Below are 114847 nucleotides of genomic sequence, written 5' to 3'. Positions count from 1 at the left end.
GGCGGTTTCGTTCGGCGCCCGCTGGGGGCTCGCGGGGGGGACGGTGGCGCGGCCGCCCGCCGGGCGGGGCCCGCACGCTGCGTGCGGGCCCGGCCGGGACGGTCACCGTCTCGTCCGTCGTCACTCGTTCGTGTCCGTGAATTCCGAGTAGTTCTTCTCGATCGCGTCGAGGAACGCCGACGTGTCGACCGATCCGTCGCTGAGCTTCTGGAGCTGCTGGCCCATCAGGTCGCTCATGTCGGGCGTCGCCCAGTCGAGGTACGGCACGAGCGAGTCCTGCTCGGTCACCGTGCCCCAGGCAGCGATGACCTCCTTGGCCGCGCCCTTGGCGATCGCCTCGTCGCCGTCCACGACGGGGAGTCCGCCGTTCGCCTGGATCACCTTCATGGCCTCGGCATCGGTGAGGAAGTCGATGTACGCCGCGGCGGCGTCGGCGTGGTCGCTCGCATCGGTGATCGCCAGCGGCAGTCCCGTGCCGCCGGTGACGGCAGGCTCGCCGACCGGACCCACCGGTGGGAGGGCGAAGCCGAGGTTGTCACCCATCGCCGCCTCGAGGTCGGCCTGGTACCAGGTGCCGCCGATCATGAAGACGCCCTGGCCCTTGGCGAAGTTGCGCCATGCGGTGTCGTTCGGGACGGCGTTGAACTCGGGCGTGAGGTAGCCGTCCTTCACCCACGAGACGAAGAGGTCTGCACCCTCGACGTTCTCCTCCGACGTCCACGAGGCACCCTCGCGCCCGTAGCCGAGCGCACGCGTATCGTCCCGCGGGACGTACTGGTTCATCGCGACGGCGTAGTCGTGGATCGCGGGCCAGGCCTCGGCGTTGCCGAGCTGGACGGGCAGCTCGCCGGCCGCTTTCGCCGCCTTCATCGCGTTGTCGAACTCGTCCAGCGTCGCCGGCGGCTTGAGACCGAGCTTGGCCAGCTTGGCCTTGTTGTACCAGAGGCCGACCATCTCTCCGACCTGCGGCATCCCGAAGAGGCTGCCCTCGCCGAACGTCTTGCCGTCCTTGCTGTACGAGGCGGTGCTGCGCACGGACTCCGGGTAGCGCTCGTCCCAGCCGTACACCTCGGCGTACCCGTCGAGCGACTGGATGAGCCCCGCGGCGACGAACTGACCCATGTCGGCTCGGCCGTTGTTGACCTGGACCACGTCGGGCGCGTCGTCATTGGTGATGGCGAGGCGGACGGTCTTCTGGAGGTCGTCGAACGACTTCGACGTCCGCTTGATCGTGACGTTGGGATACTTCTTCTGGAACGCCGCGTTGAGCGCCTCGATCTGCTTGGCCTGACCGCCGCGAACCTCCTGGTCCCAGACGTCCAGCGTCAGGTCGCCCATGGCGGCGACGTCGGTCTCGATGTCGCTCGCCTTGGCGTCCTTGCTCTCCTGGTCACCTCCGTCGCCGCCCGGCGTGCAGGCAGACAGTGCGAGGACGGCGCTCACCGCGGTGACGGCGAGCACCGACTTCCATGCGGGGCGGTGGGACATGGCGGCTCCTGTGGTCATTCGCCGGTGTCGGCGATACGGAAATCCCGACGACGAGGCTGGGACGCGTCGTGCCGGGGGTGGTCGTGCTGGGTCCCGACGAAACCGATCGTCGCGACGGCACGACCGTACGTCCTGTGCTCGACGGTGGTCAGAACGTCGTCCAAGAACGCGTAGTCGCGGGCGAGCCAGGAGCCCGGCTCGACGGCCTCCCACCAGTCGCAGACGGCCGCCCAGCCCGGGGCCGCGAGAGCTCCGCCGAAGTCCCGCACCGACAGCGCGGCACAGAGGTTGGCGAAGCGCAGACGCTGGAGCAGCGGCCACTCCCGCAGCGTGCCGGCGACGAGAGCGGCGAGGAAGACGTCACCGGCGCCGGTCGGGTCGAGCGCGGGCACGGTCAGCGCGGGGGCCCAGGCGGTCTCGCCGCTCTCGGCGTCCGCGGCGTACGACCCCGAGCTCCCGGCCGTGACGACGGCGAGCGGAACCCAGTCGCGGATCCTCTCGAGCGCTGCGCCGGGAGAGTCGGTGCGGGTGTAGGTCATCGCCTCGATGGCGTTGGGCACGAAGGCGTGGCAGCCCTCGAGCCGAGAACGCAGCGCGGCGGCGTCCCACGTGTCGGTCGGGTCCCAGCCGACGTCGGCGAAGACCAGGGTGCCGTCCGCGATCGCGTCGTCGACCCAGTCGGGACGCTCGGCGGCGAGGTCGGCGAACGCCGCCCGGGCCCGCGGGCGCGGCGGCGTGCGGTCGTCGGTGCGCGGAGGGTTGTGGGCATGGGTGATCATCGCCCGGTCCTGGTCGTAGGCGAGCGACACCGTCACGGGGGAGTGCCAGCCGGCCCAGCGGTGGGAGGTCGTGAGGTCGATCGCCTCGTCGTCGGCGAGGGTCGACCAGAGGTAGTCGCCGTACATGTCGTCGCCGAACGCCGCGCCGAGCGAGGTCCGCAGGTCGAGGCGCGACGCCGCGACCGCGAGGGTGGCCACGCCGCCGGGGCTCGATCCCATGCCGGACGTGAGAACCTCCCGCCCTCCGACGGGCGCCTCCTGCAGGCCGGTGAAGATGATGTCGAGAAAGACCGGACCTGTGACGAAGAGGTCGAACTCCGCATCTGCCGCCGCCTGAGCCATCCCGTGAGTCTCGCTCAACCGCGCATATCCGCGCAAGTAGTGATCGGTCATGAGTGCGCATGCGTAAAAGTGACTGTTATGGTCACCGGGTGCGCGCAAATCTCCGCCATGAACGGCTGCTCGACCTGCTCGAGACGAGCGGGCCGGTCGACGTCGCCACCCTGGCGCGTGTCCTCGACGTGAGCGACGCGACCATCCGCAGGGACCTCTCGGCGCTGGAGCGCACCGGCCGTCTGAGACGGCTCCGGGGCGGAGCCGCTCCCGCCCTGGAGCGCGAGGCGCCGTTCGAGCGCGTCGCCACCCAGAACCCGATGGAGAAGCGGGCGATCGCCGAGCACGCGGCGACGCTCGTGCCCGACGGCGCGGTGGTCCTGCTCGACATCGGGACGACGACGAGCCTGGTCGCGCGGCTGCTGCGCGGGCGGACGGTCACGGTCATCACGTCAAGCCTCGCTGTCTACGACGAGCTGCGCGACGACCCGGTCGTCGACCTCATGCTGCTCGGCGGTCTCGTCCGCACCAACTACCACTCCATGGTCGGCTTCATGACCGAGCAGGCGATCGCCCAGGTGCAGGCCGACGTCCTCTTCCTCGGCACGAGCGGGGTCCGCGAGGACGGGTCGGTGTTCGACACGACCGCCGTCGAGGTCCCCGTCAAGAAGGCGATGCTGCGGGCTGCCGACCGGGTCGTGCTGCTGGCCGACCACACCAAGCTCCCCGGCGGCGGATACGTCCGCGTGTGCGGGCCGGACCAGTACGACGCGCTGGTCACCGACCGCGACGTCGACCCCGACGCAGCCCGCGTCTTCGCCGAGGCGGGTGTCGAGCTGCACGTCGCTCGCGCGCTCGCCGCAGCCGGCTCGTCGTCCGAGGACCGCGCCATCGTCCAGGAGGCCCTGTGAGACTCACGATCGTCGGCGGCGGAGGCTTCCGGGTCCCGCTCGTCTATCGCGCCCTCGCCTCGGACGCAGGGGCGTCCCGGGTCGACGAGCTCGTCCTCCACGACACGAGCGACGCCCGGCTGCGTCGCATCGCCGCCGTCCTCGCCGACCTCGCACCCGGACTGCCGCACGCGCCGCGGATCAGGGTGACGACCGATCTCACCGAGGCCGTCACGGGCGCAGACTTCGTCTTCTCGGCGATGCGCGTCGGAGGCCTTGCCGGTCGCGTGTGCGACGAACGGTCGGCGCTCGGCGTCGGGCTCCTGGGGCAGGAGACGACCGGGGCGGGCGGGGTCTGCTACGGCCTGCGCACGATCCCCGTGGCGCTCCGGCTCGCTGAGGTCGTACGGCGCGCCGCGCCCGAGGCGTACGTCATCAACTTCACGAACCCCGCGGGCATGGTGACCGAGGCGATGTCGGCGGTGCTCGGGCGCCGCGTGATCGGGATCTGCGACTCGCCGGTCGGGCTGTTCAAGCGCGTGGCGCGCGTTCTCGGGTTGCCGCGGGAGACCATCACCTTCGACTACGCCGGCCTGAACCACCTCGGTTGGCTCCACCGCGCCGTGGTCGACGGCCAGGACGTGCTCCCCGATGTCCTGTCTCGGCCGGACCAGCTGATGCAGATCGAGGAGGGCCGGCTGTTCGGCCCGGAGTGGCTGGCCTCGCTGGGGACCGTGCCCAACGAGTACCTCTGGTACTGGTACTACACCTCCGACGCCGTCGCGGCGATCACGGAGGCGGGCACGACGCGCGGGGAGTACCTGCTCGATCAGCAGGAGCGCTTCTACCGCGGCGACGGTGACGCCCTCGGTGGCTGGGAGCGCACCCGGCTCGACCGGGAGGAGACCTACATGGCCGAGGGACGCGCGAGCACCGACGCCGGTGAGCGCGACGACGAGGACCTGGACGGGGGTGGCTACGACCGGGTCGCGCTGGCGCTGATGGGAGCCATCTCGGCCGACGAAGGGGCCGAGCTGGTCCTCAACGTGCCCAACGACGGCACGCTCGACGCGGTCGACGATGACGCCATCGTCGAGGTGCCGTGCACCGTCGGTGCTGACGGTCCGCGACCCGTGGCGGTCTCGCAGCTCCGTCCGCACGAGCGAGGCCTCGTGAGCACCGTGAAGGACGTGGAGCGGATGACGATCGAGGCCGCCACGTCGGGTTCGCGGTCGGCGGCGCTGAAGGCGCTCGCGCTGCATCCGCTGGTCGACTCCGTCACTCACGCGCGACAGATCCTGGACCGCGAGCGGGAGGCTCTCCCCGAGCTCGCCCGCGTGCTGGTCAACCCCTGATCCCGGGGCGGTGGAGCGTCGCCGTGACGGCCTCCTGCAACGGTGCCGTCCGCTGGCCCTGTCGCGGGCGACAGTGGAGGAGCCCTCGGGGAAGGAGCACCGTCATGAGGACTCAGATCATGACCATCACCGTCGGGATGGCCTGCACCGCAGCGCTCGCCCTGACCGCGTCACCGGCCGGCGCCGACACGCGCGCCCGGACCGACGCACGCCGTGACGCACCGGCGTCGATCGACATCTCCCGGGCCACCTATCGTCACACCGGCAGCCGCGTGTCCACGACGATCCGCGTCCCGCACCTCGGGAAGCGGGGCCGGGCGAGTCTCGCGATCAGCCGGTACGGCATCTTCGAGGCGGGCTACGTCGCCGTGGTCCGCAAGATGCCCGGGCAGCGCGCCAAGGCCCGGTTGTTCTTCTTCGACCACTTCCAGAACAGGCCCCGCGCATGCATGGGTCTGCGAGGCACCTGGAAGCGGTCGACGGGCACGATCACGGTCTCCGTGCCACGCACCTGCCTCCCGGGTCATCGGACCCGCCGGCTGTACGTCGCCGCCCGCACGATGAGAGGCGACGCGTTCGACGACGCGCCTGCGGTCACGCGCCTTCGTCGAGGCTGACCGGCGTGACGCGTCACATGTCGCGGTCACGCTTCGCCTCGGCGAGCCGTACCCAGCATCCGTTCTCGCGGGGCTCAGGAGGCGAGGTGGAGGCGACGTCCTGTCGGGCCGTCACCGCGGACGATCCGTACGGCGCCGCCGGCGGCCTTCGTCCGCGGGACGTCGAAGACGACCTTGACCCTCTCCTTGGAGTACGGCGCGACCACGACCTCGTCGGCCGGCCAGAGTGCAGGCACGGCCGGGTCGTGCTGGGTGCCGTCGGCCGCGAGGAAGACGGCCGGGACCGTCGAGACGGCGACCGCACCGTCGCCGCGGTTGCTCACCTCGACCTCCGCCACCACGAAGACGTGGTTGGGGCCGGGTCGTCGTCCGTCGAGGCTCCGCCGTACTGCTGAGCCGGCGACGCTCAGGTCGATGCCGTACACGTCGTGCTCCTTCGCTCAAGATCCGGGAGCAGCCGTCCGAGCGAGCGCTGCTCCTTCACTTCTACAACGTCTGGAGCGATCCCACAGGACGGGGGTCGGCGGTGTGAAAACGGTCATACTGGTCTCGGGTCGGTCCGCCGACCCGAGATCGCCGCGCCGCAAGAATTCACCAGGCGGTGACTCGCGGCCTCGAGCGCGGAGCGGGACAATCGCACGAGCCGCTCCACGAGGAGGCCCTGTGCGACTGCTCCTTCTGTCCACCTCGACCTTGCACGGCGAGGACTACCTGGCGTACGCGCTGCCGACGATCGCGGGCCACCTCCCGAGCGGTGGGAGGGTCGCCTTCGTCCCGTATGCGCTGGCCGACCGCGACGCCTACACGGCGAGAGCTGCCACAGCGCTCGCGTCGGTGGGCATCACCGTCCAGGGGGTCCATCGTGCGTCCGACCCGCGGGCCGTGGTGGACGCCGCCGACGCGATCTTCGTCGGGGGAGGCAACACGTTCCGTCTTCTGCGCGCGCTGCAGCGGACCGGCCTGCTCGCCACCATCGCTGACCGCGTGCGCGACGGCGTGCCGTACGTCGGATCGAGCGCCGGCACGAACGTCGCCTGCCCGACGATCCGTACGACCAACGACATGCCGATCACCGAGCCGGCGGGACTCACGGCCCTCGGGCTCGTGCCGTTCCAGATCAACGCCCACTACGTCGACGCGGACCCGGCAAGCACCCACATGGGTGAGACGCGGGAGGAACGCCTCGAGCAGTTCCTCGAGGACAACGACGTCCCGGTGCTGGGCATGCGTGAGGGTGCCTGGCTCGAGGTGACCGAGACGACGGCACGTCTGGGCGGGGTCTCCGGATCCCGGCTGCTGCGACGAGGTGCCGAGCCGGTCGAGCTGCCCCCGGGCGCGGACATGAGCGACCTCCTCGAGGTGTCGACCCGCTACGACACGTGAGGTAGGACGTTCTCCGGTCGCACGTCGTCACGCGGGCTTAGCGTCGTCAACAATCGTCACACCGGCCGGAAGCACCGCTCGTACAGTGCCTCCATCTCGGCGGCGAGCGCCTCGACCGGTCCTTCGACCGCGAGGCCCGGGGCGACCGTCGTGATCGGCAGCGGCGCGACGGGGGAGGGGCCGACGCCCCACTCCTCTAGTAGCGCGGCGAGCCGCGTCGACGCGACGACGTAGACGATGCGGCCGAGGCCCACCCAGGCATGGGCGGCCGAGCACATCGCGCAGTGCTCGCCGGAGGTGTAGACGGTTGCGGACGCGCGGTCCTCGGGCTCGAGGTTCTCGACCGCCCACCGGACGATCGCGAGCTCGGGATGACGGGTGTGGTCACCGTCCTTCTCGCGGTTGTGGTCCTCGAACAGGACGGTGCCGTCTGCGCTCACCAGCACGGACCCGAAGGGCTCGTTGCCCTCGTCGAGCCCGATGGCCGCGAGCGCGACGCAACGGCGGAGGTGGCGGAGGTCGTCGTCGGAGAAGCTGCTCATGCAGGCAGTCTTCCGCGCTCGGTGACCGAAACGAAACACGTGACCGGAGGTGGCGGAAACATGACGTTCCTACGGTCGGCGCAACACCTTCAGCAAGGAGCGCGCCATGCCCCAGACTCGACGCGACTTCCTCAAGCAGGTCGGCATCGCCGGCGGCGCAGGAGTCATGCTTCACTCGATGGGGGCGCTCGGGCTGAGCCCGGCCGCCGCCGCGGAGACCCCACCGTTCACTCCTCCCAAGGCCTCCGAGCTCGCTCGGCACGGCCGCAAACGTGTCCTCATCCTCGGTGGCGGCATCGCCGGCCTGACCACCGCGTACGAGCTGGGCAAGGCCGGCTACCGGTGCACCATCCTGGAGGCCCGTGATCGGCCCGGCGGCCGCAGCTGGAGCGTCCGGGGCGGGACGACGGAGACCGATCTCAAGGGACAGACGCAGAGGGCGCGTTTCTCCCGAGGGCAGTACATGAACGCAGGCCCGGCCCGGCTCCCGCAGCACCATGTGACCGTCGACTACTGCCGCGAGCTGGGGGTGGAGCTCGAGACGTTCGTCAACCAGAACGCCGACGCCTACCTCTATCGGACCGGCGCGCACAACCTGGCAGGGCAGCCGATCCGCCACCGCGCGGCGAAGGCCGACGTCTACGGCTACGTCTCCGAGCTGCTCGCGAAGGCGACCGACCAGGGTGCCCTCGACACCTACCTCACCCAGGCCGACAAGGACGCCCTGATCGCGCTCCTCCGCAACTTCGGCTCGCTCGGGGCGAAGGTCGCCGGTGACCCGTCTGCGAGCTACCGCTACACCGGCAGCGGACGGCGAGGCTACGCGATCGAGCCGGGAGTCACCGCCGGGGAGCCGATCGCGCCGTACGCCTTGTCGGACGTGCTCGCGTCGGGGATCGGCAACTACTTCTCGTTCGAGCTCGGGTTCGACCAGGCGATGCAGATGCTCCAGCCCGTCGGCGGCATGGACCGGATCGCGTACGCGTTCGAGCGGGCGATCGGGCGCGACAAGATCGAGTACGGAGCGGAGGTGTCGGCCTTCGGCAACACGAGCACGGGTGTCGAGGTCGAGTACTCGACGGGCGGCCGCCGCACCAAGAAGGCCACCGCCGACTTCCTCGTCTGCACGATCCCGCCGCACCTCGCGGCGACGATCCCGAGCAACCTGCCGCCCGAGGTCGTCTCGGCTCTGGCGTACGCCCGGCCCAGCAACGCCGGAAAGATCGGGCTGGAGTACGACCGACGCTGGTGGGAGCTCGACCACAAGATCTACGGCGGGATCACGAACGCCGACAACGAGCTGGGCAACGTGTGGTACCCGTCCTCGGGCTTCCACGGAGAGCGAGGCACCATGATCGGCTACTACAACACCGGTAGCAACGCCACCACCTACGGGACGCTCACGCCGCGGGGGAGGCTCGCCAAGGCGCTGGACCAGGGCGCGGCCATCCACGGCGACGTCTACAAGCAGGACCTGCGGTCGTCGTTCTCCGTCGACTGGGCGTCGACGAAGTACAGCGAGGGCGCGTGGGTGGGCTGGCCGTCACGGACCGACGGGAACTACGACAGGCTGCTCGAGCCCTCCGGCAACGTCTACTTCGCCGGCGACCACCTCTCGTACACGATCGCCTGGCAGCACGGCGCGATGGTGTCCGCGCGTGCGGCCGTGGAGTCCCTGCACACCCGGGTGGTGTCGGCATGAGCGCCCGTCGCCGTACGGCGGTCGCCGTCGCCGCGACCGCGCTCGTGTGCCTCCCGGCCAGCGCGATCGCGCACGGCACCTTCGCCAAGCCGCCGAAGCCCGGCACCGCGGTGCCCGCGCTTCCTGTCGGCCAGGACAACCCGATGATCGCCGAGGGCGTCGCGATCGGCGCGAGCACGCCGGTCTACAAGTCCAGCGGGCTCGGCCCGTCGGCGCTGAACGCCGCGGCACCCGCGGGATCCGAGCAGCGCTACGTCGACACGGCAGTCTTCCCCGACGGCGTGCTGCCGCCGGGGGTGACGATCACGGAGGCGCAGGGCATCAACGTGCTGCGCCGCATCGGCGAGAACCTCGCTCGGCAGGGGCTCTCGTACGACGACGTCATCACGATGCGGGTGTTCCTCCAGAACCCGGCGGGGGCCGCCACGGCCGACTTCGCCGGGTGGAACCGGGCGTACCGGCAGTACTTCGCCAACACCAGTCTGTCGACGAGGAAGCCGATCGACGTGCCCCTCGGGACGGCGGCGCCCGCGCAGCCGTTCGTCGTCAACCCGGCACGGCCGTCACGGTTCGCGCTGGAGATCGAGAACCTCCCGGTCGCCGGCTGGCTCGTCGAGGTCGAGGTGGACGCGGTCTATCCGTCCAAGGGACGAAAGCACTGAGAGGCGCCACATGGGCACGCCTCAGACCAGGCCAGAGCGCCGATCGTGACCGGCTGACCTGGTCGACCGACGCGTCTCCCGCTGCAGCGGGGCGGACCCGGCTCAGGCCGTGTCCGCCCCGCCGCCTCGGAGCGAGCGGACGGCGAGCGACGCGACGCCGAAACCGGCGATCGCAGCAGCGACGAAGATGATGATGCGGCGGCGCCGCGCGGGGCCTGAGAACACGTGGGGGCCTTTCGTTTCCCGAGAGAGCTGGCGCGAACGCCGTCGACGAGCCTAGCGCGCGCGAACGAGCCCCCTGAGCGCTCAGCTCCCGAGCCGCGAGACCAGCTCCGACTTCGACATGCCCGAGTAGCCCTTCACGCCCTTCTCCCGAGCAGCCTTGCGGAGCTCGGCGACGGTCATGGAGGCGTACGGCCCGCGGGCGCTCGAGCCGCCGGACGCGGTCTTCTTCGCGGTGGTCTTCTTTGCCGTGGTCTTCTTGGCGGCGGTCTTCTTGGCGGCGGTCTTCTTCGCGGTGGTCGTGCTCGCGCTGCTCTTCTTCGCAGCGGTCTTGCCCGTCGTCCTCGTGGCACCGGTGCGTGACGCCGACGTGTTCGTGTCGTCACGCGGTGCGACCCGGCGCTGCGAGGTGTCGGGTGCCTTCGGCGGGCTCGAGATCTCAGACGGCGCCGCTGAGACGTTCGTCGATGCCTCTTCGGGTGAGCCGCCGAACGGTCCGGGGACGACGGTCTTGCCGAGCCGGGCGAGCTCGTCGCGTGCGGAGTCGACGGTCTCGGCGATCTTGCGCTGCGCCGACTTCGACGCCTTGCGGATCGCCTTCTCCGCGTCGGCGCGCGACCTGTCGGTGTCCTTGCGCGCTCGCTTGAGTCGGTTCGTCGCGTCGTCGAGCGCTCGCTCGAGGTCGGCAACGCGCTTGCGCAGCTCGTTCTCTGCCTTGCTGGGCTTGCTGTTCTTCGCCACGGGTCCTCCTTGCTCCACTGCTCGTGAACGTCACGGCACGGTCAGCGTAGGCGCGATCGCGCGCGTGCGCGCTCTCGCGCGGGACGCGCCGCCGAGGGTTCGCGTGGCGAGGCCGTAGCCACGAGAGGGGCCGCTCTCGCCGGGGGAGACATGAGCGGCGCCCTTCGTGGCGATCCACCGGATCGGGCAGGGGGTCGACATCCCGACCCTGTCACTCTGAATAACGCACGAGGGTGGCCGAGATATCGCACGACGGAGCGTGGTTTCGGTCACGTGTCCAAGAGGAGCGTCACCGACTGCTCGGCGGTCACTCGATGTACAGGTCGAGAACCTCTCCGAGGTGGTCGCGCTGCGCACTTCGGCGGCCGGCGCCCTTGGCGCTCGCCGCCGTCAGCGACGCGATGACGCTGATCACGAGGCTGAGGCTGGAGGGTGACTGGCCGAAGGAGACGCCGGGCGGTGGGACGAGGACGACGTCGGCGCCGAGCTGGGCCAGAGGTGCGTCGGGCGAGTCGGTGATCACCAGCAGGCGGCCGCCGGCGTCGCGGAACGCCGCCGCGATGTCGATCGTGTACTTGCGATAGCGCTGCACCGAGAACGCCACCATCGCGTCCGAGCTCCGCACGTCGCTCAGCACGTCGATCGGCCGGATGATGGTGCCGTCGACCAGGTGGACGTTGGCGAGGCTGGCGCTCAGGTCGAGCGCCAGCAGCGACGCGTACGAGAACGACTGGGTGGCGCCGATGACGAATCGTCGTCGGGCGCCGACGATCTGCGCGGCCATCTCTTCGAGCGTCGGGTCGGTGAGGATCCAGTCGAGCATCGCGTCGAGCTGCGTCCGCTGCTCGTCCACGAGCCGGCGTTTGAGCAGCGCGGCGGATCGTCGCTGCGGACGGGCAGGCGTGCCGTCGCTCATCCGTACTCCTGACGTGAGAGGTCAGTGGATCGTAGCCGTGTCGACGATCGTGAGCGATGGGATAGACGCATCCAGGACCGCACTCACCCCGAGCGGGACGCTCTCCGCCGCGGCGGCGTGGCCGAAGCCGAGCTCCCAGGCGACAGGGATCCCGAGCGGTGCGAGCAGCTCTGCACAGACGGCACGGACCTCCTCGGGCTGGCCGCAGTCGAGCCAGCTGCCGAGGACGACCCCCGTCACGCCGTCGAACCAGCCGGAACGGAGAAGTGACACGAGGAGCCCGTCGATGCGGTACGGCTTCTCGTCCACGTCCTCGAGAAGGGCGACGAACGGCCCCGGCGCGCGGGGCGGTGCGGACCGCGTTCCCGCCGTCATCGCCAACATCGTGAGGGTGCCTCCGATCAGCGTGCCGGAGGCGGTGCCGGGGATCAGCGTCTCCGCGCCCTCGGAGGAGTAGACGCGGGCGCGGAAGGGCTCGACCACCGCGCGTCGCAGGCTCGCCGTGGCCGCCGGGTCGTCGAGCAACGACAGCGTGCCGACCATGGGGGTGAACCAGGTGGGAACACCGACGACCTCGCGCCAGTACTCGTGGAGCGCGGTGACGTCGGAGCTGCCGTAGAGCGGCTTCGGCCGCGCCGACCGCAGCGCGGTGGCGTCGAGGTGGTCGAGGAGACGGACGGAGCCGTAGCCGCCGCGGACGCAGAAGATGCCCTCGATCGAGGGATCGCACCACGCCTCGACCAGATCGGCGGCACGGCCCTCGTCTGTCCCGGCCAGATAGGACGCTCGCGGATGCACGCCGCGCAGATGCCTGCCTTCGACGGGTTCGAGACCCCACGAGCGGAGCAGCGTCGAGGCACGGTCGACAAGTTCCGGCACGACAGGGCCGGCCGGAGCGACCAGGGCGACGCGAGCACCGGTCGGCAACGGACCGAGCGGACGGGCGCAGCTGGTCACGTCGAGCCTCCTACCTGGGGACGACCGTCACGCGAGGGCGCGGCTGTGGACGACCGGACTCCGGCGCTGCTCGCCACCCTAGGTTCGTGGTTCCGACCGACACCGGGAGACCTCCATGGAGACCGTACTCGTCCAGCACCGCCGCCGTGCCCGCCGCACCGACGTGCCCGACGGCCCCGACTCCGATCCCGGTGTCCGCGGCCGCGCCTATTGGAGCCTGTGGCGGCACCGTCACTTCCCGTGGGCCGCGCTCGACGACGGCGTCCGGGTGCTCCTCCTCGAGTCGTGGTCGAGTGGCGGACGCCTGACGTGGTTGGTGGAGGCCCGTGACGTCCTCCGGGCCACGGTCAGCTCTCAGGACGAGGTGGTCGACACGGTCGCGGCGTGGGCGGGGGAGTCGGCCGACGACGTGGCACGGTCCGACTACCTCGTGGCCAGCTCGGTCGAGTCGGGTCTCGTCCTGGGCTTCCGGTCGGAGCCTGTCACGTGGCTGGGTCTCGAGCGACCCGCCGACCTGCGTCTGGACCGCAACGGTTGGGCTCTCGCGCGGGTCGACGAGCTCGCGGAGTGGGGCGTCGAGCTCCCCGAGCGAGACGCGACGACCCTGGACACGTGACCGTGTCGGTGAGATAGAAACGGCGCATGGACTCTGCGCCCTCGTCGACTCCCCTCTCATCCGCCACGGGACGCGGGTACGCCCTGGGGTCGGTGGCGACGGGCACCTTCGCCACCGTCCCCGGTCTGCTCCTCCTGCCGTACCTCACCGACACGCTCGGTGTCGCCGCGGGCATCGCCGGGCTGATGGTGCTCCTCCCCAAGGCCTGGGACGTCGTTCTCAACCCGATCGCGGGCCGCATCAGCGACCGCTCGACGAGCTCCCGGGGACGTCGCCGTCCCTTCCTCCTGCGCGCCGGCGTCCTCCTCGCCGTGACGTTCGCGCTCATCTTCGCCGGCCCGGCCGAGCCGACCTGGCTCGCCGGCACCTGGGTCGTGGTGCTGTTCCTCGCGTGCGCGAGCGCGTACGCGTTCTTCCAGGTCCCCTACGTCGCGATGCCTGCCGAGATGACTCTCGACTACGACGAACGCACGCGGTTGATGACGTGGCGCGTCGTCGTGCTCGCGCTGGCCATCCTCCTCTCAGGGGCGACAGCGCCGTTGGTGGTCGATGTCGTGGGCGACGCGTCCTCGGAGACGACGGGCTACCGGGTGATGGGCGCCTACATCGGGGTGATCCTGCTCCTCGGTGCGCTGGGCGCCTACCGGGGCACACGTGATGCGCCGGACCACGGTGTCGCGACGGCCGGCGGCTCGATGCGTGACCAGCTGCGGCTCGTCGCGCAGTCGCCGGACTTCCGCCACCTCCTGACCACCTTCGTTCTCCAGGCGCTGGGCATCGGCGCGATGCTCGCAGGGGTGGCATACGTCGCCGACCACCTTCTCGACAGCGGCAGCGCGACGACGCTCCTCTTCGTCGCGTTCGTCGGGCCGGCGCTGCTCGTCACGCCGCTGTGGGAGCGGGTCGCCGCGCGCCGGGGCAAACGCTACGGCTACACCGCCGCGACCGGCATCCTCGTCCTCGGGGCGCTGGGGCTGCTGGTGGCGTCGACCGGCCAGGCCCTGGCCGCGTACGCAGCGGCGGCGGTCGTAGGCATCGGCTACGCCGGCGCGCAGGTGTTCCCGATGGCGATGATCCCCGACGTGGCCGCGGACCACGCGGCGCGTACGGGCGCGAACCGCATCGGCGTCTTCACCGGCGTCTGGACGGCCGGCGAGACGTTGGGTCTGGCGCTCGGTCCGGGTCTCTTCGCGGCCGTGCTGTCGCTCGGCGGCTATGTCTCGTCCCGCGAGGGCGAGGACGTCACGCAGCCTGACTCGGCCCTCGACGCGATCGTGGTCGGCGTCTCGGTCGTCCCGGCGCTGCTCATCATCGTCAGCCTCCTGTCGCTGCGCCGATACCGGCTCGACGAGCGACTCCACCGCAACGGCGCCCACGACGCGGACGCCGACCCCACCGCGACGCCGCAGGAGCCCACCCCATGACTGTCCCGCACCGCGATGCCGACGAGATCAGAGCGAGCCTCCTGACCCTGCGCGACGGCGACCTCCCGACGCACGGGGGGAGGACCCTGGCATACGTCTACGACTCGGGGATCGCGGAGGCCGACGACCTCGGCCGGGAGGCGCTCGCCGCCTACGGCTCGACCAACGGGCTCGACCCGACAGCCTTCCCCAGCCTCCTCACGATGGAGCGCGACCTCGTCGCGTTCGCCAAGCCGCTGTTCCACGCACCCCGCGAAGCCGTCGGGACGGTGACGTCGGGAGGTACGGAGTCTGTGCTGCTCGCCGTCCAGACCGCCCGGGACGCACGGCCTGACGTGGCTCGACCGGTGATGGTGGTGCCCAGCACGGCGCACGCCGCCTTCCACAAGGCGGCCCACTACTTCGGCGTCGAGCGGGTGACCGTGCCCGTCGACCCGTCGACGATGCGGGCCGACGTGCCGGCGACGGCGGCCGCGCTGGACGAGTACGGCGACCGCGTCGTGCTGGTCGTAGCGAGCACTCCCTCGTACGCGCACGGCGTGCTCGACCCCGTGCCCGAGCTCGCAGGGCTCGCGCTGCGCCACGGCACCCGTCTGCACGTCGACGCCTGCATCGGTGGGTGGGTGCTGCCGTGGCTCGAGCGCGATGGACGGGTCCGCCATGCCTGGGACTTCGCCGTCGAGGGCGTCACGAGCATCTCGGCCGATCTTCACAAGTACGCGTACGCCCCGAAGGGCGTCTCGCTGCTGCTCCACCGCACGCCCGAGCTTCGCCGTCCCCAGTTCTTCGCCAGCGCTGACTGGCCCGGCTACACGATGCTCAACGCCACCCTCCAGTCCACGAAGTCAGGGGGCCCGCTGGCTGCCGCATGGGCGGTGGTCTCATACTTCGGCGACGACGGCTACCACGCACTGACGCGCGCAGCGTCCACCGCCACGACGGCTCTCGCGGCGGGCGTCGAGGCGACCGAGCACCTCTCGCTCGCCGCCGAGCCCGACACCACGCTGGTCGCCGTGACGACCGACGACGCGTGCGACGTCTTCACGATCAGCGACGCCATGCTCGCGCGCGGGTGGTTCGTCCAGCCGCAGATGGCGTATGGCGACCTTCCCGCGACGCTCCACCTCACCGTGTCGGCGGCGACAGCCCCTCTCGTGGACGAGCTCCTCGACGATCTCAGGGACTCCGTCGGCGAGGCGGTCGCCGCAGGTCCGATTGCCGTCGACCCTCAGCTCCGGGCGGCAGCGAGCGCGACCGACCCTGACACCTTGGACGACGCGGCGTTCGACGGGCTCCTGGCGCTGGCGGGTCTGGCGAACGCGGAGGACGGCGGGGGAGTGGCGCCGCCTGCGCAGATGGCACCGGTCAACGCGCTGCTCGACGTCGCCCCGCCGGCGCTCCGGGAGGCGCTCCTCGTCGCGTTCCTCGACCGACTGACCCGCACCGATCAGCGCGCGTCCGATCGCTGACCCTCAGTAGGCGCGGTGCCGGCCGGCGGGCGTGCCACCGCCGCCGCTGCGGATCTCGGCTGCCAGGTCCTCGCGAGTCCGGACGACCACCGGCGCCGCCGATCCCGGCAGCAGCCGCGCGGCGTCGTCCGGCAGCACGACATCGGTCTTCACCGCCTCGCTGATCCGGTACGGCATCGCGCCGAGCACCCCTCCGAGGGTCCGGCGCAGACGGGACATCTCGGCCCGGACGGTCACCGTTCGTGACGGGTCCGCGAAGAGGTCGTCCGACAGCTCGGAGGCCGAACGGCCCTCGGGGTGACGTACGAGCGATAGCAGGATCTCGGAGTGGCGGGGCGACAGCGCATGGGTCCACGAGCCGCTCGAGCTGGTCACCTCGACGACGGTCGGCGTGGAGGTGAGGTCGAGACGCACGAGCGTCATGGGGTCTCGGTCGGAACCGTCCTCGGAGAGGCGGAGCAGCCAGCCGTCCGGCACCGGTTCGGCGACGACGTTCCCGAGCTGAGGGAGCCACAGCGCGCCAGGTGTCATGTCGGACGGCAGCAGCACCCGCGCGGGAGGCTCGGTGCCGACTGTGGCGGCGGAGATGCCGTCCCGCGTGACTGCGATGGCGGGGCCGCCGAGGCGTGCGAGCATCGGCCCTGCGTGCGTCCGGAGGCGGTCGGCGTTGTCGTGGTAGACCTGCCGCAGCTGAGCCTGGGCCAGCTGCGACGCCATCACCACGTGCGGGAGCGCGAGCGGGTTGACCGCGCGCTGGCGATAGCTCAGGTCGACGACGCCCACCTGCTCTCCGGTCAGCGGGTCACGGACCGGGGATGCGGCGCACGACCAGGGGAGGTGTTCCTCGGCGAAGTGCTCGGCGGCGTGGATGCCGACCGGCGCACCCTCGACGAGCGCCGTGCCGATCGCGTTGGTGCCGACGTTGCCCTCGGCCCACGTCGCTCCCGGGACCATGCCGAGCTCGTCGGCGTGGTGGCGCAGGGGGGCGTTGCCGGCTCGCCACAGGATCGTCGCGTCGGGCGAGGTGATCGCGAGGAGCATGCCCGCCGAGTCGAGCGCGTCGCGCAGCAGCTCAGCGAGCTGGTCGACCAGCGGGCGCATCGCGCTTGCGGAGCGCCCGGCCTCGACCTCTCCCGGTGCAGCCGGCGGTGTGGGGGGAACCCCGTCAGGGCTCAGCCCGTGAGTCCGGGAGCGGTCCCACGAGGCACGGACGACGGCCCGGGGCTGGACCGCGGAGGACCGCCCGGCGAGGACGTCGGAGCGCACGCGGTACAGGCTGCGCAGGTCCACCGACGTCGTCGACGGACGCCTTGTCGCCCCTGATCCCGCCATGCCCCCCGGCCTTCCGGTCCCCGTCGCCCGCGGCGGGATGTCGTTTCCTGCGCCCCACCGTAGACCCGGCGAACCGGTCAGCCCAGGTTTTCTCGCGGCTTTCTCGTCCCTTGTGCGCTCTCACGTGTGCGCTCTCACGGCCGACGATCGTGCCCGGGCGAGCGTTGCAACCCCGTGCAACCCTTGCGCCCGCTGACCCGGCAGGGCTGGGATGGGGATGCGTTCAGGTCGAGCGGGCTCCGCTGCGGGGGTACGGAGCGCGCTCGACCTGGACGGACGGACAAGACATCGTCCGCCAGACGTACGAAGGCCCCGACACCGGTTCCGGTGTCGGGGCCTTCGTCAGAAGTCTCGGGGACGAGACGCCTTCTCAGATAGCGCGAACGTTCTCCGCCTGGGGGCCCTTCTGGCCCTGGGTGACGTCGAACTCGACGCGCTGGTTCTCGGCCAGGGTGCGGAAGCCGTTCCCGGTGATCGCGGTGTAGTGGACGAACACGTCGTCACCGCCACCATCCTGCGCGATGAAGCCGAAGCCCTTCTCGTCGTTGAACCACTTCACGGTGCCTTGCGACATTTCTTGCTCTTTCGTCGAACTGTGGAGCCGACCGTTGTCGACCCCCGTGCAGCGTTGCTCCACCCACACGATGGTCGCGGGGGCGCTTCGGCCCAGATAAGACAAAGGCACCAACGTTGAAACCGTTGGCGCCGACGTACCCACCTGCGCTGAACCGAACAACTACTGCTGGAAGCCTAGCAGGTCCGGGGGCAGTCTCGAGGGTGCGCGGGGCCCGGCGCGTGGCGGCGCTCCGAGGGCCGTGAGGCTCGTCTCGTTCCGCGCCTTCGTCGCCCCGCAGACGGCCGCTGACCGCTCAGCGGCGCTTGGCCGGACGGCTGCGAACCGTGACAGCTCGCGAGCGTGACCGGTCGTGGTACGCGTTGCGGACCGCCTTCACACGGACCTTGCGGGGCGCCGTCCACCGCCATCGCACACGGAACGTCGCGGTGCCGTCCGCACGGGTGGTCCGCACCGGCCCGACGCGTCGCCACGCTCCCCGGTGCCGGACGTAGGCCTTCACCCGGACCCCAGCCTCGGGGAAGAACCCGTACGGCCGGGCGACCCGCACGCTCGTCCCCACCCGCAGCACGGAGCCGACGCGTGGCCTGCGAGGGCGCACCGACACCGACGTCGCTGTCCGCGGCCGCCGCAGGGTCAGCCGCGTCGAGGCGAGCACGAGGGGTGCTCGGCCGGTCGCCGACGACCAGGTGACGCGAGACCGGACCGTGAACGTGCCCGGCCTCACCGCGCCCGCGCAGATCCGGAAGGCACCTCGGCCGGCCGCTCCGGCGGTGCTGGCGACGGTCGTCCGGTCGACCACCCGGCCGGTCCCGGCGACGAGGTCGACGGTCAGAGTCCAACCCGGGGCGACACCGCTCAGGGCGTACGAGAAGGGGTGTCCGAAGCAGTTCCGGTAGAGGGTGGCGCTGGTGCTCATGACCCGTCCCGAGGCGGCATGGGCAGGCGAGGTCAGCCCGGAGGTCACCAGGCACCCGCCGAGGACGGCGACGACGACGGCCAGCAGACGACGGAGGGTCACGGTCCGACCTTAGGCGACCTCGAGGTCTGCGCCACCGCACGCGTGGTTCGGAGGTTGGTACAACGCTGGTACGGTCACCGCCATGGCTCCTCAGCAAGGCCCCGACCGTGACCGTTCGACAGTGCCGCTGAGGGCGCACAACGCGATCCCGCGTGATCGCGTGCTCGACGCGGCGCGCGACATCGTCGAGGAGGTGGGCCTGCGCGGCTTCACCATGGCGGACCTCGCCCGCCGGGCCGACGTGTCACGGGCGACGCTCTACCGCACCTGGCCCAACGGCGCCGGTGTCGTGGCCGACCTCTTCACCCGCGAGTTCCGCAACGTCATGCAGCTCGCGATGGGGCAGGTCTCGGCACACGACGCCCGGTCGGTGCTCGTCCGCGGTTCGGTCGCGATCGTGCAGCACACCCGGCGACTGCCGTTCTTGCGGCGCGTGATCGAGCTCGACCCGGAGTTCATCGCGACCTACCTCCTCCACCGACGGGGGAGCAGCACCAACGAGCAGACCCAGCTCCTCGAGGACCTGATCCGCGACGGGCAGAGCGACGGGTCGATCCGAGCCGGAGACGCCTCGATCATGGCGGCGGCGGTCCTGCTCGACGCCTGGTCGTTCGTCATCACCGGGCCGGTCTTCGTCGGAGAGGACCGTCTCGACCCGTTGGACGAAGAGCTCCTGCTGATGCTGGACCGCTATCTCAGCCCCTGACGAGTCGACGTGCTCAGAGGTGCTTGTCGATCTCGGACCAGAACGCCTCTCGCAGCTGCCAGCGGGTCTCGGTCTGGAGCACGCGGTAGCGGTCGTCGCTGTGTGCGACGAGGTCGTTCAGGAGGGTCGAGTCGACGTCTCCGGGGATCGTCGGGCGGGTGGCGACGAGGTCGCGGAGGTCGGCCTGGTTCGCTGAGTCCAGCCAGTTGCGGACGACGGTGCGGACGACCTCGGGGATCACCGCGCGCAGGTCCGCGTCAGGGTCGCCACGATTGGCGCCACCTTGTCCTGTGGTGCTGCTGTAGGCCAACGACACGGCGGGCTCCAGGCGCTCGGGCTGGCCCAACGGTGGGGCCGGGTGCAACCGTGCGACGTCCGAGGGCGTCGGGATCCTCAACCGCGGCGTCACGGTCGCGGCCGCTTCACCCACCGCGGCGGCGGGGGCCGGCTCGTCAGCGGGGACCTCGCGCGGTCGCGGTGACGGCGTGATCGCGGTGCGAAGCAGCTCGACGGGGATGCGCTGTCGTCCGTCGACCACCCTGGCGAGGTTCATCGCGGTCGCGTGGATGCCGATGCGCGAGTCGTCGTTGGGCACGTTGAAGAGCGTCACGCGCACGCCGTAGTCCTGCGCCATGTCGACCGCCTCGGTCAGGTCGTCGTCGCCGGAGACGAGGAAGATCTCCGAGACCGCTCCCTGGAGCGCGAGGTTGACGAGATCGAGCGCGATCCTCGTGTCGACGCCCTTCTGAGCGCCTTCGTTGTTGACCCGCCCGAGCCGCAACTTGACGTCGGGCAGCAGCGAGATGAGGTTGTGCTCCTCCGACAGAGCCCGTGCCGCCTGCGCGTTGGCGGCGTCGTACCAGAACACCCGGAGCAGCCGGGTGTCGGTGTTCTCGGCGACCGACGTCTTGATGCCCGTCACCAGCCGTTCCCAGCTCACCGCCACCGCCCGGCGCAGCGAGGTGCCCACGAGTACCTGCGCCGACGAAGCGAGGAGGTATCCGGCGTCGACGAGGATGGCGTGCCGGTCTGATCGCGCGAGCCGACTCATCTGGCCAGGCTAGCCCGACCGTGGGCGAGCCCGCCGACCTCGACGCGCGCCGGGCTCACCCGAGATCAGCTGAGGTAGCCCTCGACCTCGTCGGGCGGACGGACCTTGGCCGTCGAGGGGTCGTCGCCGAACTCCTTCTTGGCCCGTCGCTGCCTCAGGAGGTCCCAGCACTGGTCGAGCTGTGTCTCGAGCTCGCGCAGCCGGGCGAGCTCGGTCTCGGGGTCGGTGTCGCCGCGCTCGCGGCGCTCGCGCAAGTCCTTCTCCTCAGCCACCAGCGAAGAGATCGAGCTGAGGATGTCCTGGTCGGTCGTCATGGAGCCTCCCGTGTCGTCGTGCCCACGGTAGTCCGCCGGGACCTCGGCCGGCGACCGCTAAGGTGTGGGCAGCCAAGGACGAAGGAGCGCACCAGACGTGACCGAGGGACCCACCTCCGGGAATCCGGACGACCCGACGCCGGAGCACACGACGCCGGACCACGAGATCCCGGAGGCGACGCCGCAGCAGAGCCCTGAGGACGAGCACGACAGCCCGACGGCCGAGCAGCCGTCGGTGCCCGCGCAGGGTGACGAGCCTCCGCCGCCGTACGACCCGCCGGCTCCCGGCAACAGCCCGACGGCCGAGCAGCCGTCGGTGCCCGCGCAGGGTGACGAGCCTCCGCCGCCGCCGTACGATCCGCCGGCTCCCGGCGACAGCCCGACGGCCGAGCAGCCGTCGGTGCCCGCGCAGGGTGACGAGCCTCCGCCGCCGCCGTACGATCCGCCGGCTCCCGGCCCGGGAGAGGCGCCGTACGCCCCGCCGCCCGGCCCCGGTCAGCCGCCGTACGCCCCGCCGCCCGGCCCCGGTCAGGCGCCGTACGCCCCGCCGCCCGGCTACGGCCAGCCGCCGTACGGACCGCCGTACGGACCGCCGCAGGGAGCGCCGCAGCAGCAACCGCCCTACGGCGCTCCGTACGGCTACGCGCCGGAGGCCAAGAGCAAGCTCGTGGCCGGTCTGCTCGGCATCCTGCTCGGTGGCTTCGGTATCCACCGCTTCTATCTCGGCTTCACGACCATCGGCGTGGTCCAGATCGTGGTCACCATCATCACGTGTGGCCTCGGCGCGATCTGGGGCTTCGTCGAAGGCATCTTGTACCTCGTCGGTGCCAACGGCTGGACGACGGACGCCTCCGGGCGCCCGCTCAAGGAGTGAGGGTGAGAGGCCGATCCATCGGGCGTCGGGCGACGGGCGCACTCGGCGCGCTCGTCCTCGGTGCCGTCCTCGTCGCGTGCGGCGGCTCGGACGAGGGTGACCCGAGCGGGTGCCTCGGTTCCGCCAACGGCGGCACGGTCGTCGTGCAGGGGACCAACACGCCCCTGGTCGACGGCGTGAGTGCGGGCGTGGGCTCGATCGACGTCGACCCGGACGAGGCGACGGCGATCCTCACGGTGTCGGAGAGCCAGGAGCCGGCTGGTGTGCGGTCGGTTCCGGTGACCGTCGGCACCACGTTCACGGCCGCCGGCAAGCAGCTCGCCGTCGTGCAGATCTGTCGCGGCTCGGTCACGGTGGACATCACCGCCTGACCCGTGCCGCACCGCTGACAGCGACGTGCGCCCCGACCTCGTGAGAGGGCGGGGCGCACGTGCGTGTGGTCTCGGGCGACGTCAGGCCTTGTCGCCGAACATGATCTCGTCCCACGACGGGACGCGACGTCGTTCGCGTCGCCGGGGTGCGCGCTTGCGCGGCTGCTCACCTGCCGGGTCGTCGTCCGGCGCGCCGGCCTCGGGGACCTCTCCGTCGGGTACGGCCGTCTGCCCGGCCGCGCGCTCGACCTCGGGCTCGCTCTCCCTCGGCGCCGCGTCGGGGGCGTCGCCGTGGCCGCCGCGCTCTCGGGTCGCGTCCTGGCGCGCGGCCACCGCGGCGGCGTCACGCTCCTCGGCGGCGTCGAGCTCGAGCGTGGGCTCTCCGTCGTCGACGCCCGGGATGTCGCTGAGACTCAGCTGCTCGTCGGCCCGCTCGCTCGCCGCTGCGGCGCGCCGTGCGCGAGCCTGCCGCAACGACGTGACGCGCGGGTCCGACTCGAGCTCCACCACGTCGACCTGACGCGTGACGGCGTCGGCGATCGCGGTGTCGCTGGCGTCGGGGACGTCCCCGACCAGCTCGCGCCCGCCCGCATCCTCCGCGAACGTGTAGCGCCCCGCGGGGTCGAAGACGTAGTCGGCGGTGATCCCGCCCGCTCGTACGGTGACCGTCCAGCGGGCGTCGTCGCGCCGGTAGGAGTCCCACGCCGCCGACTCGGGGTCGAGCCCGCGTCCGCGCAGCGTCGTGTCCACCGACTCGCCGAGGGTCAGTGCGTTCGACTGGGCGTGCTTTCGACGGACCGTCGCCTTGCGGGCGCGCTCGGCCATGTGCTCTCGCTCCGCGAGCACGGGGTGGGCATAACCCATGATCCGGTCGACGGGGAGCTCTGCTGCTGCTGCCACCTCCTCCGGCGACTCGCCCCGGCGGATCCGGGCCTGGATGTCTCGCGGACGCAGTGCACTGTCCATCGCTATCTCCAACTGGCCGAGTCGTGCCCGGTCGTTCCTGAGGGTGGCGCGCAACCGGTCGTCGGCAGGGATGCGGAACAGCTCACCGACCGGGCCGCGAAGAACCACGTACCTCTGGTCCTCGCTCAGCCCCACCACGGTGAGGTCTCGCATGTCGTTGCCTCCGCCCTTCGCGCCTCGTACCAGCCCCAGTGTCGACTGCTTGCCCGGTCAATCCAAGCAAGCGCGCCGAGCGCGCGGTCGACCGCACCCCGCTAACGTCGTCTCGTGGCCACCAACTACGTCGTCGTCGATCTCGTCGGGATCGCCGCATTCGCCCTCTCGGGAGCGCTGGTGGCGGTCCGCAAGCCGCTGGACATCTTCGGGGTCCTCGTCCTGGCGGGGGCGACGGGGCTCGGCGGCGGCTTCCTCCGTGACGTCCTCATCGGGGCCACCCCACCGGCCTCCCTCATGGACTGGCGCTACCTCATGGTCCCGGTCGTGGCGGGACTCATTGCGTTCCGGTTCCATCCCGTGCTCGGTCGGCTCGAGAGCAAGATCGCCGTCTTCGACGCCGCCGGCATGGGGCTGTTCTGCGTCACCGGTGCGGTGAAGTCGCTCGACTACGGTCTCGAGCCGGTGGCGGCGTGCCTGATGGGCATGGTCACCGCGATCGGGGGCGGTGTGATCCGTGACCTGCTCGCGGGACGCGTCCCCGTCGTCCTCCGCGAGGAGCTGTACGCGTTCCCGGCCTTGCTGGGCGCGGCGATCGCGGTCACCGCGGTCCAGCTCGACCTGCCGTACGCCTGGGTCGTCCTCCCGGGCGCGCTCTTCGCCTTCGGCTACCGGATGATCGCCCTGCGTCGCGGGTGGCAGGCGCCGCTCCCGTCCGGGATGGACGGCTACTGAGCCGAGCAGAACGGTGCGGTGGCGTCAGCGCGCCGTCCCTGCGGCATCCGCGGGAGCGCCTGCAGCAGGGGCAGGAGGGCGGACGCGTACGCTCCAGGCCCCGCCCACGGCGAGGAAGCCGGCGAGCAGGCACACCAGGTAGCCCCATGAGGGCGCCGTGCTGTCCACCACCCAGCCGGACAGCGCCGCGCCCGGCGCGACCCCGGTCGCGAGACCGGTGGTGAACCATGCGATCCCCTCGGTGAGCCGCTCGCGAGGGACGCCCTGCTCGACGAGACGGGTGCAGGCGACCATGCTGGGCGCGATCGCGAACCCCGAGACGAACAGGGCGACGGCGACCAGCGGGAGCGCCGAGGTCAGCAGCAGCGGGACGAAGCTCACGGTCAGGACCACCGTGGCGATGCGCAGCTGCGCCAGGGAGGACATCCGCGGGGGACGCGCACCGACCAGCAGACCCGCGATCAGGCTTCCCGCGGCCCAGATCGCGAGCAGGACGCCGGACAGCTCCTTGTGGCCCTGGTCCTCGGCCACCGCGACGGTCACCAGCTCGGCGCCTCCGAAGAGCACGCCGAACCCGACGCCGGCGAGCATCAGGGGTGCGAGCAGCCCGAACGGCAGACGTTCGCGCCCGCCCGAAGGATCGTCCCGACGCCGTCGGGACGGAGGCTCGGTACGGCGCTGCACCGCGAGGAGCAGCGACCCTGCCACTCCTGCCACGCCGGCGACCGCCAACCCGACGTAGGGGTTGATGAGGGTGGCGAGGAACGTGACGACGACCGGACCGACGATGAAGACCACCTCGTCGAGCACCGCCTCCAGGGCGAACGCGGTCGGGATCATCGACGGCTCGGCGTTGTGGGTCCACCGCGCCCGGACCATCGAGCCGGCCTGGGGGAGGGCGAAGCCGGCGAGGGCGGCGCACAGGTGGGGGAGCGGCGTGGGCGCCTGGGCGTGGACGGCGAGGAGCCCGAGGGCGAGCCCGAGGCCGAAGAGCGCGCTGGTCGCCGGGAGCACACGGTGCTGGCCGAACCGATCGGTGAGCCGTCCTTGCACCGGGGCGCCGATCGCGTTGGCGATGACGGAGGCGGCCGAGATGGCGCCCGCCTTCGCGTACGACCCGGTCTGCTCCTGCACGAGGAGGACGAGTCCGAGCCCGAGCATGGAGATCGGCAGGCGTGCGAGGAGGGCGGCTGTGCTGAAGGCCGGGGCGCCAGGGACCGCGAGGATCCGGCGGTACGAGTCGAGCACGGTCTTCCTTGGGAGACGTCGTCGAGGTGACGGTGTGGCGGAGGAGATGCCCTCGGGCGCCCCGACCGGGGTCGCACCTGCAGCCTAACCGTCGACTTGGAAGGATGGCGGCATGGATGGACCCGCGCCCGACACCCGCCCGTACGATGCGTTCCTGCTCGTCTCGTTCGGAGGGCCCGAGAAGCCCGACGACGTCGTCCCGTTCCTCGAGAACGTCACTCGCGGGCGGGGGATCCCGCGCGAGCGGCTGGTCGAGGTCGGTGAGCACTACTTCTCGTTCGGTGGCCGATCGCCGATCAACGACCAGAATCGAGACCTGGTCGCGGTTCTGCAGCTCGAGCTGCGCTCGCACGGCATCGAGCTCCCCGTCTACTGGGGCAACCGCAACTGGGACCCGTACCTCACCGACACGCTCACCCAGATGCGTGACGACGGTGTCGAACGCGCGGTGTGCCTGTTCACCAGCGCCTACACCTCGTACTCCGGCTGCCGTCAGTACCGCGAGAACCTGTACGACGCGACCGTCGCGGTCGGTGACGGCGCCCCCCGGCTCGACCGGGTCCGGCACTACTTCAACCACCCGGGCTTCGTGGCTCCGTTCGTCGGCGGCGCGGTGGGCGCGATCGATCAGCTCGGTCGTGAGGGGTTCGACACCGCGGCGACCCGGCTGGTCTTCGTCACTCACTCGATCCCGGACGCCATGAACGCGGCGAGCGGTCGCTTCGTCTGCGACGGGGAGACACGTGGGGGAGAGGCGTACGTGCGCGAGCACCGGGACGTCGCCGCCCAGGTGGCAGCCGGCGTGGCGGAGAGCACTGGCGTCGAGCGGGCGTACGACCTCGTCTACTGCTCGCGGTCGGGCTCCCCCGAGGTGCCGTGGCTGGAGCCGGACGTCAACGACCACCTCCGGGCTCTGGCGGCCGACGGGGTGGCGTCGGTCGTCCTGGTGCCCATCGGCTTCGTCTCCGACCACATGGAGGTCGTCTACGACCTCGACACCGAGGCCAGGGAGACCGCCGAGGAGCTCGGTCTGGGCTTCGCGCGGGTTCCGACGCCGGGCGTCGACGCCCGGTTCGTCACCGCGATCCGCGAGCTGATCGTCGAGCGGGCGGCCCTGGCGCGCGACGAGGAGCCCGAGCAGAGCGTGGTGGGTGAGCTGCCGCCGAGCTGGACGGTCTGCCCCGCCGGCTGCTGTGCGAACCTCCGCGACCCGCAGCGTCCGGCCCTGCTCGGCTCGGACTCGTGACGCGCCCGTCCGGGGAGGTCCTTGCCACGCTGGCCCTGACCGCCTCGCGCGCCGCGGCGGCGTACGCCCGCACCGCCCGTCCGGCGGGACGGGTCGAGGTCGCCGCGACCAAGTCGAGCCCGACCGATCCCGTCACGGAGATCGATCGCGCGACCGAGCGACTCATCCGTGACCACATCGCGGCCGACCGGCCTGGCGACACCATCCTGGGCGAGGAGGGCGGGGAGGCCCTCGCTGGCGAGACGGGCCCGGCAGGAGACACCGGAGTGCGGTGGATCGTCGACCCGATCGACGGCACGGTCAACTTCGTCTACGGCCTGCCCCAGTCCGCCGTCGCGGTCGCTGCGGAGATCGACGGGGTCGTCGAGGCGGCCTGCGTGATCGACATCACCACCGGGCACGAGTACACCGCCGTGCGGGGCGAGGGTGCCTACCTCCGGGAGAGCCCGGCGCGGCCTTCGGTCCGACTGAGGTCGGTGGCCCCTCCTTCGGCGTCCCAGGCGCTCGTGGCGACCGGGTTCAACTACGTCCCGGAGGTCCGGGCCCGTCAGGCGAGCGCGGTGGCGCGGATGCTGCTGGAGATCCGTGACATCCGTCGCATGGGATCGGCCGCGCTCGACCTGTGCGCGCTCGCTGCCGGACGGTTCGACGCCTACGTCGAGCAGGGTCTGGCTCCCTGGGACATCGCCGCGGGTGGCCTGATCGCCCGGGAATCCGGGGTTGTCGTCTCCGGTCTCGACGGGCCGCCGGACGCGCGGCTCGTCGTGGCCGCACCGGAAGCCTTCGCTGAGGAATTTATGCGGCTCGTCCGCGCTTGTGGCTTTTGAGTTGGGTAGCGCTGATCCGTGTGGCACAATCTGCGCGGCCTGCACGTTATTGAAATGGGATGAATCCGGCCGCTCGGAGGCCCGGATGTGAGAGTCGAAGAGGAGGGTTCATGGCGACTGATTACGACGCTCCTCGGAAGACCGAAGAAGAGCAGTCGGAAGACAGCATCGAAGAGCTCAAGGCCCGCCGCCACGAGAAGAACTCGGGCAAGGTGGACGAGGACGAGGTCGAGGCCGCGGAGTCGTTCGAGCTCCCCGGTGCAGATCTGTCCCACGAGGAGCTCTCGGTCCAGGTTCTTCCGAAGCAGTCGGACGAGTTCACCTGCAGCTCGTGCTTCCTGGTGCACCACCGCAGCCAGCTCGCCCGCGAGAAGGGCAAGCAGCTGATCTGCGTCGACTGCGCCTGAGGCAGTCGCTCGCCGGCATCACGACAGGCTGCCGGCAGCGTCGATGCATGCGAACGACAACGCCCCCGCACCGCACCAGCGGTCGGGGGCGTCGCCGTACCCAGGGGACTGTGCTGCCTCAGGACCTCAGGCCTTGGGGCGCTTCACACCGGGCGGGAGATCTCCGGTCGAGCGCACCCAGTAGTTGACCGCCTGGCGGTTGAGGACCACCTTGATGAGGCCGGCACTCGCCCCTGCCAGGACCGCCCAGGCCACGGCCTCGCGGGTCGCCATCGCCGGATCACGCGACATGTCGTCGGTGGGAGGCTTGCGACCGGTCGCGGCACGCCAGACGAGGGCGGCCGCCTGGGTGGCGATGACACCGGCGGCCACGGTCGCCGTGCGGTCCAGCAGCTTCCAGGCCGCCTTGCCCGACCCCTTCTTGGACTTCTTGCCCTTGGCGGTCGGGGCCTTCTTCGTGCTGCGCGCCACGGTCTTCCTTCCCTTCGTCACGGTCGTACGGAGCCGTCTGGCCCACACGTTATCCGTTCGTCACGGGTCGCAGGTCCGGGCGTGGCGGGTCCGCGCGTCAGCCGCGGGCGCGACGTGCGCTGAGCGCGTCGGCGAGCTCGTGAGGGTGGCGGGTGCCGATCAACCAGTACGGAGTGGGGTCGCGCGAGTCGGTCACCTGGACCTGGACTGCGGTGGCGATGTAGGGCCGGAGGAGGAAGAACGCGCGGGCGTCGGCCTGAGGGCCGTGCAGCGCGCGGGTCTGGGCGGCGTCGAGGGCGGTGACCTCGCCGCAGTAGACCAGCGGCAGGCGAGCCGCCCCGGCGCGCAGGTGGACGTTGGAGACCTCGACGACGGCCCGGCCGTACTGGACGAGACCCGCCGCGACGGCGGCCCCGGCGACCGCGCCCGCGCCGAGCGCCACCCACATCGGCGTGGCGAGCACGAAGATCCACCAGACGATCACGGTGAGGCCGGCACCGGCCAGCCACCACGAGACCGGGACGCTGAGATGCTCGCGGTACGACGGCGCGTCGGCCTCACGGGTCATGCCCCCAGGTTGCCATGCCCGCACGGGCGGTCCGCCCGGTAGGGTCCTCGTTCATGCTCGAGGTGATGCTGACCCGTCTGGACCCGTCGATCCCGCTGCCGTCCTACGCCCATCCCGGGGACGCGGGGGCAGACCTCTGCACGACCGTCGACCTGACGCTCCAGCCGGGAGAACGCGCGCTCGTCCCGACGGGGATCGCGATCGCTGTCCCGGTCGGGTACGTGGCGCTCGTGCACCCTCGCTCGGGACTCGCCGCCCGGGCAGGACTGTCCATCGTGAACGCTCCGGGGACCGTCGACGCGGGGTACCGTGGCGAGATCAAGGTGTGCCTGGTCAACCTCGACCAGAGCGAGGCCATCGTGCTCGCTCGGGGCGACCGGATCGCCCAGCTGGTGCTCCAGAAGGTCGAGCGGGCGGAGTTCCGTGTCGTCGACGCCCTCCCCGAGTCGGCACGGGGTGACGGGGGGTACGGTTCGACGGGCGGGTTCGCCGTGGCCTCGGGGTCGTGACAACGACCGGGCACGCGAGGAGCCGACCAAGCAGACAGACGAGAGGAGCGCGGTGATGTTCGGTCGTCGCAAGAAGGCGCACGGCGACGCCGCCGCGGAGTCCGCCGAGGTTTCCGAGGCGACCGCGCAGCCGCAGGAGCCCACGTCCGAGACGCCGGAGGAACCGGAGACGGCCGTTCCGGCCTACGACCGGTCGTCCGGACCATGGGACGCCTCCGAGCGGGAGGTTCCCGAGGACGACCCCACCTACGTCGATGTCGGCGCGATGATCGTGCACGGCCGCGTGGGGCTCGACATCCAGATTCCGACCGACCCCGAGTCCGGTGTCGCCACGTCCGTCGTGGCGATGGGGGAGGGCAGCGCGGTCGAGCTGCGGGCCTTCGCCGCGCCCCGCCACGCGGGGCTCTGGGACGAGATCCGCCCCGAGATCGTCGCCGAGGTCGAGCGTGTCGGCGGCAAGGTCGAGGAGGTCGACTCGTCGTTCGGTCGCGAGCTGCGGGTCGAGGTGCCGGTGCAGGCGCCCGACGGCCGCCAAGGCGTCCAGGCCAGCCGCATCATCGGTGTGGACGGTCCGCGATGGCTGCTGCGTGCCACCTTCATGGGCACGTTGGGCGAGACGTCCGATCCGGACAGCCTCCTCGAGCAGACCGTCCGCGACCTGATCATCGTCCGGGGTGACGTCCCGATGCCCCCTCGTGAGCAGATCCCCGTGGTCGTCCCCTCGGGTGCTGTCCGTGCCGAGTCGCCGACCCGCGAGGCCTGAGGCGAGGCGGCGCGACCGCGCGCGGCCTACGCTGGGACCATGACGAGCACCACCGGCACACTGTGGAGCCGCGCGCGTGAGCGGATGAGCGGCTTCGCCGAGCGCGCGGACGACGCCGAGCTGCGCGTGGAGGCCGTCGAGGCGGGGTGCCTGCCCCTGTGCGACCAGCGCGCGGGCGATGTCGTCACCGCCCACGGCGAGCTGCGTACGGTCACCTTCCGTCCCCAGTCGGAGTCCCGGGCGCTCGAGGCGGTGCTCTACGACGGCTCCGGCTCCCTGACCCTCGTCTGGCTCGGCCGCAAGCGGGTGCCCGGCATCGAGGTCGGGCGCGTGCTGACGGCGACCGGACGGTTAGGTCTGCGCGAGGGTGGCCGTGTCATCTACAACCCCCGATACGAGCTGAGTCGATGACCGGTCAGACCGCGGGACCCGCCGAGCGTCCCGATGCCCACGTCACCGTCGAGCAGGTCGTGCGGGCGCAGCTCGCCAAGGCGCTCGGTGGCGTCCGAGGCATGCTCGAGGCCGCGGTGCCGACCATCGGCTTCACGGCGAGCTGGCTCATCACCCGCGACCTCAAGCTGGCGCTCGGGATCAGTGTCGGCCTCGCGGTCGTGCTGCTGGTCGCCCGCGTGGTCCAGCGCAGCACCACGCAGTTCGTCCTCAACTCGCTGTTCGGGATCGGCATCGCCGCGATCTTCGCGCTCCGCTCCGGCGAGGCGCGAGACGCCTTCCTGCCGGGCGTCATCTACAACGGCGCGTACGGCGCGGTGCTCCTGCTCACCGTCGTCGTCGGGTGGCCGCTGGTCGGCTTCCTCGTCGGCAGCGTCACGGGCGATCCCACCGCCTGGCACCGCGACCGTGCGCTGACGCGGCTCTGCTCGCGTCTCACGCTGATCCTCGCGATCCCGTGCCTCTTGCGCGTCGCGGTGCAGTACCCGCTGTGGGTCGGCGACCACGTGGCGCTGCTCGGCACCGCCAAGATCGTGATGGGGTGGCCGCTCCAGCTCGCTGCGCTCGGCGCGATGGCGTACCTGCTCGGCCGCAACCACACGCCCACCGCCGATCCCGAGGCGGCCGGCAAGCTCTTGTCGCGCGAGGCGCTCGAGATCCAGCCGAAGCTCCAGCCGCGCGACTGACCGTCACCCCTCGCCCGGGTCGCCCTGGTGCTCGCTGGGCGCGAGCAGGTGCTCGAGCGCGCGCTCGGAGTCGATCGCCGCGACGAACAGCAGCTCGTCGCCGGTCTCGAGGCTGCGGTCGGGCTCGGGCACCTGCACGCTCTTGCTCCGAAGGATCGCCACCAGCACCGCGTCGCGCGGCCACGGGACGTCGCCGACCCGGACCCCGACGTACGGGGAGTCCTCGGGCATGGTCAGCTCGACGAGGCTGGCGTTGGACCCGCGCAGGGAGAACAGACGCACGAGGTCGCCGACGGTCACCGCCTCTTCGACCAGGGCGGACATCATCCGCGGCGTCGAGACCGCGATGTCGACTCCCCACGACCCGCTGAAGAGCCACTCGTTGTCGGGGTGGTTCACGCGGGCGACCGTGCGGTCCACGCCGAACTCCGTCTTGGCGAGCAGGGACACGACGAGGTTGGCCTTGTCGTCGCCCGTCGCGGCGATGACCACGTCGAACTGCTCGAGCTGCGCGGTCTCCAGCGCCGAGAGCTCGCACGCGTCGGCGAGGATCCACTCGGCCTCGGGGACCGCGTGCGAGCGGATCGCTCGCGGGTTGCGGTCGATGAGGAGGATCTCGTGCCCGTTCTCCAGGAGCTCGGTGGCGACCGAGCGTCCGACGGCACCGGCACCGGCGATGGCGACCTTCATGACTCGTCCTCTCGGGGGCCCAGCTCGAGGGCGCTGAAGACGTCCGCAGAGTCGGGGATGGCAGAGAACAGCTGGACGACGTCACCGTCCTGGAGGACCGTGGCGCCGGTCGGGATCAGCCCTTTGCCGAAGCGCGCGAGACTCGCGACCCGCCCTCCGGTGGCCTTCTCGAGGGCGTCGACGGTCCGGCCGACCCACTTCGCCTGCACGGGAACCTGGTCGGCGCGCACCTCGCCGCTGGGGTCGCGGTAGACGGGGTCGTGGCCCGCAGGCAGCAGGCGACGGAGCACCTGGTCGGCGGCCCAGGTGACGGTCGCGACCGTGGGGACGCCGAGGCGCTCGTAGACCTCGGCGCGTCCGGGGTCGTAGATGCGGGCGACGATGGTGTCGACGCCGAACTGCTCGCGGGCGACGCGTGCCGAGATGATGTTGGAGTTGTCGCCGGACGACACGGCGGCGAAGGCGTGCGCCCGCTCGATCCCGGCTCGTTGCAGGACGTCGCGGTCGAAGCCGAGGCCCGTCACGGTCAGACCCGAGAACGAGGGCCCGAGGCGGCGGAACGCGTCGGCGTCGCTGTCGATGACGGCCAGCGAGTGACCGCGCTCTTCGAGGCGCTGCGCGAGGGTCGAGCCGACGCGGCCGCACCCCATGATGACGATGTGCACGCGACGACGCTACACCGCGCGGGCGGGGCCGAGCGCAGGCCGGGAGGGACAGGTCTACGATCCTCAGAGTGGGGATGGCCGAGCTGGGCAAGCGCATGTTCCTCGGGCGCAAGCTGCGCAGTACGCAGCTCGACGAGACGTTGCTTCCAAAGCGCATCGCGCTGCCCGTCTTCGCGAGCGACGCGCTGTCCTCGGTGGCGTACGCGCCGGACGAGATCTTCCTCGTCCTGTCGATGGGCGGGCTGTCTGCGTACGCGTTCAACTGGAAGATCGGCCTCGCCGTCGCGGTGGTGATGCTGACGGTGGTCGCGTCCTATCGGCAGAACGTCCGTGCCTACCCCAGCGGTGGCGGCGACTACGAGGTGGCGACGGTCAACCTGGGGCCGCGCGCGGGCGTGACGGTGGCCTCGGCGCTGATGGTGGACTACGTCCTCACCGTGGCGGTCTCGATCTCCTCGGGCGTCCAGAACGCCACCGCGGCGCTGCCCTGGCTCAACGGGCACGAGGCGCTGGCGGCGTCGGTGCTGGTGCTCCTCCTCATCGCGGTCAACCTGCGCGGACTGCGCGAGTCGGGGGCCGCCTTCGCGATCCCGTCCTACCTCTTCATGGCCTCGATCATCGGCATGGCGCTGTGGGGCTTCGCCCGCTACGCCCTCGGTGACCTCCCCAAGGTCGCGAGCGCAGACCTCGAGCTCGCCGCGGAGGAGCCGTACCTCGGGGCGGTCTCGGCGGTCGCGATGACGTTCCTGGTCGCCCGTGCGTTCTCGTCGGGCTGCGCGGCGCTGACCGGTGTCGAGGCGATCAGCAACGGCGTCCCCGCGTTCCGCCGACCGAAGAGCAAGAACGCCGCGACCACCCTCGCGCTGCTCGGCGTCATCTCGGTCACGATGCTGATGAGCATCGTCGTGCTCGCCGACCTGACCCATCTGCGATTCGCCGAGGACCCCGCGACGCAGCTGACCCGCGACGGCGTGCCGGTCGGCGACTCCTACGTCCAGGACACGGTGATCGGTCAGCTGGCGGCGGCGGTGTACGACAACGCGCAGCCGCTCTTCTACCTCACGGTCGCCACGACCGGCATCATCCTGGTCCTCGCCGCGAACACGGCGTTCAACGGGTTCCCCGTGCTCGGCTCGGTGCTCGCGCGCGACGGACACCTCCCGCGGCAGCTCGACACCCGTGGCGACCGGCTCTCGTTCAGCAACGGCATCGTGCTCCTGGGGCTCGCCGCGATCGTCCTGATCCTGGCCTTCGACGCCCAGGTGACCCGCCTGATCCAGCTCTACATCGTCGGCGTCTTCGTCTCGTTCACCCTCAGCCAGCTGGGCATGCTCCGGCACTGGGGCCGGCATCTCCGGACCGAGACCGATCCCGCCGAGCGGCGCCGGATGAAGCGGTCGCGCTCGGTCAACATGTTCGGGCTGGCGATGACGGCCACCGTGCTCGTGATCGTCCTCGTCACCAAGTTCTTCGCCGGAGCGTGGATCGCGATCTCGGCGATGGTGGTGCTCTACGTCCTCATGCGCGGCATCCGGCGCCACTACGACGAGGTGGCCGACGAGCTCGCGATCGAGGAGTCCGACGTGACCCTGCCGTCGCGCGTGCACGCGATCGTGCTCGTGGGTCGCCTCCACAAGCCGGTCATGCGTGCGCTCGCCTACGCGCGGGTCTCACGGCCCGACGCGCTGGAGGCGATCACCGTCGACCTGGACCCTGCTGCGACCACGCGGCTCACCGAGCAGTGGGACGCCCTTGACATCCCCGTGCCGCTGGTCGTCATCGGGTCGCCGTACCGCGAGCTGGTCCGGCCGGTGATCAAGTACGTCAAGGAGCTGCGCCGGGCGAGCCCGCGCGACATCGTCATGGTCTACGTCCCCGAGTACGTGGTCGGCCGGTGGTACGAGCAGATCCTCCACAACCAGACCGCGCTCCGGCTCAAGAGCCGCCTGCTGTTCACCCCCGGCGTGGTCGTGACGAGCGTGCCCTACCTCCTGCAGTCGGCCAAGCAGCGCGGTCCGGAGCGCGTACGCCCCGTGCCGGGCGAGGTGCGCCAGGGACGGACCTTCAACGAGCGCCGGAAGCCGTGACCTGGGCGGCATGCGTCACCCTGGAGGCATGAGCACCCAGGCAGACGCGACCGACGACCTGACCGGGACCCGGGTGGAGCTCGACATCGGGGCGGTCGCTCACGGCGGGCACTGCGTCGCCCGGTGGGACGGCCGCGTGGTGTTCGTCCGGCACACCCTGCCCGGCGAGCGGGTGGTCGCAGAGATCACCGAGGGCGCCGCGGGCGCGAGATTCCTCCGCGCGGACGCGGTGGAGGTCCTCGAGGCGGCGCCGGGGCGGGTCGAGCCCAGGTGTCCGGTGTCCGGGCCGGGCCTGTGCGGTGGGTGCGACTTCCAGCACGTGGACCTCGGTGTCCAGCGCGATTTGCTGGGCGCCGTCGTGAGCGAGCAGCTGAGCCGGCTGGCCGGCATCGAGCGGGATGTCGTGGTCCGTCCGCCGTTGTCCGACACCGCCGCCGACGGACTCGGGTGGCGGACTCGCGTGACGTTCGCCGCCGATCCTCACGGGCACCTCGGACTGCGCAAGCACCGCTCGCACGAGGTGATCCCGCTCGAGGACTGCCCGATCGCGTCCCCTGCCCTGCCGCGGGTGCTCGACACCCCGTGGCCGGCGTCGCGGGTGACAGCGGTGGCCGGGTCCACTGGCGACAGGTTCGTGGCGGCGTACGACGTCACGGGGGAGCTGCCTGACGTCGACGCCGTCGGCCTGATGGCCGACGGCCACCGGGTCCGTGGACGGGGATGGGTCCGCGAGGAGGTCGACGGCCGCGAGTTCCGGGTCGGTGGTGCCGGTTTCTGGCAGGTGCACCCGCAGGCGGCCGCCACACTGGTCGACGCCGTCCGGCGAGCGGTAGAGGCCAGGCCGGGGGAGACGATGGCCGATCTGTACGCGGGCGTCGGCCTCTTCACCGCGTTCCTCGCCGAGGAGGTGGGGTCGTCGGGCACCGTGATCAGCGTCGAGGGAGACCCGCGGGCGTCACGCGACGCACGCCGCAACCTGCACGGGCTACCGCAGGCCAGGGTCGTCAACGGCGACGTCGAGCAGGCGCTTCGGCGTGGCGAGGTGGGGGAGCGGGCGGACGTGGTGGTGCTCGACCCGCCGCGGACCGGTGCCCGTGCCCGCGTCGTCCGTCGGATCGCGGCACTCGGCCCGAGGCGGGTCGTCTACGTCGCCTGCGACCCGGCGGCGTTGGCCCGTGACGTCAAGACGTTCGGCGAGGAGGGCTACGTGCTCGGGTCGCTCGAGGCGTACGCGTTGTTCCCGATGACTCACCATGTGGAGTGTGTTGCGGTCCTCGACCGCGCGTCGTGAGGAGTGTCCTGAGGAGGGTGCCCCCCGCGCACGAGAGACTTCGCGGGTGACCTACGCCGACCCCACCCGTTGCCCGAGCTGCGGCACCGTTGCGAGCGGCTCGCCGCGATGCCCCCGTTGCTCCGTCCAGCTCCGCGGCGAGCGCCCGCTCGCCCTCCTCCGCCTGCTGAGCGAGGCCGACACGGTGCTCCGAGAGCTGCAGGACGAGGCGGCCGTCTGGCGAGCTCAGCAGGCTGCCGCCCGACCGCCGGTGGAGCCACCGAGGGCTGCCCCCGCCGGGGGACCGCCGGTAGCGACGCCCGGCCGTCCGCCAGCGGGCGCGTCCCGACGCTGGACGGTGGGCGGCACCCTTCTCGCCCTGGGCGCGCTGTGCCTTGTCGTGGCGGCGTTCGTGTTCATCGCCGTGACGTGGGGACGGGTCGGCCTCACCGGTCGCACCCTGATCCTGCTGGCGTTCACCGCGGTCGCCTGCGGGTCGGCGGTGTGGCTGACGACTCGCCGGCTCCGCGCCTCGGCCGAGACGATGTGGACGGTCACGGGAGTCCTCGCGGCCGTCGACGCCGGTGCAGCGATGTCGGCCGGCCTGCTCGGTCTCGACGAGCTGGACGGCGCCGCGGTGGTCGTCGGGTTCGGGGCCGTCCTGGCCGGTGTCGGTGCCGTGGTGGCCGTCTGGTCGCGCCGATGGATGCCGACCCTCGTCTCGGCCCAGCTGGGTGTGGCGATCGGTGCCGTCTCGGCGGCAGTCGCGCTGGTGCTGCTGATGGAGGTGGACCTGCGCTGGACGCTGACCCCGGTGGCCGCCCTCGTGATCCTGCTCGCGGTGGTGTGCTGGCGCGGCGCACTCCTGGTGGCTGCCTGGGTGACCGCGCTCGGGGGAGCGTCGATGCTGGGGCTCGCCGCGCTGTGGATCGTGACAGGCGTCGCCCTCTCCCCGACCTTCTCCACCCGCTGGTCCGAGGGAGATGCTCCTGCCGCGCTGCTGCACGGCGTCCTCGTGGTGGCCCTCTCGGTCGTGGTCTCGCACGCGTTCTCCGGGCACGTCGCTCGGCTGGCCGTCTCCTTGGTCCGCGGCGTCGCAGGGTTCGACCTCGCGGTGTGCGTCGCCGCTGTCTTCCTCCTCGTCGGCGAGCAGGTGCCGCCCGAGGTGGCGTCCACGACCTGGATCGCGGTGCCCCTGGTGCTGGCCGGCGCGGGCCTCCTGCACGCGCGCTGGTCGCGAGGATGGGAGACCGGCGTCCGCGCCGCACTGGCGGTCGGCGTGCTTCCTCTGCTCATCGGGGTCGTCGTCGCAGGAGTGGGTGCGCTGTCCGCGGTGAGCGACTCGTGGTTGCCGGGGTGGTCCACCGACGTTGGTCTTCGCCTGGCGGCCGACTCCGGGCTGTCGCCCGGCCGGGCGTTCGCGCTGTGGCTCGGAGCCGCGGGCGTCGCCTGTGTCGTGGCGTGGTGGCCGCAGCCGTCGTCGACGCGGCCCCAGCGCGTCGCGCTGCTGGCGACCGCCGCACTGCTGGCGGTGGCAGGAGCCGCGGTGCTGGTCGTCCTGCTGGACGCGCCGGTCGTCGTTCTGGCTCTCGGGCAGCTCGTCGTCGCCGGGGGAGCGGCGGTCTTGTGGATGCTCCTCCGGGAGGACTCGGGCGCATCGGTCGTGGCTGCCGCGACGGCCCTGCTCTGGACTGCCGCGGCCGCGCTGGCTCCGATCGGATCGGCTCCGGCCGCGACGCTCACGTGGACGGCCGCGGCCGCGGCCGCGATCGTCGTCGCCGCGACGGCGTTGGCTCTGCGACCGCGCAGTGCTCAACGGGACGCAGGGGTGGCGGCGGCCGTTGGTGTCGCCGGAGTGCTCGGTGTCGCGGCCGCCGTCGGCTGGGCGGACGTCGCCGGCGCCGACGCGAGGGTGCTGGCGCTGGTCGCCGCGGGCCTCGCGGCGGTGCTGCTCCTCGGCAGCGCCGTACCCCGCCTCCCCGCGCCGGTACGCCTGGCGGTCGAGGTGGTGGCGCCGATGGCCGGGCTGGTCTCCGTGGGCTTCGCCGCGTGGGTCGGGACGGCGTGGTCCAGCCTCGTCCTCACCATCGTGGGGGTGGCCATGACGACGGTCGGCCTGCTGCGTGCGGACCGGCGGATCTACGCACCGACGGGTGCCGCTCTGCTCGGCCTGGCCTACGTCCTTCGGCTGGTCGCCTCCGACATCGGGGTCGTCGAGGCCTACACGCTGCCGTTCGGGATCGTCCTGCTCGCGGTCGGTGCCGTTCTCGTCGTACGCGACGCCGCGCGCTCGAGCGACGTCCTCTGGCCGGGGCTGACGCTCGCCCTGCTGCCGAGCCTTCCCCAGGCACTGGGCGATCCCGCCTCGCTGCGAGGGCTGCTTCTGGCCCTGGCCGCGGTGGGGGTCCTCGCCGCCGGAGCGTCGCTGCGGTGGCGTGCACCGTTCGTGATCGGCGGCGCGCTGACGACGGTGCTTGTGGTCCGTTGGGCCGGGCCGTTCGTCGGTGACCTCCCGCGGTGGCTTCCGCCCGGTGTGGTGGGAGTCGGCCTGGTCCTCGCCGGGGCGACGTGGGAGGCCCGGGTCCGTGACGCGCGCGCCGTGGTGGCATACGTCCAGCGACTTCGGTGACAGGAGGCATTGCCCGTGAGCGTCGTCACATGCTTGGATACGGGCACCTGCACCGAGCACGGAGCAGGCTGGCGGCGTCGGGTGACCCGGCGACGAGCGGGGGGCGGACGGATGCAGATCGTCGAGCTGACACGTGAGCACGCCGACGACGTCGCGACCTGGAGCTACCTCGAGCCACAGGGTTGTTACGACCTGACCGGCATGCACCCTCGACGCTTCGCCGATCTCTCGCAGGGGTTCTGGGCCCTCCTGCACGAGGGACGGTTCATCGGCTACCGGTGCTACGGCGCCCAGGCGCGGGTCCCGGGTTACGACTACGACGACGACGCCCTCGACACCGCCGGTGGGCTGCGCCCCGAGCTGACGGGCCAGGGGCTCGGACAGGCGGCGATGGCGGTCGGCCTGGAGTTCGCCCGAGAGCGCTTCGCGCCCGCCGCCTTCCGGGTGACGGTGACCGAGTTCAACGTCCGAGCGCTCAAGGTGGTCGACGCTCTCGGGTTCGTGCCGATCGACAAGTTCGAGTCTCCTGACGACGGGCACACCTACGTCGTTCTCGTCTGTCGAGACTGACGCGCCGGCCCGGGCGCCGAGGGCACGCTCGTCTCGTTCGCCCTGCGTGGCCGACGTTTGATACCGTGTATCTTGACATCGAGATAAATGACGAGCGGCGACCAGGCTGTCCTCATTGCGCGCCGCGTTGCTGCGCGCGCGACGATGGACGGCGACGCCGCTCGAGGGCCCGCTTCGCGACCGCGGGTTCCGGCAGGACGGAAGAGGAGAGGCGATGGCCAGCGTCAACAGCTTCAACGCGAAGGAAACCCTGAACGTCGGGGAGACCGCGTACGAGATCTATCGGCTGGGAGCGGTGACGGGCGAGGGCCTGGACGTCGACTCGCTGCCGTTCAGCCTGAAGGTGCTCCTGGAGAACCTCCTCCGCACCGAGGACGGCGCCGACATCACGGCGGACGACATCAAGGCACTCGCCGGGTGGGACGCCGACGCGGACCCGAGCAAAGAGATCCAGTTCACGCCTGCGCGCGTGATCATGCAGGACTTCACGGGCGTCCCGTGCGTCGTCGACCTTGCCACCATGCGTGAGGCGATGGCTGATCTCGGCGGCGACCCCAGCAAGATCAACCCGCTCGCGCCCGCCGAGATGGTCATCGACCACTCGGTGATCGCCGACGTCTTCGGCACGCCGGACGCGTTCGAGCGCAACGTCGAGATCGAGTACGAGCGCAACCGCGAGCGCTACCAGTTCCTCCGCTGGGGCCAGACCGCGTTCGACGACTTCAAGGTCGTCCCGCCCGGCACCGGCATCGTGCACCAGGTCAACATCGAGCACCTCGCCCGTACGGTCTTCACCCGCACCGTCGACGGCGTCCTCCAGGCCTACCCCGACACCTGCGTCGGCACCGACTCGCACACGACCATGGTCAACGGCCTCGGCGTCGTCGGCTGGGGCGTCGGTGGCATCGAGGCCGAGGCTGCGATGCTCGGCCAGCCGGTCTCGATGCTCATCCCGCGCGTCGTCGGCTTCAAGCTCTCGGGCGAGCTCCCGGAGGGCTCCACCGCCACCGACCTCGTGCTCACGATCACGGAGATGCTGCGTGAGCACGGCGTCGTCGGCAAGTTCGTCGAGTTCTACGGCTCCGGTGTCGGTGCCGTGCCGCTGGCCAACCGCGCCACCATCGGCAACATGAGCCCCGAGTACGGCTCGACCATCGCGGTCTTCCCGATCGACGACGAGACGACGAAGTACCTCCGCCTGACCGGGCGGTCCGAGGAGCAGATCGCCCTCGTCGAGGCCTACGCAAAGGCCCAGGGCCTGTGGCACGACGCCGACCGGGAGCCGCGCTACTCCGAGTACCTCGAGCTCGACCTCTCGACGATCGTCCCGTCCATCGCCGGCCCGAAGCGTCCTCAGGACCGTATCGTCGTCTCCGACGCCAAGGAGGCGTTCCGCACCGTCCTCGCCAACTACGTCGAGGACGACCAGACCGGCGGCGACGACCGCAAGCCCGGTGTCCCGCCGCAGGAGAAGCCGTACGGCGTCACCGTCGGCGCCGACGAGGCGTCGGCCGAGTCGTTCCCCGCGAGCGATGCGCCGGCGACGAACGGGAACGGCAACGGTCACGACGACGCCGCCGCGCCGGCCGACTGGCACTCCGCGGCTCCCAAGGACGGGGGTCGCCCGAGCAACCCGCAGCGCGTGACCACCGCGGACGGCACGACGTACGAGCTGGACCACGGCGCGGTCACGATCGCCGCGATCACGTCGTGCACCAACACGTCCAACCCGTCGGTGATGATCGGCGCAGCCCTGCTGGCCAGGAACGCCGTCGAGAAGGGCCTGGAGCGCAAGCCGTGGGTCAAGACCACCCTGGCGCCCGGGTCGAAGGTCGTCTCCGACTACTACGCGCGCGCAGGCCTCACCCCGTACCTCGACAAGCTCGGCTTCAACCTCGTCGGCTACGGCTGCACCACGTGCATCGGCAACTCCGGCCCGCTGATCCCCGAGGTGTCGCAGGCGGTCAACGACGGTGATCTCGCCGTCACGTCCGTGCTGTCGGGCAACCGCAACTTCGAGGGTCGCATCAACCCCGACGTCAAGATGAACTACCTGGCGTCCCCGCCGCTGGTCGTCGCGTACGCGCTGGCCGGCACGATGGACACCGACCTGTTCAACGAGCCGCTCGGCCAGGACCAGGAGGGCAACGACGTCTTCCTGCGCGACATCTGGCCGGCGCCCTCGGAGGTCGAGGAGGTCGTCGCCGGTGCCATGTCGGCCGACACCTTCAAGAGCGAGTACGCCGACGTGTTCGCCGGTGACGAGCGCTGGCAGTCGCTGCCGACGCCGGAGGGCGACGTCTTCGAGTGGGACGCCGACTCGACGTACGTCCGCAAGGCGCCGTACTTCGACGGGATGGAGCACGAGCCCTCGCCGGTCACCGACATCGAGGGCGCCCGCGTGCTCCTCAAGCTCGGCGACTCCGTCACGACGGACCACATCTCGCCTGCGGGCGCGATCAAGAAGGACAGCCCGGCCGGCAAGTACCTCGCCGAGCACGGTGTGGAGCCGCGCAACTTCAACTCGTACGGCTCGCGTCGCGGCAACCACGAGGTCATGATCCGCGGCACGTTCGCCAACATCCGGCTCCGCAACCAGATGGCGCCGGGGACCGAGGGCGGCTTCACCCGTCAGCTGAACGAGAACGGTGAGGTCACGACCGTCTTCGAGGCGTCGGAGAGGTACCAGGCGGCGGGCATCCCGCTCGTGGTGCTGGCCGGCAAGGAGTACGGGTCCGGCAGCTCCCGCGACTGGGCAGCCAAGGGCACCGCCCTGCTGGGCGTCAAGGCCGTCATCGCCGAGTCGTACGAGCGGATCCACCGCTCCAACCTGATCGGCATGGGCGTCCTGCCGCTGCAGTTCCCCGCGGGTCAGAACGCGGAGTCGCTCGGCCTCACCGGTGAGGAGACGTTCTCGTTCACCGGCGTCACCGGGCTCAACGAGGGTCGGACGCCCAAGACGGTCAAGGTCACCGCGGCCGGCGCCGACGGTGAGAGCGTCGAGTTCGACGCGATCGTCCGCATCGACACGCCGGGTGAGGCGAACTACTACCGCAACGGCGGCATCATGCCGTACGTGCTCCGGTCGCTCCTCGCCTGAGTGCTCCGATCCTGCGCTAGCCACGCCCGGGCCGATTTTGTTGCAGCGACGACAAAATTGGACCCGGGCGTGCTAGTTTCGCCTCGCTCGGACACCACAGGGAGAGGTACGACGCGGTGCCACTGCAGCAGCAGCGACCGACCGGCAAGGGTGCCAACCAGGAGGCGGTACGCCGCCACAACCTGGGCACCCTGCTCGGCCACGTCCACCGTGACGGGGACGTGTCCCGGGCCGATCTCACCACCCGGATGGGGCTCAACAGGTCGACGATCGCCGCACTTGTCGGCGAGCTGGAGCGCCTCGGCGTCGTCGCCCAGGCGACGCCCGGGGGCGACCGCCAGGGCGCGGGGCGGCCGTCGCTGCACGTACGCCCGGGGGAGCGGCAGGTCTGCGTGGTCGCCGTCGAGCTGCGGGTGGAGAGCATCGAGCTCGCCCGGGTCGGCCTCGGCGGGGCCGTACTCGATCGCGCGTCGTCACCCCTCGCGCCCCAGGTGACGCCGGAGGCGGTGGCCGAGCAGGTCGCGCGCACGACGGCCGAGCTGCTCGTGGACGTCCCGGACGACGCCCTCCTGGTCGGTGTGGGCGTCGGGATCCCCGGCATCGTCTCGACCGAGGACGGACGCATCCACTACGCGCCCAACCTGCAGTGGAGAGATGTGCCCTTCGGAGACCTGCTCCAGCAGCGGATCGGCGGCCGGGTCCCGGTGGTGATCGGCAACGACGCCAACCTCGGTGTGCTCGCCGAGCACACCCGCGGCGTGGCGCGAGGCATGTCGGACGTGGTCTACCTCGCTGGAGACGTCGGCGTCGGTGCCGGCCTGATCACGCGGGGCCGAGGGCTCTTCGGCACGGTGGGGTACGCCGGCGAGGTGGGTCACATGCGGATCTCCTCGGACGGCCGACGCTGCCGGTGCGGCAACCGTGGGTGCTGGGAGACCGAGATCGGGGCGGTGGCGGTCGCCGACGCGCTCGGGACGCCCTCGCACGACATCGCGCACCTCGTCTCGCTGCTCGAGGAGGTGCGTACGCCGTCGCTGCCGCTGCGCGAGGTCGGCTACAAGCTCGGGGTAGGGATCACCAACCTCGTCAACGTCTTCGACCCGCAGGCCGTCATCCTCGGCGGCCTGCTGAGCGCGCTGTATCCCGCGGTCCGCGCGGATGTCGACGCCGAGCTCCGTCATGGCACGTTGGATGCCACCGACCGGCGTACGGAGATCCTGCTGCCCGGCCTGGGGCGCGACTCGGTGCTGGTGGGGGCCGGCGAGCTGGCCTTCGGAGCGATGATGGCCGATCCGCTGCTGGTCTCCGCCGAGGCGGAGTCGGTGGTCGGGCGCGTGCGGTCGACGATCTCGGTCTAGCCCGCGAGGCGCCTCACGCCCGGAGCTCGCGCTCGAGCGGCGTCGGGAAGGAGGCCGTGACGGTCGCGCCGTCGAGTCGCGCCTGTATCTGCGCGGCAGCCTGGTCGACGGTCTCGGTGGCGTCGGCACCGACGTCCTCGAGGAGCCGGTAAACGACCTCGCCGTCGGGCCGGACCGCCCAGCCTCCGACGATCCTGCCGTCCCACCACACCGTGGGCCCGATGTTGCCCATCCGGTCGAACAGACGCTCGCGGTGCTCGCCGAGATACCACCCGCGATGCTTCCAACCCATCGGCGTCGGGTCGAGCGCGGGGAGCAGGGTCGCGCCGGGCTCGGGGGCGTCGGGCATCTCGGTGCCGGACAGGGCGACCCCCTGCCCCTCGGACAGCTCGACGTCGACGAGGTCAAGCCCGGCGAGTGCGGCGCGGGTCTGGGTCTTGTTCCAGCCGGTCCACCACTGGAGGTCGTCGCCGGTCGCCGGACCGAAGGCCTCCAGCCAGCGCTCGGCGAGCCGGACGCGGGCGTCGGCCTCTGGGAGGTCGGGGAGACCGCTGGGGAACCACGCCTCCATCGGCGCCCAGGTGTGGTGGCGCGACGTCCAGGACCCGCGGGGCTCCGTGCGCACCATGCGACCCTCCGCGGAGAGCAGCGCGAGCGTCGGCGAGGTCACCGTCCGGCGGACGTCCCACGCCTTGTCGGTGGTGGGCAGGATCGCGGTGCGAAGCTCGGGGACGGCTTCGCTGAGCTGTGCGCCGGTCGCCGTCCCTGCCTCTCGCAGGGCGGCGCCGACGGCCCCCTCGACGTGCGCGAGCCATGTGGCCGGGTCGGGGACGGGCGGGTCGGTCGGCAGGGTCGCGAGCTGCTTGAGCAGTCGGGTCCGCAGCATCCGGGCGACGCCGAGGCTGGCTCCCGCGTGGATGACCGGCAGGTCCTCGCGGTCGGCGACGAACAGGGTGCGGCGCATCGCGAGGACGCGCACCAGCGTCCGTCGCTCGTACATCGCCTCTCGCACGTCGGCGATGGTCAGGGACCCTGCGCGCGCGAGCACGGAGAGATAGACCGTCGCGGGGTCGGTCGCGTGGAGCACGAGCACGCCGCGCACGATCTCCTCGACCGTCGGTGTGGACCTCGACGGGCTCACACCCACCCGGTGGCCGACCATGAGGCGGTGACGTCGTTGCTCGTCGGTGATGCGCACCGGACCATCCTGGCGTGCCGCTCGGACGTTTCGGTTCGGGCTCGCGCCGCGGCGCTCGTACGCTGACGGCGTGACCATCCACTCCGAGCACCCGTTCCTGCCGCCCGAGGGCGAGCGGGATCCCGTCCGGCGGTTCCGCGGCCGGCTTCCGCAGGCGGTCACGGTGTGCACCGCGGGCGCCGGCCGGTCGCGTGCCGGGTTGACCGTCTCGTCCCTCGTCGTCGCCGAGGGGGACCCGGCTCACGTCCTCCTCCTGGTCGACGAGGACAGCGACCTCGCCGATGCGCTCGTGGTGGGTGCACCGTTCGTGGTCAACGTCGTGGGGGCGCGCGACCGGGCGCTCGCCGACCCCTTCGCCGGTACGGCGCCGGCCCCGGGCGGCCCGTTCAGGCTGGGAACGTGGACGGAGACGCCGTACGGTCCCGTGCTGGCGTCGGCGACCGCGTGGCTCGGCGCGAGAGTGGCGCGCGAGCCGCGTCAGGTGGGCTGGCCGCTGCTGGTCGAGGGAGTGGTGGAGACGGTCGAGATCGCCGACGACGCACCGGCGCTCGCCCATCTCCGGGGGCGGTACGTGGACCTCGGCGGGTGACCTGACAGTGCTTGTATAAGCGCTGTTAGACTTCCGGGATGACCACGAGCGGCTCCCCGGACGATCCCACCGACGTCGACTTCTGGCGGCCGCTGCGAACGCTCCGCGACGCGATGGAGGCCGAGCTCGCCGCGCTCTACCGCGACCGTGGCCTGACGGTCCGTCCGCGTCTGACCAGGCCGGTGATCACGCTCGCCCGCACCGGCCCGATGACGATCCGCGAGCTCGCGGACGCGCTCGAGGTGACGCACTCGGCCGCCAGCCAGACGGTCGGCGTCCTTCGCGGCGACGGTCTCGTCGAGACGACGCCCGGCCGCGATGCGCGGACGAGAGTCGTCACGCTGACCGCGCACGGTCGGGCGCTCGTTCCTCTCCTCGAAGCGGAGTGGCGGGCGACCGAGCAGGCGCTGCTCGACCTCGACAGCGAGACCCCGTACCCGTTCCTTGCGGTGGTGGCCGACCTGGCCGCAGCGTTGGAGCGACGCCCGTTCCGGGAGCGGGTGGAGGAGCACCTGTCGGTGACGGTCCCGGCGTGACGGCGGGGTCCCGGCTGCTCGACGTCCGGCCGCTGCGGACGAGCCGGCCGTTCGTGCGCCTCTGGTCCGGGAGCATGCTCGCCGCGCTCGGGGGACAGATGAGCCTGGTCGCGCTCCTCCAGCAGGTCTGGGACCTCACGGGCAGCGCAGCGCTGATGGGCACTCTCGGCCTGGCCCACGCGGTGCCGATGATCGTCCTGGGCCTGTACGGCGGTGCGCTCGCCGACGCGACCGACCGGCGACGCGTGGTGCTGACGACGACCGGTGGCAGTGCGGTGGTCGCGGTGCTGCTGGCCGTCCAGGCGGCGTCGTACGACCGGTCCCTGGCCCTCGTCCTCGGTCTGGTCGTGCTGCAGGCGGGGATCAGCGCCCTGGGTGCCCCCGCCCGCCGGGCGATGGTGGCCAGGCTGCTCCCGCTCGACGAGGTGGGGGCCGGTGTCGCCCTTACCCACGTCGGCTTCCAGGTCTCGATGCTGGTGGGTCCCGCCCTCGGAGGGCTGCTGGTCGCGCTCGGTGGACCGGCGGGGTGCTTCCTCGTCCAGGCGGCTGTGCTCCTGGTGGCGTGGGGCGTCACCCGCGGGCTGCCTCCGGTGCCGCTGGGAGCTGGCGAGACCGGGGGAGCGGAGCGGCGGGCCGTACGCCGCGGTCTGCGGTACGTCGTGAGGTCGTCGGTCCTGCGCGGCGCGATGCTCACCGACGTGCTGGCCACGGTGCTGGTCATGCCGGTGTCGCTCTTCCCGGTCGTCGTCGACGCGCGGTTCGGGGGTGATCCCGCGGTGACGGGCCTGCTTCTCTCCGCCGTCGGTGCCGGTGGCATCCTCGGAGGTCTCGCGTCGGGGGTGGCGACCAGGTCAGCCCGTCCCGCGCGGGTGGCGATCGGCGCCGCGACGCTCTGGTGCGTGGCCGTCGCAGCGTTCGGAGCCTCGCCGTGGCTGCTGCCGGCGCTCGCGGCGCTCGCGGTCGCCGGCGCTGCCGACACGCTCGCGGTGATCGCCAGGGGTGTGGTGACGCAGCTGGCGACCACCGACCGCTATCGCGGCAGGGTGTCCTCGGTCGAGCACGTCGTGGGGGTCGCGGGCCCCGACCTCGGCAACGTGCGCGGGGGAGCGGTGGCCGGTCTGACGTCACCGGAGGCCGCTCTGGTCTCCGGCGGGATCCTCGGCGCCGCCGGGGTCCTCGTCGTGGCGGCGACGCACCCCGACCTGCGTGCGTTCACCCGCGTGAGGCCCGACCAGCACGCGTAGCGAAGGCGTCGAGCGCCGCGACGACCTCGGGGCAGTGCCAGACCCGGTGACGGACCCCCGAGCCGACCTGGACGAGGATGCCGGCGTCCACGAGCCGGTCGATGGCCGACTGGGCGGCGACGTCGCTGATGCCCAGCTCGCGCGCGACCAACGGGTTGTCGACGGCGGGGTGCCGCACGAGCAGCGGCGGCATCCGGTGGACCGCGGCGTCGCGGCGGGCCACGACCCGGCGAGACCACTGGTCGCGCAGCTCGATCAGGTCGGCCACGAGGAGGTTGCCGTTGGCGATGGCGCGCATCGTCGCGCCCGCCATCTCGGCGACGATCGGGGCGGGATCGCCGTCACGGTAGGCGCCGAGCGCCGCGAAGTAGCGGGACGTGTCGGTGAGCAGGCCGGCCGAGATCGGCACGGTGACCCGCTGGGAGATGCCCTTGCTGCGCAGGACGGCGTGGACCAGCGCCCGGCCGGTGCGACCGTTCCCGTCGGTGAACGGGTGGATCGTCTCAAGCTGCGCGTGTGCGAGCGCCGCCTGAACGAGCACGGGCAGGTCGTCGCGGCGCACGAAGGCGATGAGGTCGGCCATCGCCTCCGGGACGCGGCTGTGGTGCGGGGGCACGAATTCGGCCGCGTGCGGGCTGTACGGGGTGCCTCCGACCCACACCTGCTCGTCCCTCCACCGCCCGGCGCGGCTCGGGTCGCTGTCGGCGAGCAGCGTGCGGTGCAGGGCCAGCACGGAGGCGAGGTCGAGACGGTCGGCGAGCGCGAGCGCCGCGCGCATGGTCGCGACGTTGCGTGCGACCAGTCGGGCCTCGGGCCCGGTGGCCGCTCCGATCTCGGCCAGGGCCAGCTGGTGCGCCCCCGCGGTGAGGTTCTCGATCTGAGACGACGAGGCGGACTCGCTGCGCAGGAGGATCGTGCTCATCGGTCCGAGCTCGGTCAGCTCCGTCGCCTCCGGCTCCGGGTGGTCGCTGAAGGCTCGCGAGACCCAGGTGTCGAACCGGGCGACCTCGACCGCCGCCTCCTCCGCCTCGGCGATCAGCGCCGTGTCGAGGTCGACCTGCGCCGCGGTGATGGCCGGGACGACGGCCGCCTCGTACGGCTCAGGGTGCCGGCGGCGCCGGTGACGGGCGAGCCCGGCGGCGGGCCGGTCGGGCCAGGGCCGCTCCTCCCACCGCACCGCCGGCCACGGAACCTTGTCCATGACCGCACGTTACCGAAGGTTCTCGCCGTTTCCTTCGCTCGCGAGCGCGCCCAGACGCGCCCGGATCCGTGCCGCGTACTCGTCGGCCTCGCCGTCGCCGTACCTGGTCCGCGGCCAGAAGAAGCCGCGCAGACCGTCCCCCTTGGTGCGGGGGACCACATGGACGTGCAGGTGTGGCACGGACTGGGAGACGACGTTGTTGGCAGCGACCCACGTCCCCTGGGCGCCGAGGGCCTCCGGCAGCGCTCTCGCGATCTGCTGCACGACGGCGAAGTAGGGGCCGAGCCGCTCCACGGGCAGGTCCGGCAACGTCACCACGTGCTCGCGAGGGACGACGAGGACGTGGCCCTTGAAGACGGGACGATGGTCCAAGAAGCCGATCGTGTCGGCGTCCTCGTGCACGATGGGGGCTGCCAGCTCCCCGGCGACCACGCGACAGAACGTGCACGACGCGTCGTACGACTCAGACATGGAGGCATCGAACCATGGGCACAGCGCTGTCACAGGACGACCTCGCACTGAGGACCCTCGCCCGCCAGTTCCCCAGGTCCACGGGCACGGCGGTCGACGACCTGGTCTCGTTGTACTCCGCGCTCGGACCGGTCCAGACTCAGGTCCCGCGCGCGGCGTTCGTCTTCGCGGCGTCGCGGCTGCCCGGCATCACCCACGAGACGGTCGTCGAGGCGTTCGAGTCCTACGCGCTGGTCAAGGGCACGACGCTGCGTGGGACGGTCCACAGCTCGACGCCGTTGCACCACGCCTGGTCGGCCGCGATCACCCGCGGCTGGCTCGACACGTCGCTGACCAAGGCGCTGTCGCTGCAGGCCGTGTCCTCCGACGACGTACGCGCCGAGACCGCCGCGTACGCCGCCGACCTCTGGCGCGAGCGCGACGACCTCGTGGCCCACGTGCTCGAGTGGCTGGGCGAGCACGAGCCGGACGGCCGTGGTGTCGCGGCCGACACCTCCACCCGCAACCTGATCCGCTCGGCGCCCGGGCTCGTCCGTCGTCCGCCCGACCGTCGCTGGCACACCCGCACCGACACCCTCTACCGGGCGGCGGTTGCCGTGGTCGACGTCGACGTCGACGCTCACGACCCCGACGTCGCCCGCCGTGCGCTGGTGCGGACACATCTCGCGTCGTACGGGCCCGCGACCCGCCGTGACGTGGCGTGGTGGCTGGGCGAGCGGCTCCGTCCCGTCGACGCGGCCGTCGACGCCCTCGGGGACGAGATCGTGCGGCTGGAGGGCCCCGACGGCACGACCTATCTCGACCTTGCCGACGCACCCGACGGCAGCACGTACGAGGGTGGGGTCAGGATGCTGCCCGAGTTCGACGGCGTCCTGCTCGGGTTCGAGGGGACGGGGCCGGAGCGCGGACGCTTCACCGCGATCGACAACCTGCCCACGATCTTCAACAAGGTCAACGGCATGTGCAGCCCGATCGTGCTCGACGGGACTCGCATCGTCGCTCGATGGAGGATCGTCCCGAGGGGTGCCCGGATCGACGTCGAGGTGCTCCCGCTCCCGGGCGAGCGCCCGCCCGACGAGGCGGCCGTCGCCGACGCGCTGACCGCCGTCGAGGCGGTACTCGACACCGAGGTCGCCGAGCTCCGCACGGTCGTGGAGTGACCTGGCGCGGGCGACGGTTCCGTGGGTAGTTGGAGGCGATGGCCTAAGATCGAATGACGCCCACCCAGACCCGCGGAGGACCATGAGCACGCTCGATCGCATCAGCCAACCGAGCGATCTGCGGGATCTCACCGACCCCGAGCTCGACGCGCTCGCCGAGGAGATCCGCGAGCGGCTGATCGTCGCCGTCGCCACGCACGGGGGGCACCTCGGCCCGAACCTCGGGGTCGTCGAGCTGACGATGGCGATCCATCGGGTGTTCGACTCTCCGCGCGACCGGGTGATCTTCGACACCGGTCACCAGGCGTACGTGCACAAGATGCTGACCGGCCGGGCTGCTGAGTTCGAGAACCTCCGTACCGAGGGCGGCCTCTCCGGCTACCCGAGCCAGGCCGAGTCGGCCCACGACGTCGTGGAGAACTCCCACGCGTCGACCAGCCTCTCCTATGCCGACGGGCTGGCGAAGGCGAACATGGTCACCGGCCGGCCCGACCACGTGATCGCGGTGATCGGCGACGGCGCCCTGACCGGCGGCATGGCCTGGGAGGCGCTCAACAACATCGCCGCCAACGTCGACCGGCGCCTGGTGGTCGTCGTCAACGACAACGGCCGGTCCTACCGTCCGACCGTCGGCGGTCTCGCCAACCACCTGGCGCGGCTGCGCACCAACCCGCGCTACGAGCCGACGCTCAAGGCGGTGCGCGAGCGCCTCACTCAGACCAACGCGGTGGGACAGGTGACCTACGAGGCGCTCCACGCGATCAAGAAGGGTCTCAAGGACGCGCTCTACCCGCAGGGCATGTTCGAGGACCTCGGTCTCAAATACATCGGACCTATCGACGGCCACGACCGGCCGATGGTGGAGGAGGCGCTGGCACGGGCGCGGACCTACGGAGGGCCGGCGATCGTCCACGTCATCACGACGAAGGGTCAGGGCTACGAGATCGCGGTGGCCAACGAAGAGGACCAGATGCACCAGGCCAAGGCGTTCGACCGCCTGACCGGTGAGGCGCTGGCCGTGGAGCCGACCTCGTGGACGTCGGTCTTCCGCGACGAGCTGGTCCGGATCGGTGACGAGCGCCGCGACGTCGTCGCGATCACGGCGGCCATGCTGTCGCCGACCGGCCTCGACGCGTTCGCCGACAAGTTCCCCGAGCGCACCTACGACGTGGGCATCGCCGAGCAGCACGCGGTGACCAGCGCGGCGGGCCTGGCGATGGGCGGGCTCCACCCGGTCGTCGCGGTCTACGCGACGTTCCTCAACCGGGCGTTCGACCAGGTCCTGCTCGACGTCGCCCTGCACCGGTGCGGCGTGACGTTCGTGCTCGACCGCGCCGGCGTCACCGGTGACGACGGTCCCAGCCACAACGGCATGTGGGACATGTCGATCCTTCAGGTGGTGCCCACGCTGCAGCTGGCGGCGCCGCGCGACGGCACTCGTCTCCGTGAGCTGCTCCGCGAGGCGGTGGCGGTCGACGATGCGCCGACCGTGGTGCGCTTCCCCAAGGGAGGCGTGTCCGACGACGTCGAGGCCGTCGACGTCGTGGGCCGCAGCGACGTGCTGCTGCGCGAAGGCGCGGAGGACGTGCTCGTGGTCGCCGCCGGCCCGATGGTCCACCAGGCGCTCGACGCCGCAGCGCTGCTGCGGGCGGAGGGTGTCGGTGTCACGGTCGTCGACCCCCGGTGGGTCAAGCCACTCGACCCTGCTCTCGTCGAGCTTGCCGCGCGACACCGTCTTCTCGTCACGATCGAGGACAGCGGCCGTGTGGGCGGGATGGGGTCGGTCCTCACCCAGATGCTCGCCGACGCCGACGTCCGCACCCCGGTGCGCGTCCACGGCGTCACGCAGGAGTTCTTCGACCACGCCAAGCGTGCCGTCCTCCTCGAGCGGATGGGCCTGACCGGAGAGGCCGTCGCGGCCGACACGCTGGCACGTCTCTGACCTGCCGGAGCCGCGCGCACGCGGCATAGTGTCCCCGAGGGAGAGGGGACCCCGATGGCCAGGAGCGCGCTGTTCCGTACGAAGTCGGTCGAGCAGTCCATGAAGGACACCGACGATCCCGAGACACGACTCAACCGCAACCTCGGAGCCCTCGACCTGATCGTGTTCGGCGTCGGCGTGATCGTGGGCGCCGGCATCTTCGTCCTCACCGGTCAGGCGGCCGCGACGACGGCCGGGCCCGCGATCGCCATCTCGTTCCTCGTCGCGGCTCTCGCCTGCGGCCTCGCCGCCCTCTGCTACGCCGAGTTCGCGTCCACCGTGCCGGTCGCGGGCAGCGCCTACACCTTCTCCTACGCCACCTTCGGCGAGCTGATCGCCTGGACGATCGGCTGGGACCTGGTGCTCGAGTTCACCGTCGGCTCGGCGGCCCTTGCGTCCGGCTTCTCCTCGTACTGGAACAACCTCGTCGAAGGCACGTTCCTCGAGCTCCCCGCGCAGCTCAGCACCGCGGCGGGCACGGGTGTCGTCGACATCCCTGCCATCGTGATCTCGCTGCTCGTGATGTGGGTGCTGATCGTCGGCATCAAGTTCTCCAGCCGGATCAACCAAGTCGTCGTGGCCATCAAGGTCGCCGTCGTGCTGCTCGTCATCATCGCGGGCATCCGCTACATCGACGCGCAGAACTGGTCGCCGTTCGTTCCGCCGTCGGAGCCACCGGCGCCTGGGGAGGGGGGCTGGCTCAAGACCCCGCTCGTCCAGTCCCTCCTCGGGCTCGATCCCGCGGTGTACGGCGTCGCCGGGATCTTCACCGGCGCAGCGATCGTCTTCTTCGCCTTCATCGGCTTCGACGTGGTCGCCACCACCGCGGAGGAGACGCACAACCCGCAGCGCAACGTCCCGATCGGGATCTTCGGGTCGCTCGCGATCGTCACCGTGCTCTATATGGCGGTCAGCCTGGTGATCACGGGCATGCAGAACTTCCACGACATCGACCCGGAGGACGGCGCTCCGCTCGCGACCGCGTTCGACGCCGTCGGGGTGGGCTGGATGGGCGACGTGATCTCGGTCGGCGCCTGCATCGGGCTCGTCGTCGTGGTGATGATCCTCATGCTCGGGCAGACCCGCGTGGCCTTCGCGATGGCGCGTGACGGGCTTCTCCCGCGGTGGCTCGCCCAGACCCACGGCGAGCGCCACACGCCCCACCGGATCACCTTCGTCACCGGGATCGCGGTGGCGGCGATCTCCGGGTTCGTCGACCTCTCCACGCTCGCCGACCTCGTCAACATCGGCACGCTCTTCGCGTTCGTCCTGGTCAGCGTCGGCGTGGTCATCCTGCGCCGTACCCGCCCGGACCTCGATCGAGGCTTCCGCGTCCCGGGCGCCACCGCGGTCGCCGTCGTCGCGGTCATCGCCTGCGTGTACCTGATGCTGAACCTGGTCGGCGAGACCTGGGTGCGGTTCTTCATCTGGATGGCGCTCGGTTTCGTCGTCTACTTCGCCTATGGGCGCAGGCACAGCCGGGTCGGCCGGGCAGCGACGGAGGCGGCCGGCGAAGGGGTCGAGAGCCGCTCCACGTAGGCTTGATGGTGTGCCCCCGGCCCGCCGCGACGCGTCGGACCGCCCGCCCCCGGGGAATGCGGCATGCCCGGTCGACGTTGGGAGGTGTCGTGATGCGAAGGCTTTTCAGCAGGCTGCGGAGGACTCGTCCCGGCTCGGAAGCGCTCGACGGGCTGCCTGAGGGCGTCCGTCCCGCGATGCTCTACGCGTTCGACGGCTTCCTCAATGCCGGCTCGGCCCCGAGGATCGCCGTCGAGCACCTGGAGTCCCGCGACGAGGGTGAGGTGCTCCACGAGTTCGACCTCGACGACTACTTCGACTACCGCGCGCGGCGACCTCCGATGGTCTTCGACCGCGACCGCTACACCGACTACGACCGTCCGTCGCTGGAGCTGAGGCTCCACCACGACGACCACGGCGCGCCGTTCCTCGTCCTGACCGGTCCCGAGCCTGATTTCCGGTGGGAGCAGTTCGCCGAGGAGGTCCACGAGCTCATCGAGGAGTACGGCGTCGAGCTCGTCGTCGGTCTCGGGGCGATCCCGATGGGCGTTCCGCACACCCGTCCATCGGTCATCACCAACCACGCCAGCCGGCGTGAGCTGCTCGACAGGCCTAACCTGTTCCGAGCGCAGGTCGTCGTCCCGGCGAGCATCCAGTCGGTGCTCGAGCTGCGGCTCGGCGAGTGGGGCCACGATGCGATCGGCTACGTCGCCCACGTCCCGCAGTACGTCGCCCAGGTGGAATACCCGAGCGCGTCGGTCGCGCTGCTGGAGGCCGTCATCAGCGGCACGGGTCTGACGTTCGACCTCGAGGAGCTCAGGCTGCAGCAGGCCGAGGCCGTCGCCGACATCCACAAGCAGGTGGAGGAGCAGGACGGCGGCGACGTGCTGGCCGGGCTGGAGCGCCAGTACGACCAGATGAACCGATCCGCGGTGGAGCCGCTCGTGGCCGACGAGTCCGAGCTGCCGACGGGCGACGAGATCGGTGAGCAGTTCGAGGAGTTCCTCGCGCAGCTCGACCGGCCCGAGTCGAGCTCCGGAGAGTAGTCGGTCACACCCGAGGCGTCCCCGCCTACACCGGCCTCCGACGGCCGGTGCGCCGTGAGACGATGACGTCCGTGCCAGCAACCATCGAACAGCTCGTGGACCTCCTCGACCTCGAGAGGCTCGAGGAAGACCTGTACCGCGGCACCCACCCCGCAGACAGCACGCTGACGCGGGTGTTTGGCGGACAGGTCGCTGCGCAGGCGCTGATGGCCGCGTCGCACAGCGTCCCCGAGGACCGCCCGGTCCACTCGCTCCACGTCTACTTTCTCCTCGGCGGCGACCCGAGCGTGCCGATCATCTACGACGTCGAGCGCATCCGTGACGGGGGATCGTTCTCCACCCGGCGGGTCTCCGCGCGCCAGCACGGCAAGGTCATCTTCTACATGACCGCGTCGTTCCACCGGCGCGAGGACGGCTACGAGCACCAGAACGCGATCCCGGAGGTCCCACCCGTCGAGTCGACGCCGGTGCTCTCGGAGGTGCTCGAGTTCGTCGACCCGCGGGCAGCCGAGCACTGGCGCGCCGAGTGGTCGGCGCTCGAGGTCCGCTACGTCGGCGACAACCGTGCGGCCGACGACCCGGCTCGTGGGCTCGCGCCCTCGATCCAACGGCTGTGGCTGCGTGCCGCCGGAGACCTTCCGGACGACCCGGTCCTCAACGCGTGCGTGCTGACTTACATCAGCGACCTCACGCTCCTGGGCAGCTCGTTGGTGGTCCACGGGCTGACGGTCGGGTCGCCGCGGATCCAGCCCGCCTCGCTCGACCACGCCGTGTGGTTCCACCGCCCGGTCCGTGCCGACCAGTGGATGCTGTACGACCAGGTGTCGCCGTCGGCGATCGGCGCACGAGGGTTCGCGACCGCCAACATCTTCGCCGAGGACGGCGCACTCGTGGCGTCGGTGGCCCAGGAGGGCTTGATCCGTCCGATCGAGCCACGTCCGCAGGCCTGACCGCCCCGGGACGGTGACTCCGCCGTCACCGTCCCTGGGACACGGTCAGCGCGGATCGATCCGGGCGACGAGATGTGTGGGAGCGGGCTTGTCCTCCCGCGCGTGCCCGGTGATGCCGAGCAGTAGGCGGTCGCCGTCGGAGGCCGAGCCGAACTGAACCGTGGCCGGTAGCAGGATCGGGCGTCGCAGCTCCGCGACCACCGTGCAGGCGTCGGGCAGCCGGTTGTCGACCGCTGCGAGGGCGCGTGCCTGGCTCCACATGCCGTGCGCGATCTGCCGGGGGAAGCCGAACGCCCGTGCGCTCAGCCGCGACAGATGAATCGGGTTGCGGTCGCCCGACACCGCGGCGTACCGCCGTCCGAGTCCGGCGTCGAGCCTCCAGGTGGCTGAGCCGCGGGGAGCCTCCACACCCTCGAGCGGCGGGATCTCTGCCTCCGCAGCCCCGCCACCTCCACGGCGCAGGAGCGTCATCGTCTCCTCCCACACGACCTCGTCCCCGACCCGGGCGGTGCTGACGACGTCGATCAGCCGTCCCTTGGGGTGGTCGCGCAGGCCCGTTGCCCGCACGCTCACGTCGTACCGCTCCGTGACCGTGATGGGACGGTGCTGCGTGATGCTGCTGCGGAGGTGCACCAGGCCCATCGGGGCGAACGGGAAGGCGGTGTCGACCATGAGGGCCATCTGCAGCCCGAACGCTGCGAGGTGGGGGTAGGTCACCGGCAACCGGTCTCGGAGCGCGAACCCGCAGACGTCGGCGTACGCGGCCAGGTGGTCGAGGTCTGTGGTGACACCGGAGCGTTCGAGCGTCACCTCAGGGACCGAGCCCGCCGTGTGGCGTACTCCGGGGAGCCCGCCGACGAACGGGATCGCCGGCAGCGCGGCGCGCGCGTACAGCGGGAGGATCGCCGGGGCCGCCTCGAAGTGCCGGACGGTCACCTCAGGCGCCCAGCAGGCTCTGGCCGCAGACGCGGACGACGTTGCCGGAGACGGCGGTGGAGCCCGGGTTGGCGAACCACGCGATGGTCTCCGCCACGTCGACCGGCTGGCCGCCCTGCGACATCGAGTTCATCCGGCGGCCGGCCTCGCGGATCGTGAGCGGGATCGTCTTGACCATGTCGGTCTCGATGAAGCCCGGCGCGACCGCGTTGACCGAGATGCCGTCCTCGGCGACCCGGGGGGCGAGCTCGTTCACCCACCCGATCACGCCCGCCTTCGACGCGGCGTAGTTGGTCTGACCGTTGTTGCCGGCGATCCCGGCGATGGACGAGACACCGAGGACGGTGCCGCCCGAGCGGATGAGCTTCTGGTCGAGCAGCTCCGCGGTGATGCGCTGGGGGGCGTCGACGTTGATCTCGACCACCTTGTGCCAGTTCTCCGTCTTCATGTTGCGCAGCCGCTTGTCGCGAGTGATGCCGGCGTTGTGGACGACGATGTCGACGCCACCGTGGTGCTGCATGACGTAGGCGGCGATCCGCTGGGGCGCGTCCGGGGCGGTGATGTCGAGGACGATCGACTCACCTCCCAGCGCCGCCATCTCACGCTGGAGGTCGTCGGCCAGCTGCGCGACGTCGAGCCCGATCACGGTGGCTCCGTCGCGGTGCAGGGTCTGGGCCATCGCGAGGCCGAGCCCGCGGGACGCGCCGGTCACCAGGGCGACCTTGCCCGTCAGCGGCGCGAGGGGATCGAACGACGGCGCGTCGGTGACGCCCGCGGTGCCGATGCGGACGACCTGACCGCTCACGTAGGCGGACTTGGGGGAGAGGAGGAAGCCGAGCGTGGAGGCGATCGCCCCCTCCGCGCCGCGTGCGACGTACACGGTCTGGGCGGTCGACCCCTTGCCCAGCTCCTTGCCGAGCGACCGCGACACACCCTCGAGCGCGCGCTGGGCGATCGCGCGTCCGGCGGAGTCGGCGTGCTCAGGAGGCGTGCCGATCAGGACGACGCGGCCGCTGGCGCCGAGGTTGCGCAGCACCGGCGTGAGGAACTCCTGCAGGAGGTCGAGGTCGGCCGCGGACTCGAGACCCGTGGCGTCGAACACGATGCCCTTCAACCGCTCGCCGTCGGCCACGCTGCGGGTGACCGTGACCGCGAGGGTGCCCAGCGCGTCGTCGAGCGCGGTGCCCAGGGTGCTGCCGGGAGCAGCGCCGACGAGGACGGTGCCCGACACGAGCGGATCGCCGGCGCGGTAGCGCTCGAGCCGGGGCGGGTCGGGCAGCCCCAGGTTCTTCACCAAGAACTTCCCGACCGGGGTGTGGACGAGGTCTTGGTAGCGGTCACTCATGTCGTGTGTCCTACCTCTCGAATACTCTTGGTATCTGGATCTGGTGCTCTACCGTAACCTAGAGTTACAGTCCCGACCAGGCTCGTCCAGTTCGGTCGTACGACTGTGGCCAACGCAACGACGTCCTCCCAAGGAGATCCCATGGCACCCACCACTCAGCGCTCCGCCAGCGGTCCGCGGCGGGTCGCCGTCGTCGGCGGCAACCGGATCCCGTTCGCCCGGTCCAACTCCGTCTACGCGCACGCGTCCAACCAGGACATGCTCACCGCCGCCCTCGACGGGCTGGTGGAGCGCTACGACCTGGCAGGGGAGCGGGTGGGCGAGTTCGCCGCGGGTGCCGTGCTCAAGCACAGCCGTGACTTCAACCTCGCTCGCGAGACGGTCCTCGGCTCACGGCTCGACCCCACGACGCCGGCCTACGACGTGCAGCAGGCCTGCGACACGGGCATCCAGGCAGCGATCCAGGTGGCCAACAAGATCGCCCTCGGCAAGATCGACGTCGGCATCGCCGGCGGCTCCGACACGACCTCCGACGCGCCGATCGCGGTGGGTGAGGGCCTTCGCAAGGCGCTGCTCGAGGCCAATCGCGCCAAGGACCTCAAGGGACGCCTCGCCGCCCTGGCCAAGATCAGGCCGTCCGACATCGTGCCTGCCATCCCTCAGAACTCCGAGCCCCGCACCGGCCTCTCGATGGGCGAGAGCCAGGCGTTGACGACGCTCGAGTGGGGGATCAGCCGCGAGGAGCAGGACGCGCTCGCCGTGGAGTCGCACCACAAGCTCGCTGCGGCGTACGACCGTGGCTTCCTCGACGACCTGATGACGCCCTACCTCGGCCTCGAGCGCGACCAGAACCTCCGCCCGGACTCGTCCCTGGAGCGGCTCGCCAAGCTCAGGCCGGTGTTCGGCAAGGGCGAGTCCGCCACCATGACCGCCGCCAACTCGACCCCGCTGACCGACGGCGCCTCGACGGTGCTGCTCGCGTCGGAGGAGTACGCAGCGACGAAGGGGTGGGAGCCGTTGGCCTACCTCACCGAGTACGAGACCGCTGCCGTCGACTACGTCGACGGCAGCGAGGGGCTGCTGATGGCGCCGGCGTACGCGATGCCTCGGATGCTGGCGCGTGCCGGGCTGTCGCTGCAGGACTTCGACTACTACGAGATCCACGAGGCGTTCGCGTCGCAGGTGCTCACCACGCTCAAGGCGTGGGAGGACCCGATCTTCTGCAAGGAGCGCCTCGGGCTCGACGCTCCGCTCGGCTCGATCGACCGGAGCAAGCTCAACGTCGTCGGGTCGTCGCTCGCCGCGGGACACCCGTTCGCGGCCACCGGTGGTCGCATCGTCGCGACGCTGGCCAAGCTGCTCGCCGAGAAGGGCTCCGGGCGGGGAGTGATCTCCATCTGCGCCGCAGGCGGGCAGGGCGTGACGGCGATCCTGGAGCGCTGACCGGGCCGCGGTCGAGGCCCGTCGGCGCTCTCAGCCGACGGGCTCGTCCGCGATCGCCATCGCGTGCGCCGCACGGATGGTGTGGCGCTTGACGGCCTCCCAGCTCACACGGCGCACGGTCGGGACGCCGGGCGCCCCCTCGCTCACCAGGAGCTGGTTGCGGGCGAACTGCAGCGCGCCGAGCGACTGCGTGTAGAGCATGTTGGCGAGCATGTAGGGGTCGTCGACATGGAAGTCGCCGGACTTGTTGCCGGCCTCGAGCACCTCGGCGAGCACGCCGAGAGGGCCGAGCATGCCGCGGCCCAGCCGGATCATCGCTCCCTCCGAGACGCTCTCGAAGAGCTCCTCGCCGGACTTGCTCAGGAGGTCCAGGGCGCAGTCGACGAAGGCGGGATGCTCGTGACCGCGGTCGAGGAAGGCGCTGGCGACCCGCTCGAGGCGTTCGGCGGGGGTGCGGCTCTCGTCGTCGGCGTCGCGCATCACCTCGGCGAGCTCGTCGAGATAGCCGACCAGGGTCAGCGCGAAGAGCTCCTCCTTGCCGGAGAAGTGTCGATAGATGATCGCACGGTTGATCCCGACGGACTGGGCGATGTCCTCGATCTGCGCGTCGCGCAGCCCGACCGTGTCGAACAGGTGGCGCGTCGCCCGGATGATGTCGTCCTCGCGAGCGCGTCTCCGTGCGGCCGTCGCTCGCGCGCCGCGCGGCGTTCGCGGCCCAGGTGCCCCGGCGTTCTCATCTCCCACACCCGGAGTCTAGAGGGCGGCCGTGCCTTCTGGTGCGAACGGCTCCGGCGAGGCTCCGATCACGCGGTAGCGTGGTCCGCACGGCACGGATCCGTCATCCGACGTACGACGACAGCGTGAGGGAGCAGGATGCGGCGAGGTGCGGCAGTGGTCGTGGGTGCGGGTCTGGTGCTCGGGTCGTTCCTGGCGTCCGGGCCGGCGGGCGCGAGCAGCTGTGTGCCGACGCCGGTGGCCGAGCAGCTCGATCGCGCCGATGCGGTGTTCGTGGGCACGGTCACTCCGAGCGGCGCCGGCGACGATGCCGTCGTCGTGGCAGTGAGCGACGTCTACAAGGGCGAGGTCCCGCGGACGACGCCCGTCGTCGTTCCCGAGGTCGGCCCGCCGCCGTCGTTCGAGGACGACCGGCAGTACGTCTTCTTCGTCGAGGCCGCGGCCGGTGCCCTCGTGTCGAGGGTCTGCGGCGGGACCCGCCCGGTCGCCGACGCCGTCCTCGACGACCTGGAGGCAGCGACGTCGGACCGGTCGGCGTACCGCCCCGCACCGGTCGCCCCGAGCCCGTCCGATGCCGGACCGTCGGCGGTGGAGGACGGTGGGACCGCCGACGGAGCCGGTGGGGGAGCGAGCGCGACCCCGGAGGACACCTCGGAGGCCGACTCGCCGCCCCCGGTGCTCATCGGGATCGTCGTCGCGGCCGTCGTCCTGGTGGTCGTCGGAGGACCGTTCGTCGTGCGCCGTCGTGCACGCAGGGAGACTGTCGGTCCCACGACGTAGGCTCGAAGCATGCGTTCCGTGAAGGACCTCCAGCGCCAGGTCGCGCCCCTGCGCGTGGTCGCCGACTTCGAGCCCAGCGGCGACCAGCCGGAGGCGATCAAGAAGCTCGCCGAGCGCGTCGAGCGCGGGGAGACCGACACCGTGCTGCTCGGTGCCACGGGCACGGGCAAGACGGCGACGGTCGCCTGGTTGGCCGAGAAGCTGCAGCGCCCGATGCTCGTGATGCAGCCCAACAAGACCCTCGCCGCCCAGTTCGCCAACGAGCTCCGGCACTTCTTCCCCGACAACGCCATCGAATACTTCGTCTCGTACTACGACTACTACCAGCCAGAGGCGTACGTCCCGCAGACCGACACCTACATCGAGAAGGACTCCTCGATCAACGAGGAGGTCGAGCGGCTCCGGCACTCCGCCACCTGGAACCTCCTCACCCGCCGCGACGTGATCGTGGTCGCGACGGTGTCGTGCATCTACGGCCTCGGGTCCGCCGAGGAATACATGAACCGCATGATCCACCTCCAGGTCGGCTCTGAGATGGACCGCGACAAGCTCCTTCGCACCCTCGTCGTGGCTCAGTACGCCCGCAACGACCTGGCGGCGACGCGCGGCACCTTCCGCGTGCGCGGCGACACCCTCGAGATCTTCCCGGTCTACCAGGAGCTCGCCGTGCGGGTGGAGTTCTTCGGTGACGAGATCGAGCGGCTGATGACGTTGCACCCGTTGACCGGCGAGGTGCTCAGCGAGGAGCGCGAGCTCTACGTCGGTGCCGCGACGCACTACACGGTCGGGCCGGAGCGGCTCGAGACCGCCGTGCGAGGCATCGAGAACGAGCTCGAGCACCGGCTTGCCGAGCTCGAGAGCCAGGGCAAGCTCCTCGAGGCGCAGCGGCTCCGGATGCGCACCACCTACGACATGGAGATGATCCGTCAGGTCGGCAGCTGTTCGGGCATCGAGAACTACTCCCTCCACATGGACGGGCGCCTGCCAGGCACGGCACCCAACTGCCTCCTCGACTACTTCCCCGAGGACTTCGTGCTCGTCGTCGACGAGTCGCACGTCACGATCCCGCAGATCGGCGGGATGTACGAGGGCGACATGTCTCGCAAGCGGACGCTGGTCGAGCACGGGTTCCGACTTCCGAGCGCGATGGACAACCGGCCGCTCAAGTGGGAGGAGTTCCTCCAGCGGATCGGCCAGACCGTCTACCTCTCGGCGACGCCGGGCCCCTACGAGATGTCCAAGGTCAAGGACCCGGACGAGATCGTGGAGCAGATCATCCGCCCGACCGGTCTGGTGGACCCGGAGGTCATCGTCAAGCCGACCAAGGGGCAGATCGACGACCTCATCGAGCTCATCCGCGGCAGGGTCGAGCGCAACGAGCGGGTGCTCGTCACGACCCTGACCAAGAAGATGGCCGAGGACCTGACCGACTACCTGCTCGAGGCCGGCATCCGCACCCGCTACCTCCACAGCGAGGTCGACACGCTGCGGCGGGTGGAGCTCCTGAGCGAGCTGCGGATGGGCGAGTACGACGTGCTCGTCGGCATCAACCTCCTGCGTGAGGGCCTCGACCTGCCCGAGGTGAGCCTGGTGGCGATCCTCGACGCCGACAAGGAGGGCTTCCTGCGCTCCGGCCGGTCTCTGATCCAGACGATCGGGCGTGCTGCCCGCAACGTCTCGGGGCAGGTCGTGATGTACGCCGACTCGGTGACGCCCTCGATGGAGCAGGCGATCGACGAGACCAACCGCCGACGTGCGATCCAGGTCGCCTACAACACCGAGCACGGCATCAACCCGACCCCGTTGCGCAAGAAGATCGGTGACATCACCGACATGCTCGCTCGCGAGGACGCGGACATCGAGCAGCTCGTCGGGTCGGGTCGGGCCCAGTCGCGCGGCAAGTCACCGGTCCCGCTCGTCGGAGCGTCCGGTGACGGCACGCGCGTCGACACGTCGTCGATGGCGGCCTCCGAGCTGGCCGAGCTGATCCAAGGACTCAACTCCCAGATGCACGCGGCCGCGGAGGACCTTCAGTTCGAGGTGGCGGCACGACTGCGTGACGAGATCGGCGAGCTCAAAAAGGAGCTCCGCCAGATGCAGGCCGCCGGCGCCGGCTGATCGGAGAGGCCGGACGGCCCGCGCCACCCCGCAGGCCTACGGTCCCTCCCACGCATCCGCATCGACGGCGTACACCCACCGCATCCCGGGCCACTCGGTCACCGACCACAGCCTCCGCTGCTGCGGCCACGCGGCGATGTCCTCGCACCCCGTCGGGAGCACCTTCTTGTGCCGTCGGAACGCGCCCGGTCTGCCGACGAGCAGGTCGCCGTTGTTGCCCCGGCCCTGGCTCGTGGTCACGTACCACGTGCCGTCGATGGCGGTCGCTCCCTGCATCCTGGCGGCCTGCTCCGGATGGAGCTCGTCGGGTGTCAGTCGTCCGGTGGCAGGGTCGCGAACGGGCAGGTGCGTGCGCGGGTCCAGCCGGAACCGCCAGAGCCGTTGGGTCTTTCCGACCCCGCCGTACTCACCGACGACGAGAGACGCTGGGCTGCCGTCCTCCGGGCTGCCGTGCTGGATCGACAAGAAGGAGTAGCGCAGCCGGCTGCCGTCGTCGCGGCTCCACGCCGACAGCTTCGCGAACACCGGCAGGACCAGCTCGTAACCCAGCCGCCTCGAGGGCCCGCCGCGAGCGCCGTCGGGCAGGCGGAGCAGGTCGTCGATCCGCACGACGTAGATGCCCGCGCGGGTCGCGGCCACGTACAGGTACGGGCCGTACCAGGCGATGCCGCCGGCATGGGTCGGGACGGGCCGCGCACGGACGCCCCAGGGGGTTCGTCGCGCCCTGACCAGGAGCACGTGCTGGTAGCGCAGCGTCGCGAGGTCGACGAAGGTCAGCCGGGCGCCGTTGCGTCGTGCGTGGTGGTGGGCGTACCAGCTGACGGCGACGACGTCGCGCCCTCCGGTGCCGCCGGGTGCGTCCCCGGCGGTCGCGTCCGCGGAGGTGGTGACGCCTTGGGGGTACCAGTCCTCGGTGTCAGCATCGGGGTGCTCCCAGGTGAACCCGTACGCCGCGGCCTGTCCCGGCACCTCGACCTCGCGAGCCTGGAGAGGGGCGGTGTCGAGCACCTCGGGGATGGTCGACCTCGTGCCTCGGCGCAGCAGAGCCCGCCTCGCGCCGGGGCTCGTCAGCGTGCCCACCAGGCCTACGTGTCTCACTGCCACGGCGCGAGCCTAGCGAGGTCTGCGACACGAGCACCCGGGGCGGCCTCTGGCACAATGGCGCAGGGAGGGGAGTATTCCTTTCGTCGACCCGTCGTCATCACGGCCAGCGCGCTGGCCCGGCGGGTCGAGCCGTGTCAGGGTGCTCCTCGCGCCGGCCCGGCGGAAGAGACCTCCGGCCAGACAACCCATCCGACCGGAGGAACCGAACCGTATGAACGTCACACCCCTCGAGTGGTGGATCACGATCGGCGTCACCGTCGCCGTGCTCCTGTTCGACGTCGTCGTGATCGCGCGCAGGCCCCACGAGCCGTCGATGAAGGAAGCCGGGGTCGCGCTCACCATCTATGTCGGACTCGCGGTCGCGTTCGGCATCTGGGTGACGGGCTTCCACGGCGGTCAGTACGGCCTGGAGTTCTTCACCGGATGGCTCACCGAGTACAGCCTCTCGGTGGACAACCTGTTCATCTTCATCATCATCATGGCGAGCTTCAAGGTGCCCAGGGTCTATCAGCAAGAGGCGCTGATGATCGGGATCATCCTCGCCCTGATCTTCCGTGGGATCTTCATCGGTCTCGGTGCCGCGGCGATCAACAACTTCAGCTGGGTCTTCTACATCTTCGGTCTCTTCCTCGTCTACACGGCGTACGGACTGGTCAAGAGCTATCGCAACCACGACGACGAGGAGGCCGGTGACAACGCCGTCGTGCGGTTCGCCGAGCGGCACTTCAGCGTCGCCGACGAGTTCCACGGCATGAAGATGACCGTGCACATCGACGGCAAGCGGTTCCTGACGCCGATGTTCCTCGTGATCCTGGCCCTGGGCACCACCGACCTGCTGTTCGCTCTGGACTCGATCCCGGCGATCTACGGCATCACCAAGGAGCCGTACCTCGTCCTGACGGCGAACATCTTCGCGCTCATGGGTCTGCGCCAGCTCTACTTCCTGCTGGGCGGGCTGCTCCAGCGTCTGGTGTACCTGTCGCTCGGCCTGTCCGTGATCCTCGCCTTCATCGGCGTCAAGCTCGTCCTCCACGCGTTGCACACCAACGAGCTCCCGTTCATCAACAACGGCGAGCACCTCGACGTGCCGGAGATCCCGACGCTGATGAGCCTCGCGGTGATCATCGTGGTCCTGGCCCTGACCGCGGCCGCCAGCCTGTGGAAGACCCGCCACCAGCCGCAGCCCAAGCGGCCCGACGAGCGCGAGGACGTCCCGCCGCGCTGATCGTCGTCCGCCCGGGGTCCGCCAGTCCGCTATAGGTGGCTTGCGGACCGCCTGGGCTTGTTGTCCGGATTATGTGGGTTAGTCTGACTGAGGTCTTGCTCGACGCCGAATCCTGTCCGCGGGCGAGACCTACCCCGGAGGGTCGGTCAACGGGGGCCGGCGAACCACGAACATGACGGACAGGAGTGGGGAACCCAATTCCGGAGCCACGGCTCCTTGGGGTGAAGCCCGGTCGCGGACTCGTCCGTGATCGGCAGGGCACCTTCGGCCCGAACCCGACAGCTAACCCCACAGGCGTTGTGAAGGAACACATGAACAACGCCCTTCACGTCGCCAAGCGCGGCGTCGCCACCACGCTCGCCCTCATGGGTCTGGTCGCCGGTCTGCTGGTCTTCACCAGCACGCCCGCCAGTGCGGCCAAGGACCGGACCTGGGAGCGCCTCGCCAAGTGCGAGGCGGGAGGTCGGTGGCACATCAACACCGGAAACGGCTACCACGGTGGTCTGCAGTTCAACCCAGGAACCTGGCGGTCGTACGGCGGCAAGAAGTATGCGTCGACCGCCTACAAGGCCAAGCGCCGCGAGCAGATCGCGGTCGCGGAGAAGGTCCTCAGGCGGCAAGGGTGGGGCGCATGGCCAGGCTGCACCCGCAAGCTCGGCCTGACGACCAAGCACAAGCGTGAGAAGTGGCAGGGTTTCGCCAAGAGCGACCGTGTCGCCAAGAAGGGCGCCATCGGATACTTCCCGCGCTGGTGGCGCAAGAAGTTCTGGTGAGCCACCCGCCTCACCGCGGACCCCGTCGAGCTCAGTCGAGCTCGGCGGGGTCCTTCACGTAGGTGCGCTCGGCGTAGAACGCGCGGTTGATGATCCAGGTGATCACCCACAGCACCACTCCCAGGCCCAGCAGCAGTCCCGCAACTTCGTACTGCTCGGTGTCACGACCCGACAGTGGCGTCACGAGATAGAGCGAGACGACGGCGGCGACCACCGGGATGACGGTCGGCGCGACGAAGTGGCGGGTGTCGACGCGGTCGCGGCGCAGCACCAGCACCGCGACGTTGACGATCGTGAAGACCGCGAGCAGGAGGAGTGCGGTGGTGCCGCCGAGGGTGGCGACGGCGTCCTCGCTCGCGTTGAACACGTAGGTGATGAGCCCCAGGGCTAGGAGGGTCGTGAAGAGGATCGCGACCCATGGCGTCTGCCGCCGGCGACCGACGTGGGCCAGCGCCGGTGGCAGCACGTGCTGCCTGGCCATGCCGTAGAGGAGCCGGCTGGCCATGAGCATGTTGATGAGCGCCGTGTTGGCGACGGCGAACATCGTGATGAACGGATAGATCTCGTCGATCGGGAGGTTGGGGGCGCCGAGCTCGACGACGGTGAGCAGGGGCGTCTCCGTCGCGGCGAGCCGGCCGATCGGGACGAGCGCAACGGCGGTGATCGAGACGAGAACGTAGATGAGTCCCGTGATCGACAACCCGGTCAGCATGATCCGCGGGAAGGTCGAGACGGGGTCTTTCGTCTCCTCCGCCATGTTGACCGAGTCCTCGAAGCCCACCATCGCGAAGAACGCCAGCGACGTCGCCGTGGTGACAGCGAGGAAGACGTTCTTGTCCTCGGGCGTGTCGAACGCGACGACGCGGGAGAAGTCGGCGTTTCCCTCGACGACCGCCCAGATGCCGACGAGGAGGACCAGCAGGAGCCCGGAGAGCTCGACCACGGTGAGGACGACGTTGGTGATGATCCCGTGGGCGACCCCACGGAGGTTGACCAGTGCGAGCGCGACCATGAACAGCAGGGCCACGATCAGGATGCCGGTGCTGTCCAGGTCGAGCCCGAAGCCCTGGTCGAGGCTGCGCGCGAAGACACGCGACGCGGTCGAGGCCGACGTGATCCCGGACGAGAGCACCGCGAACGCCACGAGGAACGTGAGGAAGTGGATCCCGAATGCCTTGTGGGTGTAGAGCGCCGCACCGGCGGCCTGGGGATACTTCGTCACGAGCTCGAGGTACGAGAACGCGGTCAGGGTCGCGATGGCGAAGGCGATGAGGAAGGGCAGCCACGCCGCGCCGCCGACCTCCGCCGCCACCTGCCCGGTGAGCGCATAGACGCCGGTGCCGAGGATGTCACCGACGATGAACAACAAGAGGAGTCTGGGGGTGAGGAAGCGCCTGAGCTCCGTCGGCCGGCCCTCCTCTTGATCGGACGACGTGGACCCGGGCCCGGTGTCGCTCATGACACTCCTCCTCGTACGCCGGCAGCGCGTGGGTTTACTGTCGTGCGCCGTGGCGTCGGCCGCAACCCCCCACGCACAGAGAGTGGTTCGAACACGTGTTCGAACGAGGCGTATCCTGTCCGACGTGGGCGCGAACAGGCGATACGGCCAGGAGGAGCGTGCCGTCGCCCCGCCTCGTGAGGGGGGCGGAGTGAGGCACGTCTGGGTCTCGCTGAGCCGGTACGAGTCCGACGCCTACCCCGGTCTGGTGATCGAGTGGCGTCGCGAGTCGCAGGGCTGGGTTGCCCGAGTCGCGTTCGTCCCGGGCAAGGAGGGGGAGGGGACGTTGGTGGAGCAGTGGGTGTCCGCCAGCCGCCTGCGCCCCGCCGGTCCTCGACCGTCCGCCGGGTGACCGGTAGGGCTCAGCCGAGCTCCACCCGCCCCGCCGCAGCCACCAGTGCGTCCACCACGGCGGAGACGGCCAGGCCGGGCTCGCGCCGGTTCTGCCGGTGCCGGGCGATCACGCGACGCGAGCCCAGTCCCGGGAGCGCGACCACCTCGACGCCGGCGGGAAGGTCCTGGTGGAGCGCGAGCGCCGCCACCATGGCCACGCCCTCCCCGGCGGCCACCAGGGCGTACGCCGTCTCGAAGCTCGTGAACTGGTGGACCATCGTCAGCTGCCCTCCCAGCGTGCGCGCCAGGCGCTGCAGTGCTCGTGCCGCGGCCGTCTGAGGCTCGGCTCCGAGCCATCGGGCGTCCGCGAGGTCGGCGGCCTGGGTCGGCGTGGCGAACGAGGAGGGGATGACGGCGCGCCACGGCTCGTCGAGGAGGATCACGTCGTGAGTCCCGCGCGGCGCCGGTGAGACGGCCTCCTCGTCCTGCTCGACCAGCACGAGGTCGAGCTCGCCGGCCCGGAGCAGGCGGAGGGCGTCGTCCGGCTCGTGCTCCTCGACGGTGACCTCGATGCCGGGATAGGTCTCGCGGACCTGCCCGAGGGACGGGCCGACGATCGCCTGGATGGACGTCTGGAACGCCCCGAGCGCGACGCGCCCGGAGACGTCGCCGCTCAGGGTCGCGAGCGACTTGCGGGCTTCGACCAGCTCCGCCTCGATGCGTTCCGCGGTCTCGGCGAGGACGCGGCCGGCGGGGGTCAGCGTGACGCCGCGAGGACCGCGGTCCAGGACGTCCAGACCCTCCTCGGACTCGAGCCGTGCGATCTGCTGCGACACCGCCGACGGTGTGACGTTCAACTCGTCGGCGGCCGCCAGGATGCCGCCGGAGCGGTGGACGGCGAGGAGAACCGCGAGACGGCGGGGATCGATGGAGGCCATTTAGCAATACTAAACGGCTCATCAAGGATAGGTCGATTGTGCTTAACCCTTGCGCGACGCACACTGAGGGGGTCGCCGCAGTGAGACATCCGGTCGCCGACATCCCCTCATCCACGCACGATCTCTCGGAGCCGCACATGTTCTCCCTCGCCGACTTTGTCACCGCCCTCGGGTGGTTCGGCGCAGTCGCGGGCGCTGCCGCGTACCTTCTCGTCAGCCGCGGTCGCTGGAGCGCCGCCTCGGCGCGCTACCAGTCCGCCAACCTCCTCGGCGCCGGCCTGATGGGGGCGGTCGCGGCGTTCAACGGGATCTGGCCCTCCGCCGCGGCGAACCTCATCTGGGTCGTGATCGGCGGTCAGGCCCTGTGGGTGATCTTCGCGAAGAAGCAGGCGACGCAGCAGCCTGCCGCCACCGCGGCGGTCAGCCCTGTCGCGGCTCCGGTCGTCACCGCCGCACCCGCGTACGAGCAGCACGTCCTCGACGAGGTCTGGGACGAGCGCGACCCGACGCTGCAGATGAGCGTCGACGAGCTGACGGTCCTCACCTCGCAGCGCATGCCCGTTGCCGCCTGACCGCTCACCAGCCGCGTTCGCGCCACTGGGCCAGGTGGGGCCGCTCGGCGCCGAGCGTCGAGTCGTCGCCGTGCCCGGGGTAGAACCATGTCTCGTCCGGCAGCTGGTCGAACACCTTGTGCTCGACGTCGCCGAGGAGCGTCACGAAGTCGTCGTGCGAGCCGGTCTTGCCGACCCCGCCCGGGAAGAGCGAGTCGCCGGTGAACAGGTGCGGCATCCCGTCGGGATCGTCGAACAGCAGGGCGATCGAGCCCGGCGTGTGCCCCACGAGGTGGATGACCTGGAGTCGTGACCGTCCGACGGAGATCTCCTCCCCGTCGGTGACGACGACGTCGATGGGGACGCCGATCTCCTCGGCGTCGTCGGCACCGGCGACGGTACTGGCACCGGTCGCCGCCACGACCGCGGCCAGTGCCTGCCAGTGGTCGCCGTGCCGGTGCGTGGTCACGACCGTGGACAGACCGGCCTCGCCCACGACCTCGAGCAGCGTGTCGGCGTCGTTCGCCGCATCCACGAGCAGCTGCTCGTCGGTGTGACGGCAGCGCAGGACGTACGCGTTGTTGCTCATCGGGCCGACGGCGACCTTGGTGATGATGAGGTCGGCGAGCTCGCGGACGTGCGGCGTCCCGCCGACGGTGACCTTGCCGGTGTACGTCATCGTTCCTCCACGGTGCGGGTACGGCGCCGGCTCAACGCCACGGTCCGAGCTCGGGCAGGTCGCCGGCGGTGGTCAGGGACGGACCGACGATCCCACGGGTCACCCACGCGAGGAGGTCGGACTGCGTGCCCGACACCGTACGCCCACCGCCGTCGCCGACCCCGAAGCCGGAGTCGGTCGACCGCAGGGCGAGCAGCTCCCCAGCGCGGTCGCTCAGGCCGCGGGTGGCGTCGTGCAGCGCGAGGGAGACCCACCCTTGCGGCCACTTCTCGGGCGTGTAGCCGAGGTCGAGGTCGTAGTGGTGGACGATCACCTCACCCGCCCGGAGCATGGGCACCCACGACCCGGGGACCTCCTTGCCGCCTCGCGCGACGACCGTGCGGCCCCACGCCTCCTCCGGGAGCTGCCGCGCCGTGGTGATCCATCTCACCGACGCCTCCGTGAGGTCGTCCAGGAGCGCGTCGGCGTCGCGGTGGGCGCCGGCCTCGATGTCGGCGTCACGAGCGGCGGGGGAGCCGTACATGGGCGTCTCCTCCCCGGTCCGTGCCCACGTGAGCAGGTTGACGAGCGCGTCGGCGTTGCGGGCCAGGTGGGTGACGACGTGGCCGCGGGTCCATCCGGGGAGGAGGCTGGGCGCCCGCATGTCGGCGTCCTCGAGTGCGCCGAGCGCGAGCAGGAGGTCTCGCGTGCGGGAGTCCACCAGGTCCATCACGTCGTGGGGGGTCGCCATGGGATCACCATGCCAGGCCTGGCCGGTGACTGGTCAGCCGATTCCGTCAAGCATTCCTGTCAGGACCCGCCGGTACGATTGCAAGCGTGGGTCGAGTGCTGCCCGGGCGCTGGTCCGCGCCCTTCTCCTCGACTCGCGCGACCTCCAGGAAGGCTGATCAGGTGGCAGATCGACTGCTCATTCGCGGTGCCCGCGAGCACAACCTCAAGGATGTCTCCCTCGACCTCCCGCGGGACGCGATGATCGTCTTCACCGGCCTGTCCGGCTCCGGCAAGTCATCGCTGGCGTTCGACACGATCTTCGCCGAGGGCCAGCGCCGCTACGTCGAGAGCCTCTCCGCGTACGCGCGTCAGTTCCTCGGCCAGATGGACAAGCCCGACGTGGACTTCATCGAGGGCCTGTCGCCGGCGGTCTCCATCGACCAGAAGTCCACCTCGCGCAACCCGCGGTCCACCGTCGGCACGATCACCGAGGTGTACGACTACCTCCGTCTGCTGTACGCGCGGATCGGGCATCCGCACTGCCCCGTGTGCGGCGAGGCGATCACCAAGCAGACCCCGCAGCAGATCGTCGACCGCATCATGGCGCTCGAGGAGGGCACCCGCTTCCAGGTGCTGGCTCCGGTCATCAGGGGCCGCAAGGGCGAATACCTCGACCTGTTCCGCCAGCTTCAGTCGCAGGGCTACAGCCGGGTGCGCGTCGACGGCGAGGTCCGTAGCCTCGCCGACGACCCGCCGGCCCTGGCCAAGCAGAAGAAGCACCACATCGAGGTCGTCGTCGACCGCCTCGTCGTCAAGCCGACCTCGCAGCAGCGCATCACCGACTCCGTCGAGACCGCGCTCAACCTCGCCGACGGGCTCCTCCTGCTCGACTTCGTCGACCTGCCCGACGACGATCCGGGCCGCGTGCGCCGCTTCTCCGAAAAGCTGGCCTGCCCCAACGAGCACCCCCTCGCCGTCGATGAGCTCGAGCCGCGCTCTTTCTCCTTCAACGCCCCGTTCGGCGCGTGCCCCGAGTGCTCCGGCCTCGGCACCCGGATGGAGGTCGATCCTGAGCTGGTGGTCCCCGACCCCTCGCTGTCGCTCGACGACGGGGCCATCGCTCCGTGGTCGGCCGCGCACGTCGCCGACTACTTCGGCCGTCTGATCGACGCGTTGGCCGAGGAGCTCGACTTCACGACCTCCACTCCCTTCGAGGAGCTGCCGGCAGAAGCCCGCAAGGCGCTGCTCGAGGGACACCCGACGCAGGTCCACGTCCACTACCGCAACCGGTACGGGCGCGAGCGCTCGTACTGGAGCTCCTTCGAGGGTGTCATCCCGTACGTCGTGCGTCGGCACGCCGAGGCCGAGTCCGACACCACGCGGGAGCGCTTCGAGGACTACATGCGCGAGGTGCCCTGCCCGACCTGCGGTGGCACGCGGCTCAAGCCTGTGATCCTGGGGGTCACCGTCGCCTCGGCCACACAGGGCGAGAAGAACATCGCCGAGGTGTCCGCGCTGTCGATCGAGGAGGCCGCCCGATATCTCAGCGACCTCGAGATGTCCGAGCGTGAGAGCCAGATCGGCCAGCACGTCCTCAAGGAGATCCACGAGCGCCTGCGGTTCCTGCTCGACGTCGGCCTCGACTACCTGAGCCTGGACCGCGCGGCGGGGTCGCTGTCGGGCGGCGAGGCGCAGCGCATCCGTCTGGCGACCCAGATCGGCGCCGGTCTGGTCGGCGTCCTGTACGTCCTCGACGAGCCGTCGATCGGCCTTCACCAGCGTGACAACCACCGCCTCATCGAGACGCTGGTGCGCCTGCGTGACCTCGGCAACACGCTGATCGTGGTCGAGCACGACGAGGACACGATCCGGGCGTCCGACTGGGCCGTCGACATCGGTCCCGGTGCGGGGGAGCACGGTGGGCAGGTGATCGTCTCCGGCCCTGTCGAGGAGCTGTACGCGTCGGAGGAGTCGATCACCGGTGCCTACCTCTCCGGTCGTCGTGAGATCTCCGTACCGGCCGAGCGCCGCCCGCGACGCGAGGGTCACGAGCTCGTGGTGCGAGGCGCGCGCGAGCACAACCTCAAGGGCATCGACGTCACGTTCCCGCTCGGGCAGCTCGTCGCCGTGACGGGCGTGTCCGGCTCGGGCAAGTCGACGCTGGTCAACGACATCCTCTACACATCTCTCGCCCGGACGATCCACAACGCGCGCACCCTTCCAGGACGCCACAAGGACATCACCGGCGTCGAGCAGGTCGACAAGATCATCCACGTCGACCAGTCGCCGATCGGCCGGACGCCGCGATCCAACCCGGCGACCTACACGGGCGTCTGGGACCACGTGCGCAAGCTCTTCGCCGCGACGCCCGAGGCGAAGGTGAGGGGCTACCAGCAGGGACGCTTCTCGTTCAACGTCAAGGGCGGCCGGTGCGAGGCGTGTTCGGGCGACGGCACGATCAAGATCGAGATGAACTTCCTGCCTGACGTCTACGTCCCGTGCGAGGTGTGCCACGGAGCGCGCTACAACCGCGAGACGCTCGAGGTCCACTACAAGGGCAAGACCGTCGCCGAGGTCCTCGACATGCCGATCGAGGAGGCCAAGGAGTTCTTCCAGGCGATCCCGGCGATCGCACGCCACCTCAACACGCTGGTGGACGTGGGCCTCGGCTACGTCCGCCTCGGTCAGCCCGCGCCGACGCTGTCCGGTGGCGAGGCGCAGCGCGTCAAGCTCGCCGCCGAGCTCCAGAAGCGCCAGACCGGCCGCACGCTGTACGTCTTGGACGAGCCGACCACCGGTCTGCACTTCGAGGACATTCGCAAGCTGCTCGGCGTCCTGGGCCGGCTCGTCGACCAGGGCAACTCCGTGATCGTCATCGAGCACAACCTCGACGTCATCAAGACGGCCGACTGGTTGATCGACATGGGTCCCGACGGTGGCAACCGAGGAGGGACGCTGGTCGCGGAGGGCACGCCGGAGGACATCGCCGCGCACCCGGACAGCTACACCGGCCACTTCCTCAAGCCGCTCCTCGAGGGCCGTGAGGCGAAGCAGCCGTCCCTCCAGCCGGCGCTCGACGTGACGCCCGGCCGGATCCGTATGGGATCGGGCCGGACCGCGTCCGCGAAGGCGTCGGCCGCCGAGAAGCGTGCGGCGGCGCGCGCCGCCGCGCTGGAGACCGCCGCCGAGGGGGCCCCGACCACGAAGTCAGCGGCCAAGAAGTCGACAGTGAAGAAGCCCGCGGCGAAGAAGACGGTCGCCAAGAAGGCCGCAGCCAAGAAGACGGCGGCCAAGAAGACCTCCTGACGGTTCGCCGTACGCCCGTGCAGCAGCGGGCACCATCGAGGGGGGCAGACCGTTGAACGTTCTACCGACACGACGACGTCCGACGAAGGGACCGACCGATGAGCGAGGGCACGATGAAGCGACGCACCGTGATCCAGGGAGTGGGCGTCCTGGGAGGTGTCGCCGTGACTGGTGGTCTTCTGGCCGCGTGCGGGGGCGAGGACGCGCCGTCCGGCTCCAGCACGACCAGCGCTCCGCCCGCCGGTGGCGCGACGACCGGTGGCGGCTCTGCGGGTGGCACCGAGCTCGGCGCGACCAGCGAGGTCCCGGTGGGCAGCGCACGTTTCTTCGAAGGCGAGAACGTCCTTGTCACGCAGCCGACCGAGGGCGAGTTCAAGGCATTCTCCTCCGTCTGCACCCACCAGGGCTGCGCGGTGAGCAAGATCGACGACGACCTGATGGTGTGCCCGTGCCACGGGAGCGAGTTCTCGATCGAGGACGGGTCGGTGGAGCGGGGCCCCGCCAAGAAGCCGCTCGAGACCCGCGAGGTCCGCGTCGAGGGCGACACGCTCTTCCTCGCCTGACCTCCCTGCCCCGCGGCCGGTGTCGGCGCCGCCTCGTACGCTTTGTCTGTGGCCGATCCAGCGACGTACCGTCCCGCACCGGGATCCATCCCCGATGCGCCGGGCGTCTACCGGTTCCGCGACGACAACCGGCAGGTCGTCTACGTCGGCAAGGCCAAGTCGCTGCGGTCGAGGCTCTCCTCCTACTTCCAGGACATCGCTCACCTCCACCCCCGCACCCAGCAGATGGTGACGACCGCGTCGAGCGTCGAGTGGACGGTCGTCTCCAACGAGGTGGAGGCACTCCAGCTCGAATACACGTGGATCAAGGAGTACGACCCGCGGTTCAACGTCAAATACCGCGACGACAAGTCCTATCCGTGGTTGGCCGTGACGCTCGACGAGGAGTTCCCCCGGGTGATGGTCGGGCGGGGTGCCAAGCGCAAGGGCGTGCGCTACTTCGGCCCCTACAGCCACGCGTGGGCGATCCGCGAGACCGTCGACCTGCTCCTGCGGGTCTTCCCGATGCGTTCGTGCACCAACGGCGTCTTCAAGCGGTCCGAGCAGATCGGACGGCCCTGCCTCCTGGGCTACATCGGCAAGTGCTCGGCGCCGTGCGTCGGTCGGGTCAGCCCCGAGGAGCACCGCGAGATCGTCGACGACTTCTGCTCGTTCCTGGCCGGCAACACGACGACCTACATCAAGCGGCTCGAGCGAGACATGCGGGCAGCCGCCGGTGAGCAGGAGTACGAGCGGGCGGCTCGCCTCCGTGACGACATCAACGCGCTGCGCAAGGCCCTCGACAAGAACGCCGTCGTGCTCGGTGACGGGACCGACGCCGACGTGATCGCCCTCGCCGACGACCCGCTCGAGGTCGGGGTGCAGATCTTCTCCGTCCGTGGTGGACGGGTCCGCGGTCAGCGTGGCTGGGTGGCGGACAAGACCGACGACGCGGGCACGGGAGAGATGGTCGAGCGGGCGATGATGAAGCTGTACGACGGCGAGCAGGCCGAGGCGATCCCGCGCGAGGTCCTCGTCCCGACACTGCCCGAGGACGCCGCCGCGGTCGCCGACTGGCTGACGCAGCAGCGGGGGAGCAGGGTCGCGATCCGCGTCCCCCAGCGCGGTGACAAGCGCGCCCTGATGGAGACCGTCGAGCGCAACGCCAGACAGGCGCTCATCCTCCACAAGACCAAGCGGGCGAGCGACCTGACCACCCGTACGCGCGCCCTCGAGGAGCTGCAGGTCGCCCTCGCGCTGCCAGAGGCACCGCTGCGGATCGAGTGCTACGACATCTCCAACCTCCAAGGCACCGAGGTCGTCGCGTCGATGGTCGTGTTCGAGGACGGTCTGCCTCGCAAGAGCGAATACCGGCGCTTCGTCATCCGCGGCGTGGAGGGGCAGAACGACGTGGCGTCGATGCACGAGACGATCACCCGGCGGTTCCGGCGATACCTCGACGAGCGTGCTGCCCTCGCCGCACCGGAGCTCGGGGGCGACGACGAGGCCGAGGGGCCGGCGCTGGTCGACCCCGACACCGGCAAGCCGCGCAAGTTCGCCTATGCGCCCGGACTCGTCGTCGTCGACGGCGGCCCTCCGCAGGTCGCAGCGGCCTACGACGCGATGCGGCAGCTGGGGGTCGACGACATCCCGCTGTGCGGACTGGCCAAACGGCTCGAGGAGGTGTGGCTCCCCGAGCAGGACGACCCCGTCATCCTGCCTCGCACCAGCGAGGGCCTCTATCTCCTCCAGCGCGTTCGCGACGAGGCGCACCGGTTCGCCATCACCCACCACCGCGGGCGGCGGTCCCGCACCATGGTGGAGAGTGCTCTCGACGACGTGCCAGGACTCGGCGAGGTCCGCCGCAAGGCTCTGCTTCGTCGGTTCGGCTCACTCAAGAAGCTGCGCGCTGCCACGGTCGAGGAGGTCGCGGCGGTGCCCGGCTTCGGGCCGCGTACGGCGACCGCTGTCGTCGAAGCACTCGCCGGGGACCGGACCACGCCGACGGCCCCCGCGATCAACATGACCACCGGCGAGATCATCGAGGAGGGGTCGTGAGCGTCGACGCAACTAGTACGTCCGGGGTGGAGGAGCTTGTCCTCGTGACGGGCATGACCGGGGCCGGCCGGAGCACGGTGGCCAAGGTGCTGGAGGACCTCGGCTACTTCGTGGTCGACAACCTGCCGCCCCAGCTGCTCGGCGACGCCGTCGCCCTGTTCGGTCAGAACCACGCCGCGACCCGTCTCGGCGTGGTCGTCGACGCCCGGTCGCGGCAGTTCTTCTCCGCTCTCGAGGGAGCGCTCGAGAACGTCCGCAAAGAAGGGCTGCGCTCGACCGTGATCTTCGTGGAGGCCGCGGACGAGGTGCTGGTCCGTCGTCAGGAGGCTGCGCGGCGTCCGCACCCGCTCCGGACCGAGGGGCGGCTCCTGGACGGCTTCCGCGTCGAGCGCGAGCTGCTGCGCGACCTGCGCTCCAAGGCCGACCTCGTGGTGGACACGTCGCGTCTCAACGTCCACCAGCTGTCTGCCCGTGTTTCCGCGGCCTTCGAAGACCCCGACCTGCACCCGCTGCGGGCGACCGTCGTCTCGTTCGGCTTCAAGTACGGCATCCCCGTCGACGCCGACATGGTCGCCGACATGCGCTTCCTCCCCAACCCTTACTGGGTCGACTCTCTGCGGCCGATGAGTGGGCTCGATCCCGAGGTCAGCGAGTACGTCCTCGGACAGCCCGACGCCCTCCCGTTCCTCGACCAGTACGAGGCTCTCCTCGCCACCCTCACCAACGGCTTCGTCCGCGAGAACAAGCGGTTCCTCTCGATCGCGATCGGGTGCACGGGTGGGCGCCACCGCAGCGTCGCGATGTCGGAGGCGCTCGGCGAGCGGTTGCGCGCGCACGACGTCCGTACCCTCGTCGTCCACCGTGACCTGGGGCGCGAGTGAGCGCGCCGCATCGCGGGGGTCTGGGCGTCTCGCCCCTGACGCAGCGCAAAGTGGTCGCGATGGGCGGCGGGCACGGGCTCGCCGCCAGCCTGTCGGCGCTGCGCTACCTCCCGGGCGAGATCACGGCGGTCGTCACGGTCGCCGACAACGGTGGCAGCTCGGGCCGGTTGCGCACCGAGCTGGGCGTCCTGCCGCCCGGTGACCTCCGCAAGGCGCTGGCGGCGCTGTGCGGTGAGGACGAGTGGGGTCAGACGTGGGCCCAGGTCCTCCAGTACCGCTTCGACTCCGGCGGAGAGCTCAGCGGCCACGCGTTGGGCAACCTCCTCATCGTGAGCCTGTGGGACCTGCTCGGCGACCACGTCGCCGGGCTCGACTGGATCGGACGGCTCCTCGGGTCGCGCGGCCGCGTCCTGCCGATGAGCTCGATCCCTCTGGACATCGAGGCGACCGTCCGGCAGGGCGACGGCGGGCTCACGGTCGTCCGAGGGCAGGCGGAGGTCGCGACGGCGCCCGGTGACGTGGTGAGCGTCCGGCTGGAGCCGGTGGACCCACCGGCGTCGCCGCCGGCACCTGTCGCCGTCCGTGAGGCCGACTGGGTCGTCGTCGGTCCCGGATCGTGGTTCACGAGCGTGATCCCCAACCTGCTGGTGCCCGAGCTGTCTCGCGCCCTCCACGAGACGTCCGCACAGCGGATGCTCGTCCTCAACCTCGAGGCGCAACCGGGGGAGACCGAGGGCTTCTCGCCCGAGCGCCACCTCGAGGTGATCGCCGAGCACGCGCCTCGTCTGGGAGTCGACGTCGTGCTCGCCGACCGCGACGCGGTGGCGGACGAGCCCAGCCTCCGTGCCGCGGCCGACGACCTCGGTGCGGAGCTGGTCCTCGACCGGCTGGCGCGTGACGACGGGTCGGCGCGCCATGACCCGCTGCGTCTCGCGGCGGCGTACGACCGCATCATGCGGGTCACCTAGTGACAGTTCTCAGCAGCACGTCGCGCGGGGCGTGGACCATCGGCCGGGAGGCTCCGCGACGAGCGCCCGAACCCCCCTCCAGGTGGGCACGAACGCCCAGCGGCGCGCGTACAGTGGCGCAGGAGGATCCACGTCTGGGCCGGCGAGGACAATCAAGAGGAGTACGCGCATGGCGATGACCACGCAGGTGAAGTCTGAGCTGTCGAGCACAACGGTCACCAAGGCGTGCTGCCGCAAGGCCGAGGTGTCCTCGCTGCTGCGGTTCGGTGGCGGGTTGCACCTGGTCGCGGGCGCGATCGTGGTCGAGGCCGAGATCGATACCGGCGCTGCCGCGCGGCGGCTGCGCAACGACATCGCCGACGTCTACGGGCACGCCAGCGAGGTGCAGGTGCTCCAGGGTGCCGGCATCCGCAAGGGCACCCGGTGGGTCGTCCGCGTCGCGCGCGACGGTGCCGCCCTGGCACGTCAGACCGGACTGCTCGATGCCGCCAACCGCCCGGTCCGCGGCCTGCCTCCGCAGGTGGTCTCGGGCGCGACCTGTGACGCGGTCGCTGCCTGGCGTGGCGCGTTCCTCGCTCGTGGGTCCTTGACGGAGCCTGGCCGGTCCTCGGCGCTCGAGGTGACGTGCCCAGGTCCCGAGGCTGCTCTCGCGCTGGTGGGTGCGGCCCGCCGGCTGGGCATCCAGGGCAAGGCACGCGAGGTCCGGGGAGTCGATCGTGTTGTCATCCGCGACGGCGAGGCCATCGGCGCCTTGCTGACCCGGCTGGGTGCCCACGAGTCCCTGCTCGCCTGGGAGGAGCGCCGGATGCGCCGCGAGGTGCGGGCGACGGCCAACCGCCTCGCCAACTTCGACGACGCCAACCTGCGCCGCTCGGCGCGCGCCGCGGTCGCCGCCGGCGCACGCGTGGAGCGGGCGCTGGAGATCCTCGGGGACGACGTGCCCGACCACCTCGGCACCGCCGGCCAGTTGCGCGTCGAGCACAAGCAGGCGAGCCTGGAGGAGCTGGGCCAGCTTCACGACCCGGCACTGACGAAGGACGCGATCGCGGGCCGGATCCGGCGGTTGCTGGCTATGGCAGACAAGCGGGCGGCGGACCTCGGCATTCCCGACACCGAGGCCTGTCTGACCGACGACATGCTGGCCGACGGCGCCTGATCCACGGCCCCGAAGCCGTGTGCGCGGGCGTCCGGACCCCGCGATAGGGTCGTGGTGATCGTCAGATCCAGTGCCTGATGAGTGATCCTCGAAGGAGAAGCGTCGTGACCGTGCGCGTAGGTATCAACGGATTCGGCCGGATCGGCCGCAACTTCTACCGGGCCGCCTTGGCCTCGGGGGCTGACTTCGAGGTCGTCGCCGTCAACGACCTGACCGACAACAAGAGCCTCGCAACCCTCCTCAAGTACGACTCGATCCTCGGTCGGCTCCCGGAGGACGTCTCGTACGACGAGAGCTCCATCACCGTCGGCGGCCGCACCATCAAGGCGTTCGAGGAGCGCGACCCGTCGGCGCTGCCGTGGGGCGACCTCGGTGTCGACATCGTGATCGAGTCGACCGGCTTCTTCACCGACGCCACCAAGGCCAAGGCCCACATCGACGCCGGCGCCAAGAAGGTCCTGATCTCGGCACCCGCCAAGAACGAGGACCTGACGGTCGTGATGGGCGTCAACGAGAACCTGTACGACCCCGCGTCGCACCACATCATCTCCAACGCCTCGTGCACGACCAACTGCCTCGCGCCGATGGCCAAGGCGCTCAACGACGGCCTGGGCATCGTGCGTGGCCTCATGACGACGATCCACGCCTACACGCAGGACCAGAACCTCCAGGACGGCCCCCACAAGGACCTCCGTCGTGCTCGTGCGGCAGCCATCAACATCGTCCCGACCTCCACGGGTGCCGCGAAGGCCGTCAGCCTCGTGCTCCCCGAGCTCAAGGGCAAGCTCGACGGCTACGCGCTCCGCGTCCCCGTCCCGACCGGGTCGGCGACCGATCTGACGTTCACCGCGCCCCGCGAGACCTCGGTCGAGGAGGTCAACGCCGTCGTCAAGGCGGCCGCCGAGGGTCCGCTCAAGGGCTACCTCGTCTACACCGAGGACCCGATCGTGTCGACCGACATCGTCACCGATCCGGCCTCGTGCATCTTCGACTCGGGCCTGACCAAGGTGATCGGCGACCAGGTCAAGGTTGTCGGCTGGTACGACAACGAGTGGGGCTACTCCAACCGCCTCGTCGACCTCACCTCGTACGTCGGTCAGTCGCTCTGAGCGTCTCGCCGACCAGAACCGATCCGAGCAACGTCTCCCCGGGGAGCACAGTGAAGACCATCGACGACCTTGGCGACCTGCGCGGCAAGCGCGTGCTGGTCCGCAGCGATCTCAACGTGCCGCTCGACGGCACCACGATCACCGACGACGGGCGTGTCCGCGCGAGCGTGCCGACGATCCGGCGTCTCGCCGACGCCGGTGCGAAGGTCGTCGTCATGGCGCACCTCGGCCGTCCCAAGGGCAAGGCCGACCCGGCCTACTCCTTGGAGCCGGTCGCGCTGCGGCTCGCCGAGCTCCTCGGCCAGGACGTGACGTTCGCCGGCGACACCGTCGGCGCCTCGGCGCACGAGGTGGTCGCCGGTCTCGGTGACGGTCAGGTGGCGGTCCTCGAAAACGTCCGCTTCAACCCCGGCGAGACCAGCAAGGACGACGCCGAGCGGGGTGCGTTCGCCGACGAGCTCGCCCAGCTCGGCGACGCGTTCGTCTCCGACGGCTTCGGCGTGGTGCACCGCAAGCAGGCCAGCGTCTACGACATCGCGCAGCGGCTCCCGTCGGCGGCGGGCGGCCTCGTGCTCGCCGAGGTCGACGTGCTCAGCCGGCTCACCGAGGACCCCGCGCGCCCCTACGCGGTCGTCCTGGGAGGGTCCAAGGTCTCGGACAAGCTCGGCGTGATCGACAACCTGATCGACAAGGCCGACGCGCTCCTCATCGGCGGCGGGATGGTCTTCACCTTCCTGGCGGCCAAGGGCTACGGCGTGGGTGCCTCGCTGCTCGAGGCCGACCAGATCGACACGGTCAAGGACTACCTCGCCCGCGCCGCAGAGAAGGGGGTCGAGATCGTGCTCCCGACGGACATCGTGGTGGCGCCCGAGTTCTCGGCCGACGCGCCTCCGACGACGGTCGCCGCCGACGCGATGCCGTCCGACCAGATGGGGCTCGACATCGGGCCTGAGTCGAGCGAGGCGTTCGCGCGGCAGATCCGCGGATCTCGCACCGTCTTCTGGAACGGTCCGATGGGCGTGTTCGAGTTCCCCGCGTTCGCTGCGGGCACCCAGGCGATCGCCGGAGCCCTCACCGAGGTCGACGGGCTCTCCGTCGTCGGTGGTGGCGACTCGGCTGCCGCCGTGCGGCGCCTGGGCTTCCGCGACGAGCAGTTCGGTCACATCTCGACCGGTGGCGGCGCGTCCCTCGAGTTCCTCGAGGGCCGCGACCTCCCCGGCCTGCAGGTCCTGGAGGGCTGACGACGATGGCGCACAAGCGCACCCCGCTGATCGCGGGGAACTGGAAGATGAACCTCAACCACCAGGAGGCTGTCGTCCTGGTGCAGAAGCTCGCCTGGGTGCTCCAGGACAAGAAGCACGACTACGACAAGGCGGAGGTGGCCGTCGTCCCGCCGTTCACCGATCTGCGGAGCGTTCAGACGATCGTCGACGGCGACCGCATGAAGATCCGCTACGGCGCACAGGACGTGTCGGTTCACGACGCCGGCGCCTACACGGGTGAGATCTCGGCCGGGATGCTGGCCAAGCTCGGCTGCTCCTACGTCGTCGTCGGACACTCCGAGCGGCGCCAGCACCACGGCGAGGACGACGCCACGGTCGCCGCGAAGGCGCTCAAGACCCTCGACGCCGGCATGACGCCCATCGTCTGCGTGGGTGAGGGTCTCGACGTCCGCAAGGAGGGCACCCACGTCGCCCACAGCACCTCGCAGGTCGAGGGCTCCCTCGCCGGACTGTCGCCCGACCAGGTCGCCGAGTCCGTCATCGCCTACGAGCCGGTCTGGGCCATCGGCACCGGCGAGGTGGCGACCCCCGAGGACGCCCAGGAGGTCTGCGCCGCGATCCGCGAGCAGGTCGCCAAGACGTGGTCTTCGCAAGCTGCCGAGCGGGTGCGTATCCTGTACGGAGGATCGGTGAAGGCCGCGAACGCGCCTGCGATCATGGCGCAGTCCGACGTGGACGGCGCTCTGGTCGGGGGAGCCAGCCTCCAAGCGGAGGAGTTCGCCGGCATCTGCCGGTTCTACGACCTCCCCGACCTGTCGGGCGTGGCCTGATCCACGACCGACCGTACGCCGCGACCAAAGGACGATCCTCGTGATCCTCACCTTCTCGATCCTGCTCATCCTGTCGAGCGTGCTGCTCATCGTCCTCGTGCTCATGCACAAGGGACGTGGCGGCGGCCTCTCCGACATGTTCGGTGGCGGAGTCTCGAGCAGCCTCGGCGGTTCGTCGGTGGCCGAGCGCAACCTCGACCGCATCACGGTCGGCACCGCGGTGATCTGGGGCATCTGCTGCGTGGCACTCGGTCTGCTCTTCACCTACAGCTGATCGCGCCACTTTTCTGATCGCGGCATCTCGACCCGGGGTGCTGAGCCGTTTACACTTCTGATCGACCCGGCGTGCGCCGGTGGCGATGACTGCGACGAGGGGCGAGGAGTCCACAGGTGTCAGGCGGTGCCATTCGAGGTAGTCGGGTCGGTTCAGGCCCGATGGGGGAGGCCGAGCGCGGGGACACCGCGCCACGCCGGGCGATCTCCTACTTCTGTTCCAACACCCATACGACGGTTCTGAGCTTTGCGATGGAGGCCGCGGTTCCCGAGTCGTGGGACTGCCCGCGATGCGGCCTCCCGGCCAGCCAGGACCACGAGAACCCTCCGACGGCTCCCAAGATCGAGCCGTACAAGACGCACCTCGCCTACGTGAAGGAGCGTCGGAGCGACGACGAGGCAGAGCAGATCCTGACCGAGGCTGTGGAGACTCTGCGCGCCCGTCGTGCGCGCGGCGAGGTCATCTACTGAGCGTGGCTTGAGGGGGCCGTGGGGGGGTGGGGGGGGGGGGGGGGGGGGGGCGGGGGGGGGGGGGGGGGGGGGGGCCCCCCCCCCCCCCCCCCCCCCCCCCCACGGCCCCCTTGTTCAGCGCAGGTGGTCGGGGAGCTCAGACGCAGCTCCCTCGTCGAGCATCCACAGCGTCTGCTCGGTGCCGGTCACCCCAGCCGCTGGAGTCTGGCGGACGTCGTCGCCGGTGAGTGCTCGTGCGACCGCGGACGCCTTGCCGTCACCCGAGACGAGGAACCACACCTCCCGGCCCCGGTTGAGTGCCGGATAGGTGAGCGTGACCCGCGCCGGCGGCGGCTTGGGGGAGTCGCTCTCGCTCGCGGTGTCCCGATCGTCGATGGCGAGCGTGGGCTTGCCGGGGAACAACGAGGCGATATGGCCGTCCGGGCCGACGCCGAGCATGACGACGTCGAACACTCGGTCGCGCACCACCTCGGCGTACTGCTGAGCAGCCTCATCCAGGGACACCGTGCCGTCGTCCGGCGCCATCGGGTGGACCCGTGCTTCGTCGACAGCGACGTGGTCGAGGAGCGCCTCGCGGGCCTGTCGCTCGTTGCGGTCGTCGCTGTCGGCCGCGACGAACCGCTCGTCGCCCCAGAAGATCTCGACGCGTGACCAGTCGACGCGACCGTCCTGGGCTCGCGCAGCGACCGCACGGTGCAGCTTGTCGGCGATCGTTCCGCCGGTGAGGACGATCGCCGGCACCCGGCCCTGCGACTGGAGCGCAGCGAGAGTCGAGACGAGCTGGTCGGCGATGCTGCGGGCGAGCTGGTCGGCATCATTGTCGATGAGGATCTCGGGGTCGTCGTTCACCGTGTCGTGTCCGTCCGCTGGGGGGTGGTCTTGGCGGGCGCCTTCTTGGCCGCCGACTTCTTGCCTGACGCCTTCGTGGCCGCCGACTTCTTGGTCTTCGCCCCCGAGGCCGCCGGGTCGCTGGGCGCGTCGACGGACGGCTTCGAGCGCCCCGACGTCTTCGAGGACCGGCCGACGGCACCGTCCTCACGGCGCAGCAGGCGCTGGACCGTCTCCGCATAGACGTCGTCTTCGTCGAGGCGACGAAGATCCTCGGCCAGGAGCTCGGCTGTCGTCCGACGCTTGAGCGCGACGGCCCGGTCAGCCTCACCCGGCACCATGAACACACCGTGGCGGCCGTCGTGCCGGAGCACCGCGATGTCGCCGATGATCGAGTGCAGACGGACCTCCGTGATCCCGGGGCCCCGAGAGACGGAGTGCTGGACCGGCACCTTGAGCCGGGCCTCGAGCCAGGCGACCAGCAGGTCAGCGCTGGGGTTGCCGCGTTCGGCGACGACCGACCCGCCGGTGACCACCAGCTCGACCTGGTCCAGGGCAGCCGCCAGGAGCGCGCGCCACGGGGTCAGCCGCGTCCACGCGAGGTCGGTGTCACCGGCCTGGTAGGCGCGGGCGACCCGCACGAGAGCGGCGTGGCGGGTGCGTGCGGCGGCGGCATCGGTGATCCGCCGCGTCGCGAGCGAGCCGAGCGGATCCTGCGCGGGAGCCTTGGGCGCCGCACCGGGCCACCAGGCGACGACGGGGGAGTCCGGAAGCAGGAGCGGCAGGACGACCGACTCGGCGTGCTGGGTGAGCTCACCGCTCATCCGGAGGATGATCGACTCGCCGGCGCTGTCGTTGCCGATCCGGACCTGCGCGTCGAGGCTCGCGGGGCCGCGCTTGGACCGCAGGATGACGCCGAGGACGCGCGCGGGGTGCTCGCGCGAGATCACCCGGGCGGCCCGCATCGCGTCGTAGTACCGTGCCTCGTCCGTGACGACGATGAGCGTGAGCACCATCCCCATGGCAGGACTCCCGGCGGCGATGCGCGCCTTCACCAGCGCCGAGGCGACGGCGCTCGCGCTGGTGTCGTTCAGATCGACCTTCATCGCTGTCCTCGCTCTTCGTCGCGTGTCACGGCTGGGGCTGGCGCAACGTCGTCATGGCCGCCGCCAGGACCGCCCGTCCCGTTCGAGCATGGCGTCGGCCGACGCCGGTCCCCAGCCGCCGGAGAGGTACGGCTCCGGCATGCTGATGCCCTCCTCGGCCTGCTCCGCCCAGTAGTCGATGATCGGGTCGAGGATCTTCCACGAGAGCTCGACCTCCTCCTGCTGGGGGAAGAGCGGGGGATCACCGAGGAGCACGTCCAGGATGAGCCGCTCGTAGGCCTCCGGGCTCGACTCGACGAACGTGCCGCCGTACGCGAAGTCCATGTTGACGTCGCGCAGCTCCATCGCGGTCCCCGGGACCTTGGACCCGAACCGCACGGTCACGCCCTCGTCCGGCTGGATCCTCATGACCACGGCGTTCTGGGTGAGCTCGGAGGTGTCGTACTTGGCGAACGGCTGGTGCGGCGCACGCTTGAACACGACGGCGATCTCGGTGACCCGGCGCGCCAGCCGCTTGCCGGTGCGCAGGTAGAACGGCACGCCCGCCCACCGTCGCGTCTCGATGTCGAGGCGGATCGCGGCGTACGTCTCCGTGGCCGATGTTGCCGGGATGTCCTGCTCGTCGAGGTAGCCCTTGACCTTCAGGCCCCCGGCCCAGCCGGCGGTGTACTGCCCGCGAGCGGTGTGGAGGTCGATGCGCTGCGGCGGCCGTGCCTGGGCGAGGACCTTCTGCTTCTCCAGGCGCAGGCTGCGCGCACTGAACGAGACGGGAGGCTCCATCGCGACCAGCGCCATCAGCTGGAGAAGGTGGTTCTGGATGACGTCGCGGGCGGCCCCGATGCGGTCGTAGTAGCCGGCCCGCCCCCCGATGCCGACGTCCTCCGCCATCGTGATCTGCACGTGGTCGACGTAGTGGGCGTTCCAGACCGGCTCGAACAGCTCGTTGGCGAAGCGGAACGCCAGGATGTTCTGGACGGTCTCCTTGCCGAGATAGTGGTCGATCCGGAAGACCGCCTCAGGCGGGAAGACGTCCGAGACGACGTCGTCGAGCTCGATGGCGCTCTCGAGGTCGTGGCCGAACGGCTTCTCGATGACGACTCGGCGCCACGAGTCGCCGGCGGGCTGCGCCAGCCCGTGCTTCTTGAGCTGTCCGATGACCGTGGCGAAGAAGCCGGGAGGGATCGACAGGTAGAAGGCGTAGTTGCCACCGGTGCCGCGCTCACGGTCGACCATCTGGACGGTCGAGACGAGGTGCTCGAAGGCCTTGTCGTCGTCGAACGAGCCGGGGACGAAGTGGAAGCCCTCGGACAGCTGCGCCCAGACCTCCTCACGGAACTCCGTACGCGCGTACTTCTTCACCGACTCGTAGACGACCTGCGAGAAGTCCTGGTCCTCCCACTCCCGCCGGGCGAACCCGACCAACGAGAAGCCGGGCGGGAGCAGACCGCGGTTGGCGAGGTCGTACACCGCAGGCATCAGCTTCTTGCGCGAGAGGTCACCCGTGACACCGAAGATCACCAGGCAGCTCGGACCCGCGATACGCGGCAGCCGGCGATCCTCCGGCTGCCGCAACGGGTTGACGTACGGCGCAGGGCCGTTCCGCCGCTCGCGGGTCACTCCAGCGCCTCCCGCAGCGTGCCGCGTGAAGCCTCCGAGCGGTCGAGGTGCAGCCTCAGCACGGGCCGTCCGTGACCGGCGAGGACTCCGGCGTCGCCGACGGCCTGGGCGATCAGGAACTCGCCGAACGTGAACGGCCGTCCCGGGACGTCAAGGTCCTGGTCGGGATCTCCGGTCACCTGCAGGTAGACACCGGTCGTGGGCCCCCCCTTGTGGTACTGGCCCGTCGAGTGGAGGAACCGCGGCCCCCAGCCGAACGTCGTCGGCCGGCCGGTCCGGCTCGCCAGCACGTCGCGGGCGTCGGCGAGGCCGGTCTCGCGCGTGCGGTCGAGGTAGGCCTGGACGGCGACGTAGCCACGCTCCGGATCGAGCTCGTCCAGCAGCGAGGCCACCGCCTCCCGCACGGTGGTCGTGTCGTCGGGAAGCCAGCCGGAGTAGTCGTACACCGTGACCCCGCCGTCGGAGAAGACGGCCACCGGGCCCTCGGAGGAGCCCTCGAGCATCTCGCGCGCCGCCTGCTTGGCGCTCTCGACGTCGGGCTGGTCGAACGGGTTGATGCCGATCAGGTGGCCGGCGATCGCAGTCGCGTACTCCCACAGGAGGAAGAGCGCACCCAGAGGAGCGTCGACCGCGAAGCCGTATCCCGATGCGGCCTGGGGGTGGTCGTCGCTCATCGGGCCGATCATCCCGACGACCTCGTCACGGGTGCTGGCATCGGCGTTGGGTGCGTCCGGCGGCCCCACGACGACCGGAAGGATGCCCTTGCCCTGCTTGCCGGTCGACTCCGCGACGAGCTGCTCGACCCAGTCACCGAAGCCCACGTTGGTCGAGCCCGCGTCGGCCAGCACCAGCTTGTCGGCGCCGTCGGCGTTGGCGACACCGAGGAGAGCTCCGAGGACCAGCGCCGGGTTGGTGGCGTCGTCGGCGGCGACGTCCTCGGCGATCTCGTCAGCCTGCTCCAGGAGCGCACCGACGTCGGCGCCGGCCAGCCCGCTCGGAACGAGGCCGAACGCCGTCAGCGCCGAGTAGCGGCCGCCGACGTCGGGGTCGGCGTGGAAGACGCGATAACCCTTCTCGGTCGCCTCGACGTCGAGCGGCGAGCCGGGGTCGGTGACGACCACGATGCGGGTGGCGGGGTCGATGCCCGCCACCTCGAACGCGTGCTCGTACGCCCGTCGCTGGCTGTCGGTCTCGACCGTGCCGCCCGACTTGCTGGAGACGACCACGACCGTGCGCTCGAGGTCGTCGTCGATCGCCTCGCGCACCATGTCGGGGTCGGACGAGTCCAGGACCGTCAGGGGCACGCCCGCCGTGGCGCAGATGACCTCGGGCGCCAGCGAGGAGCCGCCCATCCCGCACAGCACGACGCGGTCGAGTCCGGCGCTGCGCAGCTCGTCCCTCAGGGACGTGACCTGCGCGACGAGGGGGACCGAGGTGACGTGAAGGTCGGTCCACGCGAGCCGCTTGCGTGCCTCCTCCTCGGCGTCCGGACCCCACAGGGTGGCGTCGTGTCCGGCGACGCGGCTCGCGACCCGGTTGGACACCAGGTCGTCGATGGCCGCGTCGAGGGCCTTCTCGTCGGGATAGGCGAGGCCGAGCTCGAAGCCGGCCGGGGATGCTGCGTCGTCGCTCTGCACCGATTTGCTCCTGAGGTGGTCAGCCGCGGCGTGCGCGGGCGGCGGTCAGCTGGTCCTGGACGGTCCGGACGAGGTCGGTCCACGAGGACTCGAACTTGTCGATGCCCTCTGACTCCAGGGTGTCCATGACGTCGTCGAGGTCGATCCCGACCTCGGTCAACGACCGGGCGACCTGCTCAGCGTCGGCCTTCGTGCCGGTGAGGGTGTCACCGGTCACCTCGCCGTGGTCGGCGAAGGCACGCAGCGTCGCGCCGGGCATCGTGTTGACGACGTTCGGACCGACCAGCTCGGTGACGTACATCGTGTCCGGGTAGTCGGGGTTCTTCACGCCCGTCGAGGCCCACAGCGGCCGCTGCCGGTTCGCCCCCTGCGCCTCGAGCGCCTTCCAGCGGTCGGACGCCGAGAACTCCTCGTACACCGCGTACGCGAGTCGCGAGTTGGCGACGCCGGCCTTGCCCTTGAGCGCCATCGCCTCCGACGTGCCGATGTCGTCCAGCCGCTTGTCGACCTCGCTGTCGATGCGGCTGACGAAGATCGACGCCACCGACTGCACGTCGGAGATGTCGACCCCGTCCGCGAGGGCATGCTCGAGCCCGGAGGCGTAGGCGTCGAGGACCTCGCGGTAGCGCTCGAGCGCGAACAGCAGAGTGACGTTGACGCTGATCCCGGCGGCGATCGTGGCGGCGATCGCCGGGATGCCCTCACGGGTCGCCGGGATCTTGATGAAGACGTTGGGCTCACCGACCTTGTCCCACAGCTTGCGGGCCGTGGCGATGGTCTGGTCGGTGTCGTAGGCGAGCGACGGCTCCACCTCGATGGACACACGGCCGTCGACGCCGTCGGTCGCGTCGTAGACGGGGCGCAGGATCGACGCCGCCTGGCGGACGTCGGTGGTCGTCAGCTCGAACACCGCGCCGGCCACCGTCGTGTCCGGGTCGGCGGCGAGCCCCTCGTCGAGCTGCGGCTCGTAGCGCTCACCCGCCTTCATCGCCGAGGCGAAGATCGTCGGGTTGCTCGTCACACCCACGACGTGGTCCTCGTCGACGAGTCGCTTCAGCTCACCTGTCTCGGTCAGCTCGCGGGACAGGTCGTCGAGCCAGATCGACACTCCTGCGTCGCTGAGTGCCTTCAGTCGGTCTGTCATCGCGCTCTCCTCCGTCTTCGGTGGGCGCCGCGCGCCCGGTGCGGAACCGCTCAGTGATTGGTCTGCGGAAGGATCGTCTGCATCGGCTTGGCGAACACGCCGACGCCACCGGTGTGACCCGAGGCGGCGATGCTCTCCTTGGCCGCGCTCACGACCGCTTCGGCGGTGATGTCGAACTCGTCGTACAACGTCTGGAACGCCGCGGAGGCGCCGTAGTGTTCCAGGCTGACCGTGCGGCCGGCGTCGCCGACCACCTCGCGCCAGCCCTGGGAGATGCCCGCCTCGACGCTGACGCGTGCGCGGACGTGCGGCGGGATGACCGAGTCGCGGTAGGCCTCGGTCTGTCCGTCGAACCACTCGCGGCACGGCATCGACACGACGCGTGCCGCGATGCCCTCCGCCGCCAACGTCTCACGTGCGGCGACCGCCAGCTGCACCTCCGAGCCGGTCGCGATCAGCACCACGTCGGGATCGCCCTCGGTGTCGAGCAGGACGTAGGCGCCCTTCACCGCCTCCTCGGCGGGGGCGAAGCCGTCCTTACCCCGCGGGAACACCGGGAGGTTCTGGCGGCTCAGGGCGAGGCCGGCGGGGTGCGTCGGGGACTCGAGGATCTTCTTCCAGACGACGATGGTCTCGTTGGCGTCGGCAGGACGGACCACGTCGAGTCCCGGGATCGCCCGCAGGGAGGCGAGCTGCTCGATCGGCTGGTGGGTCGGGCCGTCCTCACCGAGCCCGATCGAGTCGTGGGTCCAGACGTAGGTCACGGGGAGCTGCATCAGCGACGCGAGGCGCACCGAAGGCCGCATGTAGTCGGAGAACACGAGGAACGTGCCGCCGTACGGGCGGGTCGGGCTGTGCAGCGCGATGCCGTTGAGGATCGCGCCCATGCCGTGCTCGCGGATGCCGAAGTGCAGCACGCGGCCGTACCAGTCGCCGGAGAACATCTTGGTCGCGTGCTCGGGCGGGAGGAACGACGGCTGGCCCTTGGGTGTCGTGTTGTTCGACCCGGCCAGGTCGGCCGAGCCGCCCCACAGCTCGGGCAGCACCGGTGCCGCCGCCGTCAGGAAGGCGCCGGAGGCGACGCGCGTGGCGACACCCTTGGGGTCGGCCTCGTACGTCGGGAGGTCGGCGTCCCAGCCGTCGGGGAGCTCGCGAGCGTTCAGGCGGTCGAACAGGGCGGCCGACTCCGGGTTGGCCTCGCGCCACGCGGCGTACAGCTCGTCCCACTCGGCCTGCAGCTGCTCACCGCGAGCGCGGGTCTTGCGGGTGTGCTCGATCACCTCCGGCGGGACCTCGAACGTCTTGTCGGGGTCGAAGCCGAGGATCTCCTTGGTCTTCGCGACCTCTTCCGCCCCGAGGGCGGAGCCGTGCGAGGCCCCGGTGCCCTGCTTGTCGGGTGCGGGCCACGCGATGATCGTCTTCAGCGCGATGAAGCTCGGCCGGTCGGTGACCGACCGTGCCGTCTGGAGGGCCTCCCAGAGGGCGTCGACGTCCTCGGTGTAGCCGGTGCCGTCGTGGGTCCAGTCGACCATCTGGACGTGCCAGCCGTAGGCCTCGTAGCGCTTGAGCACGTCCTCGTTGAACGCGACCGCGGTGTCGTCCTCGATCGAGATCCGGTTGTCGTCCCAGATCACCGTGAGGTTGCCGAGCTGCTGGGTGCCCGCGAGGGAGCTGACCTCGGAGGCGACGCCCTCCTGCATGTCGCCGTCGGAGGCGATCGCATACACGTGATGGTCGAACACGCCCTCGCCCATCGGGGCGTCGGGCTCGAGCAGGCCGTGACGGCGCCGCGCGGCCATCGCCATGCCCACGGCGTTGCCGACGCCTTGCCCGAGCGGACCGGTCGTGACCTCGACGCCCGGCGTGTGACGGAACTCGGGGTGCCCCGGCGTCCGGCTGCCCCAGGTGCGCAGCGACTCGAGGTCGGCCAGCTCCAGCCCGAAGCCGGCGAGGTAGAGCTGGATGTACTGAGTGAGGCTGGAGTGACCGCACGAGAGCACGAAGCGGTCGCGCGCCGCCCAGTCGGGGTCGGCGGGGTTGTGCCGCATCAGCTTGTTGTAGAGCAGGTACGCCGCCGGCGCGAGGCTCATGGCGGTCCCTGGGTGGCCGTTCCCGACCTTCTGGACGGCGTCCATCGCAAGGACGCGGACGGTGTCGACCGCCTTGCGGTCGAGCTCGGTCCACTCCAGCTTGGTGCTCACGTCGGCGTGCTCCTCGTACGGTGGTGCGGGGTCCCCGGCGCGGCGTTGCCATGTCGCACGGCGCAGTCGCCGGATCACGGACAGGTCTCGGGTGTGAGCCTACTCGTGCCCCATCGTTCTCGCGGATCGGCTCCCGGTCATGAGATTGCGGGCTGGGACCGTGGTCGCCGTCACGTCACGCGCGGGCACCATGCACCCGCGCGTGCGTCGCTTCGCGACGTGACTAGACTCGCGGCGTGACCGCAATCGACCCCGAGCTGAGCGCTGTGCACCAGCGTTCCTCGCACCCGTCGAACGGTCGTCCCCGTCTCGCTGACGTCGTCACCGCCTACGTCGGCCTGATGAAGCCGCGCATCATCGAGCTGCTTCTCCTGACGACCGTGCCGATGATGTTCCTCGCCGCCCAGGGTGTCCCCGGCCTCTGGGTCGTGGTGGCCACCCTGGTGGGTGGCACGCTGTCGGCGGGGTCGGCCAACGCCCTGAACTGCGTCTTCGACGCCGACATCGACCAGCAGATGCGTCGCACGCGTCGCCGTCCGCTGCCGCGCCACGCGGTGACCACGCAGGCCGCACTCGTCTTCGGTCTCGCTCTCGGCGTGATCTCGACGTTGTGGCTGGGCTTCTTCGTCAACTGGCTCTCCGCGGGTCTCGCTCTCGCGGCCAACGTCTTCTACGTCGTCGGCTACACGATGCTGCTCAAGCGTCGTACGGCCCAGAACGTCGTGTGGGGCGGCCTCGCCGGATGCTTCCCGACCCTGATCGGCTGGACGGCGGTCACCAACGAGCTGGCCTGGGCGCCGGTCGTGATGTATGCGGTCGTCTTCTTCTGGACGCCCCCGCACACCTGGGCGCTCGCGACCCGCTACCGCGAGGACTACGCGCGGGCCGACGTCCCCATGCTCCCGGTGATCGCGCCGGCGACCGTGGTCGGGCGCAAGATGCTCGCGTACTCGTACGCGATGGTGGCGACCTCGCTGCTGCTGTGGCCGATCGCGCCGACCGGCTGGTTCTATCCCGCGGTCGCGGTGGTTCTCGGCGCGGCGTTCCTGCTCGAGGCGCACCTCTTCCTCGCTCGGGCACGGCAGAGCTCGGAGCTGTCGGTGCTCAAGCCGATGCGGCTGTTCCACTGGTCCAACGCCTATCTCGCGCTGCTGTTCGTCGGCGCTGCGGTCGACCCCTTCCTGCGCTGACGCCCTGACGTGCGCTGAGGCGTTGCGGATCGACATCGCGACCACCTCACGGGCGCAAGGTCGATACACAACGCCTCAGTCTCCCCAGCGGCCGGACCGGCGGGGCCCGTACGCGCCTTGAGGACCCACCTGTGGTCCATGACCGACATCACCTCTGCCGTCGTCGACGCGCAGCATGGCGTCCTCACCTCCGCACAGGCCGCAGCGCTCTTCGGCGCAGCCCATGTGCGCTCGCGCGTCTATGCCGACGTCTGGCAGCGACCGCACCGCGGCGTCGTCGTGCTCCACAACGGGCCCCTCACCGCGGAGCAGACCACGATGGTCCGTCTCCTCTCGTGCTCGCCCGGTGCGGTCCTCGCAGGACCGAGCGCTCTGGCGTACGACGGGCTCACAGGGTTCGAGACCGACGCGACGTACGTCTCGGTCCCGATCGGCGCCCGCCGGCCCTCGATCGGCGGGATCGTCGTCCACTGGAGCGCCTACCTCGACCACCGCGACGTCAACCCGGCCCGATTCCCTCCGCGGACCCGGCCGGCCCGGAGCGTGCTCGACTTCGCGAGCTGGACCGACAACGAGCGCTACGCGAGGGCGATCGTGCTCGCCGCGGCGCAGCAGCGCGTGGTCCGGACGAGCGACCTCCGCGACGCGATGACGCGACGGGGAGCGTGTCGGCACCGTGCCCTCGTGGTGGAGTCGTACCTCGACGCCGCGGGCGGGATCCAGTCGCTGCCCGAGCGTGACTTCGACGCGATCCGTGCGCGTTACCGTCTGCCGCCGCCGGCTCGGCAGCGTGCGGTGGTCCGCAACGACAGGCGCTACTACCTCGACGTCGACTGGGAGGAGTACGGGGTCGGCTGCGAGATCCATGGCATCCCGCATCTCGACGTGAGGAGGTGGGACGCCGACGCCGGTCGCGGCAACGAGCTGCTGATCTCGGGGCGGCGTACGGCGGTCTTCACGTCCTACGCCATCCGTCGTACGCCCGCCGCGGTCGGGGACCAGTTGAGACGGCTGCTGCAGAGCGCCGGGTGGGACGGGACCTGATGCCGTACGTATCGACATTGCGACCATCTCCTGGGCGCGATGTCGATACGCAACGCCTAAGCGCCCGTGGGGGAGGGCGTACGCGTGGTGGGGACGGAGGCGCGGCCGCGGGACTCGAGCGTGGCCCAGGTCGCTGCCGCGGCCAGGATGCCTGCTCCGAGCAAGTGCAGGCCCACCAGCACGATGGGGAGATCGGTGAAGTACTGCACGAACCCGATCAGGCCCTGCCCGAGCTCCACCGCGAGCAGCACGACAGCCGCGCGGACCGCGGTCGCCGGAGCACCGACGGCCTTGTACGCGAGCAGGAGCCCGACCGAGAGGCCGAGCAGGAGGAACACCGCATCGGCGTGCAGCTGCGTCACCGACACCGGGTCGAAGCCGTTGCGGGCCGTGTCCGGGTCGCCTGCGTGGGGACCGGCTCCGGTGACCACCGTGCCGATCATCACGGTTGCCCACATCACGGCGTACGTGAGCCAGCCGAGCACGCGGACCGGCGAGGGGACGAGGTCGGCCGACGGACCGGGCGGCAACGACGTCTCGCGCAGCAGGACGGTGGACAGGCTGACGAGGCCGATCGAGACGGCGAGGTGGATGGCGACCACCCACGCGTTGAGGTCGACGAGCACCGTGATGCCCCCGATGCCGGCCTGCAGGGAGATCCCGAGGGCCATCAGGGTCGCAACCAGCACGGCGTGCGGGCGCCGGGGTCGCCAGGCACGGACCGCGAACCACGTGGCGATCGCAACCGCGACCAGCACGAAGGTGAGCAGCCGGTTGCCGAACTCGATGAGGCCGTGGGCGCCCAGCTCGTCGTGAGGAACGAAAGAAGCGTCGGTGCAGCGCGGCCAGGTCGGGCATCCGAGCCCGGAGGCGGTGAGGCGGACGGCCGCGCCGGTGACGATGATGCCGATGTTGGCGACCAGCGAGGCCCAGGCCCAGCCACGGACGAATCCGTCGGTGGGGTTGCGGAACTTCTCGATCAACGTCATCACTCCCACTTGAACGTCCGGGCGGTCGCTGCTGCGGCGACTCCCGCCCAGACCACGAGCACCACGATGCTGGAGACGGGTGGCGCGCTCCCTTCGAAGACGGTCCGCATGCCCTCCGACAACGCTCCGGTCGGCAGCACCGACAAGAAGGTCTGGGCGGCGTCGGGGTAACGGCTCAGGGGGACCAGCACCGCACCGCCCACCAGGAGCAGCACGTAGACCAGGTTCGCGACGGCCAACGTCGCCTCCGCCCGCAGGGTCCCCGCGAGCAGGAGCGCCAGGGCCGCGAAGGCCGCAGTGCCGAGCAGCGCCAGCACCACCATCCAAGCGTACGCCGCAGCGCCCCCGTCGGGCTCCCAGCCGAGCCAGAGGGCGACGAGCACCAGGATCACGAGCTGTGCAGCCTGTACGAGCAGGACCGACCCGATCTTGCCGACGAGGAGGCCCCAGCGGGGGAGCGGGGTGCTGCCGAGGCGCTTGATGACGCCGTAGCGTCGCTCGAAGCCGGTCGCGATGGCCAACGACGTGAACGACGACGACAGGATCGCGAGGGCGAGCACGCCCGGAGTGACGATGTCGATCGGGCGCCCGGGGCCGAGGTCGACGATGCGGGTCGCCTCCGTTCCTGCCACCAGCAGCAGCAGGGGGATGACGAGCGCGAGCAGGAGCTGCTCACCGTTGCGCATCAGCAGGCGCGTCTCCATGACGGTCTGCGCGAGGACCATGCGGGGGACGGGGGCGGCACCGGGCCGAGGTTCGAAGTCGAGGCTCACGAGCGGAGCTCCCGTCCGGTCAGGTCGAGGAAGACGTCCTCGAGCGTACGGCGGCGTACGGCGATCGCGTCGAGCAGGACGCCCTGGGTCGCGAACCATGCCGTCACCCCCTGCAGCAGCGCAGGGTCGACCGTGCCCGAGACGAGGTAGACGCCTGGGCTCTGCTCGACGACCTGCGACCCGGCGGGGAGCGCCGTCACGAGCCCGGCGGTGTCGATCCCCGCCGGCGCGCTCAGGCGGATCGTGTTCTCGGCACCCTCGCTGGTGAGGTGCTTCGGGGAGCCGGAGGCGATGAGACGGCCGTGGTCGATCACGTGGACCCAGTCGGCGAGTCGCTCTGCCTCGTCCATGAAGTGGGTGGTGAGCACCACGGTCACGCCGCTGGCGCGGAGCTCGTCGACCAGCTCCCACGTCGAGCGCCGGGCCTGAGGATCCAGGCCGGCGGTGGGCTCGTCGAGGAACACCAGCTCGGGGCGTCCCACCAGCGCGGTCGCCAGGGCGAGGCGCTGCTGCTGGCCTCCGGACAGGCGTCGGTACGGGGTGCGGCCGACGCCCCCCAGGCCCAGGCGCTCGATCAGAGAGTCGACGTCGAGCGGGTCGGCGTACAGGCGGGAGACGTAGCGGAGCATCTCGTGGGGGTACGCCGCCGACCAGGCGCCCCCGCTCTGGAGCATCACGCCGACCCTCGGACGCAGACGTGCGGCGTCACGGACCGGGTCGAGGCCGAGGACGCGGACCGTACCGGCCTGGGGGCGCCGATAGCCTTCGCAAGTCTCGACCGTCGTGGTCTTGCCGGCTCCGTTGGGACCGAGGACGGCCGTGACCGTGCCGGTCTCGACGGTGAGGCTCAGGCCGTCGACAGCCGTCGTGTCGCCGTAGCGCATGACGAGGCCGGCCACCTCCACGGCGAGGGAATTCACTGGCCCAGTCTAAAGTTCTCGTGTTCGATAGGGGCTGCTGGGGCTGCCGCCGGGGCGTCCCCGGAGAAAGGGCCCTGTGTTCAGCAGGATGGGACGGTACGTCGTCCGGCACCCGTGGCAGGTGATCCTCGCGTGGATCGTGCTTGCGGTCGCGGTGGTGGCGCTTGCGCCGCCGTTGCAGTCGACCTCGGAGGAGGCGGACTTCCTGCCTCGTGAGTACGAGTCGATCAAGGCGCTGGAGGCGCAGGCCGACGCGTTCCCCGAGCTGGCCGACACCGAGCCCGCGGCGATCGTGGTCGTGGACCGCGCCGACGGCAAGCCCCTCACGGCCGAGGACTCGGCAGCGGTCGGGGCCCTCGCCGACGACCTGAGCGCCGCGGACATCGAGCACCTCGCAGACATCCGGGCGAACCCGCCGTCGGAGAACGGCCTCGTCCAGACGATCACCGCGGGACTCACCGAGGGCACCGACCCGTTCGACACCACGCTGACCGACAGCGCCCGGGACCTGCGCGAGCAGGTCGATGGGGCCGTCGAGGACACCGACCTGCGTGTCGGGGTCACCGGCTCGATCGCCCAGAACCTCGACGCCGAGGAGTCGGCAGGAAACGCCGAGGCCGCGGTCGGCATCGCGACGATCGGTCTCATCGTCGTCCTGCTCCTGGTGATCTTCCGCAGCCCGATTATCGCGCTGCTCCCGATCCTCGTGATCACGATCATCTCCCAGGTGGCGACGGGCCTGATCTCGATCGCCAACGAGGCCTTCGGGCTCCAGGCCGACTCGTCGATCACGGTGATCCTGATCGTCGTCCTGTTCGGCATCGGCACCGACTACATCCTTTTCCTGATGTTCCGCTATCGGGAGCGGCTGCGAGACGGGGAGGAGCCGAAGGCGGCGATGGTGCATGCGATCGAGCGCGCGGGCGAGGCCATCGCATCGGCCGGTGGAGCGGTCATCGTGGCGTTTCTCGCGTTGGTGCTCTCCTCCCTCAGCATCTTCCGCTCGATCGGCCCGGCGCTCGCGATCGCCGTCGCGGTCACGGTCATGGCCGCGCTCACCCTCATCCCGGCCGTCGTCTCGCTCCTGGGGACGAAGGTGTTCTGGCCCTCGAAGGCCTGGAAGACCGAGCCGAAGAATGCCCGGTTTGCGGCGATCGGCGACTCCCTTGGTCGACACCCGGGGAGGTTCGCGCTCGCCTCGGGTCTGCTGCTGGCGTCACTCGCGGTGTTCGCGTTCGGCTTCAAGCCGTCGTTCGACTTCTCCCAGCTGAGCCTGCCCGACGACGCGGAGTCGATGGTGGCGAGCGAACGCATGCTGGAGGGCTACCCGGCGGGCGCCACGGCCCCGCAGACGGTCATTCTGCGCAGTACGGACGGCGATCCGATCGTGCAGGCCGACCTGGCCCCGTTCGGAGCGGTGCTGGCAGGGGCCGACGGGGTCGCTCAGGTGGCGGACCCGGTCCCGAACGCCGACGGCTCGGCCGCGCTGTTCGTCGTGACGCTCGAGGACGACCCGATGTCGGACGCCGCGATGGAGCACGTCGAGGGGCCGATCCGTACGGCCGCTCACGACGCCGCGCCAGACGGCTCGGAGGCCCTCGTCGGCGGGACGACGTCGATCTTCGTCGACCTGCAGGACGCGATGAGCCGTGACTACTCCGTCGTCTTCCCGGTCGCCGCGCTGCTCATCATGGTGATCCTCGGGCTCCTGCTGCGGAGCCTCGTCGCGCCGCTCTATCTGATGGCGTCGGTCGGGTTGGGCTTCGGGGCGACGCTCGGTGCGACCGTGCTCGTGTTCCAGGTGGCCCGAGGCGAGGACGGCCTCATCTTCATGCTGCCGATCTACATCTATCTCTTCGTGGTGGCGCTGGGCACCGACTACAACATCCTGATGATCGCCCGCCTGCGAGAGGAGTCCCGCCAAGGCCGGGACCCGCACGCGGCCGCGGCCTGGGCCGTACGCCACGCGGGTCCGACGATCGCCGCGGCGGGCCTCATCCTGGCGGGATCCTTCGCCGCGCTCATGCTCGGAGGCAACCCGTTGCTGGTGTCGATGGGCTTCGCGATCTCGTTCGGGATCCTTGTCGCTGCGTTCGTGATGTCGATGTTCTTCACCCCGTCGCTGACGGCGCTGCTGGGCCACACCGCCTGGTGGCCCGGCCACGGCGACGAGGCGCGCGCCGGTGACGCCGATGAGTCGGTCGACGTCGGCTCCGACCGCCTGACCCGAGAGAGGTGACGCGATGCCGCTGCCCGTGATGCCGCCCGTGCGCCCGATGCTGGCGAAGTCGGTCAAGGGAGTGCCCGATCCCAGCAAGGTCCAGGGCGGGCTGTCGTACGAGCCGAAGTGGGACGGGTTCCGCTGCATCGTCTTCCGCGACGGCGACACGGTGGAGATGACGAGCCGCAACACGCGCGATCTGACGCGCTACTTCCCCGAGCTCGTCACCGCGTTCCGGGAGAACCTGCCCGAACGATGCGTCCTGGACGGCGAGATCATCGTGGCCGTCGACGGTCGGCTGGAGTTCGAGGTCCTCCAGGAGCGCATCCACCCGGCGGCCTCACGGATCGCTCTGCTCGCCGAGCAGACGCCCGCGTCGTACGTCGCCTTCGACCTGCTCGCCCTCGGTGACGACGACCTGACGGGGGAGCCGTTCGAGCTGCGCCGCGCCCGTCTCGTCGAGGCGCTGCAGGATTCGAGCGATCCGGTGCACACGACGCGGACCACGCTGGACCCCGCCGTCGCCGAGGAGTGGTTCGGGCAGTTCGAGGGGGCGGGGCTCGACGGTGTGGTGGCCAAGCCGTTGCGGGCGCCGTACGAGCAGAACGCCCGCACCATGCTCAAGGTCAAGCACGAGCGCACGGCGGACGCCGTCATCGCCGGCTACCGGCTCCACAAGACCTCGACGCCGGAGAAGCCCTTGCTCGGTTCGATGCTGCTCGGGCTCTACAACGACGAGGGCGTCCTCCAGCACGTCGGCGTGTGTGCGGCCTTCACCGCATCACGGCGGGCGGAGCTGGCGGCCGAGCTCGACCGCCTCGCGGTGCCGTTCTCGGAGCACCCGTGGGGGCGGTGGGCCGAGGCCGAGGCCCACGAGGCCGGGGACCGGCTGCCGGGAGCGCAGAGCCGGTGGAGCGCCGGCAAGGACCTGTCCTTCGTGCCCATCAAGCCCGTCCTGGTCGCCGAGGTGGCGTACGAGCACATGGAAGGGACGCGGTTCCGGCACACCGCCCGCTTCAAGCGGTGGCGGCCGGACCGCGACCCCGAGTCGTGCACGTACGAGCAGCTCGAGGAGGTCGTCTCGTACGACCTCGGTGACGTGCTGGGCTGAGCCGACCGATCAGCTGCTGGCGGGGTTGCCCTTGAGCGGGATGTCGCGCAGGGTCAGGTAGAGGATGAGCGCCACCACGGCGCTCGCCAGCAGCGAGAGGGGCACCAGCAACACGGCCGACAGCGACTCGACGCCCCCCAGCACCTGGGGAGAGGGTCCGCCGCCCATCAGCATGTCGGCGCCGAGGACGAGCAGCACGACGCCGATCGTCTGGACCGTGCCCAGCAGAGCACCCCACCGGTAGTAGCCGAAGGCGATCGCGGCGCCGCCGAGGAAGTAGCTGAGCCCGCTCAGCGACCACGACAGCCAGATCCCGAAGAAGTCGCCCGAGGAGTCGTAGAGGTGGGCGTCGAGAGTCACGGTCGGCAGGTCGAGAGCATCCAGGACCAGTGACTCCACCAGCATCCCGATCGCGCCAAGGAGGGCGAAGGTGATGCCCAGGCCGACGGCGGCCACGATCGTGCCTCGAAAGAGCGACCGACGTGTCGCGCCTCCCACGACGTGGAGCGTGAGGATCGAGGGGGGCATGATGAGGCCCATCACCCCGAGGAAGGCGGGCGCGGAGCCGAGGAACCCGTCGCCCGTGCTGGACTCGAGGTCGCCCCATCGGTCGATGACGTAGGCGACGGCCACGGTGATCGTCGCGACGGCGATCCAGAAGTAGGCACCGATCTGCCACGTGCCCAAGAAGAGCGTGTACGCGCTCGTGACGGTGCCGCGTTGCTCCTGCGCCTGGGCGGTGACGGGGGAGACGGTGGCGCTCATCGCGCGTCCTCCTTCATGGGATCGGGTTCCTGGCTGAGGTGGATGAAGAGGTCCTGGATGGACACCCGGGCGATCTCGATCCCGGCATCCCGGGCCAGCGCGATCTCGGCGGGCTCGAGGCTGCCTTCGAGCGTGAGCTGCGTGGTGCCGCCGAGGTTGCGCGTCGCCAGGACGCGGTGGTCGTCGGCGAGCTTGCTCACGGCACTGGACGGGCCCACGACACTCACCGCACGGTTCCGGAGGGCGTCGGCCGTCTCCGAGACCAGGGTGCGGCCACGGTGGAGCATGACCACGTCCTCGAACAGCCGCTCCACCTCCTCGATCAGGTGGCTCGACACGACGATCGTGCGGGGGTGGTCGGTGTAGTCGTCGAGCAGCGCGTCGTAGAACGCGTACCTGCTTGGCGCGTCCATGCCGAGGTAGGACTCGTCGAAGATCGTGAGCGGCGCCCGGCTGGCGAGCCCGACGATGCAGCCGAGGGCCGACTTCTTACCGCGCGACAGCTTGGCGGGTGTCGTACGGGGGTCGACGTCGAACTGGTCGAGCAGTGCGCGGGCGTAGTCACCGTCCCAGTGCGGGCGGAGCTCGTCGTAGTAGCCGAGCGTCTCGTTGATCGAGGTGTCCCCGAGGATGTCGCCGGACTCGCGGACGAGCTGGACGCCGGCCATGACGACGGCGTCCTCGAACGGATCAACGCCGTTGACCAGCACCGTCCCGGAGGTCGGTCGCCGCAGCGACGCCAGGAGTGACAGCGCCGTCGACTTGCCGGCGCCGTTGCGCCCGAGGAGCCCGGTGATCGTGCCGGGCCGGACGGTGAAGCTGACGTGGTCGAGGGCGGCCTCGTCGGTGCGGCGGCCGTACCTGACGGTGACGTCGGTCAGCTCGGCTCCGTACGGGGTGGTCATCGTGTCTCACCTTCTGCGACGCGAGGGGCGGGGAGGGTCTCCGGGTGCTCGTCGAGATAGGCGATGAGCTCCGAGCGCGGGATGCCGAGCAGGTCGGCCTGCTCGACGGCGGGTCGGAACACCCGCTCGAGGTAGGTGTCGCGGCGCTCCTTGACGAGCCGGTCGTGCGCGCCGACCGCCACGAACATCCCGAGACCGCGACGCTTCTCGATCAGGCCCTCGTCGACGAGGATCGCGAACGCCTTGGCCGCCGTCGCCGGGTTGATGCGGAAGGTCGTCGCGTACTGGGTCGTGGACATCACCTGTGACTCCTCAGGCAGGTCGCCGCTCACGATCTGTGCGCGGATCTGGTCGGCGATCTGGATGTAGATCGGCTCCGGTCCGTCGAACACGCTCCGCTCACCTCCCGTGGTTCATTACTGGACTAATGAACCACACAACCTCACAGGAAGGCAAGGCCTGGTGCTCAGTCGTGGTCGCCGGGCGGGGCCATCTCCGCGGCGACGCCGACGAGGCGTACGGCTCGGGTCCGGTCGGTGCGTTCGAGCAGCGAGGCGGCCGCGTCCGCGATCACTGCGGCATCGGACGTCGGCCCGGCGAGCGTGGTGCTGCGCGTCCGGGTCTCGAACGGGACGTAGCGAATCTTGAGGCGGACCCGGACCGCCGGTCGCCCGTCCTCGACCACGTCGCGCGCTGCGAGGGCAGCGAGCCTGCGGACCTCCGCCTCGACCTCGTCCGGATCACGCAGATCGGTCTGGAACGTGACCTCGTGACCGTGCGACCGCGGCACCCACGGCGTCGGGTCGACGGGCGAGGTGTCGACGCCACGGGCGAGGCGGCGGTACCACGGTCCCATCGTCGGACCCAACGCGGCAGCGAGGACATCCTCGTCGGCGTCCCCGACCTCGCGGACCGTGCTCAGACCGAGTGCGGCGAGCTTGGCCGCCGTCTTGCCGCCGATGCCCCAGACGCCGTCGGCCGGACGCTCACCCATGACCGCCCACCAGGTGTCACGAGTGAGCACAAAGGTGCCGCGGGGCTTGCCGAAGGCGGTCGCGTTCTTGGCGCGGATCTTGTTGTCGCCGATGCCGACCGAGCAGTGGAGGCTGGTCCGGTCGAGGACTCGCGACTGGACCTGGCGGGCGAACGCCACCGCCCCGTCCGCGTCTTGGACGGCGTCCGGCACCGCAACGAACGCCTCGTCCCAGCCCAAGATCTCCACGGCCGTCCCGACACTGCGGAGGGCGTCCATCACCTCCGCCGACGCCGCGTCGTACGCGGGCTTGTCGACGGGGAGGAACACGGCGTCGGGGCACTTCTTGGCGGCAGTCCGCAGCGGCATGCCGGAGCGGACGCCGTACTCGCGCGCCTCGTACGACGCCGTCGACACCACGCCGCGCTCGCTGGGGTCGCCTCGTCCCCCGACGACGACAGGCTTGCCGGCGAGCTCGGGTCGGCGCAGCACCTCGACCGCAGCGATGAACTGGTCGAGATCGACGTGCAGCACCCACATCGGTCAGCCTCCGGCCGCGTCCTCGTCGGCGTCGGTCCAGTTGGCGGCGTTCTTGCGGCTCGGCTGCACGCGAGGCGGCTCGCCCGGCATCTTGGGGTAGTCGGGTGGGTACGGCATGTCGCCGAGGCCCTGCTCCTTGTCTCGGGCGTAGAGGTCGAGGAGCGGCTCGAGCGAGCACGCGGTGTCGTCGATCGGCGCGTGGAGGTCGCCGAGCTCGGCGAAGCGCTGCGGCACGGTGTGGAGGTTGAAGGCGCGCGGGTCGTCGACGGTCGCCAGCTCGTCCCAGGTCACCGGCGTGGAGACCGGGGCACCTGGCTTCGGACGGAGGCTGTAGGCGCTGGCGATCGTCCGGTCGCGGGCGTTCTGGTTGTAGTCGACGAAGATGCGCTCGCCTCGCTCCTCCTTCCACCACTTGGTCGTCACACCCTCGTGGCGCCGCTCGAGCTCACGCCCGAACGCGATGGCCGCGTGGCGGACGTCGGTGAACGACCAGCGCGGCTCGATGCGGACGTAGACGTGCACGCCGCGGTTGCCGCTGGTCTTGGGGAAGCCGACCATGCCCAGGTCGTCCAGCAGCGCACGCGCATCACCAGCCACGCGTACGGCGTCGGCGAAGTCGGTGCCCGGCTGCGGGTCGAGGTCGATGCGCAGCTCGTCGGGGTGCTCGGTGTCGTCGCGACGCACTGGCCAGGGGTGGAAGGTCAGCGTGCCCATCTGGGCAGCCCACGCGACCGTCGCCAGCTCGGTCGGGCAGACCTCGTCGGCCTCGCGGCCGGACGGGAACTCGATGCGTGCGGTCTCGACGTACGGGGGAGCGCCCTTGGGGATGCGCTTCTGGTAGAACGCGTCGCCGCGGTTGTCGGCACGCGTCGACAGCGTCATGCCCTCGCGCACTCCCTTGGGCCAGCGCTCAAGAGTCGTGGGGCGGTTGCGCAGCGCCCGCATGATGCCGTCACCGACCGACACGTAGTAGGCGACGACGTCGAGCTTGGTCACCTCGGCCGACCACGGCGTCGCCTCATAGATGACGCGGTCAGGGCTGGTCACGCGGACCGCGCGTCCGTCGGCCTCGATCTCGGCTGCATCGCTTGCCATGAGGTCAACCTAGGGGGTCTCGGGGACAGTCCGCCGAGGTCACGACTGCCGGACGTGCGTCAACTCATCGGCGGTAACCGAGGAGTCGTCATCCCTAGATCGCCTGGGCCAGGACTTCGGCAAGCTCGCGGAGCTGTTCCGGTCTGGCTGCGTGCGCTGGATTGACCTCGCACACGGTCGTGGCTCGCAGGTTGGGTGTGAGCCGGCACAGGGCGTGTGTCAGCCCGCTGAGCTCGGACAGCTGGAGCGCTGGCACCAGCCGAGTCTCGTGGGCGATGGGGAAGGTGGCGAAGTCGAGGACATCCACGTCGATGTGGAGGAGGACTCGGTCGAAGCGCTTCGCCCAGGCGACCAGCGACAGGATCACCTCCTCCGGACGTCGGACGACGTCGTCACGGTCGTGGCAGGTGAGGCGTAGCCGACTGACGGTGTCGCGTTCGCCGTCGGTCAACCGATCGACTCCGACCAGGCGAACCTGGTGGGGCTGAAGCATCGGGCGGTGGCTGCCGAGTCCGGCCAGCTCGGGCCGGGACCCCGGGAGGTCGAGCAGGTGTGCAAGGCCCATCCAGTCCAGGACGCCGTCGCCCGTGGCTGGAGTGTTCAGGTCACCGTCCAGGTCGATGTACACCAAGCCGGTCGTGCCGGGCAGTGCCAGCGAGCCGGCCACGGTGCCGAGCTCAACGGTGCAGTCCCCGCCGAGGACGAGGACGTTCTCGCCGCGTTCGAGTGCTGGCGAGACGACGGCAGCCACCGCTCGTGCCACGCGGGCGACGACGTCCACATTGGCGGCGTCGGGGTGTTCGGAGTCGGCGCGCCAGGGTTCGTGGACGACGTCACCGAGGTCGTTGACCAGGCGTCCGGCTCGGGCCAGGACGTCGAGCAGGCCGGCCTCGCGCAGGGCGTGCGGAGCGGCTTCTTGGCCTGGCCCGTAGGCGCCGGCGCTGGTGGCTGCGCCGATCACGGCGACGGGCCGGGTCCGAGGCCCCGCTGCATCGTTGAGCTCAGGGTCGGTCAGGTGGCTGGCTGTCATGGTTCCCCCCCGTGTCATGAATCCCCTGAGGTCATGAGGTCGTCTGTTGCCGCTGGTCTGCTGGACATGTGGTCGAGGTCGAGGGCACGGATGCGTCGCGTCATCATCGGCAGCGCCGAGATGGCCAACCCTGTGGCGCCGACCAGGACCCCGGCCCGGGTGCCCAGTGTCTCGCCGATCAGCCCGGCCAGGGCGGCGCCGATCGGGATCGACCCGTACATGACCTGGGTGTAGGCGCCGGCGGAGCGAGAGAGCTGGCCCTCGGGGATGACGAGCTGACGCATCGTGAGCGAGTAGACGTTCGCGTTGCCGAGTCCGACCGCTGAGATGAGCATCACGAGGGCCAGGTAGGAAGCCAGTGCGCCGCCGGTCAGGCTCCAGACGCCGGCCAGGAGCGGGATGAAGCAGCTCAGCACCAGCGAGGCCGCGAACGCTCGCCCGAATCCGAGCCGCTCCGCCAGTCTCAATGCTGTCAGGGTGCCGAGCAGGCCACCGAGACCAGCTGCCGTCAACGCCGCGCCGAACGCGCTCTCGGTCACGTCCTGTTCCTTGATGGCCCACAGGACGAGGTTGAGCAAGAAGATCTCTTCGGCGAGGTTGTAGAGAGCTGCGTGCACGGTCAGTGCGCGCAGGTGTACGTCCCGGAGGAGGATTCGCAGGCCCGTACTTACCGGCACCTTCTCAGAGGATTTCTCCGTTGCTGAGCGGGGCTGCGTCGAGTGTTGAGCCATGGGTCGTGCTGCGGCGAGGCCGAGCATCGAGGCGAGATAGCTCAGGGCATCGACGACGAGGGCAGCGGCTGGTCCGACGGCCGCGACGAGCGCGCCCGCCAGCCCGGGGCCGATGACCTCGTCAACCGTCGAGGTGCCCTGCACCGCTCTGTTGGCTGCCGCAAGATCCGCCCTGGGCACCAGCGAGGGCACGTACGCGAAAGCAGACAGCCCGAACACCATCGCCGCTGTTCCGGACACGAACGCGAGCACGGCCAGGAGGGGTACGGAGAGCCAACCTCCCCACGCTGCGATGGGCACGAGGCCTACCGCTATGGCCTGCACCAGGTTGGCCGGGATCATCGTGCGGCGGCCCTGTCGCCCCTCGAGCCAGTGACCTGCCATCAGCGAGAACAACAGGTAGGGCAACATCGCGGCACTCGTCACGGCCCCGACCTCTCCCGGCGAACCGTCGAGGGTCAAGGCCGTGACCAGTGGCAGAGCGAACGCAGAGATCTGGCTCCCCAGACTCGAGCACCCCTGCCCCGCCCAGTACCAGGCAAAGGCACGGTTGCGCCGGATCAGCTCGACGCTCGGATCCACGCCACGCACCCACTCTCATGGTCAAACTGCTTATCACCCGTGAAGTGTTGCGTAGCGTAGCCTCATGCGCAGAAGGCGCGCCATCCATGAGGAGGTCGAGATGACTGAACGGTTCGCGCACGTGTCGGGTTCATCCGCCCTCGATGCGTTGAACACCGTCGACTGGCGGCTCGACCCGGAGCGCTCGTCCGAGCAGCTCACAGGGATCGGCGAAGTCCTCGACTGGTGCGTCGAGGCCGGGATGCTCGGTCCCGACGAGGTCGCCACGCTGCGTGGTGACGCACGCGACCACCCCCGGCTCGCCGCCGAGGCGGTATCAGCGTTCCGCGCGGCCCGCGACAGCGCCTACGGCGCCATGGTCGAGCACGACGAGAACGCGATCGCGGACTTCCAGACCCACCAACGTGAAGCGTTCTCACGGGCCTGCCCTCACCCGGCAGACGGTGGTCGGTGGACCTGGCTCGACGATGCCCTCACGCTCAGGACCCCCACGCACAGGCTCGTGCGGGCCCTCACCGACCTCGCGCAGAGCGATGACGTCCTCCGCCTTCACCGCTGTGAGGACGACGTATGCGGATGGGTGTTCCTCGACACCAGTCCGCGACGCAACCGCCGCTGGTGCGCTGCCAATGACTGCGGAGACCGCAACCGGGCCCGCGCCTACTACAAGAGGAAGTCCGCTCAGCGAGATTGACAGCGCCCAGCCGCGCACTGCGGCGCCGGATGTCGATCCAGCGAGGCGACCAAAGTCAGCGGCGAGCTGACCCTCCTGGTGGTTAGCCTGCCGATCTGAGAACCGAGGTTGGGGGAGACCAGTGGATCCAGATGAGGCTGGCGCCCGTCGTACGGCGGTCGCTCTCTTTCCGCGTCACGTGCCCGACGGCGGCACCGTCGCGACCCGAGGACGCTCCGTGCAGACCACGGCAGGCGACGTCCAGAACTTCTCGACCACGGTCACGACGAAGCACGCGCAGGCACGCTCGGGCGTCGTCGGGGTCATCGCTCAGGCGATGAAGGGCGCCCCGGACGAGGTCGTTCGCAACGCATCCGACGTCGCCCGTACGGTGCTGTCCGGCGGTGGCACGATCGCGTGGTTCGGTGGCCGCATCGAGGAGTTCGACGGAGTCGTCGCCTCGCTCAACGCACAGCTCCTCCGTGAGCCCCGTGAAAAGCGGGCCGAGACCAAGGCCACGCTGCAGCCTCGATACGCCTCCGCCCTGGAGAGCCTGGAGAGAGATGGCCGCACCGTACGGACGCGGCTCGAGAAGCCGTTGGACCGGAGCACCGTCACCGCGTTGTATGCCGCCGGCGCGCTCCCGTCGTACGTCGGCAACGTCTTCCCGAAGATCGACTTCAGCAAGGTCAAACTCGAGGCTCTGCCCTATGACCTTGCAGGGATGAGCGACCAGGCGCTGGCTGACCACCTGCTCAAGAATCCCGAGCTCGCCTACCTGCTGCCGGTGGTGCCGGTGGCGGCGAAGAAGATCATCGGCAAGGAGCTCGCCGAACGCGCCCGCACCTTCGATCCGAAGTCCTCGATGGACGACGAGGCCGGACGGCCTGCGTACCGGGAACTGGCGACACTCTTCGAGACACTTGGCACCGACGATGTCGTTGCGACCACGTTCCTGACGACCCTCGGTCCGCGGGATTTCCTCCAGCTGAGTGGCCGGGTCGCTCTGGTGGCCGGTGCGGACCCTGACCAGGAGACGTTCTCGAAGGAGAACGCGAGGTTAATCGAGCGGTTCCAAGATGCCCTCGCAGGGACGCTCGCAGCGGGAACACAACGGCCTGAGGCTCCCTACCCTGGAGCCCGCGTCGTCGACCAGAGCGACCACTACGTGTCGGGGGCGTGGATCGGCGAGCTCACGCGTCAGGGACGCATCCGCACGCCCGTGTTCGAGCCCGACGGCACCGCCAGCGGCGAGGTCTACGGCTACCAGCTGCTCGGACCGCTTCTCGACCATCCGAACAGCAACGCTGCCTTCCTGAACTGGGTGGGCGGTGACATGATCCGGTTCGAGCGCGACCACGCCGCGGACCACTCCGGCACCCTCCCGTGGCAGCGCACCTCGGTGACGCAGGCTGACTACAGGCTCGATTACCGCTCCGGCAGCGAGGACTCGGTTCCGATCGGCAACGATCCTGTCGGTGGACTTATGAAGGCGTTGTCGACGAACGCTGACGCCGCCCGGGATTTCTTCACGGGCGAACGCTCTGACGGGCGCCTGACGCGGGTGGACTACCTCCTCACCGACCGTCACTGGGCGGGAGATGGCGTCCACGACCCAGGAGGCCTTAACCCCGAGCACACCCGTGACCCGAATCCGTCCGGCATCGGTTACTTGGGCGACGCGCTGAAGGCTGCGACCCTCAATGATCCAGACCAGCGTTCGGTCCAGATCGTCGAGTCCATCGTCGCGGAGACTTACAGCGAGTTCGCGGGCGAAGAGAAGAAGAGCTTCTCCGGGAAGGACTTCATCGATCCGGCGCTACGGGAGGATCTTTCGCGCATCGCGGGGCGATATATGCCGTCCCTCTTCGTATCGTTCAGAGGCGACGAAGTCGCGTTCGTTGACACGTCGGATGGCAGGGCTTTCGATGATGCGCGTATCCCCGAGGAGCAGGCGCGGATGTTTCTCGCGGAGCTGGGGAAGGATCCGACAGCGCGAGAGCACCTGGTGGTGTCCTCCAACGCGTACCTGGTCGCCCAGGTCAATCAGGATCTGCACGGCGTTACCGTTCCTCGCGATGTCGGGGATCGGATCAAGGAGACCATCGACGTGTCGACCGACGTGCGCTCGTCGCTGGACTACGGCGGCGGGAGGGCAGCCGCAGAGGAGACGCGGGCCTCCGACGCCGAGCACAACAAGAAGGTCGACACGGCATTCGGTCTGGTCAAGGGCCTCCTGGGGCAGGCCTCTGGCAAGGTGCCCGTCGCCGGGGCGGTCTTCGATCAGATCATGACCGAGGTCAGCAAAGGGCTCCAACAAGAGAGCAATGGCGCGGTGAATCAGCAGGTAAGCGAGATCTTCCGAGGCGGCGCCGACGCTCAAGAGAGGCTGATCCGGGGCGTGATCTGGCAACACATCCCGCCAGGTGAAGGGCCGGCTGGCGTCCCGCCCGGCGCCGACATCACGACGCTCACTGCAGAGCAGCAGGAGGCCTACTCGCGCTGGCTCGCCGACAAGAAGGAACCCTGGGCGGTGGCGCTCACCAACGGTGGGGTGGACGCGAAAGATGCTTACGAGAACGGGCACGACGTGGTGAAGAAGTACTTGGAGCCGGAGTCGACCCCATGAGAGCGAGGAATGAGCGCTGATGGTTACCTATGGATTCGACTCTCCTGACGAGACCTATCAGGCGGGCCGGCAGATCACGGGCACCGCGTCCGACGCACGGGCTGCTGGAGCGCGCCTGCTGAGCGCGCTCGACGCCGCAGTCGGGACCGGTGACGCGGTGGTCGACGCGGCGATCAAGGACCTCCGGACCGATCTCGTCACCCCGGTGAACCGCATGAGCCACGACGTCGAACGCCTCGGCGCCAACACCAGCAAGGGCGCGACGACGGGCGTGACGACCTCGAACGAGACGACGGCTGCCCAGAAAACCTCGGCAGGGTTGAACCGCGAGGTCAACACGAGCGGAGGACGGCCGATAATGGGTCGGTGAGCGACGACGACGGTGGCCGGGGCGCGATCACGCTCGTGCCCGAGCCCGGGCACCCCGACTCGTTCACCCTCCGCGTCGGTGGAGCGGCCCAGTCGCACGTCGATCTGGGCGACCCGACACGGCTGGTCTTCGAGTACGTCCAGCGCATCGCCGACACGTTGGACCTCCTGCGCCCTCCGCCAGAACGCCTGACGATCATCCACGTCGGCGGCGCCGGCTTGACGCTTCCCCGGTACGTCGCCGCGACCCGCCCGCAGTCGGCGCAGGTCGTGCTGGAGCCGGACACCGCCCTGATCGCGTACGTCCGTGAGCGTCTGCCACTGCCGCCTCGCAGCGGGATCAAGGTCCGTCCGGTCGACGGACGGAGCGGGCTCGCGGCGCTGCGGGACGCGTACGCGGACGTCGTCGTCCTGGATGCCTTCGCCGGGCCCGTGGTGCCGGCCGAGCTCACGACGGTGGAGGCTTTCGCGGAGGTGTCCCGGACGCTGCGGCCCGGGGGAGTGCTGCTCGGCAACCTCGCCGACCAGGTGCCTTTCGCCTATCTGCGGCGAGTGGTGGCCGCGGCGCGCAGCACGTTCCCGGAGGTCGTCGTTAGCGCCGAGCCCGCCACGCTCCGGGGACGGAGGCACGGCAACCTGCTGCTCGTCGCCGGCCGCGATGCCCTGCCCCTCGGCGAGCTGCGACGCCGCGCGGCCTCCTCGCCGTTCCCGTACCGGATCCTGGGCGGTGCAGACCTGAGCAGCGCCCTCGGCGGCGGGGAGCCGTTCACCGACGACGACTCCTCACCCTCGCCCGGTCCGCCCGGAGGAGCGACGTTCTTCGAGTGAGGAGGGGTGACCGACGTCACTAAGGACATCCTTCGTTGAACGCGCTTCGGTAATAAGGGCACACTGGTGTTGTGAAAAACGTGCGGGTCACTTCTGACGAGTCTTCGACTCGTCAGCGCGTGGTGCGCACCATCATGCACGAGGGCTCGTCCACAGCCGTCCAGCTCGCCGAGCGGCTCGACCTGACCCCGGCCGCGGTACGCCGCCATCTCGACGCCCTTCACGAGGAGGGGCTCGTCGAGATCGCCGCAGTCCGTGACCGCGGGCAGCGTCGTGGACGCGGCCGTCCGGCGAAGGCGTTCGCCCTCACCGACGAGGGTCGCGAGGCGTTCGAGCAGGACTACGACGACCTGGCACTGAGCGCGCTGCGCTTCCTTGCCGAGACCGTCGGCGAGGACGCCGTCGTGGCGTTCGCGCGACGTCGCGGCGAGGAGCTCGAGCGTCGCCTCCTGCCACTCATCGAAGACACTGCGCCGGCGCAGCGCCCCGAGGTGCTTGCCGACGCCCTTGCCGAGGACGGGTTCGCCGCCAGCGTGCGGCGAGCCCCCGGAGGCACCCAGGTCTGCCAGCACCACTGTCCGGTCGCTCACGTCGCGGCCGAGTTTCCCGAGCTCTGCGAAGCGGAAACAGAAGCGTTCGCGCGGATGTTGGGACACCACGTGCAACGCCTTGCCACCATCGCCCACGGCGACGGCGTGTGCACCACCTACATCCCTGACACCCCGGCCGACGTCACGACGACAACAGCCCTCACGACCGACGAGAGGACCACCCGATGACCACCACACCGGACACCGGCGTCAGCGGCTCTGCGCCCAACGCCATCGAGCAGGCCAACCCCGAGCTCGAGGGCCTGGGCCGCTACGACTTCGGCTGGGCCGACCCGGACATCGCGGGTGCCACCGCCAAGCGTGGGCTCAACGAGGACGTCGTCCGCGACATCTCGTCCCGCAAGGACGAGCCCCAGTGGATGCTCGACCTGCGGATGAAGGGCCTCAAGCTCTTCGGCCGCAAGCCCATGCCCACGTGGGGGGCGGACCTGTCGGACATCGACTTCGACAACATCAAATACTTCGTCCGCTCCACCGAGAAGCAGGCGACCTCGTGGGAGGAGCTCCCCGAGGACATCAAGAACACGTACGACCGGCTCGGCATCCCCGAGGCCGAGAAGCAGCGTCTCGTTGCCGGCGTCGCCGCGCAGTACGAGTCCGAGGTCGTCTACCACCAGATCCGTGAGGACCTGGAGGAGCAGGGCGTCATCTTCCTCGACACCGACACGGCGCTCAAGGAGCACCCGGAGCTGTTCCAGGAGTACTTCGCCACCGTGATCCCGGTCGGCGACAACAAGTTCTCCGCGCTCAACTCGGCCGTCTGGTCCGGCGGGTCGTTCATCTACGTGCCCAAGGGCGTCCACGTCGACATCCCGCTGCAGGCCTACTTCCGGATCAACACCGAGAACATGGGCCAGTTCGAGCGGACGCTGATCATCGTCGACGAGGGCGCGCACGTCCACTACGTCGAGGGCTGCACGGCGCCGATCTACAAGACCGACTCGCTGCACTCCGCGGTCGTCGAGATCATCGTCAAGAAGGGCGGCAGCTGCCGCTACACGACGATCCAGAACTGGTCCAACAACGTCTACAACCTGGTCACCAAGCGCGCCATCTGCGAAGAGGGCGCGACCATGGAGTGGGTCGACGGCAACATCGGCTCCAAGGTGACCATGAAGTACCCCGCCATCTACCTGATGGGCGAGCACGCCCGTGGCGAGACGCTGTCCCTGGCGTTCGCGGGCGAGGGCCAGCACCAGGACTCCGGCGCCAAGATGGTCCACGCCGCGCCGCACACCTCGAGCTCGATCATCTCGAAGTCGGTGGCGCGTGGCGGCGGCCGCGCGTCGTACCGAGGCCTGCTCCAGGTCCAGGAGGGTGCCGAGCACTCCGCGTCCACGGTCAAGTGCGATGCGCTGCTCGTCGACGACATCAGCCGCTCCGACACCTACCCGTACGTCGACGTCCGTGAGGACGACGTGTCGCTGGGCCACGAGGCCACCGTCTCGAAGGTCAGCGACGACCAGCTCTTCTACCTGATGAGCCGCGGGATGGAGGAGGACGAGGCGATGGCGATGATCGTGCGTGGCTTCGTCGAGCCCATCGCGCGCGAGCTCCCCATGGAGTACGCGCTCGAGCTCAACCGTCTGATCGAACTGCAAATGGAAGGTGCCGTCGGGTGACCGCCCCCACAACTACGACAACCCGTCCCGCAGGGCCGCTGGCCGGCCCGGTCGAGACCCAGGTCATCAGCCACCTGCACCCGGAGGGGTCGTTCGACCCCGCCGACCACGAGGTGCCCAAGGGGCTGGAGGAGATCTGGCGCTTCACCCCGCTGAAGCGCCTGCGCGACCTGCACAAGGACGCCCCTCTCGACGGTCACGACTACGAGGTCGAGATCGACGCCGCGCCCGAGGTCCGTGCCGAGTCGGTCCTCGTCGAGGACTCGACCGTGCGCGGCACCTCGACGTACGTCCCCGTCGACCGGATCTCCGCCCGAGCTTGGGAGGCGTCTGACCGTGTCTTCACGGTGACGGTCCCCGCGGAGACCGTGGCCTCGAAGCCCACCTGGGTGACGTTCCGTGGCACGGGCTCGGAGAAGGCCGGCGCCGGCCACGTCGTCATCACGGCCGAGCCGTTCTCCCGGGCCACCGTGGTGATCGACTACGTCGGCTCGGCCACCTGGGCCGAGAACGTCGAGATCGTCCTCGGCGACGGTGCGCAGCTGACGGTCGTCGCGGTCCAGGACTGGGACGACGACGCCGTCCACGTGTCGCACCACCACGCGCACGTCGGCCGCGACGCGAACCTCAAGCACGTGCTCGTCAGCTTCGGCGGCGACCTCGTCCGGATCAACGCGTCGGTGGAGTATGCCGGCACCGGCGGCAACGTCGACATGCTCGGCCTCTACTTCGCCGACGCCGGCCAGCACCTCGAGCACCGTCTCTTCGTCGACCACAACCAGCCCAAGGGCCGCAGCAAGGTCGAGTACAAGGGCGCACTGCAGGGCAAGGACGCCCACACCGTGTGGATCGGCGACGTGCTGATCCGCAAGGAGGGTGTCGGCATCAACACGTACGAGAGCAACGACAACCTCGTCCTGACCGACGGGGCGCGTGCCGACTCGGTGCCCAACCTCGAGATCGAGACCGGCGAGATCGAGGGCGCGGGCCACGCGTCGACGACCGGCCGCTTCGACGACCTGCACCTCTTCTACCTGCAGAGCCGCGGCATCCCCGAGGTCGAGGCGCGCCGGCTGGTCGTGCACGGCTTCTTCAA

Annotated in this window: 109 protein-coding genes, 1 pseudogene and 1 riboswitch (1 of these 111 cut by a window edge); of the genes and pseudogenes, 63 read left to right on the top strand and 47 right to left on the bottom strand. The window is 70.5% G+C overall.

Annotation, left to right across the window (positions count from 1 at the left end; all coding sequences use genetic code 11):
• Positions 1-120 precede the first annotated feature (120 nt).
• Both KV097_RS05090 and KV097_RS05085 read right to left on the bottom strand, forming a co-directional pair.
• The gene (locus KV097_RS05090; RefSeq protein WP_220344988.1) at positions 121-1488 is read right to left on the bottom strand and encodes an ABC transporter substrate-binding protein; all 1368 of its coding nucleotides are present in this window, start codon (positions 1486-1488) and stop codon (positions 121-123) included.
• A gap of 14 nt (positions 1489-1502) precedes the next feature.
• A complete protein-coding gene (locus KV097_RS05085) occupies positions 1503-2660 on the bottom strand; it encodes a carbohydrate kinase family protein (RefSeq protein ID WP_220365236.1) in 1158 nt (385 codons plus the stop codon).
• Between the two features lie 38 nt (positions 2661-2698).
• On the opposite strand from KV097_RS05085, the gene KV097_RS05080 reads away from it, so the two are divergent.
• The 3 genes from KV097_RS05080 (at position 2699) to KV097_RS05070 (ending at position 5462) form a co-directional block, all read left to right on the top strand.
• Positions 2699-3511 carry a DeoR/GlpR family DNA-binding transcription regulator gene (locus KV097_RS05080; RefSeq protein ID WP_301022015.1) on the top strand — a complete coding sequence of 271 codons (813 nt, stop codon included), beginning with the start codon at positions 2699-2701 and terminating at the stop codon, positions 3509-3511.
• Complete coding sequence (locus tag KV097_RS05075) at positions 3508-4845, top strand: 6-phospho-beta-glucosidase (protein ID WP_220344990.1); 1338 nt, start codon at positions 3508-3510, stop codon at positions 4843-4845. Before KV097_RS05080 ends, KV097_RS05075 begins: the two co-directional genes overlap by 4 nt.
• Before the next feature lie 104 nt (positions 4846-4949).
• Positions 4950-5462 carry a hypothetical protein gene (locus tag KV097_RS05070; RefSeq protein ID WP_220365235.1) on the top strand — a complete coding sequence of 171 codons (513 nt, stop codon included), beginning with the start codon at positions 4950-4952 and terminating at the stop codon, positions 5460-5462.
• 74 nt (positions 5463-5536) lie between these two features.
• Here KV097_RS05070 and KV097_RS05065 read toward each other — a convergent pair whose 3' ends face one another.
• Positions 5537-5887: a DUF4352 domain-containing protein gene (locus KV097_RS05065; RefSeq protein WP_220341495.1), complete on the bottom strand. Its 351-nt coding sequence runs from the start codon at positions 5885-5887 to the stop codon at positions 5537-5539.
• 238 nt (positions 5888-6125) lie between these two features.
• On the opposite strand from KV097_RS05065, the gene pepE reads away from it, so the two are divergent.
• Positions 6126-6845: a dipeptidase PepE gene (gene pepE, locus KV097_RS05060; RefSeq protein ID WP_220365234.1), complete on the top strand. Its 720-nt coding sequence runs from the start codon at positions 6126-6128 to the stop codon at positions 6843-6845.
• A 56-nt stretch (positions 6846-6901) separates the two neighbouring features.
• Here the strand turns inward: pepE and KV097_RS05055 are convergent, their stop codons facing one another.
• The gene (locus KV097_RS05055) at positions 6902-7387 is read right to left on the bottom strand and encodes a nucleoside deaminase (RefSeq protein ID WP_220341497.1); all 486 of its coding nucleotides are present in this window, start codon (positions 7385-7387) and stop codon (positions 6902-6904) included.
• 106 nt (positions 7388-7493) lie between these two features.
• Between KV097_RS05055 and KV097_RS05050 the strand changes: the two genes are divergently transcribed.
• Complete coding sequence (locus KV097_RS05050; RefSeq protein WP_220341498.1) at positions 7494-9089, top strand: flavin monoamine oxidase family protein; 1596 nt, start codon at positions 7494-7496, stop codon at positions 9087-9089.
• A complete protein-coding gene (locus tag KV097_RS05045) occupies positions 9086-9751 on the top strand; it encodes a Rid family hydrolase (RefSeq protein WP_220341499.1) in 666 nt (221 codons plus the stop codon). The genes KV097_RS05050 and KV097_RS05045 overlap by 4 nt, the downstream gene beginning before the upstream one ends.
• Positions 9752-9853: 102 nt before the next feature.
• On the opposite strand, the gene KV097_RS19100 is transcribed toward KV097_RS05045, so the two are convergent.
• The 4 genes from KV097_RS19100 to KV097_RS05030 form a co-directional block, all read right to left on the bottom strand.
• On the bottom strand, positions 9854-9976 hold the full coding sequence (locus KV097_RS19100) for a hypothetical protein (protein ID WP_255559181.1): 123 nt from the start codon (positions 9974-9976) through the stop codon (positions 9854-9856).
• An 81-nt stretch (positions 9977-10057) separates the two neighbouring features.
• Complete coding sequence (locus KV097_RS19675) at positions 10058-10714, bottom strand: Rho termination factor N-terminal domain-containing protein (RefSeq protein WP_220341500.1); 657 nt, start codon at positions 10712-10714, stop codon at positions 10058-10060.
• 307 nt (positions 10715-11021) lie between these two features.
• On the bottom strand, positions 11022-11630 hold the full coding sequence (locus KV097_RS05035) for a MurR/RpiR family transcriptional regulator (RefSeq protein ID WP_220341501.1): 609 nt from the start codon (positions 11628-11630) through the stop codon (positions 11022-11024).
• Positions 11631-11651: 21 nt separating this feature from the next.
• Positions 11652-12587: an LD-carboxypeptidase gene (locus tag KV097_RS05030; RefSeq protein WP_220341502.1), complete on the bottom strand. Its 936-nt coding sequence runs from the start codon at positions 12585-12587 to the stop codon at positions 11652-11654.
• A gap of 115 nt (positions 12588-12702) precedes the next feature.
• On the opposite strand from KV097_RS05030, the gene KV097_RS05025 reads away from it, so the two are divergent.
• The 3 genes from KV097_RS05025 to KV097_RS05015 are packed head-to-tail and all read left to right on the top strand — an operon-like array spanning position 12703 to position 16096.
• Entirely contained in the window at positions 12703-13203 is a 501-nt protein-coding gene (locus KV097_RS05025) for a hypothetical protein (RefSeq protein ID WP_220341503.1), read from the top strand.
• Between the two features lie 26 nt (positions 13204-13229).
• Positions 13230-14627, top strand: a complete 1398-nt coding sequence (locus tag KV097_RS05020) for an MFS transporter (RefSeq protein ID WP_220341504.1) — start codon at positions 13230-13232, stop codon at positions 14625-14627.
• Positions 14624-16096, top strand: a complete 1473-nt coding sequence (locus KV097_RS05015; protein WP_220365233.1) for an aminotransferase class V-fold PLP-dependent enzyme — start codon at positions 14624-14626, stop codon at positions 16094-16096. Before KV097_RS05020 ends, KV097_RS05015 begins: the two co-directional genes overlap by 4 nt.
• 3 nt (positions 16097-16099) lie before the next feature.
• Here KV097_RS05015 and KV097_RS05010 read toward each other — a convergent pair whose 3' ends face one another.
• From KV097_RS05010 to KV097_RS05000, 3 genes are all read right to left on the bottom strand, one after another.
• Positions 16100-17362, bottom strand: coding sequence for a helix-turn-helix domain-containing protein (locus KV097_RS05010; RefSeq protein ID WP_220341506.1), 1263 nt, complete (start codon positions 17360-17362; stop codon positions 16100-16102).
• Positions 17363-17798: 436 nt separating this feature from the next.
• Positions 17799-18002, bottom strand: coding sequence for a cold-shock protein (locus tag KV097_RS05005; protein WP_139105401.1), 204 nt, complete (start codon positions 18000-18002; stop codon positions 17799-17801).
• 295 nt (positions 18003-18297) lie between these two features.
• Positions 18298-19023, bottom strand: a complete 726-nt coding sequence (locus tag KV097_RS05000; RefSeq protein ID WP_220341507.1) for a hypothetical protein — start codon at positions 19021-19023, stop codon at positions 18298-18300.
• An 82-nt stretch (positions 19024-19105) separates the two neighbouring features.
• Here KV097_RS05000 and KV097_RS04995 point away from each other — a divergent pair, with 82 nt between their 5' ends.
• On the top strand, positions 19106-19729 hold the full coding sequence (locus tag KV097_RS04995) for a TetR/AcrR family transcriptional regulator (RefSeq protein ID WP_220341508.1): 624 nt from the start codon (positions 19106-19108) through the stop codon (positions 19727-19729).
• A 13-nt stretch (positions 19730-19742) separates the two neighbouring features.
• Here KV097_RS04995 and KV097_RS04990 read toward each other — a convergent pair whose 3' ends face one another.
• Positions 19743-20780 carry an NYN domain-containing protein gene (locus KV097_RS04990; RefSeq protein ID WP_220341509.1) on the bottom strand — a complete coding sequence of 346 codons (1038 nt, stop codon included), beginning with the start codon at positions 20778-20780 and terminating at the stop codon, positions 19743-19745.
• Positions 20781-20845: 65 nt separating this feature from the next.
• The gene (locus KV097_RS04985) at positions 20846-21094 is read right to left on the bottom strand and encodes a DUF2630 family protein (protein ID WP_220341510.1); all 249 of its coding nucleotides are present in this window, start codon (positions 21092-21094) and stop codon (positions 20846-20848) included.
• 97 nt (positions 21095-21191) lie between these two features.
• On the opposite strand from KV097_RS04985, the gene KV097_RS19670 reads away from it, so the two are divergent.
• Together KV097_RS19670 and KV097_RS04975 are read left to right on the top strand one after the other, a co-directional pair.
• The gene (locus KV097_RS19670; RefSeq protein WP_308289347.1) at positions 21192-21968 is read left to right on the top strand and encodes a TM2 domain-containing protein; all 777 of its coding nucleotides are present in this window, start codon (positions 21192-21194) and stop codon (positions 21966-21968) included.
• 2 nt (positions 21969-21970) lie between these two features.
• A complete protein-coding gene (locus KV097_RS04975; RefSeq protein WP_220365232.1) occupies positions 21971-22339 on the top strand; it encodes a hypothetical protein in 369 nt (122 codons plus the stop codon).
• A gap of 81 nt (positions 22340-22420) precedes the next feature.
• Here KV097_RS04975 and sepH read toward each other — a convergent pair whose 3' ends face one another.
• Positions 22421-23458, bottom strand: a complete 1038-nt coding sequence (sepH, locus tag KV097_RS04970; RefSeq protein WP_220365231.1) for a septation protein SepH — start codon at positions 23456-23458, stop codon at positions 22421-22423.
• 114 nt (positions 23459-23572) lie between these two features.
• On the opposite strand from sepH, the gene KV097_RS04965 reads away from it, so the two are divergent.
• Entirely contained in the window at positions 23573-24193 is a 621-nt protein-coding gene (locus tag KV097_RS04965) for a trimeric intracellular cation channel family protein (RefSeq protein WP_220341513.1), read from the top strand.
• Positions 24194-24217: 24 nt separating this feature from the next.
• Here KV097_RS04965 and KV097_RS04960 read toward each other — a convergent pair whose 3' ends face one another.
• Positions 24218-25441 (bottom strand): MFS transporter, encoded by a 1224-nt coding sequence (locus KV097_RS04960; protein ID WP_220341514.1) that lies wholly within the window; start codon positions 25439-25441, stop codon positions 24218-24220.
• Positions 25442-25553: 112 nt separating this feature from the next.
• Between KV097_RS04960 and KV097_RS04955 the strand changes: the two genes are divergently transcribed.
• The 3 genes from KV097_RS04955 (at position 25554) to KV097_RS04945 (ending at position 27921) form a co-directional block, all read left to right on the top strand.
• Positions 25554-26687 carry a ferrochelatase gene (locus KV097_RS04955; protein WP_220341515.1) on the top strand — a complete coding sequence of 378 codons (1134 nt, stop codon included), beginning with the start codon at positions 25554-25556 and terminating at the stop codon, positions 26685-26687.
• A complete protein-coding gene (locus KV097_RS04950) occupies positions 26684-27514 on the top strand; it encodes an inositol monophosphatase family protein (RefSeq protein ID WP_220341516.1) in 831 nt (276 codons plus the stop codon). The genes KV097_RS04955 and KV097_RS04950 overlap by 4 nt, the downstream gene beginning before the upstream one ends.
• A gap of 110 nt (positions 27515-27624) precedes the next feature.
• On the top strand, positions 27625-27921 hold the full coding sequence (locus tag KV097_RS04945; protein WP_220341517.1) for a DUF4193 domain-containing protein: 297 nt from the start codon (positions 27625-27627) through the stop codon (positions 27919-27921).
• A 126-nt stretch (positions 27922-28047) separates the two neighbouring features.
• On the opposite strand, the gene KV097_RS04940 is transcribed toward KV097_RS04945, so the two are convergent.
• Together KV097_RS04940 and KV097_RS04935 are read right to left on the bottom strand one after the other, a co-directional pair.
• Positions 28048-28392 (bottom strand): DUF4235 domain-containing protein, encoded by a 345-nt coding sequence (locus KV097_RS04940; RefSeq protein WP_220341518.1) that lies wholly within the window; start codon positions 28390-28392, stop codon positions 28048-28050.
• A gap of 97 nt (positions 28393-28489) precedes the next feature.
• Positions 28490-28960: a DUF3093 domain-containing protein gene (locus tag KV097_RS04935; RefSeq protein WP_220345002.1), complete on the bottom strand. Its 471-nt coding sequence runs from the start codon at positions 28958-28960 to the stop codon at positions 28490-28492.
• 53 nt (positions 28961-29013) lie between these two features.
• Between KV097_RS04935 and dut the strand changes: the two genes are divergently transcribed.
• The 4 genes from dut to KV097_RS04915 are packed head-to-tail and all read left to right on the top strand — an operon-like array spanning position 29014 to position 31368.
• Positions 29014-29469 (top strand): dUTP diphosphatase, encoded by a 456-nt coding sequence (gene dut / locus KV097_RS04930; protein WP_220341520.1) that lies wholly within the window; start codon positions 29014-29016, stop codon positions 29467-29469.
• A 55-nt stretch (positions 29470-29524) separates the two neighbouring features.
• The gene (locus KV097_RS04925; RefSeq protein ID WP_220365230.1) at positions 29525-30232 is read left to right on the top strand and encodes a DUF3710 domain-containing protein; all 708 of its coding nucleotides are present in this window, start codon (positions 29525-29527) and stop codon (positions 30230-30232) included.
• 39 nt (positions 30233-30271) lie between these two features.
• On the top strand, positions 30272-30643 hold the full coding sequence (locus KV097_RS04920; protein WP_220345005.1) for an OB-fold nucleic acid binding domain-containing protein: 372 nt from the start codon (positions 30272-30274) through the stop codon (positions 30641-30643).
• Positions 30640-31368 (top strand): DUF3159 domain-containing protein, encoded by a 729-nt coding sequence (locus KV097_RS04915; protein ID WP_220341523.1) that lies wholly within the window; start codon positions 30640-30642, stop codon positions 31366-31368. Before KV097_RS04920 ends, KV097_RS04915 begins: the two co-directional genes overlap by 4 nt.
• A 3-nt stretch (positions 31369-31371) precedes the next feature.
• On the opposite strand, the gene KV097_RS04910 is transcribed toward KV097_RS04915, so the two are convergent.
• Both KV097_RS04910 and KV097_RS04905 read right to left on the bottom strand, forming a co-directional pair.
• Positions 31372-32058, bottom strand: coding sequence for a TrkA family potassium uptake protein (locus KV097_RS04910; RefSeq protein WP_220341524.1), 687 nt, complete (start codon positions 32056-32058; stop codon positions 31372-31374).
• Positions 32055-32708, bottom strand: a complete 654-nt coding sequence (locus KV097_RS04905) for a TrkA family potassium uptake protein (RefSeq protein WP_220346217.1) — start codon at positions 32706-32708, stop codon at positions 32055-32057. Before KV097_RS04905 ends, KV097_RS04910 begins: the two co-directional genes overlap by 4 nt.
• 89 nt (positions 32709-32797) lie before the next feature.
• Between KV097_RS04905 and KV097_RS04900 the strand changes: the two genes are divergently transcribed.
• The 6 genes from KV097_RS04900 (at position 32798) to KV097_RS04875 (ending at position 43737) form a co-directional block, all read left to right on the top strand.
• On the top strand, positions 32798-34810 hold the full coding sequence (locus tag KV097_RS04900; protein WP_220342485.1) for an APC family permease: 2013 nt from the start codon (positions 32798-32800) through the stop codon (positions 34808-34810).
• Between the two features lie 28 nt (positions 34811-34838).
• Positions 34839-36101: a class I SAM-dependent RNA methyltransferase gene (locus KV097_RS04895; protein WP_220365229.1), complete on the top strand. Its 1263-nt coding sequence runs from the start codon at positions 34839-34841 to the stop codon at positions 36099-36101.
• Positions 36102-36147: 46 nt separating this feature from the next.
• The gene (locus KV097_RS04890) at positions 36148-38709 is read left to right on the top strand and encodes an SCO7613 C-terminal domain-containing membrane protein (protein ID WP_220365228.1); all 2562 of its coding nucleotides are present in this window, start codon (positions 36148-36150) and stop codon (positions 38707-38709) included.
• Positions 38710-38724: 15 nt separating this feature from the next.
• Positions 38725-39279, top strand: a complete 555-nt coding sequence (locus KV097_RS04885; RefSeq protein ID WP_220341527.1) for a GNAT family N-acetyltransferase — start codon at positions 38725-38727, stop codon at positions 39277-39279.
• 214 nt (positions 39280-39493) lie between these two features.
• Positions 39494-42379: an aconitate hydratase gene (locus KV097_RS04880; RefSeq protein ID WP_220365227.1), complete on the top strand. Its 2886-nt coding sequence runs from the start codon at positions 39494-39496 to the stop codon at positions 42377-42379.
• A 116-nt stretch (positions 42380-42495) separates the two neighbouring features.
• Positions 42496-43737, top strand: coding sequence for an ROK family transcriptional regulator (locus tag KV097_RS04875; RefSeq protein ID WP_220341529.1), 1242 nt, complete (start codon positions 42496-42498; stop codon positions 43735-43737).
• 13 nt (positions 43738-43750) lie between these two features.
• Here the strand turns inward: KV097_RS04875 and KV097_RS04870 are convergent, their stop codons facing one another.
• Positions 43751-44935: a winged helix DNA-binding domain-containing protein gene (locus tag KV097_RS04870; RefSeq protein WP_220365226.1), complete on the bottom strand. Its 1185-nt coding sequence runs from the start codon at positions 44933-44935 to the stop codon at positions 43751-43753.
• A gap of 70 nt (positions 44936-45005) precedes the next feature.
• Between KV097_RS04870 and KV097_RS04865 the strand changes: the two genes are divergently transcribed.
• From KV097_RS04865 to KV097_RS04855, 3 genes are read left to right on the top strand one after another with little or no spacing between them, the layout of a single operon-like run.
• Positions 45006-45524 carry a flavin reductase family protein gene (locus KV097_RS04865; RefSeq protein WP_308289345.1) on the top strand — a complete coding sequence of 173 codons (519 nt, stop codon included), beginning with the start codon at positions 45006-45008 and terminating at the stop codon, positions 45522-45524.
• A gap of 38 nt (positions 45525-45562) precedes the next feature.
• Positions 45563-46060, top strand: coding sequence for a MarR family winged helix-turn-helix transcriptional regulator (locus tag KV097_RS04860; RefSeq protein ID WP_220365225.1), 498 nt, complete (start codon positions 45563-45565; stop codon positions 46058-46060).
• Entirely contained in the window at positions 46057-47304 is a 1248-nt protein-coding gene (locus KV097_RS04855) for an MFS transporter (protein WP_220365224.1), read from the top strand. The genes KV097_RS04860 and KV097_RS04855 overlap by 4 nt, the downstream gene beginning before the upstream one ends.
• Here the strand turns inward: KV097_RS04855 and KV097_RS04850 are convergent.
• Both KV097_RS04850 and KV097_RS04845 read right to left on the bottom strand, forming a co-directional pair.
• Positions 47273-48505 (bottom strand): Fic family protein, encoded by a 1233-nt coding sequence (locus KV097_RS04850; protein WP_220365223.1) that lies wholly within the window; start codon positions 48503-48505, stop codon positions 47273-47275. The two genes, KV097_RS04855 and KV097_RS04850, sit on opposite strands and share 32 nt — an antisense overlap.
• Positions 48506-48514: 9 nt before the next feature.
• Positions 48515-48976, bottom strand: coding sequence for an HIT family protein (locus tag KV097_RS04845; RefSeq protein WP_220341535.1), 462 nt, complete (start codon positions 48974-48976; stop codon positions 48515-48517).
• Positions 48977-48990: 14 nt separating this feature from the next.
• Here KV097_RS04845 and KV097_RS04840 point away from each other — a divergent pair, with 14 nt between their 5' ends.
• The 5 genes from KV097_RS04840 (at position 48991) to KV097_RS04820 (ending at position 55631) form a co-directional block, all read left to right on the top strand.
• Entirely contained in the window at positions 48991-50136 is a 1146-nt protein-coding gene (locus KV097_RS04840) for a DNA glycosylase AlkZ-like family protein (RefSeq protein ID WP_220365222.1), read from the top strand.
• 82 nt (positions 50137-50218) lie between these two features.
• On the top strand, positions 50219-52078 hold the full coding sequence (dxs, locus tag KV097_RS04835) for a 1-deoxy-D-xylulose-5-phosphate synthase (RefSeq protein ID WP_220341537.1): 1860 nt from the start codon (positions 50219-50221) through the stop codon (positions 52076-52078).
• A 54-nt stretch (positions 52079-52132) separates the two neighbouring features.
• Positions 52133-53656: an amino acid permease gene (locus tag KV097_RS04830; protein WP_220341538.1), complete on the top strand. Its 1524-nt coding sequence runs from the start codon at positions 52133-52135 to the stop codon at positions 53654-53656.
• 92 nt (positions 53657-53748) lie between these two features.
• Complete coding sequence (locus tag KV097_RS04825; RefSeq protein WP_220341539.1) at positions 53749-54681, top strand: PAC2 family protein; 933 nt, start codon at positions 53749-53751, stop codon at positions 54679-54681.
• A gap of 71 nt (positions 54682-54752) precedes the next feature.
• Positions 54753-55631, top strand: a complete 879-nt coding sequence (locus tag KV097_RS04820; RefSeq protein WP_220341540.1) for an acyl-CoA thioesterase II — start codon at positions 54753-54755, stop codon at positions 55629-55631.
• 45 nt (positions 55632-55676) lie between these two features.
• On the opposite strand, the gene KV097_RS19665 is transcribed toward KV097_RS04820, so the two are convergent.
• Positions 55677-56567, bottom strand: coding sequence for a MaoC family dehydratase (locus tag KV097_RS19665; protein ID WP_220341541.1), 891 nt, complete (start codon positions 56565-56567; stop codon positions 55677-55679).
• Position 56568: 1 nt separating this feature from the next.
• A complete protein-coding gene (locus KV097_RS04810; protein WP_220365221.1) occupies positions 56569-57912 on the bottom strand; it encodes a 3-oxoacyl-ACP reductase in 1344 nt (447 codons plus the stop codon).
• A 141-nt stretch (positions 57913-58053) separates the two neighbouring features.
• Between KV097_RS04810 and KV097_RS04805 the strand changes: the two genes are divergently transcribed.
• Entirely contained in the window at positions 58054-59355 is a 1302-nt protein-coding gene (locus tag KV097_RS04805; RefSeq protein ID WP_220341543.1) for an acetyl-CoA C-acetyltransferase, read from the top strand.
• A 30-nt stretch (positions 59356-59385) separates the two neighbouring features.
• Here the strand turns inward: KV097_RS04805 and KV097_RS04800 are convergent, their stop codons facing one another.
• Complete coding sequence (locus KV097_RS04800) at positions 59386-60099, bottom strand: TetR/AcrR family transcriptional regulator (RefSeq protein WP_220365220.1); 714 nt, start codon at positions 60097-60099, stop codon at positions 59386-59388.
• A 129-nt stretch (positions 60100-60228) separates the two neighbouring features.
• Between KV097_RS04800 and KV097_RS04795 the strand changes: the two genes are divergently transcribed.
• Positions 60229-60870: a hypothetical protein gene (locus tag KV097_RS04795; RefSeq protein ID WP_220365219.1), complete on the top strand. Its 642-nt coding sequence runs from the start codon at positions 60229-60231 to the stop codon at positions 60868-60870.
• A 9-nt stretch (positions 60871-60879) separates the two neighbouring features.
• Positions 60880-62988, top strand: coding sequence for an excinuclease ABC subunit UvrB (uvrB, locus tag KV097_RS04790; protein ID WP_220365218.1), 2109 nt, complete (start codon positions 60880-60882; stop codon positions 62986-62988).
• 36 nt (positions 62989-63024) lie between these two features.
• On the opposite strand, the gene KV097_RS04785 is transcribed toward uvrB, so the two are convergent.
• Positions 63025-64092, bottom strand: coding sequence for a hypothetical protein (locus KV097_RS04785; protein WP_220365217.1), 1068 nt, complete (start codon positions 64090-64092; stop codon positions 63025-63027).
• A 211-nt stretch (positions 64093-64303) separates the two neighbouring features.
• Between KV097_RS04785 and KV097_RS04780 the strand changes: the two genes are divergently transcribed.
• Positions 64304-65317 (top strand): TerC family protein, encoded by a 1014-nt coding sequence (locus KV097_RS04780; protein ID WP_220345013.1) that lies wholly within the window; start codon positions 64304-64306, stop codon positions 65315-65317.
• Between the two features lie 147 nt (positions 65318-65464).
• A riboswitch (cyclic di-AMP (ydaO/yuaA leader) is annotated at positions 65465-65628 on the top strand.
• Positions 65629-66090 carry a transglycosylase family protein gene (locus KV097_RS19510; protein ID WP_220345014.1) on the top strand — a complete coding sequence of 154 codons (462 nt, stop codon included), beginning with the start codon at positions 65629-65631 and terminating at the stop codon, positions 66088-66090.
• 31 nt (positions 66091-66121) lie between these two features.
• Here the strand turns inward: KV097_RS19510 and KV097_RS04770 are convergent, their stop codons facing one another.
• A complete protein-coding gene (locus KV097_RS04770) occupies positions 66122-67549 on the bottom strand; it encodes an APC family permease (RefSeq protein ID WP_220365216.1) in 1428 nt (475 codons plus the stop codon).
• A gap of 190 nt (positions 67550-67739) precedes the next feature.
• On the opposite strand from KV097_RS04770, the gene KV097_RS04765 reads away from it, so the two are divergent.
• On the top strand, positions 67740-67940 hold the full coding sequence (locus tag KV097_RS04765; RefSeq protein WP_220341551.1) for a hypothetical protein: 201 nt from the start codon (positions 67740-67742) through the stop codon (positions 67938-67940).
• A 10-nt stretch (positions 67941-67950) separates the two neighbouring features.
• Here the strand turns inward: KV097_RS04765 and KV097_RS04760 are convergent, their stop codons facing one another.
• Positions 67951-68859, bottom strand: coding sequence for a LysR family transcriptional regulator (locus KV097_RS04760; protein WP_220345016.1), 909 nt, complete (start codon positions 68857-68859; stop codon positions 67951-67953).
• 137 nt (positions 68860-68996) lie between these two features.
• Here KV097_RS04760 and KV097_RS04755 point away from each other — a divergent pair, with 137 nt between their 5' ends.
• On the top strand, positions 68997-69431 hold the full coding sequence (locus KV097_RS04755) for a hypothetical protein (protein ID WP_220365215.1): 435 nt from the start codon (positions 68997-68999) through the stop codon (positions 69429-69431).
• Positions 69432-69435: 4 nt separating this feature from the next.
• Here the strand turns inward: KV097_RS04755 and KV097_RS04750 are convergent, their stop codons facing one another.
• Together KV097_RS04750 and KV097_RS04745 are read right to left on the bottom strand one after the other, a co-directional pair.
• A complete protein-coding gene (locus KV097_RS04750; RefSeq protein WP_220365214.1) occupies positions 69436-70089 on the bottom strand; it encodes an MBL fold metallo-hydrolase in 654 nt (217 codons plus the stop codon).
• 31 nt (positions 70090-70120) lie between these two features.
• Positions 70121-70819 carry a maleylpyruvate isomerase family mycothiol-dependent enzyme gene (locus KV097_RS04745; protein ID WP_220345020.1) on the bottom strand — a complete coding sequence of 233 codons (699 nt, stop codon included), beginning with the start codon at positions 70817-70819 and terminating at the stop codon, positions 70121-70123.
• A 161-nt stretch (positions 70820-70980) separates the two neighbouring features.
• On the opposite strand from KV097_RS04745, the pseudogene uvrA reads away from it, so the two are divergent.
• The 11 genes and pseudogenes from uvrA to KV097_RS04690 all read left to right on the top strand — a co-directional run.
• A pseudogene (gene uvrA, locus KV097_RS04740) lies at positions 70981-73822 on the top strand (excinuclease ABC subunit UvrA); the annotation flags it as partial.
• Between the two features lie 382 nt (positions 73823-74204).
• Entirely contained in the window at positions 74205-74669 is a 465-nt protein-coding gene (locus tag KV097_RS04735; protein ID WP_220365212.1) for a Rieske (2Fe-2S) protein, read from the top strand.
• Positions 74670-74717: 48 nt separating this feature from the next.
• Positions 74718-76706: an excinuclease ABC subunit UvrC gene (gene uvrC / locus KV097_RS04730; protein ID WP_220345023.1), complete on the top strand. Its 1989-nt coding sequence runs from the start codon at positions 74718-74720 to the stop codon at positions 76704-76706.
• Positions 76703-77587 (top strand): RNase adapter RapZ, encoded by an 885-nt coding sequence (rapZ, locus tag KV097_RS04725; protein ID WP_308289344.1) that lies wholly within the window; start codon positions 76703-76705, stop codon positions 77585-77587. Before uvrC ends, rapZ begins: the two co-directional genes overlap by 4 nt.
• Positions 77588-77646: 59 nt before the next feature.
• Positions 77647-78555, top strand: coding sequence for a uridine diphosphate-N-acetylglucosamine-binding protein YvcK (yvcK, locus tag KV097_RS04720; RefSeq protein WP_220342487.1), 909 nt, complete (start codon positions 77647-77649; stop codon positions 78553-78555).
• Positions 78556-78724: 169 nt separating this feature from the next.
• A complete protein-coding gene (gene whiA / locus KV097_RS04715; RefSeq protein ID WP_220345024.1) occupies positions 78725-79711 on the top strand; it encodes a DNA-binding protein WhiA in 987 nt (328 codons plus the stop codon).
• Between the two features lie 104 nt (positions 79712-79815).
• On the top strand, positions 79816-80820 hold the full coding sequence (gene gap, locus KV097_RS04710) for a type I glyceraldehyde-3-phosphate dehydrogenase (protein ID WP_220341562.1): 1005 nt from the start codon (positions 79816-79818) through the stop codon (positions 80818-80820).
• Between the two features lie 50 nt (positions 80821-80870).
• Positions 80871-82061 carry a phosphoglycerate kinase gene (gene pgk / locus KV097_RS04705; protein ID WP_220341563.1) on the top strand — a complete coding sequence of 397 codons (1191 nt, stop codon included), beginning with the start codon at positions 80871-80873 and terminating at the stop codon, positions 82059-82061.
• Between the two features lie 5 nt (positions 82062-82066).
• The gene (gene tpiA / locus KV097_RS04700; protein ID WP_220341564.1) at positions 82067-82873 is read left to right on the top strand and encodes a triose-phosphate isomerase; all 807 of its coding nucleotides are present in this window, start codon (positions 82067-82069) and stop codon (positions 82871-82873) included.
• Positions 82874-82913: 40 nt separating this feature from the next.
• Positions 82914-83147 carry a preprotein translocase subunit SecG gene (gene secG / locus KV097_RS04695; RefSeq protein WP_220341565.1) on the top strand — a complete coding sequence of 78 codons (234 nt, stop codon included), beginning with the start codon at positions 82914-82916 and terminating at the stop codon, positions 83145-83147.
• Positions 83148-83263: 116 nt separating this feature from the next.
• Positions 83264-83617, top strand: coding sequence for an RNA polymerase-binding protein RbpA (locus KV097_RS04690; protein ID WP_220345025.1), 354 nt, complete (start codon positions 83264-83266; stop codon positions 83615-83617).
• 114 nt (positions 83618-83731) lie between these two features.
• Here KV097_RS04690 and pgl read toward each other — a convergent pair whose 3' ends face one another.
• The 6 genes from pgl to tkt are packed head-to-tail and all read right to left on the bottom strand — an operon-like array spanning position 83732 to position 92150.
• Positions 83732-84466, bottom strand: a complete 735-nt coding sequence (gene pgl / locus KV097_RS04685) for a 6-phosphogluconolactonase (RefSeq protein ID WP_220345026.1) — start codon at positions 84464-84466, stop codon at positions 83732-83734.
• Complete coding sequence (locus KV097_RS04680; RefSeq protein WP_220341568.1) at positions 84463-85551, bottom strand: glucose-6-phosphate dehydrogenase assembly protein OpcA; 1089 nt, start codon at positions 85549-85551, stop codon at positions 84463-84465. The genes pgl and KV097_RS04680 overlap by 4 nt, the downstream gene beginning before the upstream one ends.
• A gap of 51 nt (positions 85552-85602) precedes the next feature.
• On the bottom strand, positions 85603-87168 hold the full coding sequence (gene zwf, locus KV097_RS04675) for a glucose-6-phosphate dehydrogenase (protein ID WP_220341569.1): 1566 nt from the start codon (positions 87166-87168) through the stop codon (positions 85603-85605).
• The gene (locus KV097_RS04670; protein WP_220341570.1) at positions 87165-88805 is read right to left on the bottom strand and encodes a glucose-6-phosphate isomerase; all 1641 of its coding nucleotides are present in this window, start codon (positions 88803-88805) and stop codon (positions 87165-87167) included. The genes zwf and KV097_RS04670 overlap by 4 nt, the downstream gene beginning before the upstream one ends.
• A 19-nt stretch (positions 88806-88824) precedes the next feature.
• Positions 88825-89949, bottom strand: coding sequence for a transaldolase (tal, locus tag KV097_RS04665; protein WP_220345027.1), 1125 nt, complete (start codon positions 89947-89949; stop codon positions 88825-88827).
• 50 nt (positions 89950-89999) lie between these two features.
• Entirely contained in the window at positions 90000-92150 is a 2151-nt protein-coding gene (gene tkt, locus KV097_RS04660) for a transketolase (RefSeq protein WP_220365211.1), read from the bottom strand.
• A gap of 245 nt (positions 92151-92395) precedes the next feature.
• Between tkt and KV097_RS04655 the strand changes: the two genes are divergently transcribed.
• Both KV097_RS04655 and KV097_RS04650 read left to right on the top strand, forming a co-directional pair.
• Positions 92396-93340 (top strand): heme o synthase, encoded by a 945-nt coding sequence (locus tag KV097_RS04655; protein ID WP_374106980.1) that lies wholly within the window; start codon positions 92396-92398, stop codon positions 93338-93340.
• A gap of 138 nt (positions 93341-93478) precedes the next feature.
• Complete coding sequence (locus KV097_RS04650; protein WP_220365210.1) at positions 93479-94384, top strand: hypothetical protein; 906 nt, start codon at positions 93479-93481, stop codon at positions 94382-94384.
• Between the two features lie 56 nt (positions 94385-94440).
• On the opposite strand, the gene KV097_RS04645 is transcribed toward KV097_RS04650, so the two are convergent.
• Genes KV097_RS04645 through KV097_RS04635 form a run of 3 tightly spaced genes read right to left on the bottom strand, consistent with a single transcriptional unit; the run spans position 94441 to position 97066 of the window.
• Positions 94441-95373, bottom strand: a complete 933-nt coding sequence (locus tag KV097_RS04645; RefSeq protein WP_220365209.1) for a heme A synthase — start codon at positions 95371-95373, stop codon at positions 94441-94443.
• Positions 95373-96146, bottom strand: a complete 774-nt coding sequence (locus tag KV097_RS04640; protein WP_308289343.1) for an ABC transporter permease — start codon at positions 96144-96146, stop codon at positions 95373-95375. Before KV097_RS04640 ends, KV097_RS04645 begins: the two co-directional genes overlap by 1 nt.
• Entirely contained in the window at positions 96143-97066 is a 924-nt protein-coding gene (locus KV097_RS04635) for an ABC transporter ATP-binding protein (protein ID WP_308289342.1), read from the bottom strand. Before KV097_RS04635 ends, KV097_RS04640 begins: the two co-directional genes overlap by 4 nt.
• An 88-nt stretch (positions 97067-97154) precedes the next feature.
• Here KV097_RS04635 and KV097_RS04630 point away from each other — a divergent pair, with 88 nt between their 5' ends.
• Positions 97155-99305, top strand: coding sequence for an MMPL family transporter (locus tag KV097_RS04630; RefSeq protein ID WP_255559179.1), 2151 nt, complete (start codon positions 97155-97157; stop codon positions 99303-99305).
• A gap of 4 nt (positions 99306-99309) precedes the next feature.
• Entirely contained in the window at positions 99310-100398 is a 1089-nt protein-coding gene (locus KV097_RS04625; protein ID WP_220365206.1) for an ATP-dependent DNA ligase, read from the top strand.
• A 9-nt stretch (positions 100399-100407) separates the two neighbouring features.
• Here the strand turns inward: KV097_RS04625 and KV097_RS04620 are convergent, their stop codons facing one another.
• The 7 genes from KV097_RS04620 to KV097_RS04590 all read right to left on the bottom strand — a co-directional run bounded on the left by KV097_RS04620 (position 100408) and on the right by KV097_RS04590 (position 107019).
• A complete protein-coding gene (locus tag KV097_RS04620) occupies positions 100408-101163 on the bottom strand; it encodes a hypothetical protein (RefSeq protein WP_220365205.1) in 756 nt (251 codons plus the stop codon).
• The gene (locus KV097_RS04615; protein WP_220365204.1) at positions 101160-102068 is read right to left on the bottom strand and encodes an ATP-binding cassette domain-containing protein; all 909 of its coding nucleotides are present in this window, start codon (positions 102066-102068) and stop codon (positions 101160-101162) included. The genes KV097_RS04620 and KV097_RS04615 overlap by 4 nt, the downstream gene beginning before the upstream one ends.
• A complete protein-coding gene (locus KV097_RS04610; RefSeq protein ID WP_220341580.1) occupies positions 102065-102460 on the bottom strand; it encodes a GntR family transcriptional regulator in 396 nt (131 codons plus the stop codon). The genes KV097_RS04615 and KV097_RS04610 overlap by 4 nt, the downstream gene beginning before the upstream one ends.
• 74 nt (positions 102461-102534) lie before the next feature.
• Positions 102535-103581 (bottom strand): DNA polymerase IV, encoded by a 1047-nt coding sequence (locus KV097_RS04605; protein WP_220365203.1) that lies wholly within the window; start codon positions 103579-103581, stop codon positions 102535-102537.
• 3 nt (positions 103582-103584) lie between these two features.
• Positions 103585-104676, bottom strand: a complete 1092-nt coding sequence (ligD, locus tag KV097_RS04600; RefSeq protein WP_220365202.1) for a non-homologous end-joining DNA ligase — start codon at positions 104674-104676, stop codon at positions 103585-103587.
• Positions 104677-104770: 94 nt separating this feature from the next.
• The gene (locus KV097_RS04595; RefSeq protein WP_220365201.1) at positions 104771-105706 is read right to left on the bottom strand and encodes an arginase family protein; all 936 of its coding nucleotides are present in this window, start codon (positions 105704-105706) and stop codon (positions 104771-104773) included.
• A 14-nt stretch (positions 105707-105720) separates the two neighbouring features.
• Positions 105721-107019: an MFS transporter gene (locus KV097_RS04590; protein ID WP_220365200.1), complete on the bottom strand. Its 1299-nt coding sequence runs from the start codon at positions 107017-107019 to the stop codon at positions 105721-105723.
• A 100-nt stretch (positions 107020-107119) separates the two neighbouring features.
• On the opposite strand from KV097_RS04590, the gene KV097_RS04585 reads away from it, so the two are divergent.
• Positions 107120-107713, top strand: coding sequence for a CGNR zinc finger domain-containing protein (locus KV097_RS04585; protein ID WP_220365199.1), 594 nt, complete (start codon positions 107120-107122; stop codon positions 107711-107713).
• A 174-nt stretch (positions 107714-107887) separates the two neighbouring features.
• Here the strand turns inward: KV097_RS04585 and KV097_RS19075 are convergent, their stop codons facing one another.
• A complete protein-coding gene (locus KV097_RS19075; protein ID WP_255559178.1) occupies positions 107888-108019 on the bottom strand; it encodes a hypothetical protein in 132 nt (43 codons plus the stop codon).
• Between the two features lie 10 nt (positions 108020-108029).
• Here KV097_RS19075 and KV097_RS04580 point away from each other — a divergent pair, with 10 nt between their 5' ends.
• The 6 genes from KV097_RS04580 to sufD all read left to right on the top strand — a co-directional run.
• A complete protein-coding gene (locus KV097_RS04580; RefSeq protein WP_220365198.1) occupies positions 108030-110321 on the top strand; it encodes a hypothetical protein in 2292 nt (763 codons plus the stop codon).
• Positions 110322-110340: 19 nt separating this feature from the next.
• The gene (locus KV097_RS04575; protein WP_220365197.1) at positions 110341-110691 is read left to right on the top strand and encodes a hypothetical protein; all 351 of its coding nucleotides are present in this window, start codon (positions 110341-110343) and stop codon (positions 110689-110691) included.
• Positions 110688-111518: a fused MFS/spermidine synthase gene (locus tag KV097_RS04570; protein WP_308289341.1), complete on the top strand. Its 831-nt coding sequence runs from the start codon at positions 110688-110690 to the stop codon at positions 111516-111518. The genes KV097_RS04575 and KV097_RS04570 overlap by 4 nt, the downstream gene beginning before the upstream one ends.
• 119 nt (positions 111519-111637) lie before the next feature.
• The gene (locus KV097_RS04565; RefSeq protein ID WP_374106979.1) at positions 111638-112297 is read left to right on the top strand and encodes a helix-turn-helix transcriptional regulator; all 660 of its coding nucleotides are present in this window, start codon (positions 111638-111640) and stop codon (positions 112295-112297) included.
• Positions 112294-113751 (top strand): Fe-S cluster assembly protein SufB, encoded by a 1458-nt coding sequence (gene sufB / locus KV097_RS04560; RefSeq protein ID WP_220341583.1) that lies wholly within the window; start codon positions 112294-112296, stop codon positions 113749-113751. The genes KV097_RS04565 and sufB overlap by 4 nt, the downstream gene beginning before the upstream one ends.
• A protein-coding gene (gene sufD / locus KV097_RS04555) for a Fe-S cluster assembly protein SufD (protein WP_308289339.1) crosses the window boundary here: on the top strand, positions 113748-114847 show its 5' portion. 112 nt of this gene lie beyond the right edge of the window; 1100 of the gene's 1212 nt are visible here — the first part of the coding sequence; its start codon is at positions 113748-113750; its stop codon lies off the right edge, out of view. Before sufB ends, sufD begins: the two co-directional genes overlap by 4 nt.

Source organism: Mumia sp. zg.B17, from assembly GCF_019550915.1.
Classification (GTDB): Bacteria; Actinomycetota; Actinomycetes; order Propionibacteriales; family Nocardioidaceae; genus Mumia.
This window is presented reverse-complemented; position numbering and strand designations above follow the sequence as displayed.

Excerpts from the sequence above, each read along its gene's own strand:
- dxs (WP_220341537.1), top strand. The coding sequence starts at position 50,219 with ATGAGCACGCTCGATCGCATCAGCCAACCGAGCGATCTGCGGGATCTC.
- KV097_RS04845 (WP_220341535.1), bottom strand. The coding sequence starts at position 48,976 with ATGTCTGAGTCGTACGACGCGTCGTGCACGTTCTGTCGCGTGGTCGCC.
- KV097_RS05055 (WP_220341497.1), bottom strand. The coding sequence starts at position 7,387 with ATGAGCAGCTTCTCCGACGACGACCTCCGCCACCTCCGCCGTTGCGTC.
- KV097_RS04920 (WP_220345005.1), top strand. The coding sequence starts at position 30,272 with ATGACGAGCACCACCGGCACACTGTGGAGCCGCGCGCGTGAGCGGATG.
- KV097_RS04990 (WP_220341509.1), bottom strand. The coding sequence starts at position 20,780 with ATGAGTCGGCTCGCGCGATCAGACCGGCACGCCATCCTCGTCGACGCC.
- KV097_RS04680 (WP_220341568.1), bottom strand. The coding sequence starts at position 85,551 with ATGAAGGTCGATCTGAACGACACCAGCGCGAGCGCCGTCGCCTCGGCG.
- KV097_RS04575 (WP_220365197.1), top strand. The coding sequence starts at position 110,341 with ATGGTTACCTATGGATTCGACTCTCCTGACGAGACCTATCAGGCGGGC.
- KV097_RS04735 (WP_220365212.1), top strand. The coding sequence starts at position 74,205 with ATGAGCGAGGGCACGATGAAGCGACGCACCGTGATCCAGGGAGTGGGC.
- KV097_RS04900 (WP_220342485.1), top strand. The coding sequence starts at position 32,798 with ATGGCCGAGCTGGGCAAGCGCATGTTCCTCGGGCGCAAGCTGCGCAGT.
- KV097_RS04905 (WP_220346217.1), bottom strand. The coding sequence starts at position 32,708 with ATGGGGTGCGGCCGCGTCGGCTCGACCCTCGCGCAGCGCCTCGAAGAG.
- KV097_RS19510 (WP_220345014.1), top strand. The coding sequence starts at position 65,629 with ATGAACAACGCCCTTCACGTCGCCAAGCGCGGCGTCGCCACCACGCTC.
- KV097_RS04880 (WP_220365227.1), top strand. The coding sequence starts at position 39,494 with ATGGCCAGCGTCAACAGCTTCAACGCGAAGGAAACCCTGAACGTCGGG.
- KV097_RS04585 (WP_220365199.1), top strand. The coding sequence starts at position 107,120 with ATGACTGAACGGTTCGCGCACGTGTCGGGTTCATCCGCCCTCGATGCG.
- KV097_RS05035 (WP_220341501.1), bottom strand. The coding sequence starts at position 11,630 with ATGAGCGACGGCACGCCTGCCCGTCCGCAGCGACGATCCGCCGCGCTG.
- KV097_RS04810 (WP_220365221.1), bottom strand. The coding sequence starts at position 57,912 with ATGAGTGACCGCTACCAAGACCTCGTCCACACCCCGGTCGGGAAGTTC.
- sepH (WP_220365231.1), bottom strand. The coding sequence starts at position 23,458 with ATGCGAGACCTCACCGTGGTGGGGCTGAGCGAGGACCAGAGGTACGTG.
- tal (WP_220345027.1), bottom strand. The coding sequence starts at position 89,949 with ATGACAGACCGACTGAAGGCACTCAGCGACGCAGGAGTGTCGATCTGG.
- KV097_RS04895 (WP_220365229.1), top strand. The coding sequence starts at position 34,839 with ATGAGCACCCAGGCAGACGCGACCGACGACCTGACCGGGACCCGGGTG.
- KV097_RS04650 (WP_220365210.1), top strand. The coding sequence starts at position 93,479 with ATGACCGACATCACCTCTGCCGTCGTCGACGCGCAGCATGGCGTCCTC.
- KV097_RS04625 (WP_220365206.1), top strand. The coding sequence starts at position 99,310 with ATGCCGCTGCCCGTGATGCCGCCCGTGCGCCCGATGCTGGCGAAGTCG.
- KV097_RS04630 (WP_255559179.1), top strand. The coding sequence starts at position 97,155 with ATGGGACGGTACGTCGTCCGGCACCCGTGGCAGGTGATCCTCGCGTGG.
- KV097_RS04755 (WP_220365215.1), top strand. The coding sequence starts at position 68,997 with ATGTTCTCCCTCGCCGACTTTGTCACCGCCCTCGGGTGGTTCGGCGCA.
- KV097_RS04780 (WP_220345013.1), top strand. The coding sequence starts at position 64,304 with ATGAACGTCACACCCCTCGAGTGGTGGATCACGATCGGCGTCACCGTC.
- sufB (WP_220341583.1), top strand. The coding sequence starts at position 112,294 with ATGACCACCACACCGGACACCGGCGTCAGCGGCTCTGCGCCCAACGCC.
- KV097_RS04750 (WP_220365214.1), bottom strand. The coding sequence starts at position 70,089 with ATGACGTACACCGGCAAGGTCACCGTCGGCGGGACGCCGCACGTCCGC.
- KV097_RS04840 (WP_220365222.1), top strand. The coding sequence starts at position 48,991 with ATGGGCACAGCGCTGTCACAGGACGACCTCGCACTGAGGACCCTCGCC.
- KV097_RS04830 (WP_220341538.1), top strand. The coding sequence starts at position 52,133 with ATGGCCAGGAGCGCGCTGTTCCGTACGAAGTCGGTCGAGCAGTCCATG.
- KV097_RS05045 (WP_220341499.1), top strand. The coding sequence starts at position 9,086 with ATGAGCGCCCGTCGCCGTACGGCGGTCGCCGTCGCCGCGACCGCGCTC.
- KV097_RS04910 (WP_220341524.1), bottom strand. The coding sequence starts at position 32,058 with ATGAAGGTCGCCATCGCCGGTGCCGGTGCCGTCGGACGCTCGGTCGCC.
- KV097_RS05070 (WP_220365235.1), top strand. The coding sequence starts at position 4,950 with ATGAGGACTCAGATCATGACCATCACCGTCGGGATGGCCTGCACCGCA.
- KV097_RS04805 (WP_220341543.1), top strand. The coding sequence starts at position 58,054 with ATGGCACCCACCACTCAGCGCTCCGCCAGCGGTCCGCGGCGGGTCGCC.
- KV097_RS05090 (WP_220344988.1), bottom strand. The coding sequence starts at position 1,488 with ATGTCCCACCGCCCCGCATGGAAGTCGGTGCTCGCCGTCACCGCGGTG.
- KV097_RS04850 (WP_220365223.1), bottom strand. The coding sequence starts at position 48,505 with ATGGACAAGGTTCCGTGGCCGGCGGTGCGGTGGGAGGAGCGGCCCTGG.
- KV097_RS04955 (WP_220341515.1), top strand. The coding sequence starts at position 25,554 with ATGGATGGACCCGCGCCCGACACCCGCCCGTACGATGCGTTCCTGCTC.
- KV097_RS04915 (WP_220341523.1), top strand. The coding sequence starts at position 30,640 with ATGACCGGTCAGACCGCGGGACCCGCCGAGCGTCCCGATGCCCACGTC.
- KV097_RS05015 (WP_220365233.1), top strand. The coding sequence starts at position 14,624 with ATGACTGTCCCGCACCGCGATGCCGACGAGATCAGAGCGAGCCTCCTG.
- KV097_RS05085 (WP_220365236.1), bottom strand. The coding sequence starts at position 2,660 with ATGACCGATCACTACTTGCGCGGATATGCGCGGTTGAGCGAGACTCAC.
- KV097_RS04860 (WP_220365225.1), top strand. The coding sequence starts at position 45,563 with ATGACCACGAGCGGCTCCCCGGACGATCCCACCGACGTCGACTTCTGG.
- ligD (WP_220365202.1), bottom strand. The coding sequence starts at position 104,676 with ATGGCAAGCGATGCAGCCGAGATCGAGGCCGACGGACGCGCGGTCCGC.
- KV097_RS04580 (WP_220365198.1), top strand. The coding sequence starts at position 108,030 with ATGAAGGGCGCCCCGGACGAGGTCGTTCGCAACGCATCCGACGTCGCC.
- KV097_RS04770 (WP_220365216.1), bottom strand. The coding sequence starts at position 67,549 with ATGAGCGACACCGGGCCCGGGTCCACGTCGTCCGATCAAGAGGAGGGC.
- yvcK (WP_220342487.1), top strand. The coding sequence starts at position 77,647 with ATGGGCGGCGGGCACGGGCTCGCCGCCAGCCTGTCGGCGCTGCGCTAC.
- dut (WP_220341520.1), top strand. The coding sequence starts at position 29,014 with ATGCTCGAGGTGATGCTGACCCGTCTGGACCCGTCGATCCCGCTGCCG.
- uvrB (WP_220365218.1), top strand. The coding sequence starts at position 60,880 with ATGCGTTCCGTGAAGGACCTCCAGCGCCAGGTCGCGCCCCTGCGCGTG.
- KV097_RS04745 (WP_220345020.1), bottom strand. The coding sequence starts at position 70,819 with ATGGCGACCCCCCACGACGTGATGGACCTGGTGGACTCCCGCACGCGA.
- whiA (WP_220345024.1), top strand. The coding sequence starts at position 78,725 with ATGGCGATGACCACGCAGGTGAAGTCTGAGCTGTCGAGCACAACGGTC.
- tpiA (WP_220341564.1), top strand. The coding sequence starts at position 82,067 with ATGGCGCACAAGCGCACCCCGCTGATCGCGGGGAACTGGAAGATGAAC.
- KV097_RS04995 (WP_220341508.1), top strand. The coding sequence starts at position 19,106 with ATGGCTCCTCAGCAAGGCCCCGACCGTGACCGTTCGACAGTGCCGCTG.
- KV097_RS05050 (WP_220341498.1), top strand. The coding sequence starts at position 7,494 with ATGCCCCAGACTCGACGCGACTTCCTCAAGCAGGTCGGCATCGCCGGC.
- KV097_RS04605 (WP_220365203.1), bottom strand. The coding sequence starts at position 103,581 with ATGTGGGTGCTGCACGTCGATCTCGACCAGTTCATCGCTGCGGTCGAG.
- KV097_RS04925 (WP_220365230.1), top strand. The coding sequence starts at position 29,525 with ATGTTCGGTCGTCGCAAGAAGGCGCACGGCGACGCCGCCGCGGAGTCC.
- KV097_RS05020 (WP_220341504.1), top strand. The coding sequence starts at position 13,230 with ATGGACTCTGCGCCCTCGTCGACTCCCCTCTCATCCGCCACGGGACGC.
- KV097_RS04760 (WP_220345016.1), bottom strand. The coding sequence starts at position 68,859 with ATGGCCTCCATCGATCCCCGCCGTCTCGCGGTTCTCCTCGCCGTCCAC.
- KV097_RS19075 (WP_255559178.1), bottom strand. The coding sequence starts at position 108,019 with ATGACCCCGACGACGCCCGAGCGTGCCTGCGCGTGCTTCGTCGTGACC.
- KV097_RS05005 (WP_139105401.1), bottom strand. The coding sequence starts at position 18,002 with ATGTCGCAAGGCACCGTGAAGTGGTTCAACGACGAGAAGGGCTTCGGC.
- KV097_RS04615 (WP_220365204.1), bottom strand. The coding sequence starts at position 102,068 with ATGACCACCCCGTACGGAGCCGAGCTGACCGACGTCACCGTCAGGTAC.
- KV097_RS04825 (WP_220341539.1), top strand. The coding sequence starts at position 53,749 with ATGCGAAGGCTTTTCAGCAGGCTGCGGAGGACTCGTCCCGGCTCGGAA.
- KV097_RS04645 (WP_220365209.1), bottom strand. The coding sequence starts at position 95,373 with ATGACGTTGATCGAGAAGTTCCGCAACCCCACCGACGGATTCGTCCGT.
- KV097_RS05025 (WP_220341503.1), top strand. The coding sequence starts at position 12,703 with ATGGAGACCGTACTCGTCCAGCACCGCCGCCGTGCCCGCCGCACCGAC.
- KV097_RS04985 (WP_220341510.1), bottom strand. The coding sequence starts at position 21,094 with ATGACGACCGACCAGGACATCCTCAGCTCGATCTCTTCGCTGGTGGCT.
- KV097_RS04595 (WP_220365201.1), bottom strand. The coding sequence starts at position 105,706 with ATGACAGCCAGCCACCTGACCGACCCTGAGCTCAACGATGCAGCGGGG.
- KV097_RS04945 (WP_220341517.1), top strand. The coding sequence starts at position 27,625 with ATGGCGACTGATTACGACGCTCCTCGGAAGACCGAAGAAGAGCAGTCG.
- KV097_RS04935 (WP_220345002.1), bottom strand. The coding sequence starts at position 28,960 with ATGACCCGTGAGGCCGACGCGCCGTCGTACCGCGAGCATCTCAGCGTC.
- KV097_RS04795 (WP_220365219.1), top strand. The coding sequence starts at position 60,229 with ATGCGGCGAGGTGCGGCAGTGGTCGTGGGTGCGGGTCTGGTGCTCGGG.
- KV097_RS04620 (WP_220365205.1), bottom strand. The coding sequence starts at position 101,163 with ATGAGCGCCACCGTCTCCCCCGTCACCGCCCAGGCGCAGGAGCAACGC.